Here is a 93,001-nt window from a genome sequence, read left to right on the forward strand (position 1 = left end):
TCAACCGCCTCTACCTGACCCTGGCGGGCTTCCTCACCGGGGTTCTTTTGGCACCCCGCCTCGAGGCCCTCCTGCAAAAACGCCTGCAACGGTTGCGGGAGCTTCCCCCGGAGGTGCCCGTGGCCCTGACCCTAGGGGCCAACCTGGGCCTCCTCTTTACCGTTCTCCTCACCAGCCTCCTTTCGCAAATCCCCGGGTTTTCCCCTTACCATAGCCTCCTCTTAGCCCTTTTCCTGGTGGGGCTTTTCGCCTATCTGGCCTTGGGCTACAAGGACTATCTGCGCCTTCCCCAAACCCCCCACCGCCCCCAAGGGGGCAAGGTGCTGGACACCAGCGTCCTGGTGGACGGAAGGGTGGCGGAGGTGGCGGCCACGGGTTTCCTGGAAGGCCCGCTTTACGTACCCCACTTTGTGCTGAAGGAACTCCAGCACTTCGCCGACAGCCCCGACCCCCTGAAGCGGGCCAAGGGGAGGCGGGGTCTGGAAACCCTGGAAAGGCTCAAGGAGCTGATGCCCTTGGAGGTTGTGGAGGAAGCCCCCAAGGGGGAAAGCGTGGACGAAAAGCTCCTCTTCCTGGCCCGGGACCTAAAAGCCGCCCTGGTCAGCAACGACCTGGCCCTCCTCCAGATGGCCAGGATCTACGGGGTCAAGGCCCTTTCCGTCCAGGCCCTGGCCCAGGCCCTCCGCCCCCAGCTCAAGGTGGGGGATACCCTGAGGCTCCTCATCCTCAAGGAGGGCAAGGAGCCCCACCAGGGGGTGGGCTACCTGGAGGATGGCTCCATGGTGGTGGTGGACGGGGGGATCCGGTACCGGGGCCAGGAGGTGGAAGTGGTCATCACCCAGGCCATCCAGACCCAGGTGGGCCGCCTCTTCTTCGCCCAGCCGGCCGCCGAGGCCCAAAGCTAATGGCCCAAGGCCTGGGGGCTTATAATGCCTAACGGCCTTGGCCGGCCAAGGAGGTGGAGCTTGAACCTGCACGAGTATCAAGCCAAGGAGATTCTGGCCCGCTATGGGGTACCGGTGCCGCCGGGAAAGGTGGCCTACACCCCGGACGAGGCGAAGCGCATCGCCGAGGAGCTGGGCAAACGGGTGGTGATCAAGGCCCAGGTGCACGTGGGCGGCAGAGGCAAGGCCGGGGGGGTAAAGCTGGCGGACACCCCGCAGGAAGCCTATGAGAAAGCCCAGGCCATCCTGGGGATGAACATCAAGGGCCTCACGGTGAAGAAGGTCCTGGTGGCCGAAGCGGTGGACATCGCCAAGGAGTACTACGCCGGCCTCATTCTGGACCGCGCCCAAAAACGGGTGGTCCTCATGCTCTCCAAGGAGGGGGGCGTGGACATTGAGGAGGTGGCGGCGGAACGCCCCGAGGCCATCCACAAGTTCTGGATTGACCCCCATAAGGGCTTCCGGGCCTTTGAGGCCCGGGAGATGGTGAAGAGGGCGGGCCTTCAGGGCAACCTCAACAAGCTGGCCCAGGTCCTGGTGGCCCTATGGCGGGCCTACGAGGGGGTGGATGCCTCCATCGCCGAGATCAACCCCCTGGTGGTCACCGCTGACGGCCAGGTGGTGGCCGCCGACGCCAAGATCGTCCTGGACGACAACGCCCTCTTCCGGCACCCGGATTTGGCCCAGCTCCGGGAGATTGAGGCCGAGCATCCCCTGGAGGTGGAGGCCAGCAACTACGGCTTCGCCTATGTGAAGCTCCAAGGGAATATCGGCATCATCGGGAACGGGGCCGGGCTGGTGATGTACACCCTGGACCTGGTGAACCGGGTGGGGGGCAGGCCCGCCAACTTCCTGGACATCGGGGGCGGGGCCAAGGCGGAGGTGGTCTATAACGCCCTGAAGGTGGTCCTCAAAGACCCCGATGTCAAGGGGGTGTTCATCAACATCTTTGGCGGCATCACCCGTGCGGATGAGGTGGCCAAGGGGGTGATCCGGGCCCTGGAGGAAGGGCTTCTCAACAAACCCGTGGTCATGCGGGTGGCGGGGACCGCCGAGGAGGAGGCCAAGAGGCTTCTGGAGGGCAAGCCCATCTACATGTACCCCACGTCCATGGAAGCGGCCAAGGCCATCGTGGCCATGGTGGGAGGTGCGGCGTGATCCTGATTAACCGCGAAACCCGCGTCCTGGTCCAGGGGATCACCGGCCGGGAGGGGCAGTTTCACACCCAGCAGATGTTGGACTACGGCACCCGGGTGGTGGCCGGGGTCACCCCGGGGAAGGGAGGAACCGAGGTCTTAGGCCTTCCCGTTTACGACACGGTTAAAGAGGCCGTGGCCCAGCACCCTATTGACGCCTCCATCATCTTCGTGCCGGCCCCGGCGGCGGCGGACGCGGCCCTCGAGGCGGCCCACGCCGGCATCCCCCTCATCGTCCTCATCACCGAGGGCATCCCCACCCTGGACATGGTGAAGGCGGTGGCGGAGATCAAGGCCTTGGGAAGCCGCCTCATCGGGGGCAACTGCCCCGGGATCATCAGCGCCGAAGAGAGCAAGATCGGCATCATGCCGGGCCACGTGTTTAAGCGGGGGAAGGTGGGGCTCATAAGCCGCTCCGGCACCCTCACCTACGAGGCCGCCGCCGCCCTCTCCCAGGCGGGATTGGGCACCACCACCACCGTGGGCATTGGGGGCGACCCGGTGATCGGCACCACCTTCAAGGACCTCCTCCCCCTCTTCAACGAGGACCCCGAGACCGAGGCCGTGGTCCTCATTGGGGAGATCGGGGGCTCCGACGAGGAGGAAGCGGCAGCCTGGATCAAGGAGAACATGAAGAAGCCGGTGGTGGGCTTCATCGGTGGCCGAAGCGCCCCCAAGGGCAAGCGCATGGGCCATGCGGGGGCCATCATCATGGGGAACGTGGGCACCCCGGAGTCCAAGCTGCAGGCCTTCGCCGAGGCGGGCATCCCCGTGGCGGACACCATTGACGAGATCGTGGAGCTGGTGAAAAAAGCCTTGGGCTAAACGCCTTGGGCCGTCCCCCACCCTGGCTTGGCCAGGGTGGGCTGCCTTTATACCACCCCACCCTGGCTTGCGCCAGGGTGGGGGCCCCGGAAAGGGCCTTCGGTAGGCGTCATCTCGCTGGGGCTTAGAGAACGAAACAGGAGGAAAGGATATTACACCCTATCCGTGGCCTTAGCTATCCAAAGAAGCCGCTCCCCGTGCTCCGGCCTCAGCTCCCCCGGGCGAAGCCGCCAGGCCCAGTTGCCCGAAGGGCGCCCGGGGTAGTTCATCCTCGCCTCGCTTCCCAGGGCCAGTACATCCTGCACCGGGTAGACGACAAGCTTGGCCACCGACTTCATCCCCAGGTGCATGAGGGCCCAGGGCACCTCCTCCTCCCCATGGAAGCCGATCCCCCACTCCGCCAGATACCGCTCCAAGAAGGCCTTTTCGTGGGGGGTGGCGGTGCGGTACCAGCCCAAGGTGGTGTCGTTGTCGTGGGTACCGGTATAGACCACCACCCGGCCGTGAGGGGGGTAGTTGTGGGGCAGAAAGGGGTTTTCCATCCCCCCGTCAAAGGCGAACTGCAGGACCTTCATCCCGGGCAGGCCAAACCGCTCCCTTAAGGCCACCACCTCCTCGGTGATAACCCCCAGGTCCTCCGCCAGGATGGGCACCTGGCCAAAGGTTTCCCCAATCTTCTGGAAAAGCTTCTCCCCCGGGGCCTTCACCCAGCGGCCCTCCACCGCCGTGGGGCAGGAGGCAGGGATCTCCCAGTAGGCTTCAAACCCCCGGAAGTGGTCTATGCGCACCAGGTGGAAAAGCTCCAGGGCCTTCCTTAGGCGCGCTATCCAGAAGGAGAACCCCTCCTTTTCCAGCACCTCCCAGCGGTACAGGGGATTCCCCCAACGCTGACCCGTTTCCGAAAAGTAATCCGGGGGCACCCCGGCCACCACCGTGGGCCTTCCCTCCTCATCCAGATGGAACCACTCGGGATGGGCCCAGACCTCCGCCGAGTCCTCGGCCACGAAGATGGGCATGTCCCCGATGAAGGCTAAGCCCAGGGCCTCTGCCTCCTCCCTTAGGGCGCCCCACTGCCGGAAGAAGAGCCACTGGGTCCAGGCGTGAAAGGCCACCACCTGGGAAAGTTTGCCCTCGGCTTCCTTTAGCGCCTTATCCTCCCTCAGGCGAAGGGGCATGGGCCAGCGGTTCCAGGGAAGCCCCCCATGGGCCTCCTTAAGGGCCATGAAGAGGGCGTAGTCCCGAAGCCAAAAGGCCTCCCTCTCCCAAAACTCCTGGAAAGCCTCCCGTTCCCCTTGGGGAGCCCGCTCCTGAAAACCCTGGAAGGCCGCCCGGAGCACCGGCCACTTCCAGGCGTAAAGCCCGCCGTAGTCCACCCGGCCTTGGGGAAAGCCCGGGTCTTGCCAACGCCCATACCCCGCCTCCGCCAAGGGGCGGAGGTCAATGAGGTAGGGGTTCCCGGCAAAGGCGCTAAAGGCCTGGTAGGGGGAGTCCCCATAGCCCGTGGGACCCAGGGGCAAAACCTGCCAGTACCGCCCGCCAAAATCCTTGAGAAAGCGAAGAAAGCCCCGGGCCTCCTCCCCTAAAACCCCGATGCCGTAAGGTCCGGGGAGGCTCGTGGGGTGCAAAAGCAAGCCATACGCACGCGGAAGCTCCATGGGCCCAGTGTATTCCCTAGGGGAAACCTTTCCAAGGCGTACGGCTGGCCCTACCCCTCACCGGCCCCGTTTCCTTGGAGAGAGATCAAGACCCCCCTGGGGGGCGGTTCCTGTCCCGGGAAGCCATGACCCATCCGCTTGCTCAGCCCACCTTGGTCCCCTTCTCGTCGTAGCGGTAAAACCCCCTTCCCGTTTTGCGGCCCAAAAGCCCCGCCTGCACCATGCGGCGAAGGAGGGGGGAGGGCCGGTACTTATCGTCACCAAAGCCCCGGTGCAGAACCTCCATGATGGCCAAACAGGTGTCCAGGCCGATGAGGTCCGCAAGCTCCAAAGGCCCCATGGGGTGGTTCATCCCCAGGCGCATGACCCCGTCGATGGCCTCCTTGGTGGCCACCCCTTCCCTTAGGGCCTCGATGGCCTCGTTGATCATGGGCATGAGGAGGCGGTTGGAGACGAAGCCGGGGTAGTCTTGGACCTCGAGGGGGGTCTTCCCCATCCTTTTGGCCACCGCCATCACCACATCCCGGGTTTCCTCCGCGGTAAGCTCCCCCCGGATCACCTCCACCAACTGCATGAGGGGCACGGGGTTGAAGAAGTGCATGCCGATGAAGCGCTCGGGCCTGCCCGAGTAGCGGGCCAGGGCGGTGATGGGGATGGAGGAGGTGTTGCTGGCCAGAATGGCCTCGGGCTTCACCAGGCTTCCCAGGCGCTCAAAGAGGCGGCGCTTTTCCCCTTCGTCCTCCACGATGGCCTCCACCACCAGGTCGGCCTCCGCCAGGTCGCCCAGGACCACGGTGGTGCGGATCCGCCCCAAGGTGGCCTCGAGGTCCTCCGGAGCGATCCGTCCCTTCTCCAAAAACTTGCTTAGGGACCGCTGGATGGCCTTCAGGCCCCTTTCCAGGAAGCCCTCCGCCACGTCCACCAGCACCACCTCAAACCCCGCCTGGGCCGCCACCTGGGCGATGCCGCTTCCCATCTGCCCTGCGCCCACCACACCGATCCTTTTCACCTCCATACCGCACCTCTCGGGCTATTTTACGCCCCTGAGGTTCACCAAAAGGACGCCCACCAGGGCCAAGGCCCCGCCCAGGAGGGATAAGGGGGAAGGCACCTCCTTAAGCCAAAGGTAGGCGATGAGGATGGCCAGGACCGGGGACAGGTAAAGAAAGCTGGAAAGGCGGGAGGCCGGGGTGCGGGAAAGGGCATAGGTCCAGGTGAGGTAGGCCAGGGCCCCGGGAAACACGCCCAAGTACAGGGCGCTGTAAAGGGCAGGGCGGGGCGCCCTGAGCAGGGCCTCCCCCAGGCCAGGCAGAAAGACGAGAAGGGGAAGCGTGCCCAAAACCATGGTGTAAACCGTCATCTCCCGGCTGCCGTAACGGGCAAAAAGGGGCTTTTGCCAAACGAAGTACAAGGAGGTGGCAAGGGCGGAAAGCAGGATCAAGAAAGCCCCCGGGCTCAAGGACACCCCGCCTCCCTCCCCGAAGGCGATCAACAAGGAACCCAGAAAGGCCAGGGCAAACCCCAGAATCCCTACGGGCCTAAGCCGCTCCCCCAGGAAGAAGAAGGAGAGGAGTGCGGTAAACACCGGCCCCGTGGCGATGAGGAGGCTTGCGGCCCCTGCGCTCACCGTGAGCTCCCCGTAGGCCAAGGCGGTGTGGTATACGGTGATGCCCAAAAACCCCAGGAGAAAAAGGCGGGGAAGGTCCTCCTTCCTGGGTGGGCGAAGACCGTGAAGGCGGGCATAAAGGAGAAGCAGGGCGCTGGCCACCAGAAAACGCAGGAGGACCAGGTGGCCAGGGCTTAGGCCCTGGAGCCCCGCCCGGATGCCGGCAAAGGCGCTGGCCCAGAAGAGGATGGTGAGGAGGGCCGCCCCTAGGGCCTTAGGCTCCATGGGGTAGCACCAGGTAGTAGAGGCCCCTTTGCAAAAGGCCCCTTTCCAGAAGGGCGTTTACCTCCCTGGCCCCCACCTGGAGCACCCTTTCCTTCACCTGGGCCAGGGAAAGGTACCGGCCCGTGTACAGGTACTCCATCCCCAGGTGGAAAAGCCTCCCCATGGGGGTTTCCCCGGCGAAGACCAGGCCTGTGGCCAAGGGGGTTTTGGCCTTTTCCACCTCCTCCTCCCCCACGCCCTCGAGGGCGATCCGGTCAAGCTCCTCCTTAAGGACGGCCAACACCGCTTCCTTGTTTCCCGGGTCCGCCTGGACGTAGGCGTGGAAGAAGCCGGCCCTATCCGCCTCCTCGTGACCAAAGGACGCCGCCTCGGCGAGGCCCGTATCCACCAGGGCGAAGTGGAGCCGCCCCGAGCCCTCCTCACCCAGGAGGTGGGCCAGCACCTGGGCGGCAAAACGCTCCTCCTCCTGGTAGCCAACCCCGGGGAAAAGGCCCACCAGATAGAGGGCCCGGGCCTTCTCGTAGGGGTGCTCCTCTACCCCATGGGCGGGGCTTAGGGGTGGGTAGGTTCTTCCCGCCTCCCCTAAAGGCCAATCCGCCGTAAGCCGTTCCGCCTCGGCCACCAGGGCCTCAAAGTCCACCTTTCCCGTGGCAGCCAAAACCATGTTCCCCGGCAGGTAACGCCTCCTGTGGTAGGCGGCCATGGCCTCCCGCGTGAGGGCGGTGATGCTCTCCACCGTGCCCAGGACGCTATTCCCCAGAGGGTGTCCCTGGAAGAAGCGGGCCCGGGCCCAGTCGTAGGCCATGAAGCCCGGGCGGTCCTGGTAGCGGGCGATCTCCTCCAGGATCACCTTCTTCTCGGTGTCAAAGTCCTCCTGGCGCAAGGCAGGGCGCATGAGCCGGGAGAAAAGCCCCAGCAGGGGCAAGGCGAACTCGGGCAAAACCGCTCCGTAGTAGACCGTGGCCTCCTCGGAGGTGAAGGCGTTGTACTGGGCACCCAGGCGGTCAAAGGCCAGGTTCACCTCCCAGGCGCTCATCCCTTCCGGGCCCTTGAAGACCATGTGCTCCAGGAAATGGCTCACCCCGCTCTCCTCGGGGGCCTCGTCCCGAGCCCCCGTCCGCACGAAGTAGCCCAAGGCCACGCTCCGCGCCTCCGGAAGCACCTCAGCGATAACCCTCAGGCCATTGTTCAGTTCAGCCTCACGAAACATCGTCCACCTCACCCAGAAGCCCCACCCAGGGGTTGCGGTAGGGGTGCTCCCGCAAGAAGGCGTTCACCGCCGGAAGGCCCGTGCGTTCTATGGCCTCCTCGATCTCGGAAAGGGGCCGGACCCGCCCCAGCATGAAGAGGTCCCGCACCATGGAGGCGGCCCGGCTTCGGATGGACTCATCCGCCATCACCAAGGCGGTCTTAAGCCCCACCTTGGCCCGGGAAAGCTCCTCCTCCGTGACCCCTTCCGCCAGGCGCTCCATCTCCGCCAGCATGACCCTTAGGGTCTCCTGGGCCCTTTCCTTGGTGGTGCCCCCATAGGCCATGAGGAGGCCCTGGCCCTTGACCCCGGCAGGGAAGGCGCTCACCGCATAGACCAAGCCCCTTTTCTCCCGCACCTCGGTGAAGAGGCGGCTGCTCATGCCCCCCGAGAGCACCTCCAAAGCCAGCCGGGCCGCATAAAACTGGGGATCTTCCGGGCCCACGTCGGGGTAGGCCAGGCCGATCTGCACCTGGGCGGTGGGGCGCTTATGGACAAAGCGCTGGGGCTGGGAAAGCCTGGGCTCGGGGTAAAAAGCCTCCTCCCCCTCCCAGGCCATAAGGGGCTCCAGGGCCCCCAGAAGCCTTTCCCAGGAAACCCCTCCCGCCACCGCCAAGATGGCCCCTTTCGGGGTGTAGCGCATGGCAAAATCCTCCCGCACCGCCTTGGGTGTGGCCCTCTTCAGGCTCTCCTCCTCCCCCAAAGGGTCCCTTCCATGGGGGGAGAGGAAGACCCTTTTTCGGAGCTCGGAGAAGAGCTTCCGGGCAGGCTGGTCCTCCTGGGAAAGAAGGGCCTGCAAGGCCACGCTTCTCACCGCCTCAAAGCCCTCCTCGGGAAGCCTGGGCCTAAGGAGGAGGAGGGCATAGAGCCGGAAGACCTCCTCCAACGCCTCCGGCAAGAAGGCGGCGGAGAAGAGGGTGTACTCCAGCCCTGCCCCGCTTTGCCGCCTCACGCCCAGGGCATCCAGGGCCTGGGCCAGCCCCCAAGCGTCCAGTTCCCCAGCCCCCTTCCAAAGCCACCCCTCCAGCAGGGTGCTGGCACCCAGAAGCCCCTCGGGCTCGTTCACCGCCCCGGCGGGCACCAGAAGCCCGAAGGCCACCCCGGGGTAGTCCCGCTCCTCGAGGGCCAAAAGAAGCCCATTCGGCAGTCGCTCCACGCGGCTCACAGGCCTAAGGGTATCATGGAGGGCGTGAGGGAAGGGGAACTTCGCCAAAGGCTCCTCAGGCCCCTCCTAAGGGAGCTCAAGGACGGGGCCCGGGACCAGGTGGTGGTGGGGGGCCTGGAAACCCTCATCCAGAACCTGGCCAAGCCCTTTCCCCACCTGCAGAGGCTTTTCCTGGGGTACGGTGCCAAAACCCCGGAGGAGCGCAAGGCGGTCCTGGAGGAGGCCATCCGCTTCCTGGAGAACGGCCAAGAATCGCTGGCCGCAAGCAGGGGGGAAACCCCCGCCCGGCCCCAGCCCCCCCGCCTCACCCCCCAGGACCCCGCCCACCTCCTGGTCCCACCCCAAAGCCGCAAGAGGCTGGCCGAGCTCTCCTTGCACACGGTGCGGGATATCCTCCACTACTACCCCCGCCGCTACGAGGACCGCAGGACCCTTCCCGGGGTGCGCTTCCTGGAGGACGGCCAGAAGGCTACCCTCGCCGTGAGGGTCCTGGCCAAGGAGCTGGTGAAAACCCCCAAGAAGGGGATGCAGCTGGTGCAGGTGCGGGCCCAGGATGCCTGGGGCTTCCGCCTCACCCTGGTCTGGTTCAACCAAACCTGGGTTCTCTCCCAGATCCAGGAGGGGGAAACCCTGATCGTCACGGGCCGGGTGCAGCAGCGCAACGGGGTACAGCTTTACGTGGAGCACTTTGAGAACGAGGGCACCGAGTCCCTCTCCACGGGGAGGATCGTGCCCATCTACCCCGCCAAGGAGGGGATCGGGCAGGCTTTCCTGCGCCGCACCGTCCACCGGGCCCTGGAGATGGCCCTACCCCTCCCCGACCCCCTGGAAGCCTACCGGGAGGAGCACCGTCTTCTTCCCTACGCTGAGGCCCTTCGCCAGATCCACTTCCCCGAGGATGAGGAGGCCTTGAAAAAGGCTCTCCTTCGCCTCAAGTTTGACGAGTACCTCCTCTTGGAGCTTAAGGCCCTTCTGGACGCCGGGGGGCTGGTCCTAGGCCGGAGCTTCCGGGTGGAGGAGGCCTGGACGGAAACCTTCAAAGGGGCCCTGCCCTTTCCCCTCACCCGGGCCCAGGAACGGGTTATGGGGGAGATCGCCCGGGACATGCAAAGCCCCCGGCAGATGGCCCGCCTCCTTCAGGGGGATGTGGGCTCGGGTAAGACGGTGGTGGCCGCCTATGCCCTCTTTCTGGCGGCCATGAACGGGGCCCAGGGGGCCCTCATGGCCCCCACGGAGATCCTGGCCAAGCAGCACTACGGGAACCTGACCCAGTACCTTTTCCCCCTGGGGGTGCGGGTGGAGCTCCTTTTGGGGTCCATGACCCCCAAGGAGAAGGAAGGGGCCATCCAGAGGCTTCTTTCCGGGGAAGCCCAGATGGCGGTGGGCACCCACGCCCTCATCCAGGAGGGGGTGGGGTTTAAGGACCTGGGGCTTGCGGTGGTGGACGAGGAGCACCGCTTTGGCGTCTTGCAGCGGCGGGCCCTCCTCAAGATGGCCCAGGTTCCTCCCGATGTCCTGGTGATGTCCGCCACCCCCATCCCCCGTTCCCTGGCCCTAACCCTCTATGGGGACCTCGAGGTCAGCCTCCTGGACGAGATGCCCCCCGGGCGTAAGCCGGTGAAGACCAAGGTCCTCCCCCACCGGCTTCGCCTGCAGGCCTACGCCTTCGCCCGGGAGGAGGTGCGAAAGGGGCACCAGGTCTTCGTGGTGGCCCCGGCCATTGAGGAGTCGGAAGAGCTGGACCTGAAGGCGGCCACCGCTCTCTACGAGGAGCTGAAAGGCCTTCTCCCCGGGGTGCGCATGGCCCTCCTTCACGGAAAGATGCCCGCCCGGGAAAAGGATAGCGTCATGGAGGCCTTCCGCCAGGGGGCCTTTGACCTCCTGGTATCCACCACCGTGGTGGAGGTGGGGGTGGACATCCCCAGGGCCAGCCTCATCATCGTGGAAAACGCCGAGCGCTTCGGCCTGGCCCAGCTCCACCAGCTGAGGGGCCGGGTGGGGCGGGGGGGGCTGGAGGGCTACGCCATCCTGATCGCAGGGGAGGCCAGCCAGAAAACCCTCAGGCGCCTAAAGGTCCTCGAGGAGTCCAATGACGGCTTCTACATTGCGGAGATGGACCTGAAGCTAAGGGGACCAGGGGAGCTCAGGGGCACCCGGCAGTCGGGGTACCCGGAGCTGAAGCTGGGGGACCTGGCCGAGGACACGGAGGTTATCGAAAAGGCCCGGGCCCTGGCTAAGCGCATCCTGGAAATGGACCCCGACCTCTCCTTGCCCCAGCACCAGACCCTTAAGGAGGAGCTCCGGGCCCAAGCGGAGCGCATTGGCTTCCGGGAGGTCATCTAGGGGATGTGGGGGCCTGGGGAAATCCTGGCAAGGGGGTGAAGGGGATGGGGATGAAGGCCCTGCCCCATCCCCATATCCCCGTCTTCGCCTCCGAGGGAGGGGTGCTGAGGGCCGAAAGCCTCCGCGGCTACCTTCTGGAGCTACGGGAGGCCTATACCCCCTACGCCCCGGTACCCCCCGTGACCCTTTACGTCCTTTCCGAGGGGGACTGGCGGGCCCTAGTCCCCTACCCTTACGGCCTGGCCTTTCAGCGAAGCGAGGGGGGAAGGCTTTCCCTCTTTGCGCCCCTCACCTACCCCGAAAGGCTCCTCCACCGCTTCCGCGAAACCCTGCTTCCCCTGGGGCCCCCTCCCATGGAAATCCCCGCCTTCTTGGATCTGAACCTGGGCCACGAGTACGCCCACGCCCTCCAGGCGGCCTGGCGCCTGAGGACGGGGGCCAGGTGGCTGGACGAGTTCTTGGCCAACCACCTTTTCCTCCTGGGCCTAACTGGGGCCAGGCCCGACCTGGCGGCATCCCTTTTGGCCTTCTGCCGCTACCTGAGCCGCCTCGAGCCGGAAAGGCGAAGCCTCTCCGCCTACGAGAGGAGGCGGGGAGACCTAAAAAGCGCCCTATGGTTCCAGGCCCAGTTCACCCTCAAGGCCCAGGAGCTTCTGGAAACGAAGGGGGACAGCCTCTTAAAGGCCTGCCTCGAGGCCGCCCCCTTGGACCGGAAGAAGGGGCACCGGCTCCTTTTGGAGCTTGACCCAGAGCTCAAGGCCTGGTTCGCCGCCTTCGGCCTTAAGGGCGCACCCTAGGGGCCCCCTTACCCTCCGCCAAGGCCCTAAGCCAATCCAGGAAGGACACCTCCCCCACCTTCAGGGTGTACAGCTCGGGCCTGGGCAGAATGCAGTGCTGGCCCCCCGGGGCTAGAAAGAAGGTGTAGTTTTCCGCCTGGGCCGGGGCCAGGATCGCCCTCATGGCCCCTTCGGCCCACTCCCGGGCCGTGGCCTCGGAAGGGCTCCTCTCCCCTTTCATGAGGCCGTAGAAGAAGATCTGGGTGCCGTCCAAGAGGGTGGTGTACTGGGCGATGCGGGCCTTGGGGAAGGCCTTCGCCAGGGCCAGGTAGATCTCCGCCACCTCCGGGTTTTGGGAAAGGCCAGGAAGATCGGGCAGGCGCGGGTTCCAGATTGTAAAGCCAGGAAAGCCCGGGGTGCGCACCCCTACCCCAGCGTCCCCGCAGACCGCCACCTGGGCGTCCTTATAGGTGGAAAGCACCTTGTCCGCCCAGAAAACCGCCCCATAAGCCCCGGCGGAGCAACCGGTCACGAAGACCCTTTCCGGGTCCGTATGGTTGCGGAAAACGTACTCCAAGGCCGCCAGAGCGTTCCTGGCCCCCTGGTGGTGCACCTTAAAGCCCCCGTAGTCCACCGTGGCCCGGCCCACATGGAGATCCCCGGTGCAGTAGGGCACAAAGACGTGGGTCCAACCGTAGAAGGGGTTGGCCACGCTGATGCGGTTATATATGCCTTGGGCCAAAAGGAGCTCCTGAATATCCACCCGCTTGCGGTAGGTCTGGCTTTGGGGGCCGCAGGTGGCGGCGTCCCAGCAGGCCCCGCCTCCCTGGAAGTCGATGACCACCTTTTTGGGGTCCCCCGGGCTCACGTAAAACCGATAGGGGGAACCATCGGAGCAGACCCCTCCCGGCACCTCCACCGCCTTCCAGAGGGCCTCGAGGCCCTGGGCCAAGGCCAAACCCAACAGCAAAAGCACGGCTAGCAAACGCCGCATTCTGCACCTCCACTAGGAGCCTACTCAAACCCTTAGACCAAGTCAAGAAAAAGAAGCCCCCCTAAGGGGGGCCCCCTTTCCCCTTTTGGCCTCAGAACACCGCCTTGCGCAGGATATCCGTCACGGATACGATGCCGATCACCTCCCCCTGGATGACCGGCGCCCGGCGGATCCCGGTGTTGGCGAAGAGCCGGGCCACGTACTCCACGCCCAGGTCGGGGTTTACGGTGATCACCGGCTTGGTCATGATCTCGTGCACCTGGACCGTGGCGGGATCCTTGCCGTAGGCGATCACCTTGTAGACGATGTCGGTTTCCGTGACGATGCCGTAGGCGTCCTCCTCGTTGCGCCGGTCCACGATGAGGGCCCTAAGGCCGGTTTCTTTCATGAGGTTGATGGCCTCCTTTACCGTGGCCGAACCCTGGATCTTGACCACCTCGGTGGACATGATGTCCTTGGCCTTCTTCATGGCGCACCTCCATGCCCGGTGGAAAGGAGTTAAGGGGGTTTGCGGGCATTTTCCAGCCTATCCCCTTAGGTATCTTGTGGGTAGAGACAAAAGACCCTTTCCCCTTATTTACCCCCTCCCGTCCATAAACCAGGCCCGGCCCTAGGCCCACTCCACCCGGCTCCCGGAGGGATGCTTGCGCACCAAAAGCCTTGCGGGAAGCCTCTCCGCCAAGGCCTCCACGTGGGTGACGATCCCCACCAGCCGCCCCCGGGTGGGGAGGCTTTCCAACACCCCCGCCACCACCTCCAGGGTTTCCGGGTCCAGGGTGCCAAAGCCCTCGTCCAAAAAGAGGGCTCCAAGCCGCCCCCGGGAAAGCTCCTCGGAAAGGGCCAGGGCCAGGGAAAGGCTGGCCAGGAAGCTTTCCCCGCCGGAAAGGGTCTTCACGGGGCGCACCGCCTCCGTCCAGAGGTCCAGGACCTGGTACTCGTCCTCCTTAGAGCGGAGGCGGTAGCGGCCTGCGGAAAGGGTGGCCATGAGCTCATCCGCCCGCTCCACCAGGCTTTTCTGCCTAAGGCCCAGGAGGTAGGCGGGGAAGTTGTTCTGCTGCAGGTCAAAGGCTAGCTTTTCCCACAGGTCCACCTCCCGCACCACCTCCGCCAGGCGGGCCTCGAGCACCTGGCGGTGCTTGAGCTTTTCCTCCATGGCCTTGAGCCGCTCTTCCAAAACGGCCTTTTTCCCCATTTTGCCCTGGAGGTCCTCCTGCACCTGGGAAAACCGCGCCTCCTCCAAGCGCAGGCGGGCCTCCACCTCCTCCAGGGAAGGGAGGGGGCCGGGAAAACGGGCCCTAACCTCTTTTTCCGCCTCCACCAGGAGGGTCTCCACCTGGGAAAGCTCCTCCCGGTGGGCCCGGACCCTCTCCGCCAAGGCCTTTCGCTCCTCGGGGGAGAGGTAGAGGGCCTTGGCCTCCTCCTCGGGCATGAGGCCCAAGACCCGGCTCTTGGCCTCCTCCAGGGCCTTTTTCTGCTCCTCCTCTTGGGCCAAAAGCCCCGCCAGGGTCCGGGAAACCTCCTCCAGGGCCTCGGCCAGTTGGCGGTCCCGCCCTTCCTTCCTTTCCAGCTCCTCCAGCCTTCGGGAAAGCCGCCCGATGTGCTCCGCCACCGGCCTCCCCCCCGTCTTTTCCCCAAGCAGGCGGTAAAGCCCAGCCCCCAAGGCCTCCTTCTCCCGCCGCAAGGAGGCAAGGGCTTCCCGGACCCTTTCCCAGGCCGCTTCCTGCTTACCGGGATCCGTTAGGGCCCCTACCTCCCCCTCCAGGCCGGAAAGCTCCTGGCGCCCATGCTCCAACTCCCGGGAAAGCCGCTTCAGCTCCTCCTCGAGGGCCCGGGCCTCCCCCTGCTTTTCCCGGTACCTTTCCCTAAGCTCCTGAAGCCTCGCTTGCGCCCCCTGAAGCTCCTCTTCCAGGGCCTTGGGATCGCCGGGGCGGGGTGGAACCCCCAGGGCCTTTAGGGCCTCCCGCTTGGCCCTCTCCTCCTCCGCCAGGGCCCCAAGCCGGGTCAGGACCTCCCGCAAGGCCCTCTCCCCCTCCTCCCGCCTCTTCCTGAGGCCGGAGGCCCCGTGCCCCTCCAGCGCCGGGGGCAGTGCGTGGACCACGCCGCCGCACAGGGGGCAGGGCTCCCCCGGGCGCAGAAGGTCGCGGTAGGCAAGAAGCCCAAGCCGCTTCTCCTCCTGGGTCAGGTGGGCAAGCTCCGCCTCCAGGCGCCCTTTTTCCTCCTCCAAAAGCCTCCTTTGCCTTCCGATCGCCTCCAGCTCCAGCCCAAGCCGGTGGGCCTCGGCCCCCTTCCGGGCCTCCTCCAGGGCCTCCACCTGGGCCCGGGCCTGCCCCCCTTCCGCCACCAGGCGCTCCAGGGCCTCCTTAAGACGGCTTAAGGCCTCCTCCTTCTCCTTAAGCCGCCTTTGCCCCTCCACCAGTCGGGCCAACCCCCGCTCCCTCTCCGCCAAAAGGGCCTCCTCCTGAAGCAAGGACTCCAGGGCCTCCCCATAGGCCTCGGGGGAAAGGCCCACCCTGGGGGTGGGGTGCTCCTTCACCCCCACCCGCCGCCAAAGGGCCTCGAGGGCCCTAAGCCCTTCCGCCTCCAAGAGGGCCTTTTGCGCCTCCTTTAAGGCCCCGGGGTCAAAGGCCAGGGCCTGGCGCTCCTGTTCCAGCTTTTCAAGCCGCTCCCGCACCTCCCGAAGCCTCCTCCGGGTGGCGGCCAAGGCCTCCTCCTTGCGCCTTAAGTCTTGCCAAAGGGGCAAGGCCCTTTCCGCCTCCTCCGCCTTCTTAAGCCTTTCCTCCACCTCCGCCATGCGGGGGGCCTCCGCCCTAAGGCGGCTTAAGCGGCCTTCCAACTCCCTTAGGCGCTTAAGAAGGGACTGTAGGTCCTTCCCCTTGGCAAGCTCCTCTTCCAGTTGCCCCTTCTCCTGCAAAAGGCGGGCGATCTCCTGGGACAGGGCCGCCAGCTCCTTCTCCAGCTCCTCCTTTGCCTCGAGGCCCATCCCAAGAAGCCCCAAAAGCTCCCCCTCCAGCCGGCCCTTCTCCTCCAGGAGGGCCGCCTTGCGGGAGGCCGCCTTTTCCCGGGCCCTATCCAAGCGGGAAAGCTCAAAGAGGTCCAAAAGGAGCCTGCGCCTTTCCCGGGCCTCCCCTTTAAGGAAGCGGTCAAACTCCCCCTGGGGAAGGAGCAGGGCCCGGGTGAAGGCCTCATAGGTGAGGCCCAAAAGCTCCTCCAGGACCCGGTTCAGGGCCTCCAGAGTTTCCAGGGGAAGAAGCTTCTCCCCATGGGGCTCCACCTGGAACAGCCTGCCCTCGCTCCTTTTCCCCCGCACCCTTTCCACCCGATAGACCCTTCCCCCCACCTGGAAGGTGAGGCGCACCCGGGCCTCGCTGGCGGCGGGGTGGACCAGGCTTCCCACGTTCCGCCCCACCCGGGGCACGAGGCCATAAAGGGCGAAGGCGATGGCGTCTAGAAGGGAGCTCTTCCCACTTCCCGTGGGCCCGGTGATGGCGAAAAGCTCCACGTCGGAGAAGTCCACCCCCTGCCGCTCCCGGTAGGGGCCAAACCCCTCAAGCTCCAGGCGCAAGGGCCTCAAGCTCCACCTCCTTGAGCACCTGGCCAAACCGCTCCAAAAGCGCCTCCTCCTGGCGCCCCCGCTCCTTTAGGTAGCGCTGATAGGCTTCCACCAAGCCCAGCTCCGGACCCAAGGCCCCTCCTCCCTCCTCCCAAACCCCGGCGGTCTCCACCGCCAGGAGATGGGGAAGCCCCTGGAAGAGCCTTTCCTTCACCGCCGGGGAAAGCCTGCCCTCCACCACCAGCCTGAGGTAGCCGGGAAATCGCTCCAGCTCGGGAAGCCTGCCGTCCAGCTCCTCGGGCTTCAGGCGGAAGGTTCTAAGGGGCTTACCCCACCGCTCCCGTAGGGGATAGACCTGGACCGGCCCCCTCTCGGGCACCTCCACCAGCAAGGCCCCCCGCTCCGCCTCCTCCCCCTCCCCAAAATCCAGCTGGATGAGGCTTCCCGCATACCAGGCCGTGGGAGCCTCGGAAACTTGTTGCTGGCGGTGGATGTGGCCCAGGGCCACATAGCGGGCCCCCAGGGGCAGGGCGGAAGGCGGCACGGCGTAACTACCCGTGAGGTGGAAGGCGAACTCCCCCGCCCCCGGCCGCGCCCCCACCAGGGCAAAGTGCCCCAACATGAGGGGGCTTTCCAGGTTGGAAAGGATCCGCCGCATGGCCTCGGCGTAGGTGCGGTGGCGTTCTTCGGCTTCCTGAAGGACCTTTTTCACCAGGATGCGCTCGGAAACAAATGGAAGGAGGGCCGCCTCCAGGTCCCCCACCCGGACCACCCCCCCTTCCTCCCGGAAAAGGGGCCTGCCCCTCACCTCCGCCCCCGCCAGGGCAAAGAGGGGGGAGAGGGCCTCGAGGCGCTCCTTGGGATCGTGGTTGCCCGCGATGACCAAGGCGGGAACCCCAAGCTCCCGAAGGCGCAGGAAAAACTCCACTGCCATGGCCTCGGCCTCGGCGGATACCTGGGGGCGGTCGAAGAGGTCCCCCGAGACCACCACCAGGTCCACCCCTTCCTTGGCCACCATCTCCAGGAGGGTGTTCAACGCCTCTGCGATTTCCGGGGTGCGATCCACGCCCTTTAATACCTTGCCTAGGTGCCAGTCCGCGGTGTGCAATAGGCGCACGGTTTCCATTATGCCAGCAACCCCCTTTTCACCCTAATGGGGGTGGTCATGGCCCTCGGGAGGCCCACCCCTTCCCCCCCGGAAGAACCAGGCGGCCACCAAGGTGGTGAGGGGTACCGCCAGCAGAAGCCCCAAGGAGCCCAGGACCATGGAGACCATCTCGGCGGCAAAGGGTTCTGTGTTGAGGAGGAAGCGCAAGGGGGTGGGGTCCTTGGTGAGGAGGAGGAAAAGGGGCAAGGAGCCTGCGGCGTAGGCCAGGACCAGGGTGTTCACCAGGCTGCCGATATGGTCGTAGCCCACCTCCATGCCCCTCCGGTAAAGCTCCCAAGGGCCAAAGCGGGGGTTGGCGTGGGCCAGGGCCTGGACCACCGCCGCCTGGGTCACGGTCACGTCGGTCAAGGCCCCCAAGGCCCCCACCACCACCCCCGCCAAGAAGAGGGAGACCAGGTCCACCCCACCCCATTGCCTCAGGAGGAGGGCCTCCTCCGAGGCCAGGCCCGTGAACCCCAGGGCCCGGGTGAAGAAGAGGGCCAGGAGGAGGACCAAGGCCACCGAGGCCAGGGTGCCCAAAAGGGCCGCCGTGGTCTTGCGGTTTACCCCGTGGACCAGGTAGACGGTGAGAAGCAGCACCCCCACGCTTCCCAAAAAGGCGTAGAGAAGGGGGTTCCCTCCCGCCGCCACCCTGGGGACCACGAAGTAAACCACCACCAAAAGGCTCAGGAAGGTGCCCAGAAGCCCTCTCACCCCCTTCCCCCGGCCTAGAAGGCCAGCCAGGAGGGCGAATAAGCCCAAAAGGCCAAGGAGCCAGGGGATACGGTCGGGCTCGGTGACGTAGGTCCTCCCGCCCTCCTGGTAGAGGACCACCCGCTGGCCCACCCGGTAGTGGCCGCCATCCACGGGAAGAAGGGCCTCAAGCCTCCTCCCCTCCGCCTCCACCAGGGCCACGCCCCGCTCCGTGAGGGCCAGGACCCGCCCTACCAGGTACCGGCCTTGCCCCTGGGCTAGGGCGGGGAGGAGGAGGAATCCCAAAAGGATCCAAAGGCGCATACTGCCACTCTACCCGGCTACGATGAAAACTTCTTCTCAACTTGCTATCCTAAGGCCATGGAGCGCTCCACCCGGCAACGGCGGGCCATCCGGGAGGCCTTTTTGGAGGCGGGCCGCCCCCTTTCCCCGCAGGAGGTCCTGGAACTGGCCAGGAAAAAGGTACCCTCCTTAGGCCTCGCCACCGTGTACCGCACCTTGAAGGGCTTGGTGGAAGAGGGGTTCCTCGCCCCCGTGGCCCTGCCCGGCGAGCCTGCCCGCTACGAGCCCGCTGGCAAAGGGCACCACCACCACTTCCTCTGTCGCCTTTGCGGCAGGGTGTACGAGCTCTTAGGCTGCGACCTGGCCCTGGAAGGCCACCTCCCTCCCGGATTCCAAGCCGAGGGGCACGAGGTCACGGTGTTTGGCCGCTGCCCGGAATGCGCCTAGTCCCATGCTGGGTAGGCCTCTTTGGGCTTAGTCCAGCGCACCTCTTCCAAGGCCCCGTCAAAGCGCAGGATGGCGGCGATCCGGGCCCGGGAGTAGACCCGGTAGGGTTCCTTGGGGATAAAGGCGGTCACGATGTCCACGTGCCTCGGGGTGGCGTACTCCAGCACCACATGCAGGGGGAGTTTCAGGCGCGGGGGAAAGACCATGTAGCCCAAAACCAGCATCCTTTGGTCCTCGGGATAGATGGCCAGTTCCCTGCCCCATTCCAAGGCCCTTAGCACATCCAGCTCGGTGAAGCCCTCCTGAAGCATGTGCTTGGCCACATGGGGCCCAAGCCGGTAGCGGCCTTCCCGGAGGTGGGGCAGAAGGTCGTCCAAGCGGCGCAGCTTTTTCACGGGAACCCACCCCCCTTGCCCTTCCAGTCTAAGTCCCGGGGAGGGAAAGAGTGTGGGCTTTAGCGGTAAGGCCCCAGGGCCCCAGGGTCCCGCACCGCTAAGAAGGCCCCGTAAACCTGGCTTGCCCCCGCCTTAAGGAGGGCCTCCTTGGCCCTAAGGAAGGTGGCCCCGCTGGTTAAGACGTCGTCCAGCAAAAGCCAGTTTCCCTTTACGGAAAGCACCGGGGCGAAGAGGTCCTGGGGCAAGCGCCCTCGAGCCCGGCCCCGGGTGGGCTGGCTTGGCGTGTAGCGGACCCTCCGGAGCACCCTACGGTAAGGGACACCCAGCAGCCGGGCCACCTCTTGGGCCAGGAGCTCCGGGGGGTTGTACCCCCTTAGGAGGAGGCGGGGAAGCAGCGTGGGAACCGCCGTGACCCCTTGGAGTTCCCAGCCCTGGGCCCGGACTCCCTCCGCCAGGGGCCGGGCCAGGAGGGGGGCCAGGGCAAAGCGCCTCCGGTACTTTAAGGCCCGCACCACCCCTCCCATACGGTTATAGAGACCTAGGTAGACCAGGCCTGGCCCAGGGAAAGCCCGTAGGCCCTGGCGGCAACGGGTGCAAAGGAGGGGGGCATCCAGCCTGCCCCCGCATCCCGGGCAGGTGTGCCCCAAAAGGGCCTCAAGCCAACCCCAAAGCATGGCGCAGGGCCTCGTCAAAGGGAGGATAGAGGATGCCCCTCTCCGTGACGATCCCCGTAAGGTAACGGTGGGGCGTCACGTCAAAGGCGGGGTGGTAGGCAGGAAAGCCGGGGGGAGCAAGGCGCATCCCCCTTAGCTCCAGGACCTCCTCGGCCGGGCGCTCTTCAATGGGGATGCCCTCCCCGCTTTCCAGGCCCGGGTCCACGGAGGAAAGGGGCAGGGCGGCGTAGAAGGGAATCCCGTGGTGGTGGGCGAGGACCGCCAGGGCGTAGGTGCCGATCTTGTTGGCGAAGTCCCCATTCAAGGCCATGCGGTCCACCCCCACCAAGACCACGTCCACCCGGCCCCTTGCCATGAGGAAGCCCGCCATATTGTCGGTGATCAGGGTGGCGGGAACCCCTGCCTTTTGCAGCTCATAGGCGGTGAGCCTGGCCCCTTGCAGGTAAGGCCGGGTCTCGTCCACCCAGACGTGGGACACCCGCCCCTGGCGGAAAGCCTCCACGATGGCCCCCAAGGCGGTGCCGTATCCTCCGGTGGCCAGCGGGCCCGTGTTGCAGTGGGTGAGGACCTGGCCTCGCAAAACCTTGGCCCCATGCTGGCTGATGGCCCTTTCCGTCTCCTCCACCTCGTGCCAGATGGCCAGGGCTTCCTTCAGGCTTCCTTCCAGGTTGCCCCAATGGGGGCGCATCCGGTCCAGGGCGTGGAAGAGGTTCACCGCCGTGGGTCGGCTTTGCCGCAAAAGCCGGTCCGCCTCCTCCAGGTTCTCGCCCCTTAGGTGAGCCAGCACCATGCCAAAGGCAGCGGAAACCCCTATGGCCGGGGCCCCCCGCACCACCATGGCCCGGATGGCCTCGGCCATCTCCTTGGCGGTGCGCACGGGGACAACGACCTCCTCGAGGGGAAGCCTCCTCTGGTCCAGAAGCCAGAAGACCCCTTCCTTTTCGTCAAAGCGAAAGGGCAGGATCCTTTCCACCCTTAAAGCCTAACGCAGCCTCAGCACCTTGTCGTCGTTGGGGCGCACCTGGCCCCGCCCGTCCCGGTTGGAGGTGGTGACGTACAGGGCGCCATCCGGCCCCACCTGCACCTCCCTTAGGCGTCCGTACCCGCTTAGAGCGGTATCCACCCGCACCACCCGCCAGTTGCCCCTTTCCCCCTCCAGGGAAAGCCGTAGAAGGGCCTGGCCCCTAAGCCCCGCCACGTACAGCCCTCCCCTCCAAAAGGCCAGGTTCCCGGGAGGGAAACCCTCGGGCCAGAAGTAGAGGGGGTCCCGGTAGCGGGGGTCGTTTCCCCGGCCCACCACCCGGGGCCAGCCGTAGTTCCCCCCGGGGACGATCACGTTCACCTCGTCGTGGCCAAAGCCCAGCTCCCCGCTGGGTCCATGCTCGCTGGAAAAAAGCTCCCCCGTGCCCGGGTGCCAGGCCAAGCCCTGGGGGTTGCGGTGACCATAGCTGTAGACCTCGGGCCGGGTCCCGGGCCGGTCCAGGAAGGGGTTCCCCGGCGCCGGCTTGCCCTCTGGGGTGATCCTCAAGATCTTGCCCCCCAAGGAGGAGAGGTCCTGGGCCAGCTCCCGCTCGTAGGCCTCCCCCGTGGTCACATAAAGCATCCCGTCGGGGCCGAAGGCAAGCCGCCCCCCGGAGTGCAAACCGTGGGCGCGGGCGGGGATCCCATCCAGAATGACCCGCTCCAAAATCCCCTTCTCCCCTTGGTGCCTTAGCCGCACCACCTGGTTCCTGAGGCCCCCTTCCGCCACCGTGCGGTAGGCGTAGAGGTAGGGCTCCTGGGGAAAGTGGGGATGAGGGGCCAGGCCCAAAAGCCCCGACTCCCCCTGGTGGTAGACGGGAAGCTCGGCATAGACTGTGGCCTTTCCCCCCCGCACCCGCCGGATCCGCCCCGGCCGCTCGGAAACCAGAAAGCTCCCGTCGGGGAAAAAAGCCAGGGCCCAGGGCACCTCGAGGCCCCCCACCACCTCCTCCACCCGAAGCCCCTGCCCCCGAACCAGGGAAAGCCCCAGAAGGCCCACCAGCACCCGCCTGCGGGAAACCATACCTAACCCCCTTGCGGCTGAGCCTAGCACACGCACCCGAAACCCGAGGGTGTTCCCCGCACACCCCGGGCCTAGGCCTTGGGGTCCAGGATCACCTTCACCGCCTGCCCCGAGGCCAAAAGGCCGAAGGCCTCCCGGTACCGGCTCATGGGCAGGCGGTGGGTGATGAGGGGGGTAAGGTCCACCCGGCCCGAATAGACCAAGGCGGTACCCTGCATCCAGGTCTGCCAAAGCCTTCTTCCCGCAATGCCGTAGGCGGTGATCCCCCGCATGACCAGCTCCCCCGCCAGGTCAAAGCGGATGGGATCGGAGGGAATCCCCAGGATCCTGGCCTCCCCCCCAGGGATCAGGGCCTTTAGCCCCTGGTGGATGGCGGTTTCGTTTCCGGAAAACTCCAAAAGCACCTCCACCCCGCTTCCCGTCACCTCCCGCACCACGGAAAGCAAATCCTCCTCCAGGGGGTTCACGAGCCGGTCGGCGTAGGGTCTGGCAAAGGAGAGGCGGTAGGGATTGGGGTCGGAGACCAGGATGGGCCCGGCTCCGCTGGCCCGGGCCACCATGGCCGCCATGAGGCCGATGGGCCCCGCCCCGGTGATGAGGACGCTTTTGCCGGACACCCCGCTTCCTGCGTACACCGTGTGCACCGCATTCCCAAAGGGCTCCAGAATGGCCCCCACCTCAAAGGGCAGATTCCTCGGGTTCACCCAGGCGTTTTCCGCCGGCACCACCACGTACTCGGCAAAGCCCCCGTCCCGGTCCACCCCCAGGATCTCGGTATGCAAACACACGTGGTAGTTGCCCGTGCGACAGGCGGGGCAGGCATGGCAGACGATGTGGCTTTCCAAGCTCACGTGGTCCCCCACCTGGGGCCTCTTCACCCCGGGACCCACCCGTTCCACCACCCCGCTGAACTCGTGGCCGGTGATGAGGGGGGGCTTAATCCGCCCCCTGGCCCAACCGTCCCACCGCCAGATGTGGAGGTCGGTGCCGCAGATGCTGGCGGCCTCCACCCGCACCAGGATCTCCCCCGGGCCCGGTTCGGGCAGGGGGCGCTCCACTAGGGTTAGGCCCTCTTCGGGGACCTGCTTGGCTAGAGCGCGCATACCGGGGCCATGCTACCACCGGTAAAGGGCCCCCACGCTGAAACGGGTGGCGTCGGCGGCCTCGAGGCTGAAACTCAACCCCAGGGCGGGGGTCAGGTCGTACCCCAGGGCAAAGGTGAAACGGGAAAGCCTGCCGTCCCCGGGAAGGAAGGTGGAGGCCAAGGAGAAGGTCAGGCCATCCCGCCGGTACTGGGCGCTTAGGGTCTGCTGGCCCCTGAGGTCCACCTCGTAGCCCAAAAAGAGCTCAGGGCTAAGGTACTTGCCCACGGAGAAGCGCACATCCCCCAGGTCCCCACCCTGGAGAAGGGGCACCTGCACCTGGAAGCGATCCAGCCCCAAGGCCTTGGTGAGCTCCCGTTCCAGCTGCCCCAGGACCAGGTTCTCCAAGGCGGCCCCCAGGGCCACCTGGGGTAGGGTTTCCGCCAGGCGGGTCACATCGGGGGTGCCCAGGGTGAGGAGGGCGTAGATCTCCGGCTCGCTGAGGGGGGGATCGGAGGTGAACTGGGGTTCAAGGCGTACCTTCACCCGGCCATTTTCCCGAAGGAACTCCCCCTTGGCTTGCAGGATCACCTTGTACCCCCGGGTTTCCGCCAGGGCCTTCAGCCCGAACTCGGGCAGGAGGCCCCGATCCGGTCGGAAGCGCAAGGCGCTTTCCCCTGGATCCAAAGCGAAGAGGGAATCCCATAGCCGAAAGCTTCCCCAAAGGCTTCGCACCTCCCCCGCCAAGAAGGGGTCCCCGTAGCTACCGCCCAAGAAGACCTCCCCCTTGAGCTCCCCTTGGGCCAGGCTTTCCTGCACCAGGATGCCCCGTTCTGCATAAACCCTCACCCCCTCAAACACCAAGGGCACAGGTGTGGGCTTCCCCGTGGGGGCCTGCAAGGCCACCCCCTCGCGGGAAAGCTGCCGGGTCTGGGCCTCCGGCAGGGCCAGGCGGGCCCTCAACACCTCGGCGTTTCCCGTGAGGTGGTAGGTGCCCTTTTCCTCGTAGAGGAAGAAACTCTTCACATCCAGAAGACCCTCTTGCAGGTAGTACTGGGGGTAGGCAAGGGGAAGCCGGCCATAACCCGCCAGGCGCAAGGGGAAAAGGGTCCCTTGGGCCTGGGCCTCTCCCAGCTGGATCTCCACCCCATAGCCCGGGTAGCGGAAGGCCACCTCCGCCGGGGTTTCCTCCTTAAGCCCTGGGAGGGAAACCGCTCCCTTGGCGCTCACGCGGAAGTCCTCCAAGCGCCCCTCGAGGCCCAGCCTGGCCCTTCCCGGGAAGGGGGCGAGGAGGGTGAGCTCCCCTTCCGCCTTGGCCCCGCCGTTTAGGGAAAGAAGCCCTTGGGGCAGGTACCCGGCCACCGGCCCTAACCGGAAACGGAAATCCCTAAACTCCGCCTGGAACCCATCCCCCCTGAGGCGAAGCAGCAGGCTCCCCGAGCCCTCAGGCCGGTAGGGTTTCAGGGCCGGGACCACCTGGAGCACGGGGGTAAAGACCGTGTCCTTAAGGCTCAGGTAAAGGTCGCTTCCCTCCTTACCCCAGTACCCCCCACCCTCCCAGCTCCCCCGGCCCGAAAGGCTAAGCCGGTCCACATGGACCCGCCCGCCCTCCAAGCGCAAGACCGCCTGGCCCCTAAGCTCATCCCCCGCCCCCACAAAGCGCAAGGCCTCCCCCACCAAGACCCCCTCGCCCTTTAGGGGATCCGAGAGGGGAAGGCGCAGGCGCACCGCTCCCGTCCAGTAGGCCTCCCCCTCCAAAGGGCCCGCCACCGCCATGAGGAGGAGGTGGAGGGGGAAACCCCTCGGGGAAGCGGCAAGGTCCAGCCGCTCCCCCTCGAGGTCCACCCGGAAGGCGCTTTCCCCAAGCCGCCCCTCCCCCCTAACCCCTCCCCGTGCCAGGAGGCCCAGGAAGCGAAGGGGTAGGCGGGTGCCCGACACCCCTGCCTCCCCTTCCAGCTGGGCCTGGGCTTCCAGGCCTTTTATGGCTAGATTTCCAGAAACCCAGCCTTTCAAGTAGGGGGCATAACGGCCGGCAAAGTCTTCCAGATTGGCCCGCTCCAAGCGCACCTCCCCAGCCAGGGGTAAGAGCTTGCCCTTGGCGGTGATGCGGCCCACGGATCCCTCCAGCACCCCCTCCACCCCATACCCTTCCCCGAAGACCCGGCCCCGGAAGCGGCTTTCCAGGGGGGGAAGGGGAAGGTCTACCCGAAGCTCCCCCGCCGCAGGGTAGGAAAGGGCACCAGCAAGGTAGGGGCCTTGGGCCTCGAGGCGGGCCTGGAGAAGCTTCCCCGAAAGCCTTATGACCTGCTCCCCCGCCCGGTAGGTAAGCCGGTAGGCTCCGGAAAGGTCCACCTCTCCCTCCAGGCTCCCTGCCCCCGCCACCCACCAGGGGAAGGCGGGATGCTCCCCCATAAGCCGCACCCGCTCCCCCTCCCCCTCCAGGCGCAAGGGGAAGCCGTAGGGGCGCAAGGCCAAGGACCCCTCCACCCTCCCTCCGGCGTAGCGCAAGGCCCCTTCCCCTTCTGGGCTCACAAGCAGCAGGGAAAGCCCCTTCAGGTCCAGCCTTCCCTCCAAGGGCAGGTCCAAGCCGGGTACCCGGTACCCCACCTTGAGGCCCTCCCCCTCGCCCCGCACGGCCAGCCCCCCGGGAAGAAGGCCCTGCAAAACCCTTCCCTCACCTTCCGCCCGGCGGGAAGCCAGGTCCAGGCGCACCCCCCCCACCTGCAGAAGGGGCCAGGCCAGAAGAACCCTTTCCCCCAGGACCTCCCCGGAAAGCTGGGGAAGGCCCTTTCCAGAAAGCTCCAGGCTTCCCTCCTTAAAGGCCAGCCTCCCCCGCCAGGCCTCCTTCCAGTCCACCTCCCCCTCCAAGTCCCCCTGGAAGGCGAGAACGAGCCCTTCCTCCCCATACCGCCCCTGGGCCTGGGCCTGGCGGCCAAAGGCCTTCAGGGAAAGGTCCAGCCCCACCTCCCGCCAGGGGCCTGCCACCTTGCCCGAAAGGCTTAAGGGACCGTAGGTAAACCCCTGAAGCACCAGGTCAGGCCCTTCTGGACCCAGCCTTCCCGATACCCCCTTCCCGGAAACCTCCACCTGGAACCCGGGTAGGCCCACAAGGCCGAGCTCCACCTCCCCGTACCGGTACCGGCCCCCAAGCCACTCCCCGGGGTAGACCCCCTCGGCCCAAAGCTCCCCCAGGCCCCGGGGCAGGGCCCCGGCGTAGCGGTAGGCCAGGCGGAAGGGGTGGAGGTCGAGCCGCCCCTCAAGGGGAAGGCCCTCCCCCATGAGGTCCAGGCCCAGCCCCGCTCCCCGGATCAGGACCCCCCCGTAAGGGCTGGAAACCCTCCCCTCCCCAAAGACCTCCCCCAGGTAGCCTTCCTTCGCCCGGTAGGCGTAGCTTCCGGTAAAGGCGTACTCCCCGTGGGCCAGGCCGCCTCGCACCTCCCCCTCGAGGCCCGGGCACCCGCCCAGGGGAGCCGGCAGGCAGAACCTGCCCTCCAGGCCTCCCCTCCAGGCCCCCTCCCCCTTTAGCTGGAACGTACCCGCCCCCAGGTCCACCCCTCCCGCTATCCCCCCCTGGGGCAGAGGGTAGCGGAGGGCGAGGAGGCCGGAAAGCCCTTTGCGGTAGCGGGCCTCCCCCCGAAGCCTTGGCCCCTGGAAATCCCCCAACACCTCCCCATCCCCGTACCGGAGCCTTACCCTTTCCCCCAGCACCTCCCCCGAAAGCTCCGCCCGCAGGGGCCATGGCCAGGCCTTCCCGGAAAGCCACCCCTCTGGGCGCTCCAGGCGGACCTCGAGGGCCTCCGGCCAGGGCCCGTCCCCTTGGGCCTTAAGCCGCACGGGGACACCAAAGGGGGTTAGATCCCGGTCCAGGTCCAGGACCAGATGCCCCTCCGCCAATCCCAAGCGGAAACCCTCCGCCTCCCCCACCAGGGAAAGGGCCTCCACCCCTAAAGGCCCGCCCCGGTAGCGGTAGGCGAAGCGGAAGGGCAGGGCCTCCCCCTTCCCCAAGAGGCTTCCTTGGCCCTCCAGGTGGCCCCAGGGCTGGCCCCGGAGGGCCTCGGGCCACCCCGCCTGGAAGGCCCCCTGGGCCTCGAGGCGGGCTTGGCCCAGCTCCAGGCGGTACCGGGCCTTCCCGGAAAGGAGGAGGCCCTCCAGGGTGGCTTCCCCCCTCGCCTCCCCCGGAAGGCCCCTGCCCTCCAGGGTAAGGCGCAAGGGGCCCTCTCCTTTCCCCTTCAGGGCAAGCCCATGCCCCTCCGCCCAAACCTCCCCCAAGTACCCTTCAGGACCCCAGGTGAGGTCCGCCCGCAAGGCCATCCCCTCCACTTCCCCTTCCCCCTTGGCCCAAAGGTGCCAGGCCCCGTCGTACCGGACCCCCAAGGCCAAGGGGGCCTGCCAGGCGAGGTGGGCCCGGGCCCCTTCCCCCTCGAGGCGCAAGGGCCCTTCCTGTTCCAAAAAACGGAGGCTCTTAAACCTCCCCTCCCCCCAGTAGCGGGCCCCTTCCCACGCCAGGGTAAGGACCCCTTCCCCGTAAGGGGAGGCGTGCCGCAAGACCCCCTCCCCCTTCAAGGCCAGCAGGTTCACCCGGCCCCTCACCGCCGTCTCTCCCAGCCCTTCCCCTCGGTAAAGGACCTCCAGGGAAAGGGCCTCCCAAGGACCCCTAAGCCCAAGCTCCAGGGAACCATAGCGGAAATCCCCCTCCACCTCCCCCTTGAGGCCAGGCCCCAGGCGAAGCCTCCCCTCCCCGGAAACCTTCCCCAGGCCCCCAAGCCATCCCTCCTTGGGGTTCCAGGCCAAACCCAGGTCCCGCTCCGGCAGCAAAAGGCGTACAACGCCTTCCCGGTAGTCCAGGGCCAAGGGCTCCTTTCCATAGCGCAGCTGGGCCCAGACTTCCCCTTCCCCCCGAAGGGAAAGCCTGCCCTCCGCCCTACCCGAAAGGGGAAAGCCTAACGCCTCGGCCAGGGGGGCCACCTCCTCCAGGACGAAGCGCACCTCCTCCCCCCTTAGCCCCGCCCTTCCCCCCTCCCAGTCCAGGGCGAGGGAGGGGACCTCGGCGAACCCTCCCCGGAAGGCGAAGGCCAGGCCAGCGAAGCGCCCTTCCCCCTCCCCTTCCACCCGAAGCCCCTGGCCCTGGAAGCTTCCTTGAAGCCTCCCTTCCCGTCCCCAGGCGGCAAAGGGCAGGGTGAAGCTTCCCCTATAGCTAAGCCCCTCGCCCTCCAGGGCAATGGGACCCTGCAAGCGGTAGCGGAGGCTTCCCCCCTCGGTCCAGACCCGGCCGGAAAGGGGCAAGGCCCCCAGGTAGGGAAGCCCGGCCTCGCCGGAAAGCTCCAGGCTTAGGGCCCGCCAGGGCCCACCCCCTTCCGCCACCCAGCGGAGGGCCACCCCGTCCCGCTGGTATGCGCCCCGGAGGGCCAGAAAGAGCCCCTCCGGGGAAACCCTACCCTCCCCTTGGAAGTAGGGCCCAAGGAGCCTGGCCCGGGCGGAAAGAAGCTCCTTCCCCGTGAGGAGAGCCTCCCCATAGGGGCTTTCCAGCCGGAGGCTTCCCCCCCGGGTGCCCCAGGTGCCCCTAGCCCTTACGGGAAGCCCCCAAGGGGAAAGGTCAAACCCTTCCGCCTGCAGCAAGAGGCTCAGCCCCTTCTCGTATCCCCCTAGGATGCGAAGGCCGGGGGCTTGGCCAAAAAAGCGCAAGCCTACCCCCTGCCCCACCAAGCTCAAGGTCAAAGCGGGTTTCCCCAGGCGGGCCTGGGCCCGGTAGGAAAGCCCAAGCAGGTCCAGCCGGCCCGTCACCCCCACCGCACCCACATAAGGGGCCTCCCCCTGCCCCCTTACCCCCAGGTCCCGCCAGGCCCCCTGGGCCTCCAGGCGGCCCCAGGGAAGGGAAAGGCTAAGACGGCCTCCCTCCAGGGTGCCCACCGCCTGGAACCGTCCGGAAAGGCCCCGGTAACTCCAGGGGAGGTCCAGATGAAAGGGGAACCCTTCGGCGAAGTCCAGCCGCCCCACCCCCTCCACCTCCAGCCCCCTTCGGTCCAGGTGGAAGGAAAGCACGGGTACCTCTAGCCCCTCCGGCCAAGGGGGTTTCAGCTGGCCCCTCACCTCAAGCTGGGGGTAGACCTCACCCTGGCCCTCGGCATACCCCTCGAGGCCCAGCAACCGAAGCCTCCCCCCCTCCCCCTTTAGCACCCCCGCCAGCCAGGGGCTTTCCACCCGGGCATGGCCCCGGAAGCCCCCGTCCCAAGCCAGGTCCGCCTGGAGGGCTAGGGGTCCAAGCTCCGCCCTTCCCTTCAGGCTTAGCCCCTTCTGGTAGCGCAGAAGAAGGTCCTGGGCCCTCAGGACCAGGCCGGGCTCGGGGTCGTAGGCCCCGGCGAAGGGAAGCTCCCCCAAAGGGGTCAAAAGCCTCCCCTGGACCTCCGTCCCCAGGCGGCGCAACCTTCCTTCCGCCTCCAGGTAGCGGCCCCTTAGGCTAAGCCTCCCCGAAAGCCCCCCTTCCCGGTACAGGGCCTGGCCGGAAAGCCGGAACTCGTCCAAGGCCCGGATGGGTAACCCCCGGAAGCTAAGGGCCAAGGCCCCGCCCCGGTACACCCCTTCCCCATGGGGGGTCTGGAAGCGGTAGGCCCCTCCTTCCTGCCACACCTCCAGGGGAAAGGCGGTGTAAGGGGAGTTGTAGCGCAAGCGGGCCTGCAGCCTTCCCCCAAGAAGCCTGCCTTCCCCTTCCAGCCTCCCCACCTGCAAGGGCGTGGGGGCGAGCCGAAGGCCAAGCTGGCTCCAGCTTCCCCCCAGGGCCAAGGGGCCAAGCCGCCCCTCCACCCGGTCCCCTTCCCCCACCACCTCCCCCGAGAGGTCCAGGGGTAGGAAGAAGGGTAGGCGCACTCCGGGGCTTTCCACCCGGGCCTGCCAGCGGCTTCCTTGGCTCCTGAAGGCCACCTGGGCCAAGCCTTCCAAGGGCTTAGGCCAGGCCACCTGGCCCTGGGCCTCGGTGCGGTTTCCCTGGCCCTTCAGGGAAAGCCGGCTCCCAAGGGAGTCCTCGAGGCTCGCCCGGTAATCCTGGCCCACCAGGCCCACGCCCAGCCGGTAGGTGCGGTCAAAGAGCTTCCCCTCCGCCTTCGCATCCAGCCGGAAAACCCGGTCAAAGGAAAGGGTCCCCCGGTGGCGAAAGGGCTCCCCCAAAAGCCGCCCCTCCCCCACAAAACGCCCCTGGACCCGGATCTGGTCCCAGCCTTCCCCTTCCAGCCAAAGCTCCCCATCCCCCTCCACCGGCAAGGAGAGGCGGTAGTGCCGGGCCAGGGCGGGAAGGGTAGGCCGCCCCTCTAGGGAGAAGCGGTAGCGCTCCCCCCTAAGGTCCACCTCCACCCGGGCGGAAAGGGGGCCTTCTAGACCCCTTCCCCTTAGCTCCGCCTCCACCCGATCCTCCCTTAGGCGGATGGGCCCCGCCACCTGGGTGAGGGTGAAGCCCACAAGCTCCACCACCCCCCCTTCCACCTGGGCCTCCCCTTCCACCCCCGAGGGCAGGAGGCGGAAAACCCCGGAAAGCCTCCCCCCCTTAAGCCCCTGGTAGAAAAAGGAAAGCCCCCTCACCTCGCCCCTATAGCCAACCTCCCAGGCGGAAAGGTCCGGGGCTAAGGCCCGGGCCTCCCCCCGGAAGCTTCCTCCCGGAAGCCGGGCGAGGAAGGCATAGGGGTTTTTCCCGCTTAGGGTTAGGCGCAAGGGGGGCAGGAAAAGCCGCTTCCCTTTAGGAAGCTCCACCTGGACCTCCTCCAGCCGGAGTTGCCGAAAGACGGTCCTAATGGCAGGGGGCGGCCCCGGCTTCTTTGGGATCAGGGCCTCCCAGGTGGGCGTTATCCTCGCCCTGCTTATGGCCAAGGAGAGGGGAAGCTCCTTGCGCAAGAGGCCCAGGAGGTCATAACCCAGGCGCACCTCCTCCGCCTCGAGGGCCACCCCCTCCCCTTGGAGCCGCACCCCCTTCAGGCGAAGCCCAAGAAGGAGATGCCCCCCCACCTCCCGCACCTCCCCCCTAAAGCCCGCCAAGGCCATACCCCGCTCCACCGCCTTCCGGAGCAGGGGGGGCCAGGCCAGTAGGAGGATGAGGAAGAGGATAAACCCCAGGAGGAGGGAAAGCCCCCACCGCATCCCCCTTAGCATAGAGAAGGGAGATGAAAACCTCGTGGCAACCCCTTAGACTACCCCCACCCGCTTCGCCCAGGTGGGGCCAGGCTCCCCGGCACCCACGGAGCGCCCTCCAGCGGTAGGCCGCCCCTGGCCCCGGCCAGGCCTTCTTCCCGATCCCGGTGCGCCCACGGGATCCGGGGGTAAACCTTGGGGGATAATGGACGCATGCCGCGCCTTGTAGCCTTGGTGAAGGGACGGGTACAGGGGGTGGGGTACCGGGCCTTCGCCCAGAAAAAGGCCCTAGAGCTTGGCCTTTCCGGCTATGCGGAAAACCTCCCCGACGGCCGGGTGGAGGTGGTGGCGGAAGGCCCCAAGGAGGACCTCCTCGCCTTCCTCCACCACCTGAAGCAAGGCCCCCGCTTGGCCCGGGTGGAGGAGGTGGAGGTAGGGTGGGCCGAGGAAACCGGCCTTAAGGGCTTTTACGTGTACTGAGGGGCCTGGGCCCAGGCCTGGGGCCGCACGCCCACCTTCAGAAGGGCCTCGGCCAGGGCCCCTTTGAGCTCGGGAAGCCCCGTGCCCTTTAGAGCGGAAACCGCTATTCCCCCCAGCCTTTCCCGCAGGTAGAAGAGGTCGTAGGGGGCTGCCCGGTCCGCCTTGGAGAGGGCCAAAACCCTAGGGGCCTCCACCTCGAGTTCCGCCAAGAGCTCCTCCACCACCCGGTACCGGCCCAAGGCCCCCTCCTCGGAGGCATCCAGGACATGGACCAGAAGGTCCGCTTCCCTTACCTCCTCGAGGGTGGCCCGGAAGGCGGTGAGAAGCTCCTTGGGCATCTGGCGGATGAAGCCCACGGTGTCGGTGAAGAGCACCTCCCCCACCCCCGGCAGGAAGCCCCTGCGGGTAAGGGGCCTAAGGGTGGCGAAGAGCTTGTCCTCCCCCGGCTCCCCGCCCCGGGCTAGGGCCTGAAGGAGGGTGGTCTTGCCGGCGTTGGTGTAGCCCACCACGGCGATGAGGGGCACCCCCCGGCGCTTCCTTTGCCTCCTCGCCTCCTCCCGGCGCCGGGTGTACTCCTGGAGCTTGTGGCTTAGGTGGGTGATCCGCTCCTGGAGCCTCCTTCGGTCCACCTCCAGCTTGGTCTCCCCGGGGCCCCGGGTGCCGATCCCACCCCCTAAGCGGCTCAGCTCCTTCCCCTTCCCCACCAGGCGGGGGAGGAGGTAGCGGAGCTGGGCCAGCTCCACCTGGGCCTTGGCCTCGGGGGTTTTGGCGTGCAGGGCAAAGATGTCCAGGATGAGCTGGGTGCGGTCTAAGACCTTTAGGCCCGTGGCCCTTTCGATCTCCCGGGCCTGGGTGGGGGTAAGCTCCTGGCCGAAGATCAGGGTGGAAGCGTTCTCGTGGTAGGCCAGGCTTTTCAGCTCCTCCAGCTTGCCCAGGCCCACCAGGTACCGGGGGTCCAGGTGGGGGCGGAAGACCAAGACCTTCTTCACCGGCACCCCCCCCGCGGTGCGGGTGAGTTCGGCGAGCTCCGACAGGTAGGCCTCCGCCTCAGGACCCTCCCCCCGGTCGATGCCCACCAGGATGGCCCGCTCCCCGCTCCCATCCAAAAGTTCCCGCACCCGCACCTGGCGGGCCATCTCCTCCTCCAGGGCCTCCACCTCCTTCAGATGATCAAACTCCAGGTACTGGAAGTAGGGCCTGGGGGGCAGGATGCGCCAGTCCTCCTCCTGGGAGCGGGGTGGGGCCAGGAAGGCCAGGTGCAGGGTGGTGGGCCTGCCGTCTTCCACCTCGAGGGCCGCCAGGCTATCCAGCCGGTTCAGAAAGAGCACGGTAAGGTCCGGCCGGGAAAGCCCCCCCTTGCCCAGGTGGGTGTGGAGGAGGCGGAAGCCCGATAGCCTCCTCTCCCCCTTGGCCCCCTCGGGGATGGGCAGGTCCTTGGCATCCCCCACCCCCACCCGCACCACCCGGCCCTCCCGGTCCAAAAGAAGGCTGATGGGCCTCCCCACCTCCTGGGAAAGCCCAGCCAGGGCCTGGGCCAGCTCGGCCGTGAGGACCCTCTCCTTGGGGATTCGCCTGCGGTACAGGTTGGAAAGCCGCTTAAGCTCGCTCTTCTTGAGCCCCTCGGACTTACCGAAGATCTTCTCCAAGGCACCTTCAGTATAGCAAAGAGGAAAGGCCCCGTGTCCCCAAGGCCAAAAACCCGGTAGCCTGGGGGAGGTGCGTTGGGCCTTCCTTTTCCTCCTTGTCCTCGCCGCCTCCCTTCTGCCACCGCCGGGCCCTACGGGAGGGGGGTACGACTGGATCGCGGTCCTGGGAGCAGCCCAGTATGGGGGAAGGCCCTCCCCCATCCTGGAAAGGCGCCTCGAGGCGGCCCTTCTCCTTTACCAGAAGGGCCTCGCCTCCAGGGTGGCGGTGGCGGGGGGCAGGCTCCCCGGGGACCGGTACAGCGAAGGGGAGGTGGGCTGCCGCTACCTCAGGAGCAAGGGGGTGCCGCAGGAAGCCCTCCTCTGCGAAACCCAAAGCCAAACCACCTACGAGAACCTCCTCTTCCTCAGGCCCCACCTCTTTGGGCGCATCCTTCTGGTCACCGACACCCCCCACCTGCCCCGGGCCCTTTTCCTCGCCCGGCTCCTAAGCCTGGAGGCCGAGGGGTACCCGGTGCCCGGGGAATACCCCCCCGCCTACTGGCTCCGGGAAGCCCTCTACCGCCTCTGGCTCTACCTGGGCCTAAGGCCCTTTCCCGGGGGAGGCGGCCTCAAGAGCCTTCCTCCAAGCGCTTCAGGGAATCCAGGTACCCCTGCAAAAGGGCCCTGAACTGGGCCAGGAAGAGGGACTTCTCCTGCTTGGCCCGCTCCACCTCCCCCTTAAGGCGCCTCAGCTCCTCCGCCGCTTCCCTTAGCACCTGGTCCTTGGCCGCCAAGGCCTCCTTCCTGATCAGCTCCGCCTCCCGTTCCGCTTGGGCCTTGAGCTCGCGGGCGATGCGCTCCGCCGCCACCACCGCCCGCTTCAGCTCCCCTTCCGCTTCCTTCAGGCGGGCGTTTTCCTCTTCCAGGGCCCTTACCTGGTTTCTAAGGTCCTCGTTCTCCCGGATGAGGCCTTCCAGGACCTCGGCCACCCGGGCTAGGTAAGCCCTGACCGCCTCCTTCTGGTAGCCGCGAAGCCCGGTGGGGAACTCCTGGTAGCGAATGTCCAAGGGAGTTAGGTCCATGCGCCTTTCAGTCTACAAAAAGGGCCCGGCCCACCCGCACCAGGGTGGCCCCCTCCTCAATGGCGATGGGGAAGTCATCGGACATGCCCATGGAGCGCTCGGGAAGGCCATACCGGTCAGCCAGCTGCGAAAGCCGGCGGAAGATGGGGCGCACCACCCCTTCAGGCCCGATGGGAGGCACGGTCATGAAGCCGAGGACCGCAAGGTGCTCCATCTCCCGTATGCGGGCCAGGGCCTCGGGGAGTTCCTCCTCCAAAAACCCGTGCTTCTGGGGTTCCCGGCCCAGGTTCACCTCCACCAACACCTTAAGCCTAACCCCCTCCCGCTCCCCCACCCGCTCCAAGGCCTCCGCCAGGCGCAAGGAATCCAGGGAGTGGATGAGGGCAAAATGGGGGGCGAACTTGGCCTTGTTGCGCTGCAGGGGGCCGATGAGGTGCCACTCGGCCTCGAGGGCCTCCATCTTCCCCAAGGCCTCCTGCACCCGGCTTTCCCCCAAGGGAAAGGAGCCGTAGCGGAGGACCTTTTCCCTTATCTCCTCCACGCTCCTCCCCTTGGTCACCGCCACCAGGCGCACCCCCTTGGGGTCCCGGCTTGCGCGGCGGCAGGCGGCCTCCATGGCTTCCAGTACCTGGGGAAGCCCCATGGCCTAAAGCTCGGCCAGGATGCCCCGCACCAAGCGGCGGAAGACGGGGCCGGTCTTGGCGGCCACCGCCAGGACCTCCTCCTCGGTGGCGTGGTGCTCCCTTTCCGGCACCGCCATGTCCGTGATGGTGGAAAGGCCCAAGACCCTGGCCCGCAAATGCCTTAAGGCGATGACCTCGGGCACCGTGGACATGCCGATGGCATCCGCCCCCAGTTCCCGAAGCATCCGCAGTTCCGCCCGGCTGGCAAAGCTGGGGCCCAAAAACCAGGCGTAAACCCCCTCAAAGAGGTGCAGGTCCTGCCTCCTGGCCACCTTGCGGGCAAGCTCTATCAGGGCGGGGTCATAGGCCTCAAACATCACCGGGAAACGGGGGCCTAAGCGCTCGTCGTTTTTCCCCCTTAGGGGGTTGACCCCGGTCACGTTCAGGTAGTCCAGGTGGAGCATGATCCCCCCGGCCTGGAACCTGGGGTTTAACCCCCCCGCCGCCGAGGTGAGGATAAAGGTCTTGGCCCCCAGGAAATACCCCACCCGCACGGGGAAGACCACCTCCTCGGGGCTATAGCCCTCGTAGTAGTGGACCCGGCCCTGATAGACCAGAACCCGTTTGCCCTCAAGCTCCCCCAGGACCAGCCTCCCCGCGTGCCCGGGGGCGGTGGAAAGGGGAAAGTGGGGAATCTCCCCGTAGGGGATCTCCGCCTCCTTGGCCACCTCCTCCGCCAAGGGGCCAAGCCCCGAGCCCAAGACAATCCCCACCTCCGGCACGAAGCCCGTCTTAGAACGAATGTAGGCCACCGCCTCCTGGATCTTCTCGTAGACCTCCATGGCGGACATTCTACTCTCACGCCCCCTTCACCCGCCTCTGGTAAGCTTTCCGCCATGAAACGGCTTTTTGCCCTGGTCCTCTTGGGCCTCATGGCCCTGGCCGCCCCCATCCGCGAGGTGGTGGTGGAAGGCGGCGATCCCGTTCTCCAGGCCCTGGCCCGGGCCGCCTTGCCCTTTGGCGTGGGGGATGAGCCGGGGAACCTCGAGGAGGCCAAGAAGGCCCTCCTGGCCACCGGGTACTTCCAAGGGGTGGAGGTGCGGCTGGAAGGGGATGTCCTTAAGGTCCTCCTCACCCCCTACCCCCCCATCGGCCAGGTGCAGGTGGAGGGCAAAGCCTTCCCCCAGGAGGTCCTCTTGCACTTTCTGGAGCAGAACTTCGCCATCGGCAAAGAGGCCACCTATAACCCCATAAGGGCCGGGGAAGCGGCCAAGGCCTTGGCCGAGGCCTACCGGCAAAACGGCTTCCCCTTTACCCCCAAGGTGGAGGTGGAGGCCAAGGAGCAAGGGGGCAAGATGCTCCTCACCTTCCGGGTGGAGGAAAGCCCGGAGGTGAAGGAGGTGCGCCTCAGGGGGGTGAGCCTTCTGCCTGAGTCCGAGCTCCTCAAGACCCTGGAGCCCCTGAAGGGCCCCTTTGACTTCGCCAAGTACCAGGAGGCCCTTAGGGCCTTGGCCGCCCGCTACGAGCGGGCGGGCTACCGCTTTAGCGGCCCCGATGCCCAGGAAAGCCGCCTCGAGGCGGGCCTCCTCACCGTGGTGGTGCGGGAGCCTAAGGTGGTGCGCCTGGAGGGAGAAGGTTTGGACCTAACGGGTTTCCCCCTGAAGCCCGGGGATTACCTGCGCTATGACCTCCTCCTGGAAGGGGTGCAGGCCCTTTCCAAGAGGCTTTCCCGGGTGGTGAACTTCACCCTCACCCCCGAGGGGGAGGGGGTAGTGGTCCAGCTCCAGCTGGGCCCGGAAGGGGGGGTGATCGAGCGGGTGGAGCTAAGCGGCAACACCGCTTTCCCCACGCAAACCCTCCTGGGCCTCCTCCGGCTTAAGCCCGGCGAGGTCTACACCCCCGCCTTGGCCCAGGAGGACGCACGGCGCATCGCCAGCTACTACCAGGAAAGGGGCTACGAGGTGGCCGACGTGCGCTATGGCTTTCAGGAGGGGGTTTTCCGCTTGCAGGTGCTGGAGCTTAGAATCGGGGGCTACCGCCTGGAGTGGCAGGGGGAGCACCGCACCCAGGAGGAGGTGATCCTCAGGGAGCTTCCCAAGCCGGGAAGCCTCTTCAGCGTGCCCGCCCTGCGCCAAGCCATCGCCCGCCTCATGGCCACGGGGCTTCTTTCCGAGCCCCCCCGGGTGGGCCTGGCCCCTGGGGAAAAGGAGGACCAGGTGCTGGTGGTCCTCTCCCTGAAGGAGGCCCGCACCGGGCTCTTCCAGCCCGCCTTGGGCTGGAGCTCCTTGGAGGGCTGGTCGGGAAGCGTCTCCTTCAAGGAGACCAACCTCTTCGGCCTGGCCCACCAGGTGGGGGTGGACCTGGCCTTCGTGCAAAACGACGCCAAGGACAACCTCTCCCTCTCCGCCAGCTACACCATCCCCTGGCTCTACCTGGACTACCTGGACCTCCAGGAGGTGCGCACCAGCCTCTCCTTTAGCCTCTTCTCCACCCCCATCGGCAACAACAAGCTTTTGGACGGGAGCACCGAGACCGGCTGGGAGTACACGGAACGCCGCACCGGGGCCAGCTTCTCCCTCTCCCGCCCCTTCTCCCAGGACTTGGAGAACCTGCGCCTCTCCTTGGGGCTTTCCGCCCGGCGGTCCACGTATGCCCTCGAGGTCTATGACCCCAACGCCCCCTGCAACCCCGCCGTCAGCGATCCCAACGACCCCAAGTACTGCGACGGCACCGGGTACAAGAACCCCACCCTGGCCCGAAGCCTCCTCCCCACCCCCGGCTGGACCCTGAGGCTGGACACCGGACTCACCTACACCGATGTGGACAACCCCCGCTTTCGCACCCAGGGCTACGAGGCAAGCCTCAGCACCGGCTTGGGCCTTTCCTTCCCCGACACGGGGGGGCGGAGCTTCTTCGTGCCCTTGGTGGCCACAGGGAAGACCTACCTGCCTCTGGACGAGGAAAGGCGCCAGGCCCTGGCCTTCCGCCTCTCCGCCGGCACCCTTTTGGGCTTTCCCCCGGAAAGCGAGCGCTTCTTCCTCTCCGGGGGTGGGGCCGAGGCCTTCCTCCTAAGGGGCTACGAGGACCGCAAGTACGGGGGGCTTTCCTTCGCCACGGGGAGCGTGGAGTACCGCTACGACTTCCGCCTCTCCCCCCAGGGGGGCACCAACCTCTACGGCATCCTCTTCACCGACTTGGGGCTTGCCGACAACACCGGCGGGGTCAAGTGGGGGGCAGGCCTGGGCTTCCAGCTGGACCTGGACCTCTTCGGGGCCCTTCTTCCCTCCTTGCGCCTGGACTACGCCTTTAGCCCGGAAAGCCCCACGGGAAGGCTCCACTTCCGCATCGGGCCCATGTTCTAAGGCCTTTGGGGAAGCCCTCTTTTGCGCTACAATGGGCCCGTGGCCCAAGAGGTCCTAGGCCCTACCCCAAAAGCCCTCGCCCAAGTGTGCAGCCGCTTTGGCGTACGGCGCCTTTGGGTGTTCGGTTCCTTTGCCCGGGGAGAAGCAGATGCGGAAAGCGACCTGGACCTTTTGGTTGAGTTCCAACCCGGCAAGGTACCGGGCCTGGACTTCCTGGCCCTGGAAAACGAGCTTTCCCGCCTCCTGGGCAGGCGGGTAGATCTCCACACACCACGAAGCCTAAGCCGTTACTTCCGGGAAGAGGTTCTTAAGGAGGCCCGCCCCCTCTATGAGGAAACGGAACCTTTCTGACCGAACCCGCCTCCTCCATATGCGGGATGCCGCCCAGAGAATCCAGGAGCTATCCCTGCAGGTAGACCTTGCGGCCTTAGCCCCCCAAGATATCCCGGCGCAGCATCGCTGACCTTCGCAACCGGCTTATCCATGAATATTCTGACGTGGACATGGAAATCGTGGCTGCCATCGCCCACAAGGACATACCCGTTCTCATCCAGCATCTGGAAGCCATTTTGGTGGAGGAAGAAAAGGGGTCATAGTTGCGCCAAAGCTCGGCCTACCGCAAACTATCCTTGACGCCCCTGGGCGTCCCTGCCATGAAAGCCTACCTAGGCCTCTACACCGCAAGGCTGGAAACCCCGGCCCGTAGCCTCAAGGAAAAGCGCGCCCTCATCAAGCCGGCCCTGGAGCGGGTCAAGGCCCGCTTTCCCGTTAGCGCCGCCCGGCTCTACGGCCTGGACGCCTGGGGCTTTGAGGTGGTGGGCCTGAGCCTTCTGGGCAACGACCCCGCCTGGGTGGAGGAAACCCTCAGGGAGGCCGCCCGCTTTCTGGCCTACCAGGGGGCTTTCCGGGTAGCCCTGGAGGCGTTTCACCTGGAGGCCATAGACCTAGACGGCTTGGTCTAGACCCGCTCCACCGCCAAGGCCGTGGACCCCCCGGTCCCGTGGCAGATGGCCGCCAGACCCCGCTCCTCCCCCTTGACCTCCAGGGCATTCAAGAGGGTGACCAGGATCCTGGCCCCGCTGGCCCCGATGGGGTGGCCTAAGGCCACCGCCCCCCCGAAGACGTTCAGGCGCTCATAGGGCACCCCCAGAAGCCGGTGGAAGAGGACGTTATTCAGGGCAAAGGCCTCGTTGTTCTCAAAGAGGCCGAAGTCCTTGGTCCCCATGCCCAGCCGGTCCAAAAGACGCTTCACCGCCGGAATGGGAGCCTCGGGGAAGCGCCAAGCCTCCCCCGCCGCCCAGGCCCCTCCCAGCACCCGGGCCAGGGGCTTGAGGCCATGGGCCTTCACCGCCTCCTCCGAGGCCAAAAGGAGGGCCGCCGCCCCGTCGGAAATCTGGCTGGCGTTCCCGGCGGTGAGGATGCCATCCTCCTTGAAGGCGGGCTTCAGGGCCGCCAAGGACTCCAAGGTGGTCTCGGGGCGGATGCCCTCGTCCCGGTCCACCACCACCCTCCCCCTCTTCCCGGGAAGCTCCATGGGGGCCATCTCCCGGGCAAACCACCCCTTCTCCGTGGCCTCCGCCGCCCGCCGGTGGGAGTGGTAGGCCACCTGGTCCACCTCCTCCCGGGATACCCCATGGTCCTGGGCCAGCCTCTCCGCCTGCTCCCCCATGGCCTCGCCCGAAAACGGGTCCGATAGACCGTCCCGGAGCAAGATATCCTGGAGGTTTTCCGGCGCCCCCATGAGGAACTTGTACCCCCACCTGGCCCTATGGGAGAGGTAAAACCCCGCCTGGCTCATGGACTCCATCCCCCCGGCCAGGACCAGGTGGGCCTCCCCCGTGCGCAGGAACTGCACGGCGTTCATCACCGCCATCATCCCCGAGGCGCAGACCATGTCCACCTGGTACCCGTCCACCTCCTTGGGGATGCCCGCCCTCAGGGCCGCCTGCCGGGGCAGTAGCTGCCCGTGCCCGGCTCTCAGCACATTGCCGAACACGTAGAGGTCCAAGGCCTTCCCCTCCACCCCGGCTCGGGCCAGGGCCGCTCGCATGGCGTGGGCCCCCAGCTCCACCGGGCTTACGTCCTTAAACGCCCCCCCAAACTTTCCGATGGGGGTGCGCACCGCGGAAACGATATACACCTCTTGCATGGGCCTATCATACCCCGGTTCCTGCGGCAAGGGTCCTGGTAAGCGATGGGTATACTGGCTCCAGATGACCAGCCGAGGCCTTACCCTTTTGGAGTTATTGGTTGTCCTAGGGGTCCTAGGGGTGTTGCTGGGGCTAGGCCTTCCCCTCCTTTCCCCCAATCGCTTGGCCCTGGACACCGCCGCCCGCTCCCTGGCGGCGCAGGTTACCCGGGCCAGGTTGGAGGCCATCCGGCAAAACAGCTTTGCTGGCCTGGTGGTCTTCACCCAGGACGCAGGGGGGTATGCCGTCTTCGTGGACCGAGACGGGAACCGGGTTTACGACCCGGGCGAAGAGGTGCAGCTGGTACGCCTCGGCCAGGGGGACTGGGCCCGGGTGCGGTTGGACCCCAGCCGAAGCACTTTGGGCAATATGCCCATCCTGTTTGACCCCAGAGGCCTTCCCGCCAAACCCATTACCGGCACCATAAGCCTCACTTCCGGCACCGCCACCCGTAAAGTGGTCATCAGCCAGCAAGGCCGTGCCCGGGTGGAGTAACCCCCCATTTGGGGGATGCCCACCATCCACCTAGGGGCTACCCTGAGAAGCGTGAGAGGGCGCCAAGGTCTTTCCTTGATTGAGCTTCTCGTCCTCTTGGCGGTCTTGGGGGTGGTGCTAAGCCTAAGCGCCGGTATCCTCAACCCCGACCGCCAGGCGGTGAACCAGGCGGCCCAGTCCCTAGCCGCCCAGGTGACCCGGGCCAGGCTCGAGGCTATACGGCAAAACGCTTTCGCTGGTTTGGTCTTCTTTACCACTGGCAACGGAGGGTACGTGGTCTTTGTAGATAGGAATGGCAACAGAACCTACGATGCCAACGAAGCGATCCAAACCGTCACCTTCGGCCAAGGGGACTGGGCACGGGTTCGGCTGGCTGGGGTTTCGGGTGGAACCTCCTTTACTTTTGACACCCGGGGCGTTCCCGCGAGCTTCACCCAGATTGAGATAACCCTCAGCAACCGACAAGGAACCTATAGCAAAACCGTGCAGATCTTGCCGCAAGGGGGGGCGGCTATCCAATGAGAAGACAAGGGTTAACCCTGCTGGAAACCCTTATCGCTTTGGCTGTTTTGGGCATTGCCTTTGGGGCGCTACTCATGAGCCAGCTATCCAACCTACGGGTTTCGGCCCAAAGCCGCTACGCCACCGATGCCAAGGCTGCCGCGGTGAGGGTGTTGGAACAGAAGTCCGCCGAGGTGCTAAAAAGCGAAATCCTTCCCTCACCTGACCCGAAAATAGACGATCCCCAGACCGGGCGGAGCTTCTACTTTGTGGATTACTACTATCGTTGCCCCACCTCAGTAAACCCTCCCCCTGAGCTCAGAGGAAACAGTACCGACAATCTTCGGAACGTAGCCTGCGAAGGGGAAGAACAGCAGGGAAACGTCAAGGTGGACTGGCGTATCTTTGGCGAGAGTGGCATCTTAGGCGAAGGGGTGGTGACCATCGTGGTTACAGCCATGCATGACCGCGGTCCTCAGGTCACGATAGGCCGCCGGGTAACTTGCTACGACGTCTATCCTTCTCCCACTAACGACAAGCCCGCCCCCTGCCCCCCTCCCGGAGGAGGTAGGCCATGAGGCATAGCGGTTTCACACTGGTAGAGGTCCTGGTGGCCTTGGCCATTCTGGTGGTGATTCTTGGCCTCGCCATACGGTACTTCACCAGCAACGCCGAACTAACCCGGGAAACCCAGGCCCGAAGCGAACTTCAAGATCGGGTGCGTATGGTGATGCAGGTGGTCAGCGGAGACCTCCAGATGGCCGGGGCAACCTATTGGAACCAAGGTGCTGAGAATAGAGGTTTCACGCTACCTAGCGGGCACGTCTTGGAGGGAATAGACGGCGGGCCCAAGGATTCTATTAAGATTTCCTACGTCACCAGCCTGCGAGATTCCGGCCAAGCTTGCCGCAGCGTGGAATACGCCTTCCAGGGCGATACCCTGCTACGGAGCGACCTAAATGCTACCCCCACCAGCGGAAGGGACTGTTTGGCACCAGACCCTTCTTTTCAACCTTTAGCAGACGGCATAGCCGCTTTAGACATCCGCTATCTGTGTAGCAACGGACAAAGCCGGGACACCTCCGATTGCGGCTCCGATGCCTACCCCCGCTCCGCCATCGTAGAGGTGGTGGGGTATTCGCTAAGCCCCATGAAGGCTGCCGGGCCCCAAACGATTACCACGGTTTCGGGTGCAAGCGTTGCCTGTCCTGCAGGACGCGGCTGTTATGCCCTTAGGCAGGAAGTGCTATTGCCCAACCTGAAACCCTTGCCTGAGTAAGGAGGAGAAAGTATGCGCACGCAAGGCATTGCCCTAGTAGCCACCTTAGCCTTAATGGCCCTCATCGCCCTTCTGGTCTTTGGCACATTCTTTCGGACCCAGATTGAGCTTTGGATTACCAGAAACGACACCACCTCGGTCCAGGCCTTCTATGCCGCCGAAGCGGGTCTTCAGAAGTACAAAGCCGTGCTTTTCCAACAATACGTTTGGCGTGAGCAGCAGATAAATACCGGGGGGGGAGCTGGGTGCTACTCCTCCTTAGTCACGGGTGTAGACCTTTATCGCAACGGAACCCTCCTTACCTTTACCGATAACCGAATCGTCCTGGCCCAAAACGAAAACGTGTTGGATACCAACGGAAACCCTGTTGGCCAGTATACGGTTACCCTGATCCGAGATGCCCAGGACGGTCAGCTCTTTACCCTTGTGTCCCAGGGTATTTCCAGCGGAGCCAAAGCGACCGTACAAGCCACTTTCCGTCTGAGCAACAGCGGTTATCTGGAGCAAGCAATCTTTGCTGGAACCGGCCAGGCCAACAGGTGGCTGAACGGCGGAGCAACTATAAGGGGTGGTATTTACATTGTGGGCGACCCCAATAATCCTGATCAATACGCGATCGAAAGCAACGGCAATTTTACCTTGTTCAACCATTACAACCTTGCTGCATATTCTGGCATCGCCAATCTAGTCGAAAGCACTTACCAGCAGGTTGACGACCTCTGCGCTAGTGTACGCGTGCAGTACGGTAAAATTTCGGTAGGAGGAAGCACACTCATTGGTGAGCCCAACAACAAGGTAAAGGGCGTCTTCGTAGGAAGGGGTAGCCAAGATATCACGGGGCAGAACGTAAACGTTTGCCAAAACAACAAGGGGGTGTGCACCGAAGCCATGGGATCCTTTGACCTCTCCAATCCCCCACCCTTTCCCACTTTGGACGCAAAACTAGACTCGGACACTTGTAGTAGTTACTCCACGTGGCGCACCTGCTTGCAGGATAAGGCGGTTTTGCGGATAGAGCGGATAGGCAACACCCTAAACTTACTCCAGCCTCTCCAGGCTACCCTCCATCCCTCATGCCTTAGTGCTATGCAATCCGGAACCCTTACTCTGGACCAGGGAACCGTAGATTGCACCTTTACCCGCCTGGACGGTACCTTGGGTGGCTTTAAGTATTCGTATTCCGGCGGGCAAGGGGTTCTGGAGGTATACGGAGACATAACGCTAGAGGGGCTGAATGTGGTCTTTAAGCGGCCAATAGCCTACAGGGCTCTTTCCGGGAGCGCAAAGAAGGCCACCTTTGCTGTACTGGCCAAGAACGGGCAGGGAGGCAGTCTAGTTATAAACGGTAACCTTCTCCCCGATGCTTCCCAAGGGAAGTTCCCCAATCATGTACTGGGCATTATCGCTGAGAAGGATGTCTACCAAAGAGGCCATTATGTGATGGCCCCGGTATACGCTGGAGGAACCTTCCGAGTGGTAAAGGACAACGTTCTCTTCGGTACAGTAATCAGCAACCAGTTCTGCACCACCAGCGCCGGTAACCAGACTGATTGCAACGCTGGCCAAAAGGCCGAGGTGGTTTACATACGCATCCCACAAGAAAACCGTCCCGTGCTTATGCCTAGCCTGAAAGGTGGCGTGCCAACCTTTAAGGTGCTCTCCTACGAGCGGCGTTAGTTTTCACACCCCTTTCACACCCCCGCCCCAACCTAAGGCTGTACCCCCCAAAAGGGGGGGTTGACAGGAAGGGGATAAACCCAAGAGAATGCGGGGTGAAAGGAGGTGAGAGCGGGGTTAATAAAGGGTAAGCCCAGCAGGTAGGCAAGTCGGCAACAGGCACTCATGGCCGCGCCATACATGAAAGCGCGGGAATCTTTAAGGAGGTAAGTAGGTATGCGTAACGCAAAAGGCTTCACCCTGATTGAGCTCCTGATCGTCATCGCCATCATCGGCATCCTGGCGGCGGTGCTGGTACCTAACCTGCTCCAGGCTCGGCGTACAGCCCAAATCCGCGCGGAAGAAGCCTACGCGCAAAACGTCTACAAGGTTGCCAACGCTGCAATTGCTGAGGACCCAAATATTGACCAGGGCGATGTCCAAAAAAGCTGCCTGGGATCCTACACCGTTGGAAACTACAGTGCTGGCACGGCTCCCGCAACTTTGACTACGTGTAACGTTACCTACGACCCCACTACTCAGGTAGTTACAGTGGAATACGGCGGCGCTACCAGTCCCAACAAAACTATCGGCCAGTAGCCTTCCTTCGGCTATACACTGGGTGGGCGAGAAGTTCACCCAGTGTTTGTGTTTGTTTTATTGGGTGGGATGCTCTCCCGGCCTAAGAAGTAGCCCCTAGCTCCACACCCTCGTAGATCTCCCCCAGGGAAACCCCCACCCCCAGGCAGGGGACCTCCACCTCTCCGTCCTCCGGCCCCCAGGCACGGTACAGCCAGCCTTCCGGCCCCCGGAAGTAGACCTCCACCCGGGGGTAACGGCTATCCACCAGGAGGTAGCCCTGGAGGCTGGGAAGCCTTAGGTAGCGCCAAAGCTTCTCCCGGCGGTCGGTGGCCTCTGTGCTTTGGGACAGGACCTCCACCACCAGGCAAGGCCTTTCCTTGTATAGGGGGTGGGCATCCTCCTGGCACACCACCATGAGATCGGGATAGTAAAAGGTGTGCGGGGAAATCCTAAGGCGCATCTCGGAAACAAACACCCGGCAACCCCGCTCCTGGGCCTTTGGGCGCAAGCGATAGAAGAGGTTGCCCACAATGAGGTTATGGGCCTCCGTGGCCCCGGCCATGGCGAAGGGCACCCCTTCCACCAGCTCGTGCCGCTCGGGCTGGGCCTCCTCCCAGGCCAGGTACTCCTCAGCGGTTAACTGCCTAAGGGGCTTGGCCGGCTCACCCATCCCCACCCATTCTACCCACCCCACCCCCGAGGAAGCCCCCTTCCCAGCCCAGTTGGGCGGGAGAGGGAAGAAAGGCTTCCTCCTGCCTCTCCTTGGCCTCCACCCAAAGGGGGCCGAAGTTCGCCTCCTGCTCCAGCCCTACCCGCCCAAGCCGATAGGCCTCCAGAAGGGCGGCAAAGCCCATGGCCTTCTCCTCCCAGGTCCTGAGGGGAAGCCGGTGGAAGGGAAGGCGCCCCTTTAAAAAGCCCCTGATCCGGGCCCAGGCCTCCATGAGGCCAAAGCCTTCCCGGCCCAGGGCCAAGACGGCCTTTCTAAAGGGCCTGGCCGCCTCGGCCAGGGCCCTGGGGGGGAGGCGGAGGCCGGGCCTGGGAAGGGGGGGTGGGGAGACGGGGATGAGCCGGGAACGCCTCTCCAGCCGTTCCTGCAAAAAGGCCACGGTCTCCGAAAGGTCCAAAAGCACCCGCACCAGGGAGGCCTCCTCCCCTTCCTCCCTGGGGGCAAGGGCCCTTTCCGGGGAAAGCCTCAGGACCAGCAACTCCGCCAGGATGGGCAGGAGCTCGCTCCTGGCCCTTAGGTCCTCGGGGACCTGGGAAAGGGCCTGCTCTACGAGGGCAAGCACGGGCAAGGCCCTGGGGGAAACACGCCCCCGCCTAAGGGCCTCCCGCAACTCCTGGGGCGTGCCGGAAAACCCGGGGAACTCCAAGCGAATCACGAAAGCACCGGGCGCTTCGTGGGGAGAAGAAGCCCCACCTTCTCCCGCACCTCCTCCATGGTGGCCTGGGCCACGGCCCGGGCCCGCTTGGCCCCTTCCAAAAGGGCATCCATCACGTAGTCGGGGTCCTTCCTCAGCTCCTCCGCCCGCTCGCGGATGGGGCGGAGGACCTTCATCATCTCCTCAAAGAGGATGCGCTTCACCACCAGGGTCCCGATCCCCGCCTTCCGGTATTCCTCCTTCAAAGCCTCCACCAGCTCCTTGGGGGCAAAGTAGGAAAGGTAGGTGAAGACCACGGTGCGCCCCGGGTCCCCGGGGTCGGCGAGGCGGATGCGCTGGGGATCGTCGGGCAGGTGGCGGATCTTCTCCCAGATGCTCCTTTCGTCCTCCAAGAGGCCGATGGTGTTCCCCAGGGATTTGCTCATCTTGGCCTTGCCGTCTATGCCCGGCACCCTGGGGGCCTCGGGGTTGAGGAGGGCCTCGGGTTCGGGGAAGGTCTCCCCAAAGAGGGCGTTGAAGCGGCGGGCGATCTCCCGGGTGAGCTCAATGTGCTGCACCTGGTCCTCCCCCACGGGCACGGTGTCCGCCTTGTAGATGAGGATGTCCGCCGCCTGGAGCACCGGGTACATGAGAAGCCCGCTCCAGACCGCCTCCTGCTTGGCGGCCTTGTCCTTGAACTGGGTCATGCGGGTGAGGTCCCCCAAGGGGGTGATGGTGGTGAAGACCCAGGAAAGCTCCGTGTGCTCGGGCACGTGGGACTGGACAAAGAGGGTGACCTTCTCCGGGTTGAGGCCGGCGGCCATGTTCACCAAAGCCGCCTCAAAGGTGCGCTGGGCGAGGGTAGAGGGGTCGTAGGCCAGGGGGTTGGTGAGGGCGTGGTAGTCCACGATGCAGAAGAACGCCTCCCGCCCCAACCTCTCCCCCAGCTCCACCCACTGCTTGATGGCCCCCAGGTAGTTGCCGATGTGGATCTCCCCCGAGGGCTGGATGCCGGAAAGAACCCGCGTCATGCCCCTAAGAATAGCAAAAACCCCGCCTAAGCGGGGCCTTTTGGTGCCGGGGGCGGGACTTGAACCCGCACGTCCTCGCGGACACACGACCCTGAATCGTGCGCGTCTACCAATTCCGCCACCCCGGCAGACGCAAGGGTCATTGTACGGAAGGCCCCTATCCCCGTCAAGCCCTAGCGCAGGAGGGTAAGGAGGGCCAGGATCACCGCCAGGGCACTTAGGTAGAGCATGAGGCGGTTTAAGGCGGTGTTGATGTCGCCCTTGAGCTCATGGCGCAGGAGGTCCATGCGGGTTTCCAGAGAAGTTATGCGCTCCGGAAGGGTGGCCATCACCCCTTCCACAATGCCCTCCAACTTGTAAAGCCGCTCCTCGGTGGTCATCTGACTTAAGGCTAGCATAGCCCTTGACCCCGGGACAAAGGAAGCGTAGGCTATAGGGCAATGCGGCGGGGCTTCCTGCTAGACCTAGGCCGGGCGGGCCCGGCTTAGGGAAGCCTTGTCGCCTTCCCCCGGGCCCAAGGACCCGGGGAGTTTTTATAACGGGAGGGAGCATGGGAAAAACGCTTTACGAGAAGGTTTGGGAGGCTCACGAGGTGCGAAGGCTCAAGAACGGGCAAAGCCAGCTTTTCATCGACCTGCACCTCCTCCACGAGGTCACGAGCCCCCAGGCCTTCGGCATGCTGAAGGACTTGGGCCTTAGGGTACGTTACCCCCACCGCACCTTCGCCACCGTGGATCACATCGTCCCCACCCACGACCGCACCGAGCCCTTCCAGGACCCCTTGGCCCAGAGCATGCTGGAAGCCCTCAGACAAAACACAAAGGAGCACGGGGTCACCTTTTTTGACCTGGGAAGCGGCAACCAGGGCATTGTCCACGTGATCGGCCCCCAGCTGGGCCTCACCCAGCCGGGGATGACCATCGCCTGCGGGGACTCCCACACCTCCACCCACGGGGCCTTCGGCGCCGTGGCCTTTGGCATCGGCACCAGCCAGGTGCGGGACGTCCTCGCCACCCAGACCCTGGCGGCAAGGAAGCTGAAGGTACGGCGCATCAACATAGAGGGGAAGCTTGCCCCAGGGGTTTACGCCAAGGACGTGATCCTGCACATCATCCGCCACCTGGGGGTGAAGGGAGGCTTGGGCTACGCCTACGAGTACGGGGGAAGCACGGTGGAGGCCATGGACATGGAAAGCCGCATGACCCTTTGCAACATGTCCATTGAAGGTGGGGCTCGCATCGGCTACGTGAACCCCGACGAGACCACTTTCGCCTACCTCGAGGGCCGCCCCTATAGCCCCAAGGGGGCAGAGTGGGAGGAGGCCAAAAGGCGCTGGCGGGCCGTGGCCTCCGACCCTGACGCCACCTACGATGACGTGGTCACCTTCCGGGCGGAGGAGATCCCCCCCACGGTCACCTGGGGGATCAACCCCGGCCAAGCCCTGCCCATAGATGGGCGGATTCCCCTCTTAGAGGAGCTTCCCCCTGAGGAAAGGCCTCTGGCCGAGGAGGCCTTGGCCTACATGGGCTTTAGGCCCGGGCAACCCATCAAAGGGGTGCCCATCCAGGTGGCCTTCATCGGCAGCTGCACCAACGCCAGGCTTTCCGACCTCCGCGAGGTGGCCCGCCACCTGAAGGGCCACAAGGTGAAAAGGGGGGTGCGGGCCCTGGTGGTGCCGGGCTCGGAGTGGGTGGCCAGGAAGGCGGAGGAGGAAGGCATCGCCGAGGTCTTCCGGGAGGCGGGATTTGAGTGGCGGAACCCGGGGTGCTCCATGTGCCTGGCCATGAACCCCGACCGCCTGCAAGGGGACGAGCTTGCCGCCAGCTCCTCCAACCGCAACTACAAGGGAAGGATGGGAAGCCCAAAGGGGCGCACGGTGCTCATGAGCCCCCTGATGGTAGCGGCGGCGGCGGTGACGGGCGAGATCGCCGATGCCCGGGAAGTGTTTGGGATTGGGAGGTAAACCATGCTGGAGAAGTTCACCGTGATCCGCGGCCGGGTGGTACCCCTTAGGGGCGAGGACATCGACACGGACCGCATCATCCCCGCCCGCTTCATGAAGGTGCTCACCTTTGAGGGGCTTGGGAAGTACCTCTTCTACGATGAGCGGTTTGACGAGAAGGGGGAGCCCAAGCCCCACCCCTTGAACGACCCCCGCTACCAAGGGGCCAGCATCCTCTTGGTGGAGGCGGGTTTCGGTTCCGGAAGTAGCCGGGAGCACGCTCCCCAGGCCATCAAGCGGGCAGGGTTTCGGGCCATCATCGGGGAAAGCTTTGCGGAGATCTTCTTTGGCAACGCCACGGCCATCGGCCTTCCCTGCGTGACCTTGGCCCCAGAGGATCTGGCGGTCCTCTTCCAGGCGGTGGAGCAGGATCCGGACCTCGAGGTGGAGGTGGACCTGGTGAACAAGGAGGTGCGCTTCGGCAGCCGCACCGCCCCTCTCTCCATCCCCGAGGAGGCCCGGGAGGCCTTGGTGGAAGGCCTTTGGGACCCCATTGGGGAGCTTCTTCAGGCGGGGGAGCTTCTGGACCAGTTTGACCGCCGCCTTCCCTACCCCAGGAGGTCAGAGTGAGGATTGCGGTTTTACCGGGGGATGGCATTGGCCCCGAGGTGACCGAGGCCGCCCTAAGGGTCCTTAAGGCCCTGGACGAGGCCCATGGGCTTGGCCTTAGCTACCAGGTTTATCCCTTCGGGGGGGCCGCCATAGACCAGTTCGGCGAGCCCTTCCCCGAGCCCACGCAAAGGGGGGTGGAGGCGGCCCAGGCGGTGCTTTTGGGAAGCGTGGGGGGACCTAAATGGGATAACCTTCCCCGCAGGATCCGCCCGGAAACCGGGCTCCTGGCCCTCAGGAAGAGCCAGGACCTTTTCGCCAACCTGCGCCCCGCCAAGGTTTTCCCCGGGCTGGAGCGGCTTTCGCCCCTCAAGGAGGAGATCGCCCGCGGGGTGGATGTGCTCATCGTGCGGGAGCTCACGGGTGGGATCTACTTCGGGGAGCCCCGGGGGATGTCGGAAGCCGAAGCCTGGAACACGGAGCGCTACAGCAAGCCCGAGGTGGAACGGGTGGCCCAGGTGGCCTTCCAGGCGGCCAGAAAGCGGCGCAAGCACGTGACCAGCGTGGACAAGGCCAACGTGCTGGAGGTGGGGGAGTTCTGGCGCAAAACCGTGGAGGAGGTGCGCCAGCACTTCCCCGATGTTTCCCTGGAACACCAGTACGTGGACGCCATGGCCATGCACCTGGTGAAAAACCCCGCCCGCTTTGACGTGGTGGTGACGGGGAACATCTTCGGGGATATCCTTTCCGACCTGGCCTCGGTGCTCCCCGGCTCCTTGGGGCTTCTGCCTTCCGCCTCCTTGGGCCGGGGCACCCCGGTCTTTGAGCCGGTGCATGGCTCCGCCCCCGATATCGCCGGCAAGGGCATCGCCAACCCCACCGCCGCCATCCTCTCCGCCGCCATGATGCTGGAGCACGCCTTCGGCCTGGTGGAGCTGGCGAGAAGGGTGGAAGGGGCCGTGGCGAGGGCGCTCCTCGAGGCGCCCCCGCCGGACCTGGGAGGCCAGGCGGGCACGGAGGCCTTCACCCAGGAGGTGCTCCGCCGGCTAAAATAGGGAAAATGCTCCGCTACCGCTTCAGCGCCGAGGACTTCCACCGCATGGCCGAAGCCGGCATCCTCCCCGAGGACGCCCGGGTGGAGCTGGTGGAGGGGGAGATCCTAACCATGAGCCCCGTGGGCAAACGCCACATGGCCACAGTCAAACGCCTTATGGACCTTCTTTTCCCTCTGCAACAAGGAAGGAAAGCCCTCCTGCAGATTCAAGACCCCTTAAGGCTCTCCCCGGAAAGCGAACCCCAGCCCGATCTCGCCCTCCTCGCCTACCGGGAGGACTTCTACCGGGACCGGATCCCAGAGGCCCAAGACGCCCTCTTGGTGGTGGAGGTGGCCGAGACCTCCTTGGAGCATGACCTGGGGGTAAAGGTCCCCCTCTACGCCAAAGCGGGGGTGCCCGAGGTCTGGGTGGTGGACCTGATGCGGGACCGGATGCACGTTTTCCGCAAGCCCACCGGCGAGGGCTACGGCCACCAGGAAGTCCTGGAGGAAGGCGAGCTGGAAATCCTGGGGCTCAAGGTCCCCGTGAAGGAGGTGCTGCCGTGACCCGCCACCGGATCTCCCTGGAGGAGTTCCACCGCATGGTGGAGGCCGGGGTCTTCCCCGAGGACCTCAGGCTGGAACTGGTGGAAGGAGAGCTTTTGGAGATGAGCCCCATTGGCCCCAAGCACGCTTATGTGGTGCGCAGGCTCACCAGCTTGCTAGCCCCCTTGGCCCAGGAGAACAAGGCCCTCCTTTCCGTACAAAACCCCTTGGTGGTGGGCAACTCCGAGCTCTATCCCGACCTGGTCCTCCTCCCCCCTCAAGGGGATAGCCCCCACCGCCATCCCCTGGGCCAAGAGGTCCTCTTGGTGGTGGAGGTAGCTGAGGCTTCCTTGGATTACGACCTCAACATCAAGTCCTCCCTCTACGCCCAAGCCGGGGTGCCCGAGGTCTGGGTGGTGGACCTGGTGCACCGTAAGGTGCACGTTTTCCGCAAACCCCGGGGAGGGAGGTACCAGGAACGGCATGCCTTGGAAGGGGGCGAGCTGGAAATCCTGGGGCTCAGGATACCGGTAAAGGAGGTCCTACCATGACCCGTTACCTCTTCTCCCTGGAGGACTTCCACCGCATGGCCGAAGCCGGCATCCTCCCCGAGGACGCCCGGGTGGAGCTTTTGGAGGGGGAGATCGTAACCATGAGCCCGGTCGGCAAAAAACACGCCTACGCCCTCAACACCCTGGTGGACCTCCTGGCTCCTTTGGTGGGAAAGGCGGTCCTTTCCGTGCAAAACCCGCTGGTGCTCGGCCCCACCACCGAGGTCTACCCTGACCTGGTCCTGCTCACACCCCCCCGGACCCGCTACCGGAACCGCTTACCTGAAGGTCCAGACGCCCTCTTGGTGGTGGAGGTGGCCGAGACCTCCTTGGAGCATGACCTGGGGGTGAAGGTCCCCCTCTACGCCAAAGCGGGGGTGCCCGAGGTTTGGGTGGTGGACCTGGCACGGAACCGGGTACACGTTTTCCGCAAGCCCACCGGGGAGGGCTTCGGCCACCAGGAAGTCCTGGAGGAAGGCGAGCTGGAAATCCTGGGGCTCAAGGTCCCCGTGAGGGAGGTGCTGCCGTGACCCGCCACCGGATCTCCCTGGAGGAGTTCCACCGCATGGTGGAGGCCAGGGTCTTCCCCGAGGACCTCAGGCTGGAACTGGTGGAAGGAGAGCTTTTGGAGATGAGCCCCATTGGGAAACGCCACGCCGCCAAGGTAGCTAAGCTTACCGCCCTCTTCAGCCCCCTCGTGCCCCATAAGGCCATCCTCTTTGTGCAAAGCCCCTTAGGGGTAGGGGATTCGGAGCTTTATCCCGACCTCGCCCTCCTCCGCCCCCGGGCGGACTTTTACGAGGACCACCTGCCCCAAGGGCACGAGGCCTTTTTGGTGGTGGAGGTGGCGGAGACCTCCCTCCACCACGACCTGGGGGTGAAGGTCCCCCTCTACGCCAAAGCGGGGGTGCCCGAGGTCTGGGTGGTGGACCTGGAAGGGGGAAGGGTCCTGGTGCATAGGGAGCCGGGGGAGGGAGGCTACAAGGAGGCGAGGACCCTGGGGCCGGGCGAGACCCTGGCCTTCATGGGGGTGGAGATCCCCGTGGAGGAACTCCTATGAGGAAGACCCTGATCCTCACCGGGGCCAGCCGCGGGATCGGCCGGGCCCTGGCCTTGGAGCTGGCCCGATCCGGCTACGACCTGGTGTTGAACGCCCGCTCGGAAGGCCCCTTGAGGGAGGTGGCGGAGGAGGTTCGCGCCCTGGGGGCCAAGGCGGAGGCGGTGGCGGGAAGCGCCGGCCAGGCCCAGGTGGCCCAAGAGCTGGTGCGGAGGGCCGAGGGCCTAGGGGGGTTTTACGGCTACATCCATAACGCCGGCGTCCTCCACCCGGGGCCCTTGGTCTATGAGCTGGCCGAGCCCCTCTTCTTGGAGGTCCTCGAGGCCAACCTCATCGCCGGCTACCAACTGGCCCGCTTCGCCTACCCCCTTCTGCGGAAAAGGGGGGAAGGGCTGGCGGTGTATGTGGGCTCTGGGGCAGCGGAGTCCAACCTTCCCGGCATCGGGGCCTATGCGGTGGCCAAGGCGGCGGAGGAGCACCTGGCCCGGCAGCTGGCGGCGGAGGTGCCCGAGGTCGCCTGCTTCATCTACCGGCCCGGAGTGGTGGAGACCGACATGCAACGGGCCGCCCGCGAGGCCCAGGGAAGCGCCGCTCCCCTGCTCCATCAGGTTTTTCGCGGGTACAAGGAGGAAGGCCGCCTCCTTACTCCAGAGAAAGCTGCGGAAGCCCTGGTGCGCCTGCTGCAAAAACCGCGGCAACACCATGGCAAGATCGTTTCTTGGAGGGACGCATGAGATCCGACCGCATCAAGAAAGGCTTGCAGCAAGCCCCCGCCCGCTCCATGCTCCGGGCGGTGGGCGTGGGGGACGAGGACTTTTCCAGGCCCTTCGTGGGGGTGGTGAACACCTTCACCGATGGCATGCCCTGCAACTACCACCTCCGCCAGCTGGCCCTGGACGTGAAGGCGGGGCTTAAGGAGGCCGGGGTCTTCCCCTTTGAGTTCGGGGCCCCCGCCATCTCCGACGGCATCAGCATGGGCACCCCCGGGATGCGGGCCAGCCTGGTGAGCCGGGAGGTGATCGCCGACAGCGTGGAGCTGGTGGCCCAGGGTTACCTCTACGACGGGATGGTGGTCCTCTCCGCCTGCGACAAGACCATCCCCGGCGGGGCCATGGGGGTGATCCGCAGTGGGGTGCCCGGCATGGTCCTCTACGGGGGTACCATCGCCCCCGGGGAGTGGGGGGGAAGGAAGCTCACCATCGTCTCCGTGTTTGAAGCGGTGGGGCAGAGGGCTGCGGGAAAGATCACCGACGAGGAACTTTTGGAGATTGAGCGCCGGGCCATCCCCGGCCCCGGGGCCTGTGGCGGCCAGTACACCGCCAACACCATGGCCATGGCCCTCGAGGCCCTGGGCCTTTCCCCCGTGGGCTACAACGCCATCCCCGCCGTGCACCCGGAAAAGCCCAAGGCCACCCGGGAAGCGGGCCGCATCCTGGCCCGGGCCATAGAGCAGGACTGGAAACCCCAAGACTTCCTCACCCGAAGAAGCTTCCTCAACGCCATCGCCGCCGTGGCCGCCACGGGAGGAAGCACCAACGCCGTGCTCCACCTGCTGGCCATCGCCAAGGAGGCGGGGGTGGAGCTTTCCCTGGACGACTTTGATCAGGTTTCCCGCAAGACTCCGGTGATCGCCGATCTCCGCCCCTGGGGCACCTACACCGCCTGGGAACTCTACGAGGCCGGGGGCACCGCCTTGGTCTTTAAAAAGCTTCTGGAGGCGGGGCTTCTCTATGGGGAGGAAAGGACCCTCACCGGCCATACCCTGGCCGAGGAGGTGGAGCGGGCCTACCGGGAGGCGGAGGGGCAGAAGGTGGTCTTCCCGGTGGAAAAGGCCTTAAAACCACAAGGAGGCCTGGTGGTCCTTAGGGGCAACCTGGCCCCAAGAGGAGCGGTCTTGAAGCTGGCCGGCACCGAACGCACCTACTTCGAGGGGCCGGCCCGGGTCTTTGACTCCGAGGAGGCCGCCATGGAAAAGGTCCTGGGCAAGGAGATTCGCCCCGGGGACGTGGTGGTGATCCGTTACGTGGGGCCCAAGGGGGCTCCCGGCATGCCGGAGATGCTTTCCGTCACCAGCGCCATCGTGGGCGAAGGCCTGGGCCCCGAGGTGGCCCTCCTCACCGACGGCCGCTTCTCCGGGGGCACAAGGGGGCTGATGATCGGCCACGTGGCCCCCGAAGCCTTCGTGGGAGGGCCCATCGCCCTGTTGGAGGAAGGGGACCGGGTGCGGATCGACGTGGAGAGGCGCCTCCTGGAAGTGCTTCTACCCGATGAGGAGCTAAAGAAACGCCAGGAGCGCTGGCAACCCCGGCCGCCCGCCTTCACCCACGGGGTTTTCGCCCGCTATGCCGCCCTGGTGCGGCAGGCGGATGAGGGGGCGGTCCTGGAAGACCCCCTTTAAGGGCGCTTCACCTTGTCGGGAGTGAGGTTTAGGCCCCGCTCCCGGCGGATCTCCTCCGCCGTAAAGGCCTCCCCCTTGGCCTGGAGAAGGGCCCTTAGGTGGTTCAAAAGGGCGGCCAGCTCCTCATCCTTGAGCTGGGCGAAGCCGGGCATAAGCCCCGCCTCCCCCTTTTTGCCGTAGAGGACCACCAGCACCAGGTACCGCCTGCCCTCGGGGGTGGCGAAGAGGGGGGCTGCCCCTAGTAGCCCCGGATACGACCGTGTCCCCTGGGCCTTGTCCCCGTGGCAGACGGCGCAGGTTTTGGCCCATAGCCCTTCCACTCCTTGGGCCCAGGCCAGGCCCTGGCCCAAAAGGAGAAGAAGGAGAAGTTTCCTCATGAGGGCAGTATAGCCCACGGGAAGACGAACCGTCTTTAGCGAGCCTTCACCTCGGTCCAGACCCGGTCGTAGAGGGCGATGTCGGGGCCTAGGTCCTTGAGGTATTCCAGCTTGGCCCGCACCTCCTCCGGAGGAAACACCGTGGGGTCCTGGCGCATGGCCTCGGGAAGAAGGGGTAGGGCCTTGGCCACGGGGGTGGCGTAGTGGGTGTACGCCGCCAAGGCCGCGGCGTTTTCCGGTTCCAGCAAAAAGTTGAGGAAGCGGTAGGCCAGATCCTGGCTGGGCCCCCGCTTGAGGACCACCAGGGCATCGGTCCAAAGGGTGCCCCCCTCCTTGGGGATGGCGTAGCGGAGCCTTTCGTCCTCCTGCCTGGCCTGGAGGACATCCCCGGAATAGGCAAGGGCCACCGCCGCATCCCCGCCCAGGATGCGGTTTAGGGCCTCCACCCCTCCAGCGAAGCCCACGGAGCGGCCCTTGGCCTCGAGGAGAAGCCCCTTGGCCTTCTCGAGGGCCTCGGGGTCCGTGGTGTTCACCGAGTAACCCAGGTACTTCAAGGCCGCCCCGATGGTCTCCCGCATCTCGTCCAAAAGGAGGAAGGGCCCCACCTGCTTGCCCGGGTCAAAGAAGACGGCATAGGAATCCACAGGGCCCTTTACCCGATCCTCCCGGTAGGCTAGGCCCGTGGTGCCCCAAAGGTAGGGCACGGAGTACTGCAGGCCGGGGTCGTAGGGGGGGTCCAGGAAAAAGGGGTCCAGGTTGGCCAGGTTCTTCAACCGTTCCTTCTCCAGGGGGGCGATGAGGCCCTCCCGGGCCATCTGGAGCACGTAGTAGTCGGGGGCCACCACCAAGGAGAACTCCCGGTCCGCCCCCGCCTTCAGCTTGGCCAGCATGGCCTCGGGGGACTCAAAGGTGTCCAGGACCACCTTAGCCCCGGTTTCCGCCTCAAACTTCTTGATGAGGTCCTCCGGGATGTAGTCGGCCCAGTTCAGGAAGTACAGGGTCTCCCCCGCCCCGGTAGCCGGCCTCGGCCTGAGGAGAAAGACGCCCAAACCCACCAAAAGGAGCGCCAGCAAAAGGATGCCCAAGCGCTTCATACCCTCCTCCGGCCTAAAGCATACCCCAAGGCCAGGAAGAAGGCGCTAAGGCCGAGGATCAGGGTGGATAGGGCGTGGACCTTGGGGCTTACCCCCAGCTTGACGCTGGAATAGATGTAAAGGGGCAGGGTGGTGGCCCCGGGCCCGGCGGTGAAGAAGGTGACCACAAAGTCGTCCAGGGAGAGGGTAAGGGCCAGAAGGGCCCCCGCCGCCACCCCCGGCCAGGCCAGGGGTAGGGTCACGTGCCAAAAGGTCTGCCACCCTCGAGCACCCAGGTCGCGGGCCGCCTCCTCCAAGGCGGGGTCCAGGAGGAGGAGGCGGGAGCGGACCACCAGGGTCACGAAGGCCACCTGGAAGGTGATGTGGCCCAGGATCACCGTAAGCAGGGAAAGCCGGGGAAAGCCCAAAACCTCCCGGGCCAGGGCGAAGAGGAGGAGGAGGGATACCCCCATGACCACGTCGGGCACCACCACGGGAATATAGAGGAGGTAGGAAAGGAAGCCCTTGCCGGGAAACCGGTAGCGGACGAGGCCCACCGCCAAAAGCGTCCCCAAAAGGGTGGCCACCAGGGTGGACACGAAGGCCACCGTGAGGGTGTTCAGGAAGTATTCCAGGACCCTCGGGTCCTGGAAAAGGGCCCGGTACCAATCCAGGGTGAAGCCGGTGAAGCGCACCCCCCGGCGGCTTTGGTTGAAGGAAAGGGCCACGATCACCAACATGGGCAGGTAGAGGAAGAGGTAGACGAGAAGGGCGTGAAAGGATAAAAGCCGCTTCATACCAGGTCCTTTAGCCCCCTTTCCCCCTGGATGCGGGCGTAAATAAACAGGGAAAGGAGGACGAAGCCCATGAGGAAGACGCTCAAGGCCGCCCCGAAGGCCCAGTCCCGGGTAAGGCCAAACTGCTGCTGGATGAGGTTGCCGATCAAGACCACCCTGCCTGCCCCCAGGAGGTCCGCCACCACGAAGGTGCCCATGGCGGGGATGAAGACCAAGACACTTCCCGCAAAAAGCCCAGGGTAGGTCTGGGGTAAGACCGCATGCAAAAAGGCCCTCAAAGGCCTGGCCCCCAGGTCGTAGGCCGCCTCCAATAGCTGCCAGTCTAAGCGCTCCACGCTGGCGTAGACGGGAAGGACAAAAAAGGGCAGAAAGGTATATACCGTGGCCAGAAGGACCGCATAAAAGGAGGGGTAGAAGGTAAAAGGCCCCAGGCCAAAGGCCCCCAATAAGGCGTTCACCAGGCCTTCCCGCTGCAAGAGGACCAGCCAGGCATACACCCGGATCAAGAAGTTGGTCAAAAAGGGCAAAAGTAGCAGGAAAAGAAGGAGGTCCCGCCGGGGATGGCGGGCGATGTAGAAGGCCAGGGGATAGCCCATGAGGGCAGAAAGGAGGGTGGCCAAAACGCCCAGCAAAAGGCTTTGGGCAAAGGCTTCCAGGTAGACGGGCTTAAGGAGCTTGGCATAGTTGTGGACGCCCCAGGGCCCGCTGAGTTCCCCATAGGGTCCGCGGGTGAGGAAGGAGGCCACGAGAACCAAAAGGGTGGGGATGAGGACAAAGACCCCTAGCCAAAGCCCCCCAGGGCCCACCGTCACCAGGACCCGGAAAAGCCGCCGCCAGGGGGTAGCCGCCTCATTCATGGAGCACCACCAGGTTCTCCGGGGGAAGGTAGCAAAGAACCTCCTCCCCATAGGAAAACTCCTCCGCCCCTGGCTCCTGAAGGTCCTGGTTGAGGGTGTAGGCCAGAAGCCTCACCTCCCCTGAGCGCAGGTAGTACTGGTTTTCCGCCCCCGTGTAGACGATCTCCTCCACCCTGGCCCGCACCAGGTTGTCCCGGGCAGGGGCCCCGTTCCCCATGGGGTAAAGGCGGATCTTCTCGGGCCGGATCACCAAGAGGGCCTCCCGCACCAGGGGCTCCTTCAGGCGCAAGGGACCCAGAGGGGTTTCCGCCCCCAGGGGATGGGGCCTTGCGGGAAGGAAGTTGGAACGGCCCAGGAAATCCGCCACGAAGCGGTTTTTGGGCCTTTCATAGACCTCGTCGGGCAAGCCCACCTGCTCAATCCTTCCCGAGCGCATCACGGCAATGCGGTCGGACATGACCAAGGCCTCCTCCTGATCGTGGGTGACGAAGATGAAGGTGGTGCCGAGCCTTCGCTGAAGCTGCATGAGCTCCACCCGGAGCTCCTGGCGGAGCTTTAGGTCCAAGGCGGAAAGGGGCTCGTCCAGAAGGAGCACCTGGGGTTCCAGCACCAGGGCCCGGGCCAGGGCCACCCGTTGCCTCTGCCCCCCGGATAACTCCCTTGGGTAGCGCCTTTCCAGGCCCACAAGGTCCACCAGCTCCAAGGCCCAGGCCACCTTCCTGCGGACCTCCCCCGGGGAAAGCCCCTTCATGCGGAGGCCAAAGGCCACATTCCCCTCCACGGTCATGTGGGGAAAGAGGGCGTAGTTCTGGAAGACGGTGTTCACGGGCCGGTCGTAGGGGGGAACCCGGGAGACGTCCCGGCCTGCGATCTCTATGCGGCCCGCATCCGGGGTATCAAACCCGGCGAGAAGCCGCAACAGGGTGGTCTTCCCGCAACCCGAGGGCCCCAGGAGGCTAAAGAACTCGCCCTTTTGCACCTCGAGGTCCACGCCATCCAGGGCCACCACCTCGCCAAAACGCTTGCTTACCCCCACAAGGCGGACCAGCGCTTCCCCGGCCACGGGGCCTAGTTTAGGGTGCCAGGGTCCAGGGCACAACCCTCATGGGGTTGCCCGGTCCCGGTGCACGAGAAGCACCAGGCCCAAGGAGAGGAGGGTGGCCATGAGGCTGGATCCTCCGTAGGAGAAAAGGGGCAGGGTAAGGCCCGTTACCGGCATCACCCCCAAGGCCACCCCCAGGTTCACCAGCACCTGGAAGCCCAGCATCCCCCCTACCCCGGCGACAAAGAGGCGGTCGGATAGGCGGGGGCACTCCAGGGCCACACCCAGGATACGCAGGAGAAGAAGCCCATAAAGGGCCAGTAAGGCTGCCACCCCCACAAACCCCCACTCCTCGGCCCACACGGCGAAGACGAAGTCCGTGTGGCGAAAGGGAACAAAGCCCAGCTGGGTCTGGGTACCTTGGCCATACCCCTTGCCGAAAAGCCCTCCCGAGCCGATGGCGATGGTGGACTGGATCACCTGAAAGCCCTGGCCCAGGGGGTCCCGGTAGGGATCCAAAACGATGAGGACCCGCTCCCGCTGGTAGGGCTTGAGGTTGGGCCAGACCACGGTGGGCACCAGGAGAACCAGGGCGAGAAAGCCCACCAAGATGTGCTTCCAGGGCAGCCCCCGCACGAAGAGCACGGCGAAGGCGCCAAAAAGGACCACCAGGCTACCCCCCAGGTCCGGCTGCAGGAGGAGGAGGGCCAGCACCGGAGCCGTCAACAGGCCCGGCAGGAGGTAGTCCCACACCCGGCGCACCTCCCGGGACTCCAGAAGCCGGGCCAAGGCCAGGATCAGGCCCAGCTTGGCCAGCTCCAGGGGCTGGAACTGCAAGGGGCCCAGGACAAACCAGGCCTTGGCCCCGTTGATCTCCCGGCCGAAGGCCAAGACGGCCACCAGGAGGAAGAGGGAAAGGGCGTAAAGGGGGTAGGCCAGGGCGAAGATGCTGCGGCGGGAGAGGAACTGCACCCCCACCGCCAGGAGGAGACCCAGGCCCAAGGCCACAAGCTGACGGCTTACGAGGCTAGGGTCGGGAGCGGCGCTTCGCAGGTTGAAAAGCCCCAAAACCGCGAGGGTTACGGCCAGGAGGATCAGGCCCCAGTCGTAGGCCAGAAGGTTCGGGCGCCGGAGCACCATGGGCCTTTACCGTAGGGGAATATCGGCGATCAGGACCATCTTCTCCCCCCGCTCCTCCAGGGCCACGTTCACCTCCTCTTGCGCGGGGAAGTAGCGGCGAAGCACCTCCAAAAGGTCCCGCTTCAGGTTCTCCACCAGGCCCGGGGAAAGCTTCGCCCGGTCGTAGGCCAGGACCAGCTTGAGCCGCTCCTTGGCCTTCTCCTTGCTCCGCCTGCGCCACCACATCAGCGACCTCCGAAGAGCCGGCGGATCACCGACAACAGCCCCTGGCTATCCTCCAGGTTGCGGAAGGGAACCTCCTCGCCCCGGATGCGGCGGGCGGTGTCCATGTAAGCCACGGCGGCGGGGCTTGTCCCCTTGAGGACCAAAGGCTCCCCCTGGTTGGTGGAGACGAGGACCTGCTCGTCCTCGGGGATGATGCCAATGGGCTTAAGGCCAAGGATCTCCACCACGTCCTCCACGGAAAGCATATCCCCCCGGGCCACCATCTTGGGCCTCAGACGGTTGATGATGAGGAAGTTTTCCCGAACTTCCCGGGCTTCCAGGAGGCCGATGATGCGGTCGGCGTCCCGCACGCTACTGACCTCGGGGTTCACCACCACCAAGGCCCCTTCCGCCGGGGTGGCGGCGGTCTGGAAACCCTTTTCGATGCCGGCGGGGGAGTCGATGAGCACACGGTCAAAGCCCTCCTCCTGGAGGAGGTGCTGGATAAGCTCCTTGAAGCGAACTGGGTCCAGGGACTCCTTATCCTTGGTCTGGGAGGCGGGGAGGAGGAAGAGGTTTTCTATGCGCTTGTCCCGGATCAGGGCCTGGCGCACCTTGGCCCGCCCCTCCAGAACGTCGATCAGGTCAAAGACCACCCGGCCCTCGAGGCCCATGACCACATCCAGGTTCCTGAGGCCCACATCCACATCCACCACCGCCACCTTCTCCCCCAGTTTGGCCAAGGCCGCCCCCAGGTTGGCGGTGGTGGTGGTCTTCCCCACGCCGCCCTTGCCCGAAGTCACCACAATGGCTTTCGCTTTCACCTTTTGCCCTCCTGAACGACCTCCAATATCTCGTCCAATCCGCTTAGAAATTCCAAAACCCGCTTACCCCGCGGGGTCAGGACATATTCTACCCGGGGCGGCACCTCCGCGTAGGCCTGCCGCTGGACGAACCCCAGGAGGTGGAGCTCCCGAAGCCGCTCCGCCAAGGTGCGGGGGGAAAGGCCCAGCAAGGTCCCCAGATCGGAGAAGCGGGAGGTGCCGCGGCTTAAGGCAAAGAGCACCTCGGGGGCTCCGCGCCGGGCCAGCACCTTAAGCACCTTCCGGGTGGTCTTGGAGAGGGCCATGGCCCAATGCTAGCAAAAGAAGGCATAGCTATCCACAGGTAAAGCCTTGGCCCCCACCCCTGGGTCCTTGAACCCCCAAGGAGTAGGCTAAAAGGGGGATGAGAGGGGAAACGAAACCCGACTGGAAGGACTTCCTGGCCCTGGTGCTGGCCACGTATAGCCTGCTCCTGCCGCCCCTTTTCCTGATCCTAGGGGCCCTTTTCCTCTTCCTTTTCCTGGTGCGGATTTTCCTGTAAAACTAGGGCATGGAAGGCCTCTTTGAGTCCCTGCCGGAGGGTTACCGGGAAAAGCTGGGCCGCCCCGGGGAGTATCCCTACACCCGGGGCATCTACCCGCGGATGTACCTGGACAGGCTCTGGACCATGCGCCAATATGCGGGCTTCTCCACCGCCGAGGAGTCCAACGCCCGCTACCGATACCTACTTTCCCAGGGCCAGACAGGCCTAAGCGTGGCCTTCGACCTGCCCACCCAGCTGGGCCTAGACCCCGACCACCCCATGAGCGTGGGGGAGGTGGGGCGGGTGGGGGTGTCCATCGCCACCCTGGAAGACATGAAAAGGCTCTTTGAGGGCATCCCCCTGGACCAGGTTTCCACCAGCATGACCATCAACGCCCCCGCCATGATGCTCCTGGCCCTCTATCTCCTGGTGGCGGAGGAACAAGGGGTCCCTTGGGAGAAGGTCTCCGGCACCGTGCAAAACGACATCCTCAAGGAGTACTTCGCCCGGGGCACCTACATCTACCCCCCGGGGCCTTCCATGCGCCTGGTAACGGATATCTTTGAGTTTTGCGCAAGGCATGTCCCCCGCTTCAACACCATTTCCATCTCCGGCTACCACATCCGCGAGGCGGGCTCCACCGCCGCCCAGGAGATCGCCTTCACCCTGGCTGACGGCAAGGCCTACGTGAAGGCCGCTCTGGAGCGGGGCCTTAAGGTGGACGAGTTCGCCCCCAGGCTCTCCTTCTTTTTCGCCGCCCATGGGGACATCTTTGAGGAAGCCGCCAAGTTCCGGGCCGCAAGGAGGCTTTGGGCCCGCATCATGCGGGAGGAGTTTGGGGCCAAGGACCCGAAAAGCTGGGCCCTCCGCTTCCACACGCAAACAGGGGGCTCCACCCTCACTGCCCAGGAGCCCCTAAACAACGTGGTGCGCACCGCCTACCAGGCCCTGGCGGCGGTGCTGGGGGGCACCCAGAGCCTCCACACCAACGCCTACGACGAGGCCCTGGGCCTGCCCACGGAAAAAAGCGCCCTTCTCGCCCTACGCACCCAGCAGATCCTGGCCTTTGAAAGCGGGGTCACCCGGGCCATTGACCCCTTAGGGGGAAGCTTCTACGTGGAGCACCTCACGGACCAGCTGGAAAGGGAAGCGGAAAGGCTCATCCGAGAGATCGACGCCTTAGGGGGTGCGGTGGCGGCGGTGGAGGCGGGGTATTTCAACCGGGCCATAGAGGAGTCCGCCTGGCAGTTCCAGAAGGAGGTGGAGGAGGGCAAGCGGATCATCGTGGGGGTGAACCGCTTTGCCGATCCCCATAGCCCCCTCAACGAGCCCACCCCCGTGCAGGGCATAGACCCCGAGTTGCACGAGAAGCGCAAGCGGGAAATGGCTGAGTTCAAGGCCCGTCGGGACGGGGAAAGCGTGCGGATCGGCCTGGAAAACCTGCGCCGGGCGGCAAAAGGAAGCGAGAACCTATTCCCCTACGTGCTGGAGGCCCTCCGCCGCCGGGCCACCCTGGGGGAGGTCTCTGGGGTGCTAAGGGAGGAATGGGGGGAGTACCAGCCGGGGAGGTGAGGCGTGGAGAGCGAGGCGGAACTCTGGGCCTTTCTGGAAAGGCATTTGGCCAGCATCTACCAAGGCGATCCCGAAGGCTACCGGGCCACCACCCACGAGGAGCTTTCCCTCTACGAATGGTTTGTGACCCCACACCGGTTGGACGGGCTGCCCTTCCACCTTTACATGACCGAGCGCCGCTGGGCCACCGGAGGCAAGCCCTACCGCCTGGACCTCTTGGAAAAACGCCTCCAGCGCTACGGGGACGTGGCCATCTTCAGCTACACCCTGCTGCTTACCGTGGAGGAGGAAGAAGGCCTAAGGCACCGGGCGGTGAACGAAAGCCGGGTGGCCGTGCGCTTCCCCGAGGGCTGGCGGGTGGTGCACGTGCACAAGAGCCCGGCCCAGTAGCCTCCCACCCCACCTAAGCCGAAAAGGGCCGGGTATACCCGGCCCTTGGGCATGGGGGGCTAGGCCCCTTCCTTGAGGCGCTCCACCACGGAGCGGTCCTCGAGGGTGGAGGTATCCCCCTTGATCTCCTGCTCCCCGGCGGCGATCTGCCTCAGGAGGCGGCGCATGATCTTGCCGGAGCGGGTCTTGGGCAGGGCGTCGGTGAAGCGCACCTCGTCGGGGCGGGCGATGGGTCCGATCACCTTGGCCACATGGGCCTTGAGCTCGTCCCGCAAGGCGTCTGAGGGGGCATGCCCTTCCTTCAGGGTGACGAAGGCCACAATGGCCTCCCCCTTCAAGGGGTCGGGGCGGCCCACCACCGCCGCCTCCGCCACCGCGGGGTGGGAAACCAAAGCGGACTCGATCTCCATGGTGCCAAGCCGGTGCCCGGCCACGTTCAGCACATCGTCCACCCGGCCCAGGATGAGGTAATACCCGTCCTTATCGCGCCTAGCCCCATCCCCGGTGAAGTAGTTGCCGGGGTGCTGGCTGAAGTACTGTTGCAGGAAGCGGTTAGGGTCCCCCCAGACGGTGCGGAGCATGCTGGGCCAGGGACGGGTGATGCAAAGGTGCCCGCCCTCGTCCGGATTCTCCACGGGCCTGTGCTCCGAGTCCAGGATCTCCGGCTTCACCCCAAAGAAAGGCTTTCCCGCATGCCCGGGCTTCATGGGGTGCGCCCCGGGAAGGGTGGTGATCATGATGCCCCCGGTTTCCGTCTGCCACCAGGTGTCCACGATGGGGCACCGCCCCTTGCCAATCACCTGGTAGTACCAGAGCCAGGCCTCGGGGTTGATGGGCTCCCCCACGGTGCCCAAAAGGCGCAAGGAGTCCAGCCGGTGCCTCAGGGGCCAACCCTCCCCCCACTTCATAAAGGCCCGGATGGCGGTGGGAGCGGTGTAGAGGATGTTCACCCCGTACTTGTCCACGATCTGCCAGAAGCGGTCGGGCTCGGGCCAGTTGGGGGCTCCCTCGTACATCACCGTGGTGGCCCCGTTCAAAAGGGGCCCGTAGACCACGTAGGAGTGGCCGGTGATCCAGCCCACGTCGGCGGTGCACCAGTACACGTCCTCGTCCTTCAGATCAAAGACCAGCTTGGTGGTGAGGTAGACGTAGGTCATGTACCCGCCCAGGGTGTGCAACACCCCCTTGGGCTTCCCCGTGGAACCCGAGGTGTAGAGGATGAAAAGGGGCTCCTCCGCCTCCATGGGCTCCGCCTCGGCCCGGTCGGAGGCCGCCTCCATGAGCTCGTGCCACCAGTGGTCGCGGCCTGGGGTCCAGGGTACCTCCTCCCCGGTGCGGCGCACCACCACCACGTGCTCCACGCTGGAGGTCTCCCTTAAGGCCTCATCGGCGTTCTGCTTGAGGGGCACCACCTGGCCCCGCCGGTAACCGCCGTCGGCGGTGATGAGCACCTTGGCCTCGGCATCCTTGATGCGGTCCGCTAGGGCTCCGCTGGAAAACCCGCCGAAGACCACGGAGTGCACGGCCCCGATGCGGGTGCAGGCCAGCATGGCGATGGCCGCCTCGGGGATCATGGGCAGGTAGATGGTGACCCGGTCCCCCTTCTTCACCCCCAGGCGCTTCAGGATGTTGGCGAACTTCTGCACCTCCCGCCAGAGGTCGTGGTAGGTCAAAACCCTTTCCTCCCCCGGCTCCCCCTCCCAGATGAGGGCCGCCTTGTTGCGGCGCCAGGTCTTTACGTGGCGGTCCAAGGCGTTGTAGGAGAGGTTGGTCCTGCCGCCCACGAACCACTTGGCATGGGGCAGGTCCCCCTCCAAGACCTTCTGCCAGGGTTCAAACCAGTGGAGCTCGGAGGCCACCCGTCCCCAGAAGCCCTCGGGGTCCTTTAAGCTTTCCTCATAGAGCCGCTGGTACTCCTCCTCGCTCCCGATGTGGGCCTGTTGGCGGAAGGCCTCGCTGGGGTAAAAGACCCGCTCCTCCTTGAGAACGCCCTCTATCCGGTCCATATACCCTCCCTTGGCCTTTAAGGATAGGCTGGCCCCCGGACGAGGTCAAGAAACGGGGGGTTTTTCACCATTTGCCAAACCCTTTGTTTCTTGACAGAGGGAAACCGCCTTGGGGAACATGGGTCTAGATGGCCAGGAAGAGGAGCCTTTCCACGGTCCAGGCGGCCTTGCGCATCCTGGCCTACCTGGCCGAGCACCCGGAAGGGGTGGGGGTGAAGGAGGTGGCCCGCCTTTTGGGGAAGAGTCTATCCACCGCCTACGCCCTTTTGAACAGCCTGGCAGAGGAAGGCTTCGCCGTGAAGACGGAGCGGGGGTACCGCCTGGGCCAGGCCAAGCCCCTCCGGTTGGAGACCACGCCCCTCGAGGAGGCCTTGGAGGAACTCTACCTCCGCACCCGGGAGCGGTGCTACCTGGCCCTTCTCACCCCGGAGGGAATCCGGCTTAAAACCCGAGGCCGGCAGGGCCAGCCCCACCCCCTGGGGGAAACCCTCCCTGAGGAAACCCACGCCCTAGCCCTGGGCAAGGTCTTTTTGGCCTACGGGGTTTTGCCCCCACCCCCCTTGCGCCCCAAAACCCCCTACACCCTCACGGATCCCCTGGCCCTGGAGGAGGAGCTTTCCCGGGTGCGGGAGTCGGGGCTGGCGGTGGAGATGGAGGAGTACGCCCTGGGGCTTTCCGCCCTGGCGGCCCCCCTTTTCGACCCCGAGGGCCAGCTTCTGGGCGCCTTGGGGGTGGTGGTCCCCGCCAGGCGCTTCCCCTTCGCCTTCAGCCGTCTGGCCCGCTCCCTTTCCGAGGTGGCCCAGGTCTCCCCTTACCTCAAGCCCCCAGCCCCCCCGCCCTTACCCCCACCTGTGGAGGCCAACCTGAAGGTGGAGGTGGTGGCACCCCCTGCCCCCTTGCAGGAAAGGGCCAACCTCAAGGATTACGCCGAGGTGTACCGGGCGAGCCTCGAGGACCCCGAGGCCTATTTCGGCGGCTTCGCCCAGGAGTTTTACTGGCAAGTCCCCTGGCAAAGGGCCTTTGACCCGGAGAGCCGGCGCTGGTTCGTGGGTGGATGCACCAACGCCGCCCTCAACGCCCTGGACCGGCATCTGCCCGAGAGGGCCCAACAACTGGCCCTCATCACCTTGGATGGGGACGGGGAGCTCAGCAAATGGACCTACCGGGAGCTCCAAAGCCTTTCCGCCCGCTTGGCGGGGGTGCTCCTGGACCTAGGGGTAAGGCCCGGGGACCGGGTGGCCCTCTACCTGCCCACCGGGGTGGAGGCAGCCCTAAGCCTCCTGGCCCTGGCCCGGATTGGGGCGGTCCATGTGGCCCTGCCCGTGGGCCTAGGGCCGGAGGCCCTAAGGGAAAGGCTTTTGCAAAGCCAGGCCCGCATGCTCCTCGCCGCTGACGGCTACTTCCGCCGGGGCCAGCTCATTCCCTTGAGGCCGGTGGTGGAGGCCGCCCTTTCCGGCCTGGACCTGCCGGTGCTCTGGCACACCCGGGGCACCACGGAGTTTTTGGAACGGGCCTCGGAGGGAAAACCCGCGGAGGCTATCCCGGTTCCCGCCCAGCACCCCCTTTTTATCCTCTATACCTCGGGTTCCACGGGAAAGCCCAAGGGCGTGGTCCACGGCCACGGGGGGTACATGGTGGGGGTGGGCTGGGCCTTGCGCTACCTCTTTGACCTCAAGCCGGGGGAGGTCTTCCACACCACCGCCGACCTCTTCTGGGTGGTGGGGCACTCCTTCGGCCTCTATGCTCCCCTCTTCCTGGGGGGCACCAGCCTCCTGGTGGAGGACCGGCCCGACCACCCCAGCCCCGCCGCCTTTTACGAGCGGCTAAGGCGGCTGGGGGTGGACGTGCTCCTCACCTCCCCCACGGTCCTAAGGGGCCTGCGCCGGCACGGGGAAGCCCGGCCCACCTCCTTGCGCCTGGTGGGAAGCGTAGGGGAGGCCTTGGCCCCAGAAGTGTGGCGCTGGACCCGGGAGAACCTGGCCTGGCCCCTGGACAACTGGTGGCAGACGGAGCTGGGGGCCCCAGCCCTGGCCACCCCCCTCACCCTCCCCGCCAAACCGGGCTTCGTGGGGGTACCGCTACCGGGGGTGGAGGCCCGGGTGGTGGACGCCGAAGGCCGGGTCCTGCCCCCTGGGGCCAAGGGGCATTTGGTCCTCCTCCGCACCGGCCCCGCCCACATGGTGGACCTCCTTGGGGGGGAAAGCCCCTGGCGGGGCGGGTTGTACTGGACCGGGGACCTCGCCACCTGGGACGGGGAGGGCTACTTCCGCATCCTGGGCCGCTCCGATGAGGTGATCAAGGCCGGGGAGGCCAGGCTGGGCACCGCCGAGGTGGAGGCGGCCGCCCTCACCCACCCCCAGGTGGCGGAGGCGGCGGCCATCGGCATTCCGGGGGAGGAAGGGGAGGAGATCGCGGTCTTCGTGGTGCCTAGAAGGGAGGTCCCGGATGAGCTTAAGTCCCTTCTAGCGGAAAAGCTCAAGGCCCATCTCCTAAGGCACCTGGGGCCTGTCCCTCCACCCCGGATCCTATTTGCGGAGAGCCTGCCGCGCACCCGTAGCGGCAAGATCCTAAGAAGGCTTTTGAAGGCCCAGCTTTTGGGCCTTGACCCCGGGGATGTCTCGGGATTGGAGGAGGAATATGGCGGTGGAAAAGCTCCTTAAGGAAGAGGAACGGCTCTGGGCCCCAGAAGAGGTGCGCCAGAAGGCGAACCTCCAGAACTTTCCCGAAGAGTATTGGAGAAGCCTCGAGGACCCTGAGGGCTTCTGGGGAGAATGGGCTAGGAGGTTTTACTGGGAGACGCCCTTCCATAGGGTGCTGGAGTGGAACCTCCCCGAGCACCGCTGGTTCTTGGGGGGCACCACCAACGCCGTTTACAACGCCCTAGAACGCAACGTGGAAAGGGGCTTGCGCAACAAGGTGGCCCTCCTCTACCTCTCGGAGGATGGCCGGGAGGAAAAGCTTACCTACGGGGAGCTCCTGGACCGGGTGCGCCGCCTGGCCACGGGGCTAAAGCGCCTGGGGGTGGAAAAGGGGGACCGGGTGGTGATCTACATGCCCCTGACCCTGGAGGGCATCGTGGCCATGCTGGCCACCGCCTATTTGGGAGCCATCCACAGCGTGGTCTACGCTGGGCTTGGGGTAGGCGCCCTGCGGGAGCGCATCCTGGACGCCGGAGCCAAGCTCCTCATCGCCGGGGACGTGAGCTTTAGGCGCGGCAAGGGGGTGGACCTCCGCTCCATCGTGGAGGAAGCCATCCAGGACCTGCCCCTTAAGGTGGTCTGGTTCCAAAGGGCCTTCCAGGTTGAGCTTCCCCAAGGGCACTATGATTTCCAGGAACTCCTTTGGGGAAACCCCCCGGAGGCCCGGGCGGAGATGGTGGACGCCGAGCACCCCCTCTTCATCCTCTACACCTCCGGTTCCACCGGAAAACCCAAAGGGGTGGTGCACGTGCACGGGGGGTACATGGTGGGCACCACCTACCACCTGCGCACCTTCTTTGACGTCAAGGACCAGGACCTCTTCTGGGCCACCAGCGACATCGGCTGGATCGTGGGGCATTCCTACATCGTCTACGCTCCCCTCCTGGAAGGGGTTACCAGCGTTCTCAGGGAAGGGGCCCCCGACTACCCCGACCCCGGGGCCTTTTGGCAGGTGGTGGAGCGCTATCGGGTGAACGTGATGTTCACCGCTCCCACCGCGGTGAGGCTCTTCATGAAGTTCGGCCCCGAATGGCCGGGGAAGTACGACCTCTCCTCCTTGCGCCTCATGGCCGTGGCTGGGGAGCCCCTTAACCCCGAGGCCCTGCGCTGGGCCTACCGCCACTTGATGGACGAGGGCCGGCGGGGCTTCGTGGCCGACAACTGGTGGCAGACGGAGCTGGGTGGGCCCACCCTGGGGACGCCCCTCACCCTCCCCGCCAAGCCGGGCTTCGCCGGAGTAGCCCTACCGGGGGTGGAAGCGGAGGTGGTGGACGAGGAGGGGAAACCCGTTCCCCCGGGGCAAGGGGGGCTTCTGGTGTTGAAGCGCCCCTTCCCCCACATGATGCGCACCGTCTGGGGCAACCACGACCGTTACCTCCAGTACTGGCGGGAGGTGCCGGGGAACGTGTACGTGGCCGGGGACGTGGCCAGCAAGGATGAGGAGGGGTACTTCAGCGTCCTGGGCCGGGCGGACGACGTTTTGAACGTGGCCGGGCACCGCATCGGCACCGCCGATGTGGAAAGCGCCCTGGTCTCCCACCCGGCGGTGGCCGAGGCAGCGGTGATCGGGGTCCCCGATCCCCTCAAGGGGGAGGCCATCAAGGCCTTCGTGGTCCTCCGCCTGGGCCAAACGCCATCGGAGGAACTCAAGGAAAGCCTCATCGCCCACGTGCGCCGGGAGCTGGGCCCCATCGCCACCCCCTCGGAGGTGGTCTTTTTGGACAAGCTTCCCAAAACCCGCTCGGGCAAAATCCTCCGCCGCTTGCTTAAGTCAAAGGAGCTGGGCAAGGACCCGGGGGACCTGTCCACGCTGGAGGAGTGAAGCCTGCTCCCAACCAGCGACCCTGGGGTACGAGGGCACGCGGTTTACGAGAAACCGAGGGTTTTCAGGTATTCGCCAAACGGCCCTTTTCTTGACGCTCCAAGGAAAGGGAGTTAATATTCGCCCAGCAGGCAGGATACAGGCTCATGCAAGGGACCAAAGCCCCTGCTTGCATTTTCACCATAGGGGAGGTGAAGCGCATGGACGGGATACCTGAGGCAGTCAAGGAGTGGTACTGGGGGGAGGTCAAGCGGCTTACCCTTCGCTCCCTTTTTTACTGGATCATCATTGCCATCGTCTTGCCGGTCCTTTCCCCCCTCTTCAAGGGGGTGACCATTGGCCCCTTGCCCTCGCTCCACTGGTACATCAACAGCTTGATCGTCATCGTGCTTGGCATTGTGCTCATCTTCTGGTACGCCGCCCGTATGAATCGGCTGGACGAGGAGTTGGAAAAAAAGCTTAGGGAAGGGAGGTAAACCATGGCCCCAGCAAAAGGCATGTCGCCCGTGGTGCGCAATCCGTTGATTACCGCTATTGTGGTGGTCCTCTTGGCTATTCTGGCCTACCCGGTAGGAGGGCAGTACCTGACCTCCCTGGTACTTATCATCGGCAGCATCTTGGTCTACTTGGTTCTGGCCCTCACCCTCCGCTCCCAGGCTGCTGCTGACTTTTATGTGGCAGGCCGCTCTATCCCGGCGGTGGTGAACGGAGCCGCCACCGCCGCCGACTGGATGTCGGCGGCCAGCTTCCTCTCCATGGCGGGGATCATCGCCTTTCTGGGCTTTGACGCCCTGCCCTACGTGATCGGCTGGACCCTGGGCTATACCCTCATGGCCTTCACCATCGCCCCCTTCGTGCGCAAGTCCGGCACCTACACCGTGCCAGAGCTTATTGAGCGTCTGGCAGGCAACTGGTCCACGGCCCGGGTCATCGCGGTGCTCATGGTCTTTATCACCTCTCTCACCTACCTCACCGCCCAGCTGGTGGGGGTGGGTGTGGTCTTTTCCCGCTTCTTGGGTATCCCCGCCACCATAGCCGTCTTCGTGGGCGTGTTCGGGGCCTTAGCCTACGCTTGGACCAGCGGCTGGCGGAGCATCACCTGGGTGCAGTTCGTGCAATACTGGGTGCTCATCTCCATGTACCTCCTGCCGGTGCTCATCGCCAGCGCTTACTTGGGGCTTCTTCCCATACCCCACCTCCAATACGGCCCCCTCTTGGCCGAGGTGGAGGCCCGGGAAGCCGCCGCAGGCGTTAGCCCCCTGTGGACCGAACCCCTGGCCCGGCCCTTCGCCGGCGGGACAGGGATGCTGAACTGGATCCTGGCCGCCTTGGTCCTCATGCTGGGTACCATGGGCCTGCCCCACATCCTGGTTCGTTTCTACACCGTCACCAACGTGCACGCCGCCCGCCTAAGTGTGGGCTGGGCCCTTCTTTTCATCGGCCTCCTCTACACCACCGCCTCCATCTATGCCGCCATCGCCCGGCTTTCCATCAGTAATCTTTGGAACAAACCCCTAGATGTGGTGATGAACACCACCTGGATCCAAAAGTGGCTTCCCACAGGCTTAGTCAAGATAAGTGACGCCAACGGGGACGGGATCATTCAAGCAGCGGAACTCTCCTTCCACAACGACATCGTGGTGGTGGGGATGCCGGACATGTTCGGCATGCTGTGGCTCATCTCGCCCCTGGTGGCCGTGGGCGGTTTGGCTGCGGCGCTTTCCACCGCCGACGGGCTTCTCCTCGCTATGTCCACCGCCATCTCCCGGGACATTTACAAGCGCTTCATCAACCCCCAAGCCTCGGAGGCAGGGGAGGTGGGCTTCGTGCGGGCCATGCTGGTGGTCATCGGCTTGGTGGGAGGCTACTTGGGCTACTTGGCTATTCGGGACCCCGGCTTTAGCCGCTACGTGGCCCTGCTGGTAGGCTGGGCCTTCGTCTTCGCTGCCTCCACCTTTACCCCGGCCATCATGCTGGGCATCTTCTGGAAGCGGCTTAACCGTTACGGAATCGTAGCGGGGCTGATCGTGGGCATGGCCGTGGCCTTACCCTACGTGCTGGCCGTGGGCATCTTTAACGCCCCTCCCTTGGCCCTCTTCGGGCAGAAGATCGGCACCATCGCCTGGGGAGCCGTCTCCTTCCTGGCCAATGCCCTCACCGCCATTGTGGTCTCCCTGCTCACGCCCCCTGAGGGGAAGGAACGGGAGGCCTTTGTGGATCACATGCGCATGCCCGACTAGGGGCTATGCCTTGCGGGGGGGCCAGGCCACCCTGGCCCCCTTTTTGAAGGCCGTAAGGACCACAAGCCGGGGACGCCCAAAACGAAACACTTGGGTAACGGCAAGCCGTAGGCCCTCCCACTCGTCGTAGCAAAAAAGCCGTTTCCCTCCCAGCAGGCGTTCCCAGGGCCCGGCGGCCTCGTCAAAGCAGCTTACCCCTCGCTCCAGCCCACCCCGGGTCCAGACGAAAAGATGGTAGGCCACCTGGTCCTCGAGGCGCCGCATCCTCCCCGGGGCTCGCACAAAACGCTCCACGTACTCCACCAGCTTGCCGTACACCGCCTGCTTTTCCTCTTCCATATGCCATACTATAAGCACAAACCCAGGCCATGGCTGTAGACCTCCTAGCCAAAATCCCCCCTCTGGACCGGCTCCCCCAGGAGGAGCTGGAACAGCTGGGTCGGTCCGCCTCTACCCTTGACCTAGCCCCCCAAACCACCCTTCTAACCCAGGGGGGCAGTCCCTCCCAAAACCTCTACCTCCTCCTAGAGGGCCAAGTGGCCCTCCTGGACGGGGAACGGGAGGTAGGGACCCTGGAGGCGGGGGAGTTTTTCGGCTTCCCTTCCCTCCTTTCCGGGGAACCCCCGGCCCTAAGCGTGGTGGCCAAAACCCCGGTCAAGGTCCTGTCCTTTCCCAAGGAGGCCTTCCAAAGGCTCCTGGCCCACCCGGAAATCGCCCGCTTCTTCGGCCAGGGCCTCGTGGAGAGGGTGCGGCTTCGCATGGACCTAGAACCCTCCCTCTTGGCCCCGGTGGGAAGCCTGGTCCGCCGTTCCCCTTCCTTTATCCCCCCTTCGGCCACGGTGGAAGAGGCCGCGAGGAGGATGCGCCAAGAAGGCATCTCCAGCCTCCTGGTGGAAGGGGAGCCTTTGGGCATCCTCACGGACCGCGACCTAAGAAACCGGGTCCTGGCGGAAGGCCTTCCCCCCTCCACCCCCGTGGCCCGGGTGATGAGCGCGCCCCTCTTCACCCTCCCGGCGGAAACCCCCATCCATGAGGCCCTGGCGGCCATGGTGGAGCGGGGCATCCACCACCTGCCCCTTACGGAAGGGGGGCAGGTGGTGGGGGTGGTCACCCATACCGACCTGCTCCTCAACCAGGCCCAAAGCCCCTTGGTCCTCCTCCGGCGGATCGAAAGGCTGGAGCTTTCCCGCTATGGCCTCGAGGTGGCCTCTTTGGTGGAGAGCCTTGTCCAAAGGGGCCTCGGGGGCGTGGAGGTCGGCCGGGTGGTGGCCTCCTTGAACGACGCCCTCATCCGCCGGCTGGCCAAGGAGGCGGAAAGGGCCTTGGGCCCGGCCCCGGTTGCCTATAGCTTCATGGTTTTCGGCTCCGAGGGGCGAAGGGAGCAGGCCCTCCTCACCGACCAGGACAACGCCCTTGTCCTGGCGGAAGGGGGGCACGACCCCTACTTCCAGGCCCTGGCGGAGCACGTGGTGGGAGGGCTCATCCAGGCCGGCATCCCCGAGTGCAAGGGCGGCTACATGGCCACCCGCTGGCGCAAGACGCTCGCCCAATGGCAAGACACCTTTCGGCGTTGGATGGAAACCCCCGAGCCCCAAGCCCTCCTGGATACCCAGATTTTCTTTGACTTCCGCTCCGCAGCCGGTGGCCTTTCCCTAAAGCCTTTGGAGGAAACGGTGTTGGAGGGAAGCCAGAAGGGGGTCTTCCGCTACCACCTGGCCCAGGCCAGCCTAGCCTTCCGCCCACCCTTGGGTTTTCTGGGCAGGGTGCGCACCGAGGAGGGCTTTCTTGACCTGAAGCGGCACGCCATCGCCCCCATCGTGGCCCTGGCCCGGCTTTACGCCCTTCTAGCGGGAAGCCTGGCCAAGGGCACAGTGGAAAGGCTACGGGCGGCGGCGGAGGCCGGCACCCTAAGCCAGGAGGGAGCGGAAAGGTTGGAGGAGGCCTTCCGCTTCTTCTTCACCCTGCGCCTCAAGCACCAGCTTCTGGCCCTGCGCCAGGGAAAGCCGGTGGAAAACCGCATCCTCTGGGCCACGTTGAGCCCGGGAGAAAAGCGGAGGGCCCTCGAGGGGTTCCGGGCCATCGCCGAGCTTCAGGAAAGCACCGCAAGCCGGTTCCAACTGCGATGAAGGAGAAAGCCCTCGCCCTCTTCCTCCTGGCCTTAGTCCTCTTCACCTTACCCCTGGAGCTCTTTTCCTGGGGGGGAAGGAGCCTATGGGGAATCCCCGCCGCCTACCTCTACCTCTTCCTGGCCTGGAGCCTCGTCATCCTCCTGGCCTATAGGCTCTACCGCAAGCCATGAGCGCCCTGGCTTTGTTCCTCTTTCTCCTCCTTTACCTGGCCTCCTTGTTCCTGGTGGCCCTCTGGGGGGAGGGCCGGGGAAGAGGCCTAGCCCAAAGTGCCCACGCCTATGCCTTTTCCCTGGCGGTCTACGCCACCGCCTGGACCTTTTTCGGAAGCGTGGGCCGGGCGGCCACGGAGGGAGCCACCTTCCTTCCCATCTATCTGGGCCCCACCCTGGTCCTTTTCCTCTGGCCCTTTTTGCACGGAAGGCTTCTGGAGCTGGCCCGCTCCCACCGCCTCACCTCCTGGGCCGACTTCCTTTTCCTCCGCTATGGCCCCGGTATCCTTGGCCCCCTCACCGCCCTTTTTCTCGTGGTGGGGCTTCTTCCCTACCTGGCCCTGCAGCTCAAGGCCATCGCCCAAGCCTTCCTCTTCCTAAGCGGAGGAAAGGCTCCTTTAGGGGATGTGGCCCTCCCCACCGCCTTGCTCCTGGCCCTATTCGCCATCCTCTTCGGCACCCGGCACCTGGACCCCTCGGAAAAGCACCCCGGCCTGGTGCTGGCGGTGGCCTTTGAATCCTGGGTGAAGCTCCTCGCCTTCCTCCTGGTGGGTGGGTTTGTGCTTTGGCACCTGGGCAGCCCCTTTCCCCGGGCCCTTCAGGATCCCGAACTCCTTCCCCTGCTTTCACCCCCAAAGGGCCTTTCCGGGCAGGTGGCCTGGGGGAGCCTGGTGGCCCTCTCCGGCCTGGCCTTCCTCTTCCTGCCCCGGCAGTTCCACGTGAGCGTGGTGGAAAATGCCGACCCCGGGCACCTGCGCCTGGCCGCCTGGCTTTTTCCCTTTTACCTCCTCCTCATCAACCTGCCCGTCCTTCCCTTAGCCCTTTGGGGGCGCACCCTTTTGCCTGGGGGGAACCCCGACCTCTACGTGCTAGCCCTGCCCTTGGAGCTGGGAAGCCAGGGGGTAGCCCTTTTAGCCTTCCTGGGTGGGGTTTCCGCCGCCACCGCCATGGTGATCGTGGAGAGCCTGGCCCTTTCCATCCTCATCTCCAACCACCTCCTCTCCCCCTGGCTCCTAAGGTGGAAGGCCTTGGGAAGCCTCCTGCTTTGGCGAAGGCTCTCCATCCTCCTGGTGATGCTTCTTTCCTACCTTTACTTCCGCCTGGCGGGGGAGGCCTACGCCTTGGTGGCCATGGGCCTCATCTCCTTTGTGGCCGTGGCCCAGCTGGCCCCCGCGGGGCTTTTGGGGCTCTTCTGGAAGGGAGCCACCCCCCAAGGCGCCCTGGCTGGCCTCCTGGGAGGGATGGCCCTTTGGACCTATACCCTCTTCCTGCCCGCCTTGGCCCGCTCTGGCTGGCTTCCCAAAGGGTTTCTGGAGGGTCCCCATCCCCTCCTCCACCCCCAAGGGCTTTTGGGCCTCCAAGGCCTTGACCCCATAACCCATGGCTTTCTCGCCAGCGTGGGGCTGAACCTGGCCCTTGCGGTGGGGGTTTCCCTCTTCACCCGGAAGGGCCCTACCCCGGAGGGGCGCACCGGGGAACCGGCGGAGCTGGCCGCCTTGGTGGGCCGGGTCCTGGGCCCAGAGGCGGAAAAGGCCTTCCGGGGAGAAGCCAAGGCCCTTTCTGGCCCCAAGGCCGTGGCCCTGGCGGAGTCCTGGCTTTCCGCCTCGGTGGGCCCCGCCACCGCCAGGCTCCTCCTCCTTTCCGCCACCCGGGAGGCTCCCGAGGCCCCTTCCCCCTTTGAAGCCCTCCTGGAGGAAGCCGCCCGGGAGTCGCGGGAGGTGCGAGCCTACGCCCGGGCTTTGGAAGAGGCCAAGCGGGAGCTAGCGGAGGCGTACGAACGCCTAAAGGCCTTGGACCAGGCCAAGGACGAGATCCTGGCCGCCGTCTCCCACGAGCTCAAGACCCCCCTCACCGCGGTGCGGGCCTTGGCGGAGATCCTCGAGGCCAACCCCGACCTCAGCGAGGAGGAAAGGCACCGCTTCACCGCCCTCCTCGCCAAGGAGGCTGCCCGCCTTTCCCGCCTGGTGGAGGAGGTGCTGGCCTACACCCGGTTGCAAGCGGGGGTGCCTTTGGCCAGGAGCCCCACGGACCTTAAGGCCTTGGCGGAGGAGGCCTTGGCCTTGGTGGAACCCCTGGCCCGGGAAAGGGGGATTACAATGGAGTCCCAGCTGGCGGGGGTCCAGGCCGTCACCGATCGGGACCGGGTGCTCCAGGTGCTCCTAAACCTCCTCCACAACGCCCTGCGCCACGCACAAAACCGGGTGCGCCTCGAGGTGGCTCCCGGCAACCACGAGGTCCTTTTCCGCATCCAAGACGACGGGCCCGGGGTACCCCAAGAGGCCAAGGCCCTGGTATTTGAACCCTTTCAGAGCTTTTCCGGCGGCACGGGCCTGGGGCTTTTCCTGGCCAAGAGGCTCGTGGAAGGATTGGGAGGCCGGATCTGGCTGGAAAGCAGGGAGGGGAATGGGGCCTCCTTCGCCTTCACCCTCCCCTTGGAGGTGAAGCATGAGAATCCTGGTGGTGGACGATGAGGAAAGCATCCTGGTGCCCCTGGAGTTCCTCCTGAAGAGGGCCGGGTACGAGGTGGTCCTGGCCCGCACGGGGGAGGAAGCCTTAAAAGCCCTGGAGCAGGAGGCCTTTGACCTTCTGGTGCTGGACCTCATGCTTCCGGGCCTGGACGGTTTTGCCGTGCTGGAAAGAAGCCGTAACCTCCCCCACAGGCCCAAGGTCTTGGTCCTCACCGCCAGGGGGCGGGAGGCGGACCGGGCCAAGGCCCTGGCCCTGGGGGCCGAGGCCTTTATGGCCAAGCCCTTCGCCACCCAGGACCTTCTTGCCCAGGTGGAAAGGCTGGTAAAAGGATGAGGGAAGCCCTCCGCTTCTTAGGCGCCCTTCTCCTGGGCCTCCTCCTGGTGGGGGGTACGGTGGCGCTAGGGTTCTTCCTCCTTCTCCAAGGGGAGGACGCCCTAGCCCGGGAGTTCCTACGCCTGGTCCAGGCCAGGATTCCCGCACTCCTTTTCGTGGGGTTTCTCTTCATCCTGGTGCTGGGAGCCCTGCTCTACCCCGTGTTTCTAGGCTACCTGGCGGCCACCCGGGCCCTGGGGCAGGAGGCGGAGGTGATCCTGAGCAACCCAGGCCACCGCCTTCGCCCCCGGGGTCCTTTTGAGCTTCAGGCCCTTGCGGACCTCATCAACCGCCTGGCCCAGGAAAAGGAGGCCTTGGAACGGGAGGTGGCGGCCCGGATCGCCGAGGCCAAGACCCTCCTGGAAGAGGAGCGCAAGAAGCTGGCCCTTCTCATCGCCCACCTGCCCCAAGGGGTGGTCCTGGCCAACCCCAAGGGCCAGGTCCTCCTCTATAACCCCGCCGCCCGGGGGCTTCTGGGGGAGGGCCTGGGGGTGGGCAAAAGCCTCCTGGGCCTTCTGGACCGGGGGCTTTGGGTCCACGCCCTAAGCCTTCCCGAGGAGCGCTTTCTCACCCAGGGGCCCAAGGGGGCCTTGTGGCTTCAGGTGGTGCCCCTGGAGGGCAACGAGAGGTACCTGGTCCTTCTGGAAGGGGCCAAAGAGGAAGGGGCTCTGGAGGGAGGGCTCCTTCACCAACTGCGGGACAAACTGGCTGGGCTTAAGGCCTTGGTGGAGGTGCTGCACCTGGAGGTGCAAACCCCCCGTCTGCAAGCCCTCCTGAACACGGCTAGGGCCACTGCGGAAGAGCTTGGCCAGCTCCTCGCCTCCTGGAGGCCCCCACCCCAGGCGGCGGAGGTACTGGCGGAGGACCTCCTTCCCCTCCTCCTGGAGACCCTGGAGCGAGAGGCGGGCATCGCCCCCGGCTTCTCCCTGGAGGAGGAGGCCAGGGGGCTTCTGGTGTTGGCGGACACCTACGCCTTGGCCCGGGGCTTGGCGGAGGCCCTCGAGGAGGTGGAGGAAGCCTTCTTGGCCGCCAGGCGGGAGGATGGCTTCCTTCACCTCACCCTAACCCTCCCGGAGGGGGGTGGGGGCGTCCGGTTGCCTCCCCTGCTGGAGGAAGCCGCCGGGCGCTCGGGGGGAAGCGCCTGGAAGGAGGCCTTTCGCCTCCACCTCCTCCTTCCCGCACGGGAAGCCCCTAGGCTCCCCGCCCAAGAAGGACCCCCTCCCAGGGCCGTGGTCTTTGACCTTACCCTCCTCCAAGTCCCGGAGGAACTGGAGGAAGCCCCCTTAGAGGGCCTCCTCTACACGGCCTTTGACCTGGAAACCACGGGTTTGGACCCGGAAAAGGACGCCATCGTCGCCCTAGGAGGGGTGCACGTTTTAGGGCAAAGGGTGCTCCGCCAGGAGGTCTTTGAGGCCCTGGTGGACCCCGGCCGGCCCATCCCCAAGGCTTCCAGCCAGGTGCACGGGCTAACCTGGGAGATGCTCCAGGGGAAACCCCGGCTGGAAGAGGTCCTTCCCGCCTTCCGCGCCTTTTTGGAGGATAGCGTCCTCCTGGCCCACAACGGAGCCTTTGACATGGCCTTTTTGCGGCGGGTGGGCATCCACCAACCCCCCTTGGTGGACACCCTGCTCCTTTCCCACCTCCTCTTCCCCGACCTAAAGGACCACCGTCTGGAAGCCTTGGCGGAACGCTTCGGGGTACCGGTGGTGGGGCGGCACACCGCCTTGGGGGACGCCCTCATGACCGCCGAGGTCTTTGCCCGGATGCTTCCCCTTCTTAAGGCCAAGGGGTACCGCACCCTGGGGAGGACCCTCGAGGCCTGCGCCAAGCTGCCCCTGGCCAAACTGCAATACTAAGCCCCGGTGGGGGGATCAGCGCCGTCTTCGGGCCTTCTGGCCGATGTCCTTGCGGTACTGGGCCCCAGGAAAACCCACCTGGGGGATGTAGGCATAGGCCCGCCCCAAGGCCTCCTCCAGGTCCTGGCCCAACCCCACCACGTTCAAAACCCGTCCCCCAGCGCTCACCCACCTACCCCCTTCCCACCGGGTCCCCGCATGGAAGACCAGGACCCCTTCTGGCGGCTCGGGCACATGCAGGGGAATCCCCTTCCTGGGGTTTTCCGGGTAGCCGGGTGCCGCCAGGACCACGCAGGCCGAGGCCCCTTCCCGCCAGGAAAGCTCCGTCCCCCCAAGCCGCCCCTCGGCCACCCTTAGGGCCAGCTCCACCAGATCGTTTTGCAAAAGGGGTAAAAGGGCTTGCGCCTCGGGGTCGCCGAAGCGGGCGTTGAACTCCAACACCTTGGGCCCTTCCCCGGTCAACATGAGGCCAGCGTAGACCACCCCGCGGTAGACCACGCCCTCCGCCCGCAAGCCCTGGACCAGGGGCCTCAGGATCTCCTCCTCCACCCGCCGCAGGGTTTCCGGACCCATGGGGTAGGGGGCCACCGCCCCCATCCCCCCGGTCATGGGCCCTTGGTCCCCATCCAGAAGCCGCTTGTGGTCTTGGGAGGGCAAAAGGGGAAGGATGGCCTCCCCGTCGGTGAGGGCGAGAACCGTGGCCTCCTCCCCCTCCAGGTATTCCTCGATGACCACCTCGCCCCCCTCGGGTCCGGAAAGGATGTTGGACACCGCCTGTTTAGCGGTGTGGAGGTCAAAGGCCACCGTCACCCCCTTCCCCGCCGCCAGCCCCGAGTCCTTGACCACGATGGGTACCCCCACTTCCTCCACGTACTCCAGGGCCGAAAGGGGGTCCTGGAAAACCCTAAACCGGGCGGTGGGGATGCCGTAGCGCTCCATAAGGGCCTTGGCAAAGGCCTTGGAGCCCTCAATCATGGCCGCCTTCTGCGTGGGGCCGAAGACGAGAAGGCCCCGCCTCGCAAAGGCATCGGCGATCCCCTCCACCAAAGGGGCCTCGGGACCCACCAGGGTGAGGTCTATACCCTCGTTCAAGGCCCAGTCCGCCAGGGCCTCCACGTCCCCGCTCCAAGGCACCAGCTCCGCCAAAGCCGCCATCCCGGCGTTGCCAGGGGCGGCGTAAAGCCTGTCCACCAAGGGGCTTTGCGCCGCCTTCCAAAGGAGGGCGTGCTCCCGTCCCCCCGAGCCCACCACCAGCACCTTCATGGGGAAGATTCTACCCGGGCCAGGGTCTTTTCCACCCGAAGCCGCACCTCCTCAGGCAGGGTGGCGAGCTCCCGGCGCAGGGCTGGATGGTCCTCCGCCAAAAGGTGGGCGGCCAAAAAGGCCCCTCTTCCCCACTCGCCCCCTTGGCCCTGGAAGGCCCAAAGCGCCATGGCCTCCTGTCCCCAGGCCTTAAGAAGGGCATACGCCCGCAGGTAAAGGGGCCTTTGCCGAGGGGGCAGGCCCCGGAGCCAGGGGGCGAGCTCCCCTTCCTCGGGGGGCGGGAAGGCAAGCCCCAGGAGGACAAGCCGCACCGCCTTGGGATAGAGGCGGTGTTCCAGGAAAAGCACCCGCCTTTCCAGGGTCTCCGGGGTGTCCCCGGGCAGGATGGGCACCCGCCCCTGCAGGACGATGGGGCCGGTGTCCATACCCTGGTCCACGAAGTGCACCGTGGAGCCCGTTTCCTTCTCCCCCGCCATGAGGACCCGCCGGTGCACGTTTAGCCCTGGGTAGTCAGGAAGAAGGGAAGGGTGGATGTTGAGAAGCCGCCCGTACCAGGCCTCCACAAAACCAGGGGAAAGGAGGCGCATGAACCCGGCCAGGAGCACCAGGTCAATGCGCCTGGCCCCCAAGAGGGCCAAGGCCTCCCCCTCAAAGGCCCTCCGCCCCCGCCAGGGGATGGCCAGCGCCTCCACCCCCCGGCTCCCCGCCCGCCTTAGGGCGTAGGCCTCCGGGTTGTCGGAGAGGACCAGCACCACCTCCCCCCAAGGGTTTCCGGGCGGAAAGGCCTCGAGGAGGGCCTCCAGGTTCGTCCCCCGGCCTGAGGCCAGGACCGCCATGCGCGCAGGCCGGCCTAGAGGAAAGGGGGTGGAAAACCCGCGCCCCTCCATACTAAAGAGCCTCGGGATGGTGCTTCTGCCAGTAGCGCACCAGACCTTGGAGGTTCATGTAAGGGGGATCGGCCAGCTCATATAGCTTTATCCCTTCCTCCCCCACCCCGGCCCGCCGCAAGCCTTCCCGCCAGTAGGTCTCAAAACGCTCCGTCATCGCCTCCAGGGGAAGGCCCTCCTTGAGCCGGTGCAGGACCCAGCCCGCCCACTCCTCCAAAACACCCCGTAGGGCCAGGAGGTGGGCCTCCACGTCCCGGTAGGGGCCGAAGTGGGTGAGGTAGAGGGCCTCGGGCCTGAGGGCTAGGATGCGGTCCAAGGAGGCGTACCAGCTTTCCAGGTGGATGTCGGGGGGCGGGGTGGGGGGCAGGACCGGCCCCGGGGCTATCCGCACCCCGGCCACGTCCCCGGCGAAGAGGAGGCCCTCCACCAGGTAGGCGTGGTGGTGGGAGGCGTGGCCCAGGGTTTCCAGGGCCTGTACCCTAAGCCCCCCTAGGTCCACCACCTCCCCATCCGCCAAAGCCCGCACCTGCGCCTGGGCAATGCCCTTAAGCTCTCCCCAAAGGGGTTTCAGCATGGCCCCATAGATGCGCTCGGCGGAGGCCAGAAGCCTCGAGGGGTCCACCAGGTGGGGGGCCCCCCGCGGGTGCACGTACACCGTGGCCCCAAGCTCCGCAAACCGCCAGGCGGCCCCGGCGTGGTCCAGGTGGATGTGGGTCACGAAGACGTGGCGGACCTCCTTGGGGTCCACCCCTTCTTGCCTTAGGGCCGCCTCGAGGCGGGCGTAGGTGCTCTCCGGCCCCGTTTCCATCAGTACCGGCCCCTCCTTGGACTCCAGGAGGAAGCTGGCGATCACCCCTTCCGCTCCCTGGAAGTGGAGGTCCAGGACCTTCACCATGGGCGCTCCTCCTTAGGGCCGATCCGGGTGTGGAGGGTGCCGATGCCCTCAATGGCCACCTCCAACCGGTCCCCAGGCCTAAGGGCCCCCACCCCTTCCGGCGTGCCCGTGAGGACCACGTCCATGGGCTCCAAGGTCATGAAGCTGGAGATGTACGAGAGAATCTCCGCCACGGAAAAGATCATGGCGGACGTATGCCCTTCCTGACGGAGCTCATCGTTCACATAGGTGCGCACCCAGGTGTTCTGGGGGTCCAGATCGGTCTCAATCCAAGGACCCAGGGGCAAAAACTTGTCCGCGCTCTTGGCCCTCACCCACTGGAGGTCCTGCTTTTGCGCATCCCTGGCGGTGATGTCCACGGCGATGGTGTAGCCCAGCACGTGGTCTAGGGCCTTTTCCGGGGGCACGTGGCGCATGCGGTCCCCGATCACCACCGCCAGCTCCCCCTCGTAGTGGAGCTCCTGGGTGAAGAAGGGGTAGGGCACCGCATCCCCCGTGTTCCAGGGGTCCCGGGGGTTACCGGGGTGGGCCAGGGTGTTGGGGGCCTTCAGGAACAGGCCCGGCTCCTTGGGCAGGTCCTGGCCGAAGTCGTGGCCCATCTCCCGGATGTGCTCCTTGTAGTTCCTCCCCACGCAGACGATCTTGCTGGGCGTGGCCGGGACCAGAAGGCGAACCGCCGCCAGGTCATAACGCTTCCCCGTGGGGTTGCCCCCCGGGCCATCGGTTTCCAGGACCAGCTCCCCTTCCAGTATGCCCCAACGCCCCTCGTTAAACCGGAGGATCTTCATGCCCTAAAGCTACCATCTCCCCCTAAGGATTTGCAGGCCCCTGAGCCCCACCAAAAGGGCCGCCAGGAAAGCCCCAAGCCTCCCCTCGGGGGAAGCCAGGAGCAAAAGGGCCAGGTACCCGAAGATGGCCCCAAAGGGAATGGGGTAGATGCCCTTCCGGCGCCTCCCCCAGTAAAGAAGGTGGTAGACCCCCGCCACCCCAAGGCCCAAGGCCGTGGCCAGGAGGGTTTCCCCGGGAAACCAGGCCAGGAAGTAGCCCAGGGAGGGCGCAATCCCACCCCCGCCCCGGAAGCGGAAGAAGAGGGGCCAGTTGTGCCCCGCCACCACGGCCCCCGCCGCCCAGGCCCGCCACTCCGGCGGGGTCAGCCAGGCGGCCAGCGCCCCTTTGCCCAGGTCAAAAGCCACCACCCAAAGGGCCGCCCAAGGGCCCTTTCGGCGGTAAACCCCAGAGCCCCCGGGAAGGTCTTTGGCCCGCACCTCGGGGAAGAAGAGGAGGCCTGCCACCAGGGAACCCAAAAGGTACGCCAAGAGCACATAGGCCATACCCCCATTCTTGCAAAGGGCCGGGGCTTGCCCTATCCTAAGGATGGAAGTTTCCATGAAGCGCTTCCACTTCCTGAGGTGCTGAGGCCATGAAGAAGAAACCCACCATCCTCGAGGTGGCCGCCCGGGCCGGGGTCGGCCTGGGCACGGTGAGCCGGGTGCTCAACAACCACCCTGCGGTGCGGCCGGAAACCCGGGCCCGGGTGCTAAGGGCCATGGAGGAGCTGGGCTACACCCCCAACCCCCATGCCCGGCGCATCGCGGGAGGCAGAAGCTACACGGTTTCCGTCCTTCTCCCCTTCGTGGCCACGGAGTTCTACCGCAGGCTGGTGGAGGGGATCGAGAGCGTGCTCTTGGAAAAGCGCTACGACCTCGCCCTCTTTCCCATCCTCTCCCAGGCCCGGCTTAGGCGCTATTTGGAAAGCTCCACCCTGGCTTTTCTCACCGACGGCCTCATCCTGGCCTCCTACGACCTCAGCGAGCATTTTGAAGGGGGCCGTCTTCCCACCGACCGTCCCGTGGTGCTGGTGGACGCCAAGAATCCCCGGTACGACTCCGTTTACCTGGACAACTTTCTGGGCGGTCACCTGGCCGGGGAGCACCTGGCCCGCTTCCCCGGGCCCATCTTCGCTGTGAAGGTAGAGGAGGAACCCGACCGGGCCTTCCACCACACGGTCTTCGCCGAGCGCCTGGCCGGCTTCCGGGAAGCCCTCAAGGCCACGGACCGCCCCTTCCCCGAGGAACACCTTTACACCACCCGCCTCTCCCAGGAAGGAGGCAGGCTCGCCCTCCGGTACTTCCTGGAAAAGGCCTCCCCGCCCTTTAGCGTCTTCGCCGGCGCCGACCAGGTGGCCCTGGGGGTCCTGGAGGAGGCAAAGAGGCTGGGGCTTACCGTGGGCAAGGAGGTGCGGGTTTTGGGCTTTGACGGCCATCCCTTCACCGAGGAGGTGGGGCTTTCCACCATCGCCCAGCCGGTGGAGGCCATGGGGGCCCGGGCGGCGCAACTCCTCCTGGAAAGGATGGAAGGCTATGCCGGCCCTCCCCGGGAGGTGCGGTTCGAGCCCCTCCTTATAGAACGGGCCTCCACCCGCACTTCCCCTGCGGCCCCCTACCTGCCTTAGAATGCGCCCATGCGCCCGGAAGCCCTGGTCTACCCGTTGCGTTGGCTCATGCTTTTGCCCGTGGTGGGGATGCTCCTCGGGGCCTTCTACTTCGCCTGGCATGCCCTCGAGGAAACCCTGGTGGCGGTGAAAAAACCCCTGGACGAAGCCCTTCCCGTCCTGGTGGGCGCCGTGGACCTGGCCCTTTTGAGCGCCGTCTTCCTCATCTTCAGCCTGGGCCTTTTTGAGCTTTTCATCCGCAAGCTGGAGCTCCCCTTGGAAAACGTCCTCACCGTGGAAAGCCTGGCGGACCTCAAGGGCAAGCTGGGCCAGGTGATCATCATGATCCTGGTGGTGAAGTTTTTTGAGAAGGCCTCGGCCTTCAAGCCCCAGACCTCCTTGGACTTCCTCCTCTTCGCCGGGGGGGTGGCCCTCCTGGCCGCCTCCCTTTGGCTGGCCAAGGCCAAAGAATAGCCCTTGCTGGTCTATCTGGACCAAAACTACGCCAGCCGCATGGCCAAGCACCTCCTGGGCCAGCGGGGGCACGAGGTTTTTGGCGAGCTCTATCTGGCCCTACGGGGCAAGGCCTTAGCCCCTCCCAGCCCCTTCCACGTGCTGGAAACCCTCTACCCCATCCGGGGCCCGGAGGAGAAGGCCGGCTACCTCCTACCTGCCCTAAAGCGCCTTTTCGCCGAGCTTTCCCAAGGCTACTGGGTGCGCCCCTGGCAGGAGGTGGCCGTGCGCCAGGAGGGGGGGCTTTCCCGGGAAGACCTCCTCTGGAGGGGAGGAAGCTGGGAAGCCCCTGCGGACCTCTCCCCCTTCCAGGGCCTTTCCGAAAGCCTCCGGGGTCTCTCCTACCGGGAGGCCCTGGAGGAAGCCCTCAAGGAGATCAAGGCCCGCACCGGGCTTAGGGAGGTACCCTTCGTGCGCCTTTTGGCCGAGCTCCTCGCCCGCATGGCCTCGGACTTAAGCCGCAAGCCCCGGCCTTCGGACCTATTGGATGCGGTGATGGCCGCCACCCTTTACCCTTATGTGGACCTCCTCCTCACGGATCGCTACCTGCGGGGCCTCCTGCCGGGGAGGAGCGTGGGGGGGAGGCGAAGGGAAGTGGAGGCCCTAGTCCAGAGGTTCCGGGAAGGGGTAGACTCCTCCTCGTGAAGGGTATCCGTGACCCTAAGCTCTGGCCCATCGCCGAGAAGGTGGAGGCGGGGGAACGCCTCACCTTTGCCGAGGGGCTCGTCCTCTACCAAACCCAAGACCTCCCAAGCCTCATGCGCCTGGCCAACCGGGTGCGGGAGAGGAAGCACGGGCACAAGACCTACTTCGTCCATTCCATCCGCGTCTCCCAGACCAACATCTGCTACGTGGGCTGCACCTTCTGCGCCTTCCAGAGAAGGTTTGGGGAGGAGGGGGCCTGGGACTGGGAGGTGGAGGAGGTGGTGGCCTGGGTAAGGGAGCGCTACCAGCCCGGCCTCACGGAGATCCACATGACCGCGGGCCACCACCCCAAGAGGCCCTTTTCCTACTACCTGGACCTGATAAGGGCCCTGAAGGAAGCCTTCCCCGGGGTCCAGGTAAAGGCCTGGACGGCGGCGGAGATCCACCACTTCTCCAAGATCGCCCGTCTTCCTTACAGGGAAGTGCTCCAGGCCCTCAAGGAAGCGGGGCTGGACGCCATGCCCGGAGGGGGGGCGGAGATCTTCGCCGAGAGGGTGCGCAAGGAGATCGCCCGGGCCAAGGTTTCCGCGGAAGGGTGGCTTTCCATCCATAGGACGGCCCATGAGCTGGGCATCCCCACCAACGCCACCATGCTCTACGGGCACATAGAGACCCTCGAGGAGCGCCTGGACCACATGGACCGTCTAAGGCACCTTCAGGACGAAACCGGGGGCTTCATGAGCTTCATCCCCTTGGCCTTCCAGCCGGACGGCAACCCCCTGGCCAGGAAGCTGGGCAAGCGGGGGTTCACCACCGGACTGGACGACCTCCGCAACCTGGCCGTGGCCCGGCTTTACCTGGACAACATCCCCCACATCAAGGGGTACTGGGCCACCCTGACCCCGGAACTGGCCCAGGTTTCCCTGGACTGGGGGGTGACGGACATTGACGGTACCCTGATTGAGGAACGCATCGTCCACATGGCGGGAAGCCCCACCCCCCAGGGACTTTCCAAAAGGGAGCTTGCGGAGATCATCCGCAAGGCGGGACGGATCCCTGTGGAACGGGACGCCCTTTACCGGGAGATCCGGGTCTGGGATAGCGGGGCGGCGCCTGGGGAAGAAAGGGCTACCCAAGAGGCCGGATGAGCTACACCCTGGGGGTTCCCCTCTACGCCAACACCGCCCCCCTCTACCGCTTTCTGGAGCCAGGGGGCTGGCGGCTGTGCTATGGGGTTCCCGCCCAGCTCAACCGCATGGTGCTCTCGGGGGAGGTGGGGCTTTCCCTGGTCTCCAGCTACTTCTACCTGGAACACCAGGAGGAGCTGGGGCTTCTTCCCGACTTTTCCGTGGCCGTTTTGGGGCGGGTGTATTCGGTAAACCTGTTCCACAAGGGGGAGCTTGCGGACCTGAGGCGCATCGCCCTCACCACGGAAAGCGCCACCAGCGTGGAGCTTTTGAAGCTCCTTTTGGGTGAACGGGGCATCTTCCCCCGGTACGAGAACCGGGAAGGAGGGCTGGAACTCCTTGGCGAATACGACGGGGTCCTCCTCATCGGCGACAGGGCCATAAGGGCCTACGCCAACCTTCTAGACCACCTTCCCGAAACCCCCCACGCCCTCCCCACCCGCTTCGGAGAGGTGGCGGTGGTGGACCTCTCCATGCTCTGGTTTGAACGCACCCGCCTCCCTTTCGTCTTCGCCGTCTGGGCCTACCGCAAGGAAACCCCTCCCCCCTGGGAGCTGGTGCGGGCCTTAAGGAGAGCCCGGCGCCAGGGGCTTGCCCGGCTCGGAGAGGTGGCCGAGGCCGAGGCCAGGCGGCTGGGAATCCATCCCGCCCTCGTGGAGCACTACCTCTGGAACTTCCGCTACCACCTGGAGGAACCGGACCGGCTGGGTCTCCAGGCCTTCGCCCAAGCCCTGGGCCTCGCCTTTACCCCTAACTACTACCCCAATAGCACTTGACAGTCCAAAGCGCTATGGATACCATACTCCTGGGCCTCGAGCCCAAGGAGGTTCAAAGATGCGTTGGCACTTAGACCCAGCCCACACCAGCATCGAGTTCGCCGTGCGCCACATGATGATCGCCACGGTTAAAGGCACCCTGAACCTTAAGGAGGGCCTCGTGGAAACCGACAAAACGGGCAGGCCCCTCCGGGTGGAGGCACGCCTGGACGCCAGGAGCATCCACACCGGCGTGCCGGACCGGGACAACCACCTGCGCTCCCCCGACTTCCTGGATGCGGAGCGCTTCCCGGAAATCCTCTTCAAGGGCACCAGGATCACCCCCTTGGGCGAGGGACGGTACCGGGTGGAGGGGGAGCTGACCATCCGGGGGGTCACCCAAACCCTGGCTTTTGAGGTGGAAACCCGTGGCCCCGCCAAGGATCCTTGGGGCAACGAGCGCGTGGCCGCCCACTTTGAGGGCAAGCTGAACCGCAAGGACTTCGGCCTCACCTGGAACGTCCCCTTGGAGCTGGGCGGGGTCCTGGTGGGCGAGGAGGTGCGCTTCAGCGTGGACACCGAGGCGGTGAAGGCAACGGAGGCGGTGGCCCAGTAATGGCCTTTCCCAGGCGATTTTCCTCCCTGAGCCTACGGGTGCGGGACCTGGAGGCCGCCTTGGCCTTTTACCGGGACCTTCTAGGTCTAAAGGTGGAACCAGACCCACCCCGGTACTGGCTATCCCCCGAAGGGGAAGGGTTTCACCTGGAAATCCTCCATGACCCCCAGGCTCCCCCAAGGCCTTACCCCTCGGTGGGCCTCTACCATTTCGCCCTCCTCCTCCCCCACCGGAAAACCCTGGCACAGGTGGCCCGGAGGCTTCTCCAGGCCTCGGTCCACTTGGAGGGTGCGGCGGACCACGGCGTTTCCGAGGCCCTGTACTTCCGCGACCCGGAGGGGAACGGCCTCGAGCTCTACCGGGATCGGCCCCAAGGGGCGTGGCCCTCCGGCCCCCTCATGTTCACCGCCCCCCTGAACCTAAAGCGGCTCCTCTCCGAGGCCCAAAGCCCAGGTCCCCTTCCCCCCGAAACCCTCCTCGGCCACCTGCACCTCCATGTGGGAAGCATCGAGGAGGCTGAGGCCTTCTTTGCGGGGGAACTGGGCATGGCGGTTACCTTACGCACCTACCCCGGGGCCCTCTTCTTCGCCTGGGATGGCTACCACCACCTAGGGGCCAACGTCTGGGCAGGAAGGCGGAAAGCCCCCCCAGGGGCTACCGGGCTTTTGGGCTACACGCTCCAGGACCCCTGGGGCCGGAGGATGGAGCTGGAAGACCCCACGGGTGCGCAGGTGCGCCTTACCCCAGGCTTCTAACCTGCCCCTTCGTCGGGGATGCCTAAACCTTTTCTGGCTAGGCCGCACCCTGGGGGTGCCCAGGAACGTGGCTTCTTAAAGGACTTTTTCGGCGGTGGTTTTACTCCCCCCTTGACAGGGTCCTTTCCCTTCCCTATGCTTGGAGGCAATATGCGGACTCCAAGGCGCTACTTCGGCTTTTATTATCCCGCCGGGGGCGCCCTGCGGTCCGCATAAGGTATTTCCGCAAGAAGGGCGCCCCCAAAAGGGGGCGCCCAAGGCTTTTAGGAGGGAAGCATGCTGATTGTGATGCGGCGAGGACACACGGAAGCGGAGCTAGAAGAGGCCATCCGGGAGATTGAGAAGGTGGGCTACCGGCCCCACGTTTCCCGGGGGGTGGAGACCACCTTGGTGGGGGCCATCGGTCGCGGGCCCACCCCGGAGCTCATGGAGCACTTCCGCGCCCTTCCCGGGGTGGCGGAGGTGATCCCCATCTCCAAGCCCTACAAGCTGGCGAGCCTCGAGGTCCAGCCCTTCCCCACCGTCTTGGAGTTCCCCACAGGTAAAACCGGAGGCGGCCACGTGCTGATCGCCGCAGGGCCCTGCGGGGTGGAGTCCCGGGAGCAGACCCTCAAGGCCGCCCGCTACGTGAAGGCCCATGGGGCGGGAATGCTGAGGGGTGGGGCCTTCAAGCCCAGGACCAGCCCCTACGCCTTCCAAGGGCTTGGCCTGGAAGGCCTCAAGATCCTGGCGGAGGCCAGAAGGGAAACCGCGCTTCCCGTGGTCACCGAGGTCCTGGCCCCAGAACAGGTGGAACTGGTGGCGGAGTACGCGGACGCCCTGCAGATCGGGGCCCGCAACGCTCAGAACTTCGCCCTTCTCCAGGCGGTGGGCGAGGTTAAGAAGCCCGTTCTCCTCAAGCGGGGCATGAGCATGACCCTGGAGGAATTCCTGATGAGCGCCGAGTACATCCTCTCCCGGGGGAACATGCAGGTGATCCTGGTGGAAAGGGGGATCCGCACCTTTGAGAAGACCACCCGCTTCACCCTGGATGTCTCGGCGGTACCCGTGCTCAAGAGCCTTACCCACCTTCCCGTCTGGGTGGACCCTTCTCATCCGGCAGGCCGGAGGGAATGGGTCATCCCCTTGGCCCTGGCGGGACTGGCGGCGGGGGCGGATGGCCTCATCGTGGAAACCCACCCCGAGCCGGAAAAGGCCCTTTCCGATGCCGCCCAGCAGCTCCACGAGCACGAGTTCGCCGAGCTCATGCAAAAGGCTAGGCGGCTTCTGGAAGCCTTGGGCAAGACCTTTTCCCCGCCGGTTCTGGGATGAAGCCGCTTTTCGGCAAGGTGGGGGTCTTCGGGGTGGGGCTCCTTGGGGGAAGCGTGGCCCTGGGCCTTAAGGAGCGCTTTCTCGCCGAGGAGGTCCACGCCTACGACCAAGACCCGGAGGCCCTGGAAAAGGCCCTTTTCCTGGGGGTGGCGGACCGGATCCACCCCAAGCCCGGCCCCTGGGTGGGGGAGCTGGAGCTTGGCATCCTAGCCGCCCCCGTGGGGGCCCTGGCGGATCTGGGGAAGACCCTTGCCCCCTTCGCCCATCCCCAAAGCCTCTGGACCGATGTGGGGAGCGTGAAGGCCAAGGTGGTGGGGGCCCTGGAAGGCCTCCTCCCCCACTTCCTTGGGGGCCACCCCATGGCGGGAAGCGAGCGGGCCGGGGTGGAAAACGCCCACGCCGGCCTCTTGCAAAACGCCATCTGGGTCCTCACCCCCACGGAAAGGACTAGCCCCAAGGCCAAGGAAAGCCTCCGCCAGCTGGTGGAGGCCTTGGGGGCCTATCCTTTGGAGATCCCCCCAGAGCTTCACGACCAGCTGGTGGCCCGCATCTCCCACCTCCCCTACCTCCTGGCCGTGGCCCTGAACCACCTGGTGGCCCATAGCCCCCACCGGGACCTCCTCATGTTCTTGGCCGCTGGGGGGTTTCGCGACCTGACCCGGGTGGCCTCCGGCTCCCCCCGCATGAGCCGGGACATGGTGGTGGAGAACAAGGAGGCCCTCAAGGAGGCCATAGAGGAGCTGAGGGGGGTCCTTTGGGAACTGGAGGGGCTTTTGGACGAACCCGAGGCCCTCTTACGGGTGGCAGAGGAGGCCAAGCGTACCCGGGATAGCCTCCCCATCGTGCGCCGGAGCCTACTTCCTGAGATGCACGACCTGGTGGTCCAGGTGCCCGACCGCCCAGGGGAGATCGCCCGGATCGCCACCGCCTTGGGGGAAGCAGGGGTCAACATCAAGGACATCGAGGTCCTCACCATCCGGGAGGAAGCGGGGGCCATCCGCCTGGGCTTCGCCAGCCGGGAGGAGCGGGCAAGGGCCAAAGAGGTGGTTTCCCAAGCAGGATACCGGGTCTCGTGACGACTCCCCGCTCTTTAGAGCGGGGCTTCGCGGTTCTAGGTAAGAGTACCCATCCCCGCAGGCTCCGCCCAAGCCCTGGCCAGGATGTTCCGCGCCGCAGCCACATCCCGGTGAAGAGAGGGACCTGCGACCTCTAGACTATACGCCCATCTTGTGTTAGCATAGGGGCAAAGGAGGAAAAA

At 65.6% G+C, this 93,001-nt stretch carries 88 protein-coding genes, 1 tRNA gene and 1 pseudogene (1 of these 90 running past the window's edge); 48 read left to right on the forward strand and 42 right to left on the reverse strand.

Translation table 11 applies throughout. The features are described from left to right. The 3 genes in view from DK874_RS03280 to sucD are tightly spaced (at most 60 nt apart) and all read left to right on the forward strand, a layout consistent with a single transcriptional unit that may run on beyond the window. A protein-coding gene (locus tag DK874_RS03280) for a PIN/TRAM domain-containing protein (RefSeq protein ID WP_114312608.1) crosses the window boundary here: on the forward strand, positions 1–905 show its 3' portion. 109 nt of this gene lie to the left of the window's left edge; 905 of the gene's 1,014 nt are visible here — the last part of the coding sequence; the start codon falls outside the window, past its left edge; it ends in the stop codon at positions 903–905. Between the two features lie 60 nt (positions 906–965). Further along, a complete protein-coding gene (gene sucC, locus DK874_RS03285; RefSeq protein WP_162798702.1) occupies positions 966–2,102 on the forward strand; it encodes an ADP-forming succinate--CoA ligase subunit beta in 1,137 nt (378 codons plus the stop codon). Continuing rightward, on the forward strand, positions 2,099–2,965 hold the full coding sequence (gene sucD, locus DK874_RS03290; RefSeq protein ID WP_114312610.1) for a succinate--CoA ligase subunit alpha: 867 nt from the start codon (positions 2,099–2,101) through the stop codon (positions 2,963–2,965). The genes sucC and sucD overlap by 4 nt, the downstream gene beginning before the upstream one ends. 152 nt (positions 2,966–3,117) lie before the next feature. On the opposite strand, the pseudogene malQ reads toward sucD, so the two are convergent. The 5 genes and pseudogenes from malQ to DK874_RS03315 all read right to left on the reverse strand — a co-directional run. Beyond that, positions 3,118–4,629, reverse strand: a pseudogene (gene malQ, locus DK874_RS03295) (4-alpha-glucanotransferase); the annotation flags it as partial. Between the two features lie 133 nt (positions 4,630–4,762). Next, positions 4,763–5,635 carry a 3-hydroxybutyryl-CoA dehydrogenase gene (locus DK874_RS03300; RefSeq protein ID WP_114312612.1) on the reverse strand — a complete coding sequence of 291 codons (873 nt, stop codon included), beginning with the start codon at positions 5,633–5,635 and terminating at the stop codon, positions 4,763–4,765. A gap of 15 nt (positions 5,636–5,650) precedes the next feature. Beyond that, entirely contained in the window at positions 5,651–6,511 is an 861-nt protein-coding gene (locus DK874_RS03305) for a DMT family transporter (protein ID WP_114312613.1), read from the reverse strand. Then, positions 6,501–7,721 (reverse strand): M16 family metallopeptidase, encoded by a 1,221-nt coding sequence (locus tag DK874_RS03310; RefSeq protein WP_114312614.1) that lies wholly within the window; start codon positions 7,719–7,721, stop codon positions 6,501–6,503. Before DK874_RS03310 ends, DK874_RS03305 begins: the two co-directional genes overlap by 11 nt. Continuing rightward, positions 7,711–8,925, reverse strand: coding sequence for a M16 family metallopeptidase (locus tag DK874_RS03315; RefSeq protein ID WP_114312701.1), 1,215 nt, complete (start codon positions 8,923–8,925; stop codon positions 7,711–7,713). Before DK874_RS03315 ends, DK874_RS03310 begins: the two co-directional genes overlap by 11 nt. A gap of 15 nt (positions 8,926–8,940) precedes the next feature. Between DK874_RS03315 and recG the strand changes: the two genes are divergently transcribed. Together recG and DK874_RS03325 are read left to right on the forward strand one after the other, a co-directional pair. Then, positions 8,941–11,268 (forward strand): ATP-dependent DNA helicase RecG, encoded by a 2,328-nt coding sequence (gene recG, locus DK874_RS03320; RefSeq protein ID WP_114312615.1) that lies wholly within the window; start codon positions 8,941–8,943, stop codon positions 11,266–11,268. Positions 11,269–11,318: 50 nt separating this feature from the next. Continuing rightward, entirely contained in the window at positions 11,319–12,065 is a 747-nt protein-coding gene (locus tag DK874_RS03325; RefSeq protein WP_114312702.1) for a hypothetical protein, read from the forward strand. Here the strand turns inward: DK874_RS03325 and DK874_RS03330 are convergent. From DK874_RS03330 to DK874_RS03350, 5 genes are all read right to left on the reverse strand, one after another. Continuing rightward, positions 12,049–13,038 (reverse strand): pectin acetylesterase-family hydrolase, encoded by a 990-nt coding sequence (locus tag DK874_RS03330; protein WP_114312616.1) that lies wholly within the window; start codon positions 13,036–13,038, stop codon positions 12,049–12,051. The genes DK874_RS03325 and DK874_RS03330 overlap by 17 nt on opposite strands. Positions 13,039–13,129: 91 nt before the next feature. Next, the gene (locus DK874_RS03335) at positions 13,130–13,507 is read right to left on the reverse strand and encodes a CBS domain-containing protein (RefSeq protein ID WP_114312617.1); all 378 of its coding nucleotides are present in this window, start codon (positions 13,505–13,507) and stop codon (positions 13,130–13,132) included. 141 nt (positions 13,508–13,648) lie between these two features. After that, positions 13,649–16,609, reverse strand: coding sequence for an AAA family ATPase (locus DK874_RS03340; protein ID WP_114312618.1), 2,961 nt, complete (start codon positions 16,607–16,609; stop codon positions 13,649–13,651). Next, a complete protein-coding gene (locus DK874_RS03345; RefSeq protein ID WP_114312703.1) occupies positions 16,584–17,705 on the reverse strand; it encodes a metallophosphoesterase family protein in 1,122 nt (373 codons plus the stop codon). Before DK874_RS03345 ends, DK874_RS03340 begins: the two co-directional genes overlap by 26 nt. Positions 17,706–17,738: 33 nt before the next feature. Beyond that, entirely contained in the window at positions 17,739–18,752 is a 1,014-nt protein-coding gene (locus DK874_RS03350; protein ID WP_114312619.1) for a YibE/F family protein, read from the reverse strand. Between the two features lie 57 nt (positions 18,753–18,809). Between DK874_RS03350 and DK874_RS03355 the strand changes: the two genes are divergently transcribed. Next, the gene (locus DK874_RS03355; RefSeq protein WP_114312620.1) at positions 18,810–19,178 is read left to right on the forward strand and encodes a zinc uptake transcriptional regulator; all 369 of its coding nucleotides are present in this window, start codon (positions 18,810–18,812) and stop codon (positions 19,176–19,178) included. Here DK874_RS03355 and DK874_RS03360 read toward each other — a convergent pair. The 6 genes from DK874_RS03360 to DK874_RS03385 form a co-directional block, all read right to left on the reverse strand. Further along, a complete protein-coding gene (locus DK874_RS03360; protein ID WP_114312621.1) occupies positions 19,175–19,573 on the reverse strand; it encodes a DUF4258 domain-containing protein in 399 nt (132 codons plus the stop codon). The genes DK874_RS03355 and DK874_RS03360 overlap by 4 nt on opposite strands. Before the next feature lie 59 nt (positions 19,574–19,632). Then, complete coding sequence (locus DK874_RS03365; protein WP_114312622.1) at positions 19,633–20,247, reverse strand: ComF family protein; 615 nt, start codon at positions 20,245–20,247, stop codon at positions 19,633–19,635. Next, positions 20,228–21,220: an S-methyl-5-thioribose-1-phosphate isomerase gene (gene mtnA / locus DK874_RS03370; protein ID WP_114312623.1), complete on the reverse strand. Its 993-nt coding sequence runs from the start codon at positions 21,218–21,220 to the stop codon at positions 20,228–20,230. The genes DK874_RS03365 and mtnA overlap by 20 nt, the downstream gene beginning before the upstream one ends. A 9-nt stretch (positions 21,221–21,229) precedes the next feature. Beyond that, on the reverse strand, positions 21,230–22,291 hold the full coding sequence (locus tag DK874_RS03375) for a PQQ-dependent sugar dehydrogenase (protein ID WP_114312624.1): 1,062 nt from the start codon (positions 22,289–22,291) through the stop codon (positions 21,230–21,232). A gap of 71 nt (positions 22,292–22,362) precedes the next feature. Beyond that, on the reverse strand, positions 22,363–23,394 hold the full coding sequence (tdh, locus tag DK874_RS03380) for an L-threonine 3-dehydrogenase (RefSeq protein ID WP_114312625.1): 1,032 nt from the start codon (positions 23,392–23,394) through the stop codon (positions 22,363–22,365). Between the two features lie 12 nt (positions 23,395–23,406). Continuing rightward, a complete protein-coding gene (locus DK874_RS03385) occupies positions 23,407–31,491 on the reverse strand; it encodes a translocation/assembly module TamB domain-containing protein (protein ID WP_114312704.1) in 8,085 nt (2,694 codons plus the stop codon). A 204-nt stretch (positions 31,492–31,695) separates the two neighbouring features. Here DK874_RS03385 and DK874_RS03390 point away from each other — a divergent pair, with 204 nt between their 5' ends. Next, entirely contained in the window at positions 31,696–31,962 is a 267-nt protein-coding gene (locus tag DK874_RS03390; RefSeq protein WP_114312626.1) for an acylphosphatase, read from the forward strand. Here DK874_RS03390 and hflX read toward each other — a convergent pair. Continuing rightward, complete coding sequence (gene hflX / locus DK874_RS03395; protein WP_114312627.1) at positions 31,950–33,608, reverse strand: GTPase HflX; 1,659 nt, start codon at positions 33,606–33,608, stop codon at positions 31,950–31,952. The genes DK874_RS03390 and hflX overlap by 13 nt on opposite strands. 61 nt (positions 33,609–33,669) lie before the next feature. Here hflX and DK874_RS03400 point away from each other — a divergent pair, with 61 nt between their 5' ends. Continuing rightward, positions 33,670–34,275: a YdcF family protein gene (locus tag DK874_RS03400; protein ID WP_439144803.1), complete on the forward strand. Its 606-nt coding sequence runs from the start codon at positions 33,670–33,672 to the stop codon at positions 34,273–34,275. Here DK874_RS03400 and DK874_RS03405 read toward each other — a convergent pair. Genes DK874_RS03405 through DK874_RS03415 form a run of 3 tightly spaced genes read right to left on the reverse strand, consistent with a single transcriptional unit; the run spans position 34,217 to position 36,143 of the window. Beyond that, on the reverse strand, positions 34,217–34,669 hold the full coding sequence (locus DK874_RS03405) for a DivIVA domain-containing protein (RefSeq protein WP_114312629.1): 453 nt from the start codon (positions 34,667–34,669) through the stop codon (positions 34,217–34,219). The two genes, DK874_RS03400 and DK874_RS03405, sit on opposite strands and share 59 nt — an antisense overlap. A gap of 7 nt (positions 34,670–34,676) precedes the next feature. Further along, complete coding sequence (locus tag DK874_RS03410; protein ID WP_114312630.1) at positions 34,677–35,312, reverse strand: YggS family pyridoxal phosphate-dependent enzyme; 636 nt, start codon at positions 35,310–35,312, stop codon at positions 34,677–34,679. 3 nt (positions 35,313–35,315) lie between these two features. Next, the gene (locus DK874_RS03415; RefSeq protein WP_114312631.1) at positions 35,316–36,143 is read right to left on the reverse strand and encodes a purine-nucleoside phosphorylase; all 828 of its coding nucleotides are present in this window, start codon (positions 36,141–36,143) and stop codon (positions 35,316–35,318) included. Between the two features lie 45 nt (positions 36,144–36,188). On the opposite strand from DK874_RS03415, the gene DK874_RS03420 reads away from it, so the two are divergent. The 4 genes from DK874_RS03420 (at position 36,189) to DK874_RS03435 (ending at position 39,616) form a co-directional block, all read left to right on the forward strand. Further along, positions 36,189–38,654: a BamA/OMP85 family outer membrane protein gene (locus DK874_RS03420; protein WP_114312632.1), complete on the forward strand. Its 2,466-nt coding sequence runs from the start codon at positions 36,189–36,191 to the stop codon at positions 38,652–38,654. A gap of 39 nt (positions 38,655–38,693) precedes the next feature. After that, positions 38,694–39,005, forward strand: a complete 312-nt coding sequence (locus DK874_RS03425) for a nucleotidyltransferase family protein (protein ID WP_114312633.1) — start codon at positions 38,694–38,696, stop codon at positions 39,003–39,005. A 146-nt stretch (positions 39,006–39,151) separates the two neighbouring features. Then, positions 39,152–39,250 (forward strand): hypothetical protein, encoded by a 99-nt coding sequence (locus tag DK874_RS11835; RefSeq protein ID WP_240307595.1) that lies wholly within the window; start codon positions 39,152–39,154, stop codon positions 39,248–39,250. Positions 39,251–39,307: 57 nt separating this feature from the next. Next, positions 39,308–39,616, forward strand: a complete 309-nt coding sequence (locus tag DK874_RS03435; RefSeq protein WP_114312705.1) for a DUF503 domain-containing protein — start codon at positions 39,308–39,310, stop codon at positions 39,614–39,616. On the opposite strand, the gene DK874_RS03440 is transcribed toward DK874_RS03435, so the two are convergent. After that, a complete protein-coding gene (locus DK874_RS03440) occupies positions 39,613–40,803 on the reverse strand; it encodes a thiolase family protein (protein ID WP_114312634.1) in 1,191 nt (396 codons plus the stop codon). The two genes, DK874_RS03435 and DK874_RS03440, sit on opposite strands and share 4 nt — an antisense overlap. A gap of 64 nt (positions 40,804–40,867) precedes the next feature. Between DK874_RS03440 and DK874_RS03445 the strand changes: the two genes are divergently transcribed. The 6 genes from DK874_RS03445 (at position 40,868) to DK874_RS12090 (ending at position 45,374) form a co-directional block, all read left to right on the forward strand. Beyond that, positions 40,868–41,338 (forward strand): GspH/FimT family protein, encoded by a 471-nt coding sequence (locus tag DK874_RS03445; RefSeq protein ID WP_114312635.1) that lies wholly within the window; start codon positions 40,868–40,870, stop codon positions 41,336–41,338. Between the two features lie 51 nt (positions 41,339–41,389). Beyond that, a complete protein-coding gene (locus DK874_RS03450) occupies positions 41,390–41,860 on the forward strand; it encodes a GspH/FimT family protein (RefSeq protein WP_240307597.1) in 471 nt (156 codons plus the stop codon). Continuing rightward, positions 41,857–42,417, forward strand: a complete 561-nt coding sequence (locus tag DK874_RS03455) for a type IV pilus modification PilV family protein (RefSeq protein WP_114312637.1) — start codon at positions 41,857–41,859, stop codon at positions 42,415–42,417. The genes DK874_RS03450 and DK874_RS03455 overlap by 4 nt, the downstream gene beginning before the upstream one ends. After that, positions 42,414–43,118, forward strand: a complete 705-nt coding sequence (locus tag DK874_RS03460; protein WP_114312638.1) for a PilW family protein — start codon at positions 42,414–42,416, stop codon at positions 43,116–43,118. Before DK874_RS03455 ends, DK874_RS03460 begins: the two co-directional genes overlap by 4 nt. A 12-nt stretch (positions 43,119–43,130) precedes the next feature. Beyond that, positions 43,131–44,795, forward strand: a complete 1,665-nt coding sequence (locus DK874_RS03465; RefSeq protein WP_114312639.1) for a competence protein ComZ — start codon at positions 43,131–43,133, stop codon at positions 44,793–44,795. A 216-nt stretch (positions 44,796–45,011) separates the two neighbouring features. After that, on the forward strand, positions 45,012–45,374 hold the full coding sequence (locus tag DK874_RS12090; RefSeq protein WP_114312640.1) for a type II secretion system protein: 363 nt from the start codon (positions 45,012–45,014) through the stop codon (positions 45,372–45,374). An 82-nt stretch (positions 45,375–45,456) separates the two neighbouring features. Here DK874_RS12090 and DK874_RS03475 read toward each other — a convergent pair whose 3' ends face one another. From DK874_RS03475 to DK874_RS03495, 5 genes are all read right to left on the reverse strand, one after another. Next, positions 45,457–46,026 (reverse strand): Uma2 family endonuclease, encoded by a 570-nt coding sequence (locus DK874_RS03475; protein WP_114312706.1) that lies wholly within the window; start codon positions 46,024–46,026, stop codon positions 45,457–45,459. Then, a complete protein-coding gene (locus tag DK874_RS03480) occupies positions 46,019–46,738 on the reverse strand; it encodes a chromosome segregation protein ScpA (protein ID WP_240307599.1) in 720 nt (239 codons plus the stop codon). The genes DK874_RS03475 and DK874_RS03480 overlap by 8 nt, the downstream gene beginning before the upstream one ends. After that, entirely contained in the window at positions 46,735–47,748 is a 1,014-nt protein-coding gene (gene trpS, locus DK874_RS03485; protein WP_114312641.1) for a tryptophan--tRNA ligase, read from the reverse strand. Before trpS ends, DK874_RS03480 begins: the two co-directional genes overlap by 4 nt. Positions 47,749–47,789: 41 nt before the next feature. Beyond that, positions 47,790–47,876 (reverse strand) — tRNA-Leu (locus DK874_RS03490). A gap of 45 nt (positions 47,877–47,921) precedes the next feature. Further along, entirely contained in the window at positions 47,922–48,128 is a 207-nt protein-coding gene (locus DK874_RS03495; protein ID WP_114312642.1) for a hypothetical protein, read from the reverse strand. Between the two features lie 170 nt (positions 48,129–48,298). Between DK874_RS03495 and leuC the strand changes: the two genes are divergently transcribed. Genes leuC through ilvD form a run of 9 tightly spaced genes read left to right on the forward strand, consistent with a single transcriptional unit; the run spans position 48,299 to position 55,884 of the window. After that, positions 48,299–49,711, forward strand: a complete 1,413-nt coding sequence (leuC, locus tag DK874_RS03500) for a 3-isopropylmalate dehydratase large subunit (protein WP_114312643.1) — start codon at positions 48,299–48,301, stop codon at positions 49,709–49,711. Between the two features lie 3 nt (positions 49,712–49,714). Further along, a complete protein-coding gene (leuD, locus tag DK874_RS03505) occupies positions 49,715–50,320 on the forward strand; it encodes a 3-isopropylmalate dehydratase small subunit (protein ID WP_114312644.1) in 606 nt (201 codons plus the stop codon). Further along, complete coding sequence (gene leuB, locus DK874_RS03510) at positions 50,317–51,354, forward strand: 3-isopropylmalate dehydrogenase (RefSeq protein WP_114312645.1); 1,038 nt, start codon at positions 50,317–50,319, stop codon at positions 51,352–51,354. The genes leuD and leuB overlap by 4 nt, the downstream gene beginning before the upstream one ends. 5 nt (positions 51,355–51,359) lie before the next feature. After that, positions 51,360–51,899, forward strand: a complete 540-nt coding sequence (locus DK874_RS03515) for a Uma2 family endonuclease (RefSeq protein WP_114312646.1) — start codon at positions 51,360–51,362, stop codon at positions 51,897–51,899. After that, positions 51,896–52,429 carry a Uma2 family endonuclease gene (locus DK874_RS03520; RefSeq protein WP_114312647.1) on the forward strand — a complete coding sequence of 178 codons (534 nt, stop codon included), beginning with the start codon at positions 51,896–51,898 and terminating at the stop codon, positions 52,427–52,429. The genes DK874_RS03515 and DK874_RS03520 overlap by 4 nt, the downstream gene beginning before the upstream one ends. After that, positions 52,426–52,959, forward strand: a complete 534-nt coding sequence (locus DK874_RS03525) for a Uma2 family endonuclease (protein WP_114312648.1) — start codon at positions 52,426–52,428, stop codon at positions 52,957–52,959. Before DK874_RS03520 ends, DK874_RS03525 begins: the two co-directional genes overlap by 4 nt. Then, positions 52,956–53,489: a Uma2 family endonuclease gene (locus DK874_RS03530; protein WP_114312649.1), complete on the forward strand. Its 534-nt coding sequence runs from the start codon at positions 52,956–52,958 to the stop codon at positions 53,487–53,489. The genes DK874_RS03525 and DK874_RS03530 overlap by 4 nt, the downstream gene beginning before the upstream one ends. Beyond that, positions 53,486–54,220: an SDR family NAD(P)-dependent oxidoreductase gene (locus DK874_RS03535; RefSeq protein WP_114312650.1), complete on the forward strand. Its 735-nt coding sequence runs from the start codon at positions 53,486–53,488 to the stop codon at positions 54,218–54,220. The genes DK874_RS03530 and DK874_RS03535 overlap by 4 nt, the downstream gene beginning before the upstream one ends. After that, on the forward strand, positions 54,217–55,884 hold the full coding sequence (ilvD, locus tag DK874_RS03540; protein WP_114312651.1) for a dihydroxy-acid dehydratase: 1,668 nt from the start codon (positions 54,217–54,219) through the stop codon (positions 55,882–55,884). Before DK874_RS03535 ends, ilvD begins: the two co-directional genes overlap by 4 nt. Here the strand turns inward: ilvD and DK874_RS03545 are convergent. Genes DK874_RS03545 through DK874_RS03585 form a run of 9 tightly spaced genes read right to left on the reverse strand, consistent with a single transcriptional unit; the run spans position 55,881 to position 62,503 of the window. Then, a complete protein-coding gene (locus DK874_RS03545) occupies positions 55,881–56,261 on the reverse strand; it encodes a c-type cytochrome (protein WP_114312652.1) in 381 nt (126 codons plus the stop codon). The genes ilvD and DK874_RS03545 overlap by 4 nt on opposite strands. Positions 56,262–56,296: 35 nt before the next feature. Beyond that, complete coding sequence (locus DK874_RS03550) at positions 56,297–57,355, reverse strand: polyamine ABC transporter substrate-binding protein (RefSeq protein WP_114312653.1); 1,059 nt, start codon at positions 57,353–57,355, stop codon at positions 56,297–56,299. After that, positions 57,352–58,131: an ABC transporter permease gene (locus tag DK874_RS03555; RefSeq protein WP_114312654.1), complete on the reverse strand. Its 780-nt coding sequence runs from the start codon at positions 58,129–58,131 to the stop codon at positions 57,352–57,354. The genes DK874_RS03550 and DK874_RS03555 overlap by 4 nt, the downstream gene beginning before the upstream one ends. Next, a complete protein-coding gene (locus DK874_RS03560) occupies positions 58,128–58,988 on the reverse strand; it encodes an ABC transporter permease (RefSeq protein ID WP_114312655.1) in 861 nt (286 codons plus the stop codon). Before DK874_RS03560 ends, DK874_RS03555 begins: the two co-directional genes overlap by 4 nt. Continuing rightward, positions 58,981–60,051, reverse strand: coding sequence for an ABC transporter ATP-binding protein (locus tag DK874_RS03565; protein ID WP_162798704.1), 1,071 nt, complete (start codon positions 60,049–60,051; stop codon positions 58,981–58,983). The genes DK874_RS03560 and DK874_RS03565 overlap by 8 nt, the downstream gene beginning before the upstream one ends. Before the next feature lie 39 nt (positions 60,052–60,090). Continuing rightward, the gene (gene rodA, locus DK874_RS03570; RefSeq protein WP_114312657.1) at positions 60,091–61,170 is read right to left on the reverse strand and encodes a rod shape-determining protein RodA; all 1,080 of its coding nucleotides are present in this window, start codon (positions 61,168–61,170) and stop codon (positions 60,091–60,093) included. A gap of 6 nt (positions 61,171–61,176) precedes the next feature. Further along, entirely contained in the window at positions 61,177–61,395 is a 219-nt protein-coding gene (gene minE, locus DK874_RS03575) for a cell division topological specificity factor MinE (protein ID WP_114312658.1), read from the reverse strand. After that, entirely contained in the window at positions 61,395–62,198 is an 804-nt protein-coding gene (minD, locus tag DK874_RS03580) for a septum site-determining protein MinD (RefSeq protein ID WP_114312659.1), read from the reverse strand. The genes minE and minD overlap by 1 nt, the downstream gene beginning before the upstream one ends. Continuing rightward, complete coding sequence (locus DK874_RS03585; RefSeq protein ID WP_114312660.1) at positions 62,195–62,503, reverse strand: winged helix-turn-helix transcriptional regulator; 309 nt, start codon at positions 62,501–62,503, stop codon at positions 62,195–62,197. The genes minD and DK874_RS03585 overlap by 4 nt, the downstream gene beginning before the upstream one ends. A gap of 98 nt (positions 62,504–62,601) precedes the next feature. Between DK874_RS03585 and DK874_RS11735 the strand changes: the two genes are divergently transcribed. The 3 genes from DK874_RS11735 to DK874_RS03595 are packed head-to-tail and all read left to right on the forward strand — an operon-like array spanning position 62,602 to position 64,683. Then, the gene (locus DK874_RS11735; protein ID WP_205387551.1) at positions 62,602–62,739 is read left to right on the forward strand and encodes a hypothetical protein; all 138 of its coding nucleotides are present in this window, start codon (positions 62,602–62,604) and stop codon (positions 62,737–62,739) included. A gap of 9 nt (positions 62,740–62,748) precedes the next feature. After that, entirely contained in the window at positions 62,749–64,293 is a 1,545-nt protein-coding gene (locus DK874_RS03590; RefSeq protein ID WP_114312661.1) for an acyl-CoA mutase large subunit family protein, read from the forward strand. A 3-nt stretch (positions 64,294–64,296) separates the two neighbouring features. Then, positions 64,297–64,683 carry a nuclear transport factor 2 family protein gene (locus DK874_RS03595; protein WP_114312662.1) on the forward strand — a complete coding sequence of 129 codons (387 nt, stop codon included), beginning with the start codon at positions 64,297–64,299 and terminating at the stop codon, positions 64,681–64,683. 59 nt (positions 64,684–64,742) lie between these two features. Here the strand turns inward: DK874_RS03595 and acs are convergent, their stop codons facing one another. Further along, complete coding sequence (gene acs / locus DK874_RS03600; RefSeq protein ID WP_114312663.1) at positions 64,743–66,689, reverse strand: acetate--CoA ligase; 1,947 nt, start codon at positions 66,687–66,689, stop codon at positions 64,743–64,745. Positions 66,690–66,817: 128 nt separating this feature from the next. On the opposite strand from acs, the gene DK874_RS03605 reads away from it, so the two are divergent. From DK874_RS03605 to DK874_RS03620, 4 genes are all read left to right on the forward strand, one after another. Continuing rightward, positions 66,818–69,349 carry an AMP-binding protein gene (locus DK874_RS03605; protein ID WP_114312664.1) on the forward strand — a complete coding sequence of 844 codons (2,532 nt, stop codon included), beginning with the start codon at positions 66,818–66,820 and terminating at the stop codon, positions 69,347–69,349. Further along, positions 69,327–71,210 (forward strand): acetate--CoA ligase, encoded by a 1,884-nt coding sequence (locus DK874_RS03610; RefSeq protein ID WP_114312665.1) that lies wholly within the window; start codon positions 69,327–69,329, stop codon positions 71,208–71,210. The genes DK874_RS03605 and DK874_RS03610 overlap by 23 nt, the downstream gene beginning before the upstream one ends. Positions 71,211–71,410: 200 nt before the next feature. Next, on the forward strand, positions 71,411–71,686 hold the full coding sequence (locus DK874_RS03615) for a DUF4212 domain-containing protein (protein WP_162798705.1): 276 nt from the start codon (positions 71,411–71,413) through the stop codon (positions 71,684–71,686). A 3-nt stretch (positions 71,687–71,689) separates the two neighbouring features. Further along, entirely contained in the window at positions 71,690–73,450 is a 1,761-nt protein-coding gene (locus DK874_RS03620; RefSeq protein WP_205387552.1) for a VC_2705 family sodium/solute symporter, read from the forward strand. A gap of 3 nt (positions 73,451–73,453) precedes the next feature. Here DK874_RS03620 and DK874_RS03625 read toward each other — a convergent pair whose 3' ends face one another. Then, entirely contained in the window at positions 73,454–73,789 is a 336-nt protein-coding gene (locus DK874_RS03625; protein ID WP_114312668.1) for a hypothetical protein, read from the reverse strand. A gap of 29 nt (positions 73,790–73,818) precedes the next feature. Between DK874_RS03625 and DK874_RS03630 the strand changes: the two genes are divergently transcribed. The 5 genes from DK874_RS03630 to DK874_RS03645 are packed head-to-tail and all read left to right on the forward strand — an operon-like array spanning position 73,819 to position 80,485. Beyond that, entirely contained in the window at positions 73,819–75,576 is a 1,758-nt protein-coding gene (locus DK874_RS03630; protein ID WP_114312669.1) for a DUF294 nucleotidyltransferase-like domain-containing protein, read from the forward strand. Next, the gene (locus DK874_RS11740) at positions 75,573–75,749 is read left to right on the forward strand and encodes a hypothetical protein (RefSeq protein ID WP_205387553.1); all 177 of its coding nucleotides are present in this window, start codon (positions 75,573–75,575) and stop codon (positions 75,747–75,749) included. The genes DK874_RS03630 and DK874_RS11740 overlap by 4 nt, the downstream gene beginning before the upstream one ends. Next, the gene (locus DK874_RS03635) at positions 75,746–78,259 is read left to right on the forward strand and encodes a sensor histidine kinase (RefSeq protein WP_114312670.1); all 2,514 of its coding nucleotides are present in this window, start codon (positions 75,746–75,748) and stop codon (positions 78,257–78,259) included. Before DK874_RS11740 ends, DK874_RS03635 begins: the two co-directional genes overlap by 4 nt. Then, positions 78,234–78,590 (forward strand): response regulator transcription factor, encoded by a 357-nt coding sequence (locus DK874_RS03640; protein ID WP_114312671.1) that lies wholly within the window; start codon positions 78,234–78,236, stop codon positions 78,588–78,590. The genes DK874_RS03635 and DK874_RS03640 overlap by 26 nt, the downstream gene beginning before the upstream one ends. Then, positions 78,587–80,485 (forward strand): 3'-5' exonuclease, encoded by a 1,899-nt coding sequence (locus DK874_RS03645; RefSeq protein WP_114312672.1) that lies wholly within the window; start codon positions 78,587–78,589, stop codon positions 80,483–80,485. Before DK874_RS03640 ends, DK874_RS03645 begins: the two co-directional genes overlap by 4 nt. A 15-nt stretch (positions 80,486–80,500) precedes the next feature. Here DK874_RS03645 and purD read toward each other — a convergent pair whose 3' ends face one another. From purD to DK874_RS03670, 5 genes are read right to left on the reverse strand one after another with little or no spacing between them, the layout of a single operon-like run. Then, a complete protein-coding gene (purD, locus tag DK874_RS03650) occupies positions 80,501–81,748 on the reverse strand; it encodes a phosphoribosylamine--glycine ligase (protein ID WP_114312673.1) in 1,248 nt (415 codons plus the stop codon). Then, positions 81,745–82,584 (reverse strand): phosphoribosylglycinamide formyltransferase, encoded by an 840-nt coding sequence (purN, locus tag DK874_RS03655; RefSeq protein WP_114312707.1) that lies wholly within the window; start codon positions 82,582–82,584, stop codon positions 81,745–81,747. The genes purD and purN overlap by 4 nt, the downstream gene beginning before the upstream one ends. 52 nt (positions 82,585–82,636) lie before the next feature. After that, on the reverse strand, positions 82,637–83,530 hold the full coding sequence (locus tag DK874_RS03660; protein WP_114312674.1) for an MBL fold metallo-hydrolase: 894 nt from the start codon (positions 83,528–83,530) through the stop codon (positions 82,637–82,639). Continuing rightward, positions 83,524–84,318, reverse strand: coding sequence for a fumarylacetoacetate hydrolase family protein (locus DK874_RS03665; protein ID WP_114312675.1), 795 nt, complete (start codon positions 84,316–84,318; stop codon positions 83,524–83,526). The genes DK874_RS03660 and DK874_RS03665 overlap by 7 nt, the downstream gene beginning before the upstream one ends. Positions 84,319–84,327: 9 nt before the next feature. Beyond that, positions 84,328–84,861 (reverse strand): glycerol-3-phosphate acyltransferase, encoded by a 534-nt coding sequence (locus DK874_RS03670; RefSeq protein ID WP_114312708.1) that lies wholly within the window; start codon positions 84,859–84,861, stop codon positions 84,328–84,330. A gap of 89 nt (positions 84,862–84,950) precedes the next feature. Between DK874_RS03670 and DK874_RS03675 the strand changes: the two genes are divergently transcribed. From DK874_RS03675 to DK874_RS03715, 9 genes are all read left to right on the forward strand, one after another. Then, positions 84,951–85,982, forward strand: a complete 1,032-nt coding sequence (locus DK874_RS03675; RefSeq protein ID WP_114312676.1) for a LacI family DNA-binding transcriptional regulator — start codon at positions 84,951–84,953, stop codon at positions 85,980–85,982. Between the two features lie 9 nt (positions 85,983–85,991). Beyond that, positions 85,992–86,435 carry a YqhA family protein gene (locus DK874_RS03680; protein ID WP_114312677.1) on the forward strand — a complete coding sequence of 148 codons (444 nt, stop codon included), beginning with the start codon at positions 85,992–85,994 and terminating at the stop codon, positions 86,433–86,435. 3 nt (positions 86,436–86,438) lie between these two features. Next, positions 86,439–87,119, forward strand: a complete 681-nt coding sequence (locus tag DK874_RS03685; protein ID WP_114312678.1) for a hypothetical protein — start codon at positions 86,439–86,441, stop codon at positions 87,117–87,119. Beyond that, positions 87,116–88,267 (forward strand): aminofutalosine synthase MqnE, encoded by a 1,152-nt coding sequence (gene mqnE, locus DK874_RS03690; protein WP_114312679.1) that lies wholly within the window; start codon positions 87,116–87,118, stop codon positions 88,265–88,267. Before DK874_RS03685 ends, mqnE begins: the two co-directional genes overlap by 4 nt. Continuing rightward, a complete protein-coding gene (locus tag DK874_RS03695) occupies positions 88,264–89,082 on the forward strand; it encodes a menaquinone biosynthetic enzyme MqnA/MqnD family protein (protein ID WP_114312680.1) in 819 nt (272 codons plus the stop codon). The genes mqnE and DK874_RS03695 overlap by 4 nt, the downstream gene beginning before the upstream one ends. 58 nt (positions 89,083–89,140) lie before the next feature. Further along, entirely contained in the window at positions 89,141–89,677 is a 537-nt protein-coding gene (locus DK874_RS03700) for a YceI family protein (RefSeq protein ID WP_114312681.1), read from the forward strand. Then, positions 89,677–90,432: a VOC family protein gene (locus tag DK874_RS03705; protein WP_114312682.1), complete on the forward strand. Its 756-nt coding sequence runs from the start codon at positions 89,677–89,679 to the stop codon at positions 90,430–90,432. The genes DK874_RS03700 and DK874_RS03705 overlap by 1 nt, the downstream gene beginning before the upstream one ends. Positions 90,433–90,708: 276 nt before the next feature. Next, a complete protein-coding gene (aroF, locus tag DK874_RS03710; RefSeq protein ID WP_114312683.1) occupies positions 90,709–91,743 on the forward strand; it encodes a 3-deoxy-7-phosphoheptulonate synthase in 1,035 nt (344 codons plus the stop codon). Next, positions 91,740–92,819 (forward strand): prephenate dehydrogenase/arogenate dehydrogenase family protein, encoded by a 1,080-nt coding sequence (locus DK874_RS03715; protein ID WP_114312684.1) that lies wholly within the window; start codon positions 91,740–91,742, stop codon positions 92,817–92,819. The genes aroF and DK874_RS03715 overlap by 4 nt, the downstream gene beginning before the upstream one ends. Positions 92,820–93,001 lie beyond the last annotated feature (182 nt).

Origin of the sequence: Thermus caldifontis (assembly GCF_003336745.1) — a bacterium.
Classification (GTDB): Bacteria; Deinococcota; Deinococci; order Deinococcales; family Thermaceae; genus Thermus; species Thermus caldifontis.

What these genes read in the sequence shown, in the direction of transcription:
- DK874_RS03300 (WP_114312612.1), bottom strand. Translation starts at nt 5,635, where the DNA reads ATGGAGGTGAAAAGGATCGGTGTGGTGGGCGCAGGGCAGATGGGAAGC.
- DK874_RS03305 (WP_114312613.1), bottom strand. Translation starts at nt 6,511, where the DNA reads ATGGAGCCTAAGGCCCTAGGGGCGGCCCTCCTCACCATCCTCTTCTGG.
- DK874_RS03310 (WP_114312614.1), bottom strand. Translation starts at nt 7,721, where the DNA reads ATGTTTCGTGAGGCTGAACTGAACAATGGCCTGAGGGTTATCGCTGAG.
- recG (WP_114312615.1), top strand. Translation starts at nt 8,941, where the DNA reads ATGGAGGGCGTGAGGGAAGGGGAACTTCGCCAAAGGCTCCTCAGGCCC.
- DK874_RS03325 (WP_114312702.1), top strand. Translation starts at nt 11,319, where the DNA reads ATGAAGGCCCTGCCCCATCCCCATATCCCCGTCTTCGCCTCCGAGGGA.
- DK874_RS03330 (WP_114312616.1), bottom strand. Translation starts at nt 13,038, where the DNA reads ATGCGGCGTTTGCTAGCCGTGCTTTTGCTGTTGGGTTTGGCCTTGGCC.
- DK874_RS03335 (WP_114312617.1), bottom strand. Translation starts at nt 13,507, where the DNA reads ATGAAGAAGGCCAAGGACATCATGTCCACCGAGGTGGTCAAGATCCAG.
- DK874_RS03350 (WP_114312619.1), bottom strand. Translation starts at nt 18,752, where the DNA reads ATGCGCCTTTGGATCCTTTTGGGATTCCTCCTCCTCCCCGCCCTAGCC.
- DK874_RS03355 (WP_114312620.1), top strand. Translation starts at nt 18,810, where the DNA reads ATGGAGCGCTCCACCCGGCAACGGCGGGCCATCCGGGAGGCCTTTTTG.
- DK874_RS03365 (WP_114312622.1), bottom strand. Translation starts at nt 20,247, where the DNA reads ATGCTTTGGGGTTGGCTTGAGGCCCTTTTGGGGCACACCTGCCCGGGA.
- DK874_RS03375 (WP_114312624.1), bottom strand. Translation starts at nt 22,291, where the DNA reads ATGGTTTCCCGCAGGCGGGTGCTGGTGGGCCTTCTGGGGCTTTCCCTG.
- tdh (WP_114312625.1), bottom strand. Translation starts at nt 23,394, where the DNA reads ATGCGCGCTCTAGCCAAGCAGGTCCCCGAAGAGGGCCTAACCCTAGTG.
- DK874_RS03385 (WP_114312704.1), bottom strand. Translation starts at nt 31,491, where the DNA reads ATGCGGTGGGGGCTTTCCCTCCTCCTGGGGTTTATCCTCTTCCTCATC.
- DK874_RS03390 (WP_114312626.1), top strand. Translation starts at nt 31,696, where the DNA reads ATGCCGCGCCTTGTAGCCTTGGTGAAGGGACGGGTACAGGGGGTGGGG.
- DK874_RS03405 (WP_114312629.1), bottom strand. Translation starts at nt 34,669, where the DNA reads ATGGACCTAACTCCCTTGGACATTCGCTACCAGGAGTTCCCCACCGGG.
- DK874_RS03410 (WP_114312630.1), bottom strand. Translation starts at nt 35,312, where the DNA reads ATGGGGCTTCCCCAGGTACTGGAAGCCATGGAGGCCGCCTGCCGCCGC.
- DK874_RS03415 (WP_114312631.1), bottom strand. Translation starts at nt 36,143, where the DNA reads ATGTCCGCCATGGAGGTCTACGAGAAGATCCAGGAGGCGGTGGCCTAC.
- DK874_RS03420 (WP_114312632.1), top strand. Translation starts at nt 36,189, where the DNA reads ATGAAACGGCTTTTTGCCCTGGTCCTCTTGGGCCTCATGGCCCTGGCC.
- DK874_RS03435 (WP_114312705.1), top strand. Translation starts at nt 39,308, where the DNA reads ATGAAAGCCTACCTAGGCCTCTACACCGCAAGGCTGGAAACCCCGGCC.
- DK874_RS03440 (WP_114312634.1), bottom strand. Translation starts at nt 40,803, where the DNA reads ATGCAAGAGGTGTATATCGTTTCCGCGGTGCGCACCCCCATCGGAAAG.
- DK874_RS03445 (WP_114312635.1), top strand. Translation starts at nt 40,868, where the DNA reads ATGACCAGCCGAGGCCTTACCCTTTTGGAGTTATTGGTTGTCCTAGGG.
- DK874_RS03455 (WP_114312637.1), top strand. Translation starts at nt 41,857, where the DNA reads ATGAGAAGACAAGGGTTAACCCTGCTGGAAACCCTTATCGCTTTGGCT.
- DK874_RS03460 (WP_114312638.1), top strand. Translation starts at nt 42,414, where the DNA reads ATGAGGCATAGCGGTTTCACACTGGTAGAGGTCCTGGTGGCCTTGGCC.
- DK874_RS03465 (WP_114312639.1), top strand. Translation starts at nt 43,131, where the DNA reads ATGCGCACGCAAGGCATTGCCCTAGTAGCCACCTTAGCCTTAATGGCC.
- DK874_RS12090 (WP_114312640.1), top strand. Translation starts at nt 45,012, where the DNA reads ATGCGTAACGCAAAAGGCTTCACCCTGATTGAGCTCCTGATCGTCATC.
- DK874_RS03475 (WP_114312706.1), bottom strand. Translation starts at nt 46,026, where the DNA reads ATGGGTGAGCCGGCCAAGCCCCTTAGGCAGTTAACCGCTGAGGAGTAC.
- trpS (WP_114312641.1), bottom strand. Translation starts at nt 47,748, where the DNA reads ATGACGCGGGTTCTTTCCGGCATCCAGCCCTCGGGGGAGATCCACATC.
- DK874_RS03495 (WP_114312642.1), bottom strand. Translation starts at nt 48,128, where the DNA reads ATGACCACCGAGGAGCGGCTTTACAAGTTGGAGGGCATTGTGGAAGGG.
- leuC (WP_114312643.1), top strand. Translation starts at nt 48,299, where the DNA reads ATGGGAAAAACGCTTTACGAGAAGGTTTGGGAGGCTCACGAGGTGCGA.
- leuD (WP_114312644.1), top strand. Translation starts at nt 49,715, where the DNA reads ATGCTGGAGAAGTTCACCGTGATCCGCGGCCGGGTGGTACCCCTTAGG.
- DK874_RS03515 (WP_114312646.1), top strand. Translation starts at nt 51,360, where the DNA reads ATGCTCCGCTACCGCTTCAGCGCCGAGGACTTCCACCGCATGGCCGAA.
- DK874_RS03525 (WP_114312648.1), top strand. Translation starts at nt 52,426, where the DNA reads ATGACCCGTTACCTCTTCTCCCTGGAGGACTTCCACCGCATGGCCGAA.
- DK874_RS03535 (WP_114312650.1), top strand. Translation starts at nt 53,486, where the DNA reads ATGAGGAAGACCCTGATCCTCACCGGGGCCAGCCGCGGGATCGGCCGG.
- ilvD (WP_114312651.1), top strand. Translation starts at nt 54,217, where the DNA reads ATGAGATCCGACCGCATCAAGAAAGGCTTGCAGCAAGCCCCCGCCCGC.
- DK874_RS03545 (WP_114312652.1), bottom strand. Translation starts at nt 56,261, where the DNA reads ATGAGGAAACTTCTCCTTCTTCTCCTTTTGGGCCAGGGCCTGGCCTGG.
- DK874_RS03550 (WP_114312653.1), bottom strand. Translation starts at nt 57,355, where the DNA reads ATGAAGCGCTTGGGCATCCTTTTGCTGGCGCTCCTTTTGGTGGGTTTG.
- DK874_RS03555 (WP_114312654.1), bottom strand. Translation starts at nt 58,131, where the DNA reads ATGAAGCGGCTTTTATCCTTTCACGCCCTTCTCGTCTACCTCTTCCTC.
- DK874_RS03560 (WP_114312655.1), bottom strand. Translation starts at nt 58,988, where the DNA reads ATGAATGAGGCGGCTACCCCCTGGCGGCGGCTTTTCCGGGTCCTGGTG.
- rodA (WP_114312657.1), bottom strand. Translation starts at nt 61,170, where the DNA reads ATGGTGCTCCGGCGCCCGAACCTTCTGGCCTACGACTGGGGCCTGATC.
- minE (WP_114312658.1), bottom strand. Translation starts at nt 61,395, where the DNA reads ATGTGGTGGCGCAGGCGGAGCAAGGAGAAGGCCAAGGAGCGGCTCAAG.
- DK874_RS03585 (WP_114312660.1), bottom strand. Translation starts at nt 62,503, where the DNA reads ATGGCCCTCTCCAAGACCACCCGGAAGGTGCTTAAGGTGCTGGCCCGG.
- DK874_RS11735 (WP_205387551.1), top strand. Translation starts at nt 62,602, where the DNA reads ATGAGAGGGGAAACGAAACCCGACTGGAAGGACTTCCTGGCCCTGGTG.
- DK874_RS03590 (WP_114312661.1), top strand. Translation starts at nt 62,749, where the DNA reads ATGGAAGGCCTCTTTGAGTCCCTGCCGGAGGGTTACCGGGAAAAGCTG.
- acs (WP_114312663.1), bottom strand. Translation starts at nt 66,689, where the DNA reads ATGGACCGGATAGAGGGCGTTCTCAAGGAGGAGCGGGTCTTTTACCCC.
- DK874_RS03605 (WP_114312664.1), top strand. Translation starts at nt 66,818, where the DNA reads ATGGCCAGGAAGAGGAGCCTTTCCACGGTCCAGGCGGCCTTGCGCATC.
- DK874_RS03610 (WP_114312665.1), top strand. Translation starts at nt 69,327, where the DNA reads ATGGCGGTGGAAAAGCTCCTTAAGGAAGAGGAACGGCTCTGGGCCCCA.
- DK874_RS03615 (WP_162798705.1), top strand. Translation starts at nt 71,411, where the DNA reads ATGGACGGGATACCTGAGGCAGTCAAGGAGTGGTACTGGGGGGAGGTC.
- DK874_RS03620 (WP_205387552.1), top strand. Translation starts at nt 71,690, where the DNA reads ATGGCCCCAGCAAAAGGCATGTCGCCCGTGGTGCGCAATCCGTTGATT.
- DK874_RS03625 (WP_114312668.1), bottom strand. Translation starts at nt 73,789, where the DNA reads ATGGAAGAGGAAAAGCAGGCGGTGTACGGCAAGCTGGTGGAGTACGTG.
- DK874_RS03630 (WP_114312669.1), top strand. Translation starts at nt 73,819, where the DNA reads ATGGCTGTAGACCTCCTAGCCAAAATCCCCCCTCTGGACCGGCTCCCC.
- DK874_RS11740 (WP_205387553.1), top strand. Translation starts at nt 75,573, where the DNA reads ATGAAGGAGAAAGCCCTCGCCCTCTTCCTCCTGGCCTTAGTCCTCTTC.
- DK874_RS03635 (WP_114312670.1), top strand. Translation starts at nt 75,746, where the DNA reads ATGAGCGCCCTGGCTTTGTTCCTCTTTCTCCTCCTTTACCTGGCCTCC.
- DK874_RS03640 (WP_114312671.1), top strand. Translation starts at nt 78,234, where the DNA reads ATGAGAATCCTGGTGGTGGACGATGAGGAAAGCATCCTGGTGCCCCTG.
- DK874_RS03645 (WP_114312672.1), top strand. Translation starts at nt 78,587, where the DNA reads ATGAGGGAAGCCCTCCGCTTCTTAGGCGCCCTTCTCCTGGGCCTCCTC.
- purD (WP_114312673.1), bottom strand. Translation starts at nt 81,748, where the DNA reads ATGAAGGTGCTGGTGGTGGGCTCGGGGGGACGGGAGCACGCCCTCCTT.
- purN (WP_114312707.1), bottom strand. Translation starts at nt 82,584, where the DNA reads ATGGCGGTCCTGGCCTCAGGCCGGGGGACGAACCTGGAGGCCCTCCTC.
- DK874_RS03660 (WP_114312674.1), bottom strand. Translation starts at nt 83,530, where the DNA reads ATGGTGAAGGTCCTGGACCTCCACTTCCAGGGAGCGGAAGGGGTGATC.
- DK874_RS03665 (WP_114312675.1), bottom strand. Translation starts at nt 84,318, where the DNA reads ATGAAGATCCTCCGGTTTAACGAGGGGCGTTGGGGCATACTGGAAGGG.
- DK874_RS03670 (WP_114312708.1), bottom strand. Translation starts at nt 84,861, where the DNA reads ATGGCCTATGTGCTCTTGGCGTACCTTTTGGGTTCCCTGGTGGCAGGC.
- DK874_RS03675 (WP_114312676.1), top strand. Translation starts at nt 84,951, where the DNA reads ATGAAGAAGAAACCCACCATCCTCGAGGTGGCCGCCCGGGCCGGGGTC.
- DK874_RS03680 (WP_114312677.1), top strand. Translation starts at nt 85,992, where the DNA reads ATGCGCCCGGAAGCCCTGGTCTACCCGTTGCGTTGGCTCATGCTTTTG.
- DK874_RS03695 (WP_114312680.1), top strand. Translation starts at nt 88,264, where the DNA reads ATGAGCTACACCCTGGGGGTTCCCCTCTACGCCAACACCGCCCCCCTC.
- DK874_RS03700 (WP_114312681.1), top strand. Translation starts at nt 89,141, where the DNA reads ATGCGTTGGCACTTAGACCCAGCCCACACCAGCATCGAGTTCGCCGTG.
- DK874_RS03705 (WP_114312682.1), top strand. Translation starts at nt 89,677, where the DNA reads ATGGCCTTTCCCAGGCGATTTTCCTCCCTGAGCCTACGGGTGCGGGAC.
- aroF (WP_114312683.1), top strand. Translation starts at nt 90,709, where the DNA reads ATGCTGATTGTGATGCGGCGAGGACACACGGAAGCGGAGCTAGAAGAG.
- DK874_RS03715 (WP_114312684.1), top strand. Translation starts at nt 91,740, where the DNA reads ATGAAGCCGCTTTTCGGCAAGGTGGGGGTCTTCGGGGTGGGGCTCCTT.